Below are 115,343 nucleotides of genomic sequence, written 5' to 3'. Positions count from 1 at the left end.
ATTTCCTTAACGCCGATACCTGCTACTTCTGTGGGGGGATTCTTGGTAAAAGATTCCAAAACGGCTGCTTTGTGGGCTTCTTCTAGGTGCAAGTCCAAACGTTTGTTGTACAGGGGGCCGTCGGCTTCTTTAATGGCTTCTTCGACTAGCTGAGAAAGCGGTTTGCCTTCATAGGCGATCGCCTCAGCAACTAGCATATCAGCCAAAATCCCGTCTTTTTCGGGAATGTGACCCAAAACGCTCAAACCGCCAGATTCTTCGCCACCGATGAGCACCGCAGTTTCCCGCATTTTTTCGCCGATGTATTTAAAACCGACTGCGGTTTCGTAGATTGTTAAACCGTACTTGGCGGCCAAATTGTCCAGCAAGTGGGTAGTTGCGACTGTACGGACGATCGCCCCAGTCAATCCTTTATTCTTAACCAAGTGACGCGCCAACAGCAATAGTACAGTATTTGGAGTCAAGACATTACCCAACTCGTCAACAATACCAAAGCGATCGCTGTCGCCATCGGTAGCTAAACCCAAATCCGCCGAATCCTTCTTAACAGCTTCCACCAACTCGACTAACTGTTCGCCCTTGGGTTCCGGCATTCCGCCACCAAACAGCACGTCGCGGTAGGTATGAAAACTTTCGACCTCGCAGCCGCAGTGTTCCAAAACGCCGTCGAGATAGCCGCGAGAAGTCGAGTAGAGAGCGTCGTACTTCACCTTCAACTTAGCAGAGCGAATCCGCTCCACATCGATCAAAGTATAAAGAAACTTCAGATATTCGGGTTTCGGGTCAAAAGTGGAGATTTTATCGTTGTGGCTGCCTTTGGCTGGGGCATCAGAAGCACCAGCAATATTTGCCACAATTGTATCAGTAATTTCCGGGGTGGCCGGGCCCGCGTAGTCGGGGATGTATTTGATGCCGCAGTAAGGTGCGGGATTGTGCGAAGCCGTGAACATCAGGGCTCCTGCGGAGTTGAGATGCTTGGCGCTGTAGGCGATGACTGGTGTGGGGCAATCTCGATCGACCACTTTCACAGTCCATCCCAAATCTGCCAATACTTCCGCCGAGGTGCGGGCGAACTCGTCTGCCAGAAAGCGGGTATCGTAGGAGACTAGAACTGGGCGGTCTTTGGTGTAAGCGGTTTCTAGGTAACTGGCGATCGCCCGGGTGACTTTTCGCACGTTGGCAAAGGTAAAGTCATGGGCAATCAGTCCTCGCCACCCATCGGTTCCAAACTTAATTTCAGTTGAATTGCTGCTAGCGCTCATTTTATCCACTTCCTCTCGTCCTACTAATCCTACCCGAAGCCATAGCCTTAAAGACGTACTGGCCGTGCTGTTTGTGAGGATTGATCGCCGGTGGGGCCCGCATCAACCTAATCCTCTCGTTGTCGGGACAGGTTTTCGCCTCCGACAAAGGACTCGAACCCGCCGGATTTGGCAAAATGTGCCCGCTACCGGGCGAGTCACTCGCTAATTCCGGTTTTTAAGGGTAGGTGGTCGATCGAATGGACGACGATCAATTGCGGGCGATTCCCTACGGGATAGCTTCGCTTCACGGGGAAGCTAAACAACTGATCACAAAAAACTGCCCTGGCAATGGCATTAACTAAATGCACATAAATCTGATTCTCATCTCAAATTTAATTTTTTATTTAGAAAAACCGAGCGTTAAATTTGTTGGGGTTTCATAACAATCGTCAGGCTCAAAATACATTTCTAATTGACCTATAGAAATAAATTAACCAAAGTCATCGCTAGATCGTGCTGTAGGCTAGCTTAATTAAGAAATTACGGCGATAAACCAAAGCGCTCCACAACAAAGATAAAGTATTTCAAGCAGTTTTTTTGAGGCAGACTTGACTTTAATTATTAGATTTTAAGACAAATTAAATTTATTTCCAGTCCTCTTTATAGGTCAAAAAAATAAATTAGGATCGCGATCACAGAATGATGGTGATCGATCGCACAATAAATAACGTTATTAACGTGCAACTTATAAAAGATGCAGGCAGTCGAGCGAAATGGCTTATAGCTTTAAGCGTAATGGCTGATGACTGTCAACGTACAAATGCAGAAAATTGTAGTTAACAACGTTAAAAATTAGGGGAATTCATCGGGTGCGACTTAATAAAAAAACGAGGTTTATCATGACGGGTATTTCACAAATATCTTCAAAATCTTTACCAGCAGCCGACCAACTTCAACAGGGCGCAAGTCAGGCGTCCCAAGGTATTATCGGATCGGACACTGACAAACTCCCAAAAACTAAAGGTGTCAGCGTTTCTTCCTTCGCAGTTAGCTGGGCAAAAAAATATTACAGTACAGTTGCCGCACGAGAGAACCAAGCGCCACGCCAAATTCTCCCAAGCCTCGATTTAACTAATTTTGAGGGAAATAGAGCCCCAATAGTTGACAAATTGACAGATACCCTGAAATTAGCCAGCGAGATAGCTTGGAGTAGAGTAGAAGCTCTTTTAGGAAAACAAATAGAGCGGCACGCGATCGATCCAAGTTTAATTAATTCTTTAGAAATGGCCGCTGATTCTCGCACCTTATATAAGAAAGCAATAGACGCTTATGCAGATAGAGAACCTGTTTTCCGCTTATCAGTCCTGGTGGGAAAAGATATTATCAAAGTGAGGCGAAAATATTCAAAGACTGATCCGTTAGTGCTGGGATTTGTGACAATGGAGTTTCAATACACTAGCAAAATCTTGTTAGGATGTCTTTCAGAGTCAGAGCGAGCGGAATTTGCACCCTACTTAAAAGTTGTAGACGACTACCTGCACATTCCCTACGGAGAGATTAACGAGGCTGCGGCGAATCAGCCCCCGAATTCAAGAGCTCTATTAGCCGTTCAGCATTTATTGCAGCACACGACTCAGATTGCTAGTGCAGTGTACGATCGAGCTAGTGCTCAGCATCAAGGATACCGCAGCAGCAGCGGGTATTTGAGCGATCGCGAGATAAAAATTTCTGGTATCCGGGATGTCGAGATTTTTCAAAGCTATTTGTGCTGGTGCGTTTTGGAAGGTAGCATTCACCCGGTACAGCAAGAATTGTTTCCAATTTGCGTGATGTTGTACCCGAAACTTCATGTAAGTTGGGAGTTAGTGCAGGATATGCTGCTAATTTTATTTTGGGAAATATGCGAGCGGCTTCCTGCTGAAGATTTAACGGTATTTGTACCTTACTTGCGTACTTTGACAGAGATGTTTTCCAGGGATGTGTTTGATAATTAGGGTATTGGGCATAGAGCATAGGGCATGGGGTCAAAAAGCGGAACTCTCGCGGAGTGATTTGGCATTGGGAATTGCCCATCTCTATTTAAAACTCCAAGCTGCGACTGCCAAACATCCCCAACCAACAATAAAAGCAACTCCCCCCAGTGGCGTAATTGCACCCAGCCATTTGATGTCGCTCAAACTTAGGGCGTACAAACTGCCTGAAAATATGATAGTGCCGGCAATAAAAGCCCATCCAGCGACTGCAAAAAAGGTTTGAGACTCTTGGGCGCGGCTCAAGAGTAAAGCGACGAGTAATAGAGCCAGGGCATGGTACATTTGATATCGGGCGCCGGTCTCAAAAATGGTTAAAGCTCGATCGCTCAATTGATTTTTCAAAGCGTGGGAGGCGAAAGCACCGCCTGCAACGGATAAACCTCCGAATACCGCTGCGACTGCTATAAAAATACGAATTAAAATTAGCGTTGACATAATATTTATTGAATTGGGAAGAAGGAAGTTCGGCAACGAGCAATGTACGGGATGTAACAGATGTCAGTCCGAAGGAAGAAGGAAGAAGGAAGAGGAAAAAACATCTAATTGTTGATATCGAAGGTGCGCGCTGCGTGCCGTCTTTGTCATTGCCAGCGGGAGCGAAGCAATCGCAGAGTAGGGAAATTCACTTGCCTAAATTTGGTAAGGGAAGGTGCGCTAGGCGCACCCTAGGCTGATGAGAAATTAGCTTTATTGTAGATATTTTTAACCTATTTCCGCACAGCTTCCAACAAGCGAGAATAGTAAAAGCTAGTGCTAGTCATCGCTGTTCTGTTAATAACAAAACCATTGTTTTCTAGGATTTTGATAATATCAGCTTCGCGGTGCTGGTAAGCCCGGGTAGTTTTGCTCGGGCCAGGGAAAAGTTCACCAATTTTTTTGAGGGCGGTGAGTGCTAAGGTTTTGGGTGCAAAACTAAGAATTAGTCGAGATTCGGCGATCGAACTTAGGTGTGCGATCATTTCTGCTGCCTTATTTTGAGGATAGTGGATTAGCACATCCAAACAAATCACTGTGTGGAATTTACCGGTTAAAGCTTCCAAATCTTGGGCGGCGAAGGAGATGTTGTAGAGCTTGCCGGGAACTGCTGTTGAGCGATCGTAAGCTTCTGCTACCATCTTTTCAGAGATATCACTAGCGCAAACAATTGCCCCAGCATCAGCCAGAGGAATGCTCAGAGAGCCTACACCGCAACCGGCATCGCAGACACACAGCCCGCGCAAATTTCCGTCAGCTTGTAGCCATTCGATCACTGTATCCACCGTTTTCTGGTGCCCGGTGCGGATGTCTAGCTGAACTTTATTGACTTTGCCCTCGCCGTAAATTCGCTGCCAGCGATCGAATCCCGTCGAGTTAAAATACTGTCTAACTATAGTCTTGTCGTCTACCAAATTCATCGATCTGCCTGCTGCTGATTTATTGCCAACGGTTAGATATTATATAGCAATCCGGTTCGGAAAATGTGCAACTTGCAACAACCGATTTTAGATTGGCGATTTGAGATTTTAGATGAAAACGGCACATCTAAAATCTCAAATCGATCGGGTAATACCAGTTCGCACATTCCCACTTCTTAAATTCTTTAATTTAAAATGGTATAACAGGTTAAAATAACCGATGCCAAGTCAATTGCTTTGTCGCAGCATTTAAATTCCAGCGCAACAATTGACTTGCCGATTTGCCAATAATTCCCGAAATTCCGATCGCCCTTCTCGGAGATTCAGTTGCCAAGGCGATCGCACTTTCGGCATCGCAAATTCCCCACTCCACCAAATTCTGAACTCCCGCCAACAGCGGCAGAGTAGTACCTGCCAAAGTAGCACATTCCAGGGCCGAGTGATAATCTAATCTTACCCAAGCTGTACCTTTTCTGACTTCAATTTGTCGAGAATCCCAAGGATAAACACCGTCAGGCAAACCCAAGGGAGCCAAAGCATCGCTCACTAAAAAAACGCCTTTTTGATACCTACCAGCGCGTAGCAAAAAATCAATCATTGTCGGAGAAACGTGCTTCCCGTCAGCAATTAAACCGCATTTTACGCCCGGATAAACAATCGCCGCTCCCAACAAACCCGGTTCTCGGTGGTGCAAACTCGGCATCGCATTAAAAGCGTGAGTTACCATTGAAGCTCCCCGCTCAAATGCTTGTTTAGCTTGCTCTGCCGTCGCTTGGGAGTGTCCAAGACTGACGGAAATTCCCAAACTTTGCAAATAGGAAATGACTTCACCAGTGCTGTCTAACTCCGGCGCTAAAGTAATTATTTTGACAATATCGGCACAATCTCCTAAAACTTGCTTGACATTTTCTATAGTTAGCGGTAGCAAAAACTCAACTGGGTGAGCGCCTCGCTTCTGGGGGTTGAGAAAAGGGCCTTCGAGGTGAACGCCGATAATTTCCGCTGTTTTGGCTTTATTGGTTGTGGCAACAGTAGTTTGTACAGTGCGGATATAATCAGCTATAGTCGAGAGCGATCGCCTAAACTTATCCACCGAAGTTGTCACCAAAGTCGGCAAAAAAGCATCCACTCCTTGATTCCACAAAAATTGACAAATTTTAGGCAAAATTTCAAGATGCTTGCTTTCTAAATCGGGAAAAGCAAAACCGAGGGCCCCGTTAATCTGCAAGTCAACACCGCCCAGAGAAAGCCAATCGCCTGCTACATCAAGCACGTGCAAATGGGGAGGACAAATCCGTTTAAATACGGCGTCCATCGGCAAAACTTCTTGAATGATTCCCGTTTCGTCAACAGCAAGCATCTGCAAATCCTTGCAACCGGGGAGGCGAGCATTGAGAATATCTGTGGGTGTGGCAGTTGGGGTTGTGGCTTCAGTCATCCGATTTTAGATTTTAGATTTTAGATTTTAGATTTAATATTCGCTACGGATAAATCCGGTGGCTGGCGATGAGGATGGGGAGCTTTTTGCTTTTTGCTGGCTCCAGGGCTGCTCAGAGGGGGGCTTGTGGCAAAATTGCTTTGAAGGATCAGTTTTGGTACAAAATATCTAAATTATGAGTTAACGCAATCATTTAAAATTAGCATTTATCTGAAATCTCAAATCTGAAAATTTTATGAATCAAGCGACAGTTGGAATTATCATGGGTAGCGATTCGGATTTGCCAACAATGAAAGATGCGATCGCAGTTTGCGAAGAATTCAGTGTTGCTTGCTCCGTGGCGATCGTCTCGGCGCACCGCACCCCTGAGCGCATGGTGGAATACGCCCAAACCGCGCACCAACGAGGCTTGAAAGTCATTATCGCAGGAGCAGGGGGAGCGGCGCACCTTCCGGGTATGGTAGCATCTTTAACCCCCTTGCCCGTAATTGGGGTGCCTGTACCGAGCCGCCACCTGCAAGGGGTAGATTCGCTGTACTCGATCGTGCAAATGCCAGCCGGGATACCCGTAGCAACAGTGGGGATCGGCAACGCTAAGAATGCTGGCTTGCTGGCAGTTCAGATACTGGCAGCTCATCAGCCAGAATTGCTAGAGCGAGTTTTGCATTACCGCAAAACTTTGTCCGAATCTGTACTGAAAAAACAAAATCAACTAGAAGAGCTAGGCTATCATAACTATCTCAATCTCAACAAATAATCCATAAACTTTTGTAGTAAGATTGGAAAGTTTTCCGAATATTGCTGAGCTTACTAGCCGTAAAGAGGGTAAAAGTGATTAAAATGACTGTCGGAAAGAAAAAGTCGAAACAAGTCAGGCGAGAGGCTTTAAATTTGCCAGCAGCTAAATTTTTTACGAAAGTCAACAGGTTGAAGAAGTTACCACGGGCGATCGCCCGCCTCACTCCAAGTTGGCAAGCCTGCATACCTTTAGCTGCAATCATCGTCTTGGTGTGGGGATATGCGGCGGTAGCCCAAACCCCTGCCACGCCAACCACCGAGGAACAATTAGCCAGCCTTAAGGTGGGCATGGATACCATGTGGGTCATGGTGGCTGGGATGGTAGTGTTCTTTATGAACGCCGGTTTCGGTATGTTGGAAACCGGGTTTTGTCGCCAAAAAAATGCGGTTAACGTGCTGTCCAAAAACTTGATTGTTTTTGCGCTTTCTACGATCGCATATTGGGCGATCGGCTTTGCCTTAATGTTCAGCGACGGCAACGGTTTTATCGGCACCAGTGGCGGATTTTTCCTGTGGAACGTAGCTGACAACAGCCCCGCCACAGGAGACGCTTATCAAGGCATTTTCAGCGCATTAAACTGGACGGGAGTGCCTCTTAACGCTAAATTCTTTTTCCAATTAGTTTTTGCGGGAACTGCTGCCACGATCGTTTCGGGAGCCGTTGCAGAGCGAATTAAATTCCTTGAATTCTTAATTTTCAGCTTGCTGTTAGTAGGCATTGCTTACCCAATTACCGGACACTGGATTTGGGGCGGAGGCTGGCTGGCAGACTCAGGCTTCTGGGATTTTGCCGGTTCGACAGTGGTTCACTCGGTAGGCGGTTGGGCTGCTTTGATGGGAGCGGCATTGTTGGGGCCGCGGATCGGCAAGTACCGCGACGGCGATACTGTGGCGATGCCGGGGCACAATATGAGCATTGCCACCCTAGGCTGTTTGATTTTGTGGTTGGGTTGGTTCGGGTTTAATCCCGGTTCGACAATGGCAGTCGATCCAAATGCGATCGCCCACATTGCGATCACCACCAACACCGGCGGCGCCTTCGGGGGAATTGCTGCAACCATTACTGCTTGGCTCTACCTTGGCAAACCCGACCTTTCCATGATTATCAACGGCATCCTCGCCGGCTTAGTCGGGGTAACAGCGAGCTGTGCTTGGATCAACGTGCCCAACTCTGCCATTATCGGCACGATCGCGGGCATCCTGGTAGTTTTCGCCGTAACTTTCTTCGACAACTTGAAAATTGACGACCCTGTAGGGGCAACTTCAGTTCACTTAGTCTGTGGCATCTGGGGAACTCTGGCAGTAGGCTTGTTTGCTGACGGGCCTGGAACGGGAATCTATACCGCAGGCCCGGCAGCCGGATTGCTTGTGGGCGGAGGTTTCGGTCAACTCTGGGCGCAGTTGGTCGGCATTATCTCTGTAGGTGGGATGACCGTGCTGCTGAGTACGATTTTTTGGCTGGCACTCAAAGCTTTGCTGGGTATCCGCGTTTCTGCTTTAGAGGAGGCTGAAGGTTTGGATATCGGCGAACACGGGATGGAAGCTTACACTGGGTTTGTGAAGGAAACGAGCTTAGATAACAGAAGTGAGACCAGCTACGGCGGTTATGGTGGGGCTTCTGGGGGGAGGACTACCAAACTCTAGAGCGTGCAAAGAGATCGACCAATTCAGCTTTCGTGTCCTACATTAGCTATTTATCAGCTAATTCACGCCTTTATTCAGAAAAACCACAATCTGAAATCCGCCTACTTATAAGGAATACCCTGAAAACCCCGTGACTTGAGTCCGGGGATGAAAGGGCGTTGTAGGATTTATCCTGCCTGCTCTCTTTACCCCAGTCCTGAATCTAAAATCTCATCTTTTCAATTCAAAAAACTTTCGTGAAAAGTTTTGGACATGACGGGACAGTATGGTAAACTCAAACAGTCAGGGTTAAACTCCCTTGCCCGAAGTGAAACGGGACATGAGACACACTTTTAGGTATAAACTGGCGGACAAAGTGCTGCGAAAACACTATAAACAGTCGAAACCGAAAATGTAGGTTTCAATCCAGCAAACACAAACTTTTTTACTGGGAATTGTTAAGTAGGGTAGGGCATACCCTAACAAAGCGGGAAATATCCTAGTACGCTTTTGGAGATAGATCCGCTGGGATGTTTCCGAGTTAGGCTCGTCAATTGGTGGTATCCCCACGGTTGAACGGTTTAAGAATTGCCGCTCTTGACAGAACATTTTAAGGTCAGTCGCTAAATTAAGAATCCCCTTGGCTTCAGCCAGGGGAGTGTCAAGGCTGTCTATCGTTGTGCTCGCGTTTCAATCTTCCATGCGAACGCGGGCATAATTTTATGTTTAGTTGACCTTTAATGGCTGACATATGGCGTTGCACAATTTGATGATGATTATTGTGGGGTGTCCCGCTTGCTGTGAAAATACACGCCTTTGGGCTACCAGATCCCATCTGACAAAAAAATCAAAATCATGCCGCTATTATGCAAAGCCTTACATATAGTAGTTTCCGATTGCATGAGATGTGCGTCGGTAATTGGTAATTGAGAATCTGTAACTAACGAACTTTGCAAGCTGGTGTATTGATTATAGTTTACCGGCAATTGCTTTAAGTTCTTCAACTATGCGCTTGTTCTTGGGATTCCCGCTGCCATTAAGGCGGGCGGAGACAACAGTGATTATTTCTAGTATATCTTTAGCTAAATCATCGTCACAGCTAGTATTTTCGCTTTGATTTATAATCACTACCTCTGTCCCAAAGTGTTCGCACAAATTAAAAATTAGTTCAGAACCAAATCTCAGCAGTCTGTCTTTGTGAGTTAATACCAACCTTTCTACTTGATTGTCTGCGATCGCCCGAATTAGATGTTGTAAACCCCCCTTACTGTAATTAACCCCAGAACCTATATCCTCAATGATTTGGAATTGCCACCCCTGAGATGCACAAAACAATTCCAAAACTTGTTTTTGTCTGTCTAAATCATCTTTTTGGTTGTGACTGCTAACCCGAGCGTAAGCAACGGTTAAAGCGCCCTCGCGTTTTAAGCCCAGAAGATGAGCTAGGTCATAGCGTCTGTGACCGTTAGCGGTGCGTTCCGGTATTAGCTTGCCTTCGGCTTCCCACCTGCGTAAGGTGGAAGCACTCACACCTTTAATTTTGGCTGCTTCAGTTATGGTTAATTTTTTCATTTTTGGATTTTAGCATCAGAAATGGGTAATTTCGGTAAGTTTTAGATATATTTTTGTGCACAGCAGCGGCTTTGACAAATCCGATTCCGGTGCCAGAAAGTTTGGTAGGCAGATTTTTTATGGTAAAGTAGTCCGAAAAAGCAAAGTTCTGCATCGCCGCCCTTGCCCAACACAGCACAGTGCTTGATTATTACAAGAATTGAGGCTTTAATTGAGCGGTAAAATTTGATGCAGCAATCAGTGCAAATTATTCGGTGTGAGGCCTGCAAATAGCTTGAGTTTATGGAGAAGTTTGGAGGAGGTAGCAGAAGTAGAACTCATAAATCCCTCTTAGGGATGGAAGTTAGCAGATCGAAAGCTGTTCCGGTTTGGGCTTTGCTATCTTTGGTGACGAACGGGGTACTGATACTTACAGTCGCTCAACTACTGCTGCGGGGACACAACTTGACAGAAAGCTTCCAGGCGAATGATGCGGTGACGGCAGAAGCGGCCCAGGAACAAATGGGCCAACCAGTGATCTCTGCAAAGGCAGTGCTAGACGTGCCCGTTCCAGGACCGCGACATAAATGGACTTACCAGCAGTGGGTGACGCAGTTGGGTCGCGAAGCTGAGGCGGCGGCGGCGAATCGACCCTCAAGACTGAGTGTTTTGGCTGGGGATTCTCTAAGTATGTGGTTCCCGACTAAGCTGTTACCAGTCGATCGAATTTGGCTCAATCAAGGGATTTCGGGGGAGACTTCCCTAGGTTTGCTGAAGCGGTTGCAGTTGTTCGATAGAACTGCCCCGGATACTGTGTTTGTAATGATTGGGATTAACGATTTGTTACGGGGAAGCACCGACGAAGGGATTTTGGACAACCAGCGGCAGATTATTCGCGATTTGCGGTGGGCTCACCCCAAAGCACAAGTGGTTGTGCAGTCGATTTTGCCCCACAGCGGGGAACAAGCTACTTGGGAAAATCGCGATCGCCTGTTGGCGATTCCTAACAGTCGGATTAGGGCAATAAATCGACGGCTGAAAGAAATTGCTAGTTCGGAAAATGTTTTGTATCTGGATTTGTACCCGCTGTTTGCGGATGCTGACGGGAATTTGCCAACTGAACTCAGCACAGACGGCTTGCACCTTAACGATCAAGGTTATCTGGTTTGGCGATCGGCCCTGCAACTGTTCGATCAGATTCAATTGAAAAATGAGTCATGAGTCATCCGTTTTAAAGATAAAGGATAAAGTAACATTCTCCCTAACTCTCCCCCTCTCCTCCTCCCACTCTCCCCAACTCAAAACTCTTGCCATCTCCTCAACTCCCCCTCCCCGACTACTCTGTGGTCACTAGCTATGTCAAGTCTCCACTTATAGATTAAGAAATATGATAGTTAGCTATTTAGTATAGGGTGATACAGAATAACTGTTGGTACAAATGGTGCAATCCAAAAGGCATAGACCATTGGATTGAGGGTTGACTAATTTAGATGAGTCCGGCTATACGAAGTCGGGAGGTTGAGGATTGGGGAATTATCTATTGAAGATTTGTTCCGCTAAAACAGGGACTTAAAACCAAATAACTATTGCATCTAAAATCCTCGCATCTAAAATCGGCTCGGTCTTCCCGGAAAATTGCTGAGTATGAAAAGGTACAACTAACGTGATCAAAAAAAGTTTAATGATCGGCATCATTGCACTGTGGCTGTTAAGCGTACCGCTAACAGGCAATGCCTTAGCTCAAGATGCTGGTGCCGCTACTGCGGTGGCGCCGAATCCGATCAACAGCGGCGATACGGCCTGGATGTTAATCTCCTCAGCACTGGTATTACTGATGACACCGGGGTTGGCGTTTTTCTACGGGGGACTGGTGCGATCGCGCAACGTCCTCAACACCATGATGATGAGCTTAGTCATGATGGGACTGATCGGCGTAACCTGGACGCTGTGGGGTTACAGTTTGGCTTTTGATGTCACCCCCGGCAACCTCAATGATAAAGGGTTTGCCCAAGGGTTTGAAACCTTCATCGGCGGCTTCGACTGGATGTTCTTGAACAACGTCACGGCCGACAAACCAGATCCGATCGGCTACGCACCGACAATACCGCACCAAGTTTTCATGGTCTATCAGATGATGTTCGCCATCATCACTCCAGCCTTGATTTCAGGGGCGATCGTCGAACGGGTAACATTTAAAACCTATTTCTGGTTCGTGCTGCTGTGGTCTACCTTCATCTACTCTCCTTTAGCCCACTGGGTTTGGGGTAAAGGCTGGCTGGGGGCGATGGGAGCTCTCGACTTTGCCGGCGGCACAGTCGTACATATCAGTTCGGGCGTATCAGCCGTTATCGCAGCTTGGATGATCGGGCCCCGCAAAGACCACTTGAACAAGCCCCACACCCCCCACAACGTACCCTACGTCTTGCTGGGAATTGGGATGCTGTGGTTTGGCTGGTTTGGCTTCAACGGCGGTAGCGCTTTGGGATCTGGTTCTTTAGCAACAGTGGCTTTTGTCACCACGATGATTTCAACAGCAGCCGGCGGTTTAACTTGGACAATTGTGGAATGGGTGCTCAGAGGCAAACCGACAGCAGTGGGAATTGCTAGCGGTTTCCTAGCGGGATTGGTGGGCATCACACCCGCGGCTGGATTCGTGCTTCCAGTGGGAGCGCTTTTGATCGGATCGATTACTTCGGTTTGCTGCTTCTTTGCCGTTAGTTGGCGGGCTAAGCTGGGATTTGACGACTCTTTGGATACCTTCCCGGTTCACGGCGTAGGCGGAACTGTGGGCGCTATTCTGACTGGCTTATTTGCGACTAAAGCGGTTAACGCTGCCGGAAATGACGGTCTGTTTGCCGGGAATCCGGGGCTAATCGTGACCCAGTTTGTAGGCGTTCTAGCTACTTACGTCTTTGCCGCTGTCGGCACTTTTGTGATCCTGAAAATTTTGGGGCAGTTTATGGAACTGCGAGTGCCCTCATCTGCTGAAGACCAAGGTTTGGATATCGGCCTGCATGGGGAAGAAGCTTACGGTGAGGATTTTGCCGGCGGTTTCAGTTCGTTTGAATCGAGTTCTCCTTTTTCGCCGAAGAAGGTTTGAAGCTGATTTTGTGAATAAGTTCGATCGTGCAGAGACTCAGCTATCTGGGTCTCTCGGCTTTTTTTAAGTTTTTTTTTAACGAACCGCGAAGGCGCGTTCCTTCTTTCTTGGCTCTCAATTCAATGTGTCGATCGTATAAATAGCATATCCCCTCTTCGCTACTGAGCCAATAATCGCGATCGCACCCCCGGCATTCTAAAATCAAAGGTAATTAACCTAGATTTCTACTCGATACCGCATGGATACTAAAGCTTTTAAACGATCACTCCAACAGTCGGAAAACTACCACCGCAAGGGTTTCGGACACGAAGCTGAGGTAGCTGGGGTGATGCAGACGGCTTATCAAAGCAGTCTGATCCAGCAAATTCGTGACAATAATTACAGACTGGAACGCGGCGCAGTTACGATCCGGCTGGCTCAGGCTTTTGGGTTTTGCTGGGGGGTGGAACGCGCTGTAGCTATTGCTTACGAGACTCGCCAGCATTTCCCTTCGGAACGGATTTGGATTACTAATGAGATTATTCATAATCCGTCTGTCAATCAGCATTTGCGGGATATGGAAGTTGGTTTTATTGCTGTTGAAAAAGGGCAGAAAGATTTTTCTGTTGTCGATAGTGGCGATGTGGTAATTTTACCTGCTTTTGGAGCCAGTGTCCAAGAAATGCAGTTGCTTAATGATAAGGGCTGCAAGATTGTTGATACTACTTGTCCTTGGGTTTCTAAGGTTTGGAATACTGTTGAAAAGCACAAAAAAAAGGATTACACTTCTATTATTCACGGTCAGTATAAGCATGAGGAAACTGTAGCGACGAGTTCTTTTGCTGATAAGTATTTGATTGTCCTGAATTGGCAAGAAGCTGAATATGTCAGCAATTATATCTTGCATGGGGGCAATCGCGCTGAGTTTCTTGCTAAATTTAGCAAGGCTTATTCTGCTGGTTTTGACCCAGATGTGGATTTGGAAAGCGTTGGTATTGCTAACCAAACTACTATGCTCAAAACTGAGACGGAGAATATTGGCAAGTTGTTTGAAAAAACGATGATGCGGAAGTTCGGGCCGGAGAATTTGAGCGAGCATTTTCTGAGTTTTAATACTATCTGCGATGCGACTCAGGAACGGCAAGATGCTATGTTGAGTTTGGTTGAGGAAAAGCTGGATTTGATGCTGGTGATTGGGGGTTTTAATTCTTCTAACACTACGCATTTGCAGGAAATTGCGATCGACAAAACTGTTCCTTCTTATCACATTGATTGTGCGGAGCGCATTTTACCGGGAAATCGGATCGAACACAAGCCTTTGGGGGGAGATTTGATCGTAACTGAAGGTTGGCTACCGGATGGTAAAATAGTAGTCGGCGTAACTTCGGGTGCTTCTACGCCGGATAAGGTTGTTGAAGATGCGATCTATCGCATTTTCGCGATGAAAGCAGTGGCGGCGATGGTCTAATTATATTGTTTTGGCACTGCACTCGGAAGCATATTTTTCTCAGTGCAGGGCGAGTCTCTCTTTGCGAGTGCGATCGAGCGTCTCGCTCGCAAAAAGATATAATTCTGATGTTCAACTAATTTCAATTCATTAATTCTTCCCCGTTACCCGATCGCTCGCATTTCTGATTTCTGATACTATTCACCCGCGTCATCCCCTCTGTGAATTTCTCCCGGCCTCCAACAAAATGTTTTTTAATAAAATATTAAAAATTAGCCTTTTTTTTGGGTAAAAAGCTTGAGTTGGCTATTTTGATAATGTATTATTTAATAATTGTAATATTAGCAAGATTTAAATTTATGTCACCACTCCCATTATCTAAATAATATCCCAAAAATCAACTTTAGTCAATAGGTAAAAACTCTTTTCTTTGCGCCGCAATTTGAAACTGCCCAAGGAACACGAACGATACAAAAATCGATGCAAAAAAAGGCGAATTAAGCTTTGTAGGCTATCCTAGATTGTCTGGTGTCTGCGTGAATCACGAAACGCAAGAGAGCGATTTATGCCATCTCCGACTTAAGGGGGATGCGAGTAGGAGCGAGGCTAAACTAGAAACAAGATCTATCGCACATTTGAGCCTAAAATTTATAGGCTTTAGTCGCCGTCTCTGACCGCGCCAAAAATTCGGGTAGTCTTAATCCAGCTAAAATAAAAGAAAAAGCAGGAATCGCGTGCCGAGTATTTCCTGAAACAATCGCTGACTCGCCAAATCACCGCAGGTATCGGAATGGCCGTGGCGCTGCTAATTTTAAATGCGGCAACTTTGTACCGCAATACTCTTAAGTTAGTCGAAAACGAACGCTGGGTGAGCCACACTCACAAAGTTTTAACCGAACTCGAAACCACGCTTTCCACCTTAAAAGATGCTAAAACCGGACAGCAAGGTTATTTAGTGAGGAGAAAATAAATTTATTTAAACCGTATCACAGCGGGAACGCCCGCATCAACCAACAAGTAGTTGGATTGCAGCAGCTAACCGCCGACAACAACCGGCAGGAACAGCGCATTCGCGACTTTAAAATTGCGCTCGACTCTAAATTAGCCGAACTTGAAGCAGGGGGAACGCATCTTATTGAACACTGTTTATCAGTGGTGAGTATATTTTGAGATAAATTCACCATTCTTAGAACCTACAGACACGCTTTGTAATGACTTTAGTAAGAAAACAGTAACTGATTAATGGTGGTTTTTACGTTTCTGCTAATTTTGAGACAATAAAAATATTACAACCACTGTTTACAAGTTGTATAATAGTTAGTAATGAGTTAGAGAGAGAATTTAGTTAACTGCAACAGCGAGGATTTTAGTCAAATATTCATCATCCCACCCGGCTCCAAGTCACTTATTTTTCGCTCGAGTTTTTGAGATTTTTTATTGATTCCAAGGATGGAGTGAGATGTGTTTAATAATAGCAAAGTTTTGCGGAGCATTATCTTTTCTTATCCGACAATCATCTTCACGGAAACCCACATCTAATACAACATAAATAATTTTCAATTCCCCAATGGCGGCGGACTGATTCACCCCGTTTTTGAGCATTATTGGGTAAATTATTAATGTAATAACGAGTTTCAATAGTTGTTTTTCTTCACAATTCTCACGGATTCTATCAAGCCTATACTGTGAAGTTTGTCCCATTAATTGTCGGGTCAATCAGCTCTTTGATGTCACTTAAGATGGTTGTAATGTCGGATGTCTGAGCGACCCTCGTTACTCTCTTTATTCGTCGAATAAGCTGTATGTATAAATCCCCAAAATCCTTGTCTAATTGCTTCTTTAAACAACTCTTCCACTCTGGCATACAGGGAGAGTTGGTTCTTTTTTAAGGTGATTACATAATCTCCTTCTTGTTCGACAATTAACTTCACAATTGACCTTTGACAGCCCATAGCATCAATAGTGACAATGCTTCCATTTAATTCTAATATTTTGAGTAAAGCCGGAATAGCCGTGATTTCATTAGACTTTTTATCAACGTTAACTTGTCCTAAAACTAATCTTTGACTGGTCGCCCAACCTCTGAGCATATGAATTGCTTTTTTATCTCCTCCCCGATCGTAAGAATGGCGAAGAGTTTTGCCATCAATTGCGATTACTTCTCCTGGATTGAAGCAACTAATAAATTGAATCCAACTCAAAAAATATTTCTGAAATTTTTCCGGTTTTAGGCGAAAAAATCCTCGCGCAATTGTGTCATTCGAAGGTATGCCATTCGGCGATTCTAAACTTTTATTTAACCATTCGTATTTAGCTCGCCCGTAACTTCAATATCCACCCATGTATCAGCACTAAAAATCACGGCACAAATTGATAGGGTGATAATATCAATTAATTAATTAATTAATTAATTAATTAATTAATTAATTGATGATGTTTCATTCGCTCAATTATTGGATATTCTAAGTCGGTAAAATGGTCGGCGATGGTGATTTTAGGTTTGAGTTACATACAGGTAAACCCTAATTAAATGTTTTGTATTGACTCAATAATTCTTCTCCAATATATAGCCTTTCTCAGTAACATGAGGTGTTCATAGGGCATAGGACTCGCCCCCATACCTCGCTTTCTTGAGAACCGCTATACCAGATTCTGTTAACATGAAATTTAGATGCGTTCGCCCTGTTTATGGCATCGCCTCTTAAATGAAGGATAATTAATTAATTAATTAATAATTAAATGGGGGCGCAAAATCAAAAATAATGGCAATGCTTGTATCACAGTTTAAATGTGCAACAGCTTAACAACTTAAAAAAATCTCTTAATCATTGGAAATTGGTAATTGGAAAGTGGTAAATTGTAATTGGAAATTGTGCTTGTAGTGACGACTTTAATCCTCATAAAACTCGCTCGTACTTGCCTTCCTCACTACCAATCTATAATGCTGATACCGTACACGATCCTGATTAACCCGACTGGATATCGACGGAAATCGATAAATTGAGAAATATAAAAATTTGTATTTTTCAAACTCTTCCACTTCTGCTTATGGGGCTTTGCTTCTAGCTCGCCTAAAATATGCAATTTCTATGCCGATTAGGTGATTGGTTTGTGTTAATATGCTAAAATATCCAACAACCACGCGGTAATAATTAGGTGGACAAACTTCAGACTGATATAGAGGCAATCTACTCTCAAATTGAGGAATTGCGCCTGGAACGCCAGCAGCTTAGTATTGCCGATGTTGTCCCAGCCGGTGATTCGCCCCAAGCGATCGCCGATGCTTATCGGCGTCACGCGAGGGAAACAGCACAAGTGTCGGCAGAAGTCAAGGGGATAGATGACGCGATCGCGGCTCTGTCTGCTCAACTGAGTCAGAAACAGCAGCAGTCGGTAAAGTTGCAAAGAATCAGTCCGATGGAGGAGCAAGTTGAAGAAGGAAGAGTGCTTGCTCAGGGACACGCGGAACGGATTAATGAACTGGCGGCGGAACTGGCGGCGGAAGTGAAGGGACTCAAAGCTATCGCCGACCAAATTAGTCCCAGCTACTGGCAGGTTTATTACAAGCCTTTTATTACTGGTTTTAAAAGTATTTCTGTTCCATACGTGCGATCGGACGGGGATGTTTGGACTATTGTCAATCGAGTAGTTTAGAGAGGCTGCGGGAGCAGAAATAATCAGCGCTGAAGACATTTTTTTTCCTGTCCCTATTCCTCCACCTCAACCTCGCAGCAGTTGCTTAATGGTGCCGACCAATTCTTGAGGGTGAAATGGCTTGGCGATGTAAGCGTCTGCTCCTTGTTTCATTCCCCAATAGCGATCAAACTCTTCGCTTTTGCTCGAACACATTACCACCGGCAAATTTTGGGTTTTAGGGTCGCTTTTGAGCCGACGACAGACTTCGTAGCCGTTCATCCGGGGCATCACGATATCCAGAACGACTAAATCTGGGCGGTTAGCCTTGATTTGCTCTAGAGCTTCTACGCCATCACTCGCTACCGTGACGTTGAGTCCTCTACCTTTGAGCAAGTCGGCTATCATCTCCCGCAGAGTGACGCTATCATCAACAACCATAACTGTACTCATAGAATAATCCCTACCAAGTTTCTGGGTTGAAACGTTCTCATTAACGTTTACACTAACGTTCACCTTCAAAGGTGTCTTTTCCTGATTGAGATTGCGCTCTGCTAAATGTAGTTTACCCACTTTTGCTGATTTCTCAATCATTTTCTGAGTAATTACCGCCAAATTTAAAGATCCGCGCAATCTCGGTTGACACACGAGGCTATGTCCGTTAGTCTATCATTTTCTTTCTCAAATGGTACTATTATCAAAAAATCAGGGTATAGCTTGGTTGTGCGTTTCCCGTTGAGGACGGCGGTGCTCAGCCGCCTGCATCAACATTTGTCTAATTAGGATTTTTCGTACCAAAAGCGGATAGTTTTTGGTCGTAGACCGTCTCTAAAACGACCGGGCGCTGGCGGTAGCTGTGACCGGTGTTTTTGCAGCCATTAGCAACGATTCCCAAAACGGTAGCTCCAGAAATTTTTAATTCTTCTAAAACTTTGCGAACTTGCGATCGGTCGGTTTGCCCAATTTGGACGACCATAATCGTAGCGTCTGTGTGAGCTGCGATCAAGTGGGTGTCTGCTAAGCCTGCTAGTGGCGGGGTGTCATAAATTACTAAGTCAAAAAATGCTTGAAATTGCTCCATCAGATACTGCATTTTTTTGGAAGAAAGAAGCTTGATCGGATCGGGGGGAATTTGGCCTGCAGTGAGTACAAACAAATTTTCTTGGTTCGGGGATCGTTGAATCGCGTCATTGAGGCTGAGATCTGTGGAGATGGCATCGCCTAGGCCACGCACGTTTGACAGTCCTAATTTAGCGTGCAGTTGCGGGCAGCGCAAATCTGCATCTACTAACAATACTCGCTGTCCGACTGCTGCTGCTGTGGCTGCAAGGTGCAAAGCTACTGTAGATTTGCCGTCTCCGGCTACGGCTGAACCAACTAAGAGCGATCGAATTGCCCTGCCTGCACTCAGCAAGTGAATGTTCGTGTATAAAGATCGAAATGCTTCTAAAAATTGATAGTCCAAGTCGCTCAAAATACTTGATCCCCCGCTCATCGGATCAGTATGTCTAGCTTCGCCCGGTTCGACTACTTCCACTTTCGAGTTCGATCGAGCCGATGTTAGTTTCCTCTGTCTGGCTGGCGGTCTGCGCTTGACTTTTTTGGTAAACGGAATCACCCCGAGTATTGGCAATCTTGTGGCGATTCTCAGTGATTCTGGAGTGTGGAACACAGTATTTAGTACCTCTACCAGCAAGCCGACTGCTATGCCTAGGAGAGTGCTTAAAATTACTGCCAGCGCTAACTGTTTTCTGGTTTGTTTGACGGTAGCTGTTATAGGCTGGCCGAATTTGTCTAGCGGAATTTGCGGAGGATTTATCAGCACCCAGGGGATTTGCTGCTGAGCTGCATCGATCCGCAACGCTTCTCGTTTTGCCAAGAAGTCCGAAAAACTTTTAGTAACTACTTGCAGTTCCCGCTGTAAATTGTCGTATTGTCGGGTTGTGACTGAAAAATTTCTAATTTTTTGGTTGAGAGCATTTTGCAAAGCGGTCATTTCGCGATCGCGCGCTTCAACTTCTTTGATTTGGGTCTCTAAATTTCCCATCACCACTTTTCTTGCTTGTTGAGTGGCGGTTAAAATCAGTTCTTCCCGACTTTTTCGCAACGCTAAAACTGGCAAACTGTCTTCTCTATACTGAGCTAATTTTAATGACAATTCCGAGTCAATTCTCTGAATTTGACCTAAGAGTCCGGCGTAAGCTTGTCCTTGGGTCATCAGCAGCCCCTGGGGATTATTGTCGTTGAGTAGTTTTTCATAGCTTTGATAGAGGTTTCGCATCCCTTTTAGCTGAACTCTAATTTCTACTTGCTTACCTCGAATGCTTTGAACTTGTTCAGAGAGAGATTTTCCCTCCATCTGAGGTTCAAACAAGTTGCTCTGCTGCCGCAGTCTTTGGACTTGCAGTTGCAGAACTTCCACTCTTTCTCGGAGCTTGGGCATCTCCGTATCTATAAACTTAATACCTTGATTAATGCCCATCAGCCGTTGCTGCAAGCTGTAATCTAGATAAGCTTTAGAAATTTTATCCAATACGCGGTAAATCTTTTTTTGGTCTGAATCTTTGTAGCGAACTTGTAAAATTTTTGTGCCTTGCTGTTTGCCATCTTTCGTGTAGCTGATACGCTGGATTGACATTTTTGATATCAGTTCGCTATAGTTCATTTTGGGATACGAAGCCCGCAATTCCTCAATCACTGGCTGCATCATTTTGGGACTTCGCAAAATCCTAATTTGGGTTTCGTAGTCTAGTAGGCTAATTCCTTCTATATTAATTCTTGCTAAGTCGGCAGATTGGGTGTTGTTTAATTGTTTGGATTGCAAACCTTCAGCCGTGGCTGGTTCTACTAACAGGGAAAAGGAGCCTTCATACTCGATCGTAATCTGTTTAGACGTGAGGACGATCGCTATTCCTGCCAGGGCGCTCAAAGCAATGGTGGCTGCTGCCATGACCAGGAAGCGACGGCGCACGACCCCTAACAACCAGGACAAGTCTAGCTTTTCTTCTTCTCTCTCCTCTACGAAGTGAGATCTGTAGTTCTGAGCTGATAACTCCGGCAGTTTGCCATTCGATTTGGGTTTGAAGGGTTGATAATCTTGTCTGCTATCCATATTCAGCCTGGGTATTTTTGAGGTTGATATTTTTGAGGTTGATATTTTTGAAGTGGCCAGGTCGCGGCTGGGTAATCTTATTGTTTCGTTTATTCTAGCCTTTGCCAGGAATTATCCACCTCACCCGCCACCTTCTTACCTGAATAAAAATCGGAGAACGTTTATAAAATTTAACACTCCCGTAGCTGGCCCGACAGGTCCGATTACAGCGTTCATGCGATCGACAAAATTGACGAGACCCCTGCGAGATACGATAATCATGTCGTTGTTGCGAAGTTGAGGATTGGTTTCTTCGTTAATTCCTTGAGTCAAATTGACTTCGATCGTCCGTTTAGTAGCTGTACCATCGTTATTGAGGCGGACTAGCTCAACTTTATCCCTTCTAGCTCTGGTATTCTCGTAGCCAAAAAATCCTCTGGAAATTAAAGCTTGATTCAGGGTGGCATTAGCTGGGAGCCTCACGGGATCGAGGGATGTTCTGAGTTCTCCTACTACATAAACGTTAATGCCGACAGGGGCAAAGTTAGTGGTCGCCAGTACGCCAGCTTCTGCAGGGTTGACGATCGTAGCTTTGGGCACGATGATCGTGTCTCCCTGCTGGAGGATTGTATCTTGGGCACCGTCGCCGGACTCTAAAAACTGCCACAGGTTGACTGGGATAATTTGTTCGCCGCTTCTGGTGACGCGCCGCACTTGGATTTGCCGGATGTCCGCATCGGAGGTGATGCCGCCGGCTAGCTGAATCGCCCGGATGACGGTGGGGAAACCTTCGCGGCTGAGGTCGTTTGTGGTGTTGCCACCGATCACGACGTAAGCCCCAGGGCGGGTGACTTGACCCACGATGGAGATTGATCGAGGTTTTTCTGGGGGTGGCGAAAAGTTTGCCGTCGCAAATTGACGAGCTTCTGCTTGGTTAAAGTTGGCGACTGTGGGGATCACGATTGTGTCTCTGTCTTGCAAAATGATGTCTTGAGAGATGTCTCCTTCTTGCAAGAATTTCCACAGGTTGACGTTGAGGACTTGATCCGGGCCGTCTCGTTGGGGACGGCGGACGCGGATGTTGCGGATGTCGGCGACACCCGTGACGCCTTCTGCTAGTCTGATCGCTTGGGTGACGGTGGGGTACTGGACACTCGGCGAGGCTCCCGGGCCAGGAGTTAGGGTGATGGTGAAGTTTCCGGGCCTGGTAACTTCTCCGATGACGCCGACGTTGAGGGGGCGGGCGGCGACGAGGCTGACTGTGACTATGGGGTCTTTGAGGACGCGGCGGTAGGCGTTCCGGATGATGTTGGTGGCTTCTACTAAGGTGCGGCCGCGGATGGAGACCAAGCCGATCAGGGGCAGGTTAACTGAACCGTCGGAAAGAACTTCGTAGCCGCGGCTGAGTTCGGGTACTTCGAGTATTTCTACTTGGATGCGATCGCCGCCGCCGAGTTTATAGCTTTCCGGCGATCTCGTAACGGGCGCAACATTCTGGGCTTGCTCTGTGCCTAGCGGGATGGGCAGTTGTGCCGGGGTGCTTCTGGCGTCAGCGAGGACACTGGAAGCAAATAAGACAACACCCACAACCGACCGGGCTATCTGTCTTGGAAAATGGGTGTTAACCATACACCACCTAATTTTATTGACTATGATTTATATAAGTGTAGCCTTTTTAGTGCTGGGCAAAAAGCTCATTATTTTAAGCGATCGCCGAAAAAACGATGCTGTATTTGTGCTTTATGCCTAATTTCTGTGTTAGCGTGGTTCCGGGTTGACGGCTATATTTTATATCTAGATAATTTGGTCTTTTTTCGGATAAAGGAAAGCAATTATGACTGAACCAGTGTCTCTACCAAATATGCTGAAAGAGCTGATTTTAGGTAGTTCTTCATTGACATGGATGCTACTTGCTATAGTCGCGATAGCCACTATACTATTATTTCAATTTGCTAGCTATAAAAAAATAGGTTTGGCTTTAGAAAAAAGCTTTGCTGGTCTTTATATTTTTATCTCTCCCTTTCTGATACAACCTCCTTTTAATTACTTGCATTTTGTCAACTTGAAAGATCCAGAAGGTGGCATATTAAAACTCATACCTTATTTTTTTTACCCCTGGGTAGTATTTATTTTGATCTCAAGAATTAAAAAATTTAGTAGCAATTTTATAGAAATTTTTGCCAAAGTATTGACAATGAATCCTTTTTTCTTACTTTATATATTGCTTCCATTACTGTCTACATTATGGTCTCTAGTTCCTGAAGCAACGCTAAGAGCAGGCCTAGCTTTTTCAGGATTTACTGCTTTCGGGTTTTACATTGCAGCCCAATATAAATGGGAGGATTTATCTCGTTTCTGGCGGTGGGGATACACGGCAATAGGTTTGGCAAGTTTTGTAATAGAACCCCCTGGAGCAGGCGATTTTGTCGGCTTAACCCAATCTAAAAATTCTTTGGGGGGAGTCTTAGCTCTCTGTACGGCATTTTGGTATTTGCATTATTTTCAAGGAGCTAAAACTCAGAAAGAGCGCTGGATTTCTTTGGGAATGATGTTCTTTTCCTTTTACCTAGTAAGGGCTAATAAATCGGGTTCGGCTCTAGTGATTACTATCATATTAATAATGGCAGTGTCGTCACTAAATTTTCTAAAAAAATTAAGTTTTCAGTGGGCCTTTACTGCGATTATATGTTTCCTAGTGGTCAGCATAATTATGACTGTTTTTGTAGTAGACAACCTAGAGGATATTATTGTAGGTGGGTTAGGCAAGGACTTGACTCTAACTGGGCGGACAGAATTCTGGCCACAGTTAATCGCTGCGGTCAATCAGCGTCCCTGGTTTGGCTACGGATACGATGGATTTTTTCAACAAGATAAGTTAGGAGCGGGTACTCCTGCTTATTTTATTTATACTCCAAATGGATTTCAACCGAAAAATCCTCACAATGGCGCCATCGGGATCTTGTTGGCCTTCGGTTGGCCGGGATTAATTTTAATGATGACTTCCTTGGTACTCAATTTAGCTTACGCAGTTCGGTATTTGAGTCGTAGCACCCTGGAAGAAGCGGGAATGCCTATTTGTTTTCTAGTGTCTATTATTATAAGCAACATCACAGAAGGTTATATTATAGAGATAGCAAATCCTTGGCTGAGTTACGCAATGTTGACGGTTCGACTTGCGATAGATAATGCTAACAATAGTTCTAACAGTAGTACCAGTAACCCTCAAAGGCGTTCTGTAGCTCACACTGTCCATTGAAGTAACCATTGGGCGGATCGTGGGTCAAGTAGGGGAACATCTCATATTTGTAAAAACACTTCTTCTGATTCCTTCCTTCTTCCTCTTTCCTTATGCCTTCTGCCTCCAAACTCCAATTTCTAGGTTGGCTGCTTTCATTGAGACGCTCCCTCAAGTTGTGGTATGTTGTTATAGGATCAACCAGTCTAATTTTGCAAGATTGCCGACCCTGCCAGAACCGCGTTTGTGTTTTGTAAAGATTTAAAATATTCTGATGCTAGATAAGTTAACTGCGGTCAGTCAAAGGCTCGGCCCTAGTCTGCGCCAGGTACTCAGCAACATAGCTTGGCTGTTCACTGACCAAATCTTGCAGATGGGTCTAGGCCTGTTTGTAGGCCTTTGGGTGGCTCGCTATCTTGGTCCGACACAATTTGGATTGCTCAACTACGCGATCGCCTTTGTATCGCTGTTTAGTTCAGTGGCAACGATGGGGTTGGGTACTCTGGTAGTGAGGAATATCGCTCGCGACCCAGAATGCAAAAATGAGACTCTGGGAACAGCCTTCGGACTGCAATTTACTGGTGGCTGCATCACTTTGTTGTTCACTGTCACCGTGATTGCGCTACTCAAGCCCAACGACACTCTGACTCGGTGGCTGGTAGGTATCATCGCAGCAGGAACTATCTTTAATGCTTTTGAGGCTATCAATTTTTGGTTTCAGTCCCAAATCCAGTCAAAATATACAGTGTTGGCTAAAAATTCGGTATGTTTTTTAGTTGCTGCTGTCAGAATTGGGTTAGTGACAATTAAAGCCCCTTTGCTTGCCTTCGCCTGGGTTCGATTGGGAGAGGTGGCATTGGTAGGAATCGCTTATGTATATTTTTATAAGCTTACGGGGAATAAAATTAAGGATTGGCATTTTAGTTGGGAACGGTGTAAGGAACTGCTATCGGAGAGTTGGCCGATAATTTTGTCGGGATTGGCAGTTTATGTGTACTCAAAAACCGATCAGATAATGCTCGGCGCCATGAATCAAAATGCTCAACTGGGCTATTATGCTGCGGCTGTTAAAATTTCGGAAATCTGCGATTTTTTGCCGATGATCATATCAAGCTCTATTTTTCCCAAATTAGCGAATTTGAGAAAGACAAATTATGAAGAATATCTAAATAAATTTCAAATTTACTCGGATATTATGATATTTTTATGGTTGGGTGTGGCCATACCGATATCATTACTTTCACCCTGGATAGTGCATCTGCTTTACGGTGAAAAATATGCGAAGTCAGCAGCGGTACTGGCTCTCTACGTTTGGGCGCAATTTGGCAGTAACTTTGGAGTAGCACGGAGCACATATTTGAACATAGAAGGTCAGTTGCGCTACGGCCTTTACTTGACTGTAGTCGGATCTATTTTCAATGTAGCGTTGAACTTTTTCCTGATTCCTAAGTATGGAGCTTTTGGAGCAACTGCAGCTACTCTTATAACTTATTTTTACGTGATTATATTAGTCAATTTCTTGATTAAGGAATTACGCCCCTTCGGAAATTTCATCTGGCGATCCCTTAACTTATACAAGGCAGCTTGTAGAATCAGAGGATTAATAAAGTGATTCAAATTAAACCTAAAATCGAACAGCGATCGAATTGCCCCTATTGTGGAACAGAACTTCATCCCAAAAATGTTCTGTGGCACGGTATCCACATTGTTCTAGACTCTAAGTGCGAGGGATGTGGCAGCGAGATAATCGACGATTTGAGAGTAGGTCATGGAGTGAAAAACTACATCCAAGTTAATTTAATAAAAGGAGAAGTTTTTGCAGCCGATACTTACAAAAAGGAATGGTTAGGCAAACCATTACTCTATTCACTCCAAAATCCTCAACCGGAACAACTTGAGATTGTAAAAGAAATTTTTAAACCCTGCAATCGGGTAATTATCTTAAACTGTATCGATCATCTTTATGGTCACTCCCTGCTCAAGTTGCTAAATGCACAAAGGCACTTAGAATGCAATTCTGACTACGGGTTAGTTGTGATAGTTCCTAAGTTCTTAAGGTGGATGGTTCCCGATGAAGTTGCAGAAATCTGGACAGTACCTATGTCTTTAAAAAATGGTCAGAATTACTATCCCAGTTTCGCCGAGTTTGTTGAAGAAGAAACTAAACGCTTTGATGAAATTTATGTCAGCGAAGCCCATTCTCATCCCAGTCAGTTCGACATCACGCGCTTTACTAGAGTTCCCAAACATAACTTTGAGAACCAAGAAATTAAAATTACTTTTATTTGGCGCGAAGATCGTTTATTAGTTAACCGTTTGCTGTTTCGAGTGCTTAGAAAAATAGATCAACAAGCAATGTCACTGCGATTGCAAAATTTAAAAATTCAGCAGTTATTTGAGAAGATCAGGTTGCAAGTACCAGAAGCACAATTTGCAGTGGCTGGCCTGGGGACAAAAACTAAGTTTCCAGAATGGATTAAAGATTACAGGGTGGATAGTTTTAATGAAAAAATTGAAAAGGAGATTTGCCACCTTTATTCAGAGAGCCGCTTAATAATTGGTCTTCACGGCTCCAATATGTTGCTACCGTCTGGTCATGCTGGTATGACAATTGATTTGATAGATGAGCGGTGGGGAAACTTTGCCCAAGATATTTTATACCAAGAAAGCGACCCGAGAATGGCTACTTTTCGCTATAGATTTTTGCCGTATCAGACTAGCAATGATACACTGGCATTCATAGCGGCTGTAATGCTTCTCAAGTGGTCTAAGTTTAAATCCCAGATGACTGCTGATGTTATATAACCTCTGGCTACTTAGACATAATACCGAATTGGCTAGGATTCAACTATTTTCCGTATTATAAATATGGATGAAGTTGTCAATGTTGTGAAAGTCTTTGACATTTTTTCTCAACCATTGTTCATCCTTGTCCCACCACTTAAACTTCAGCAGAAAATCAATCTTTTGTTCATCAAACCTATAGCGAATAAGTTTGGCGGGAATTCCTCCACAGATAGCATAAGGTGGCACATCTTTGGTGACAACGGCTCCGGCTGCGATGATGGCTCCATCACCAATAGTTACACCATCTACAACAATAACATTTGAGCCAATCCAAACATCATTACCTATATGGACAGTTTTTTCCTCTTCTTCAAAATATTTTTTGTCTACAAAGGTTGTCCCTACTAGGATCTTGGGCGAATAAAATATCGGATGGCTTGAAACAAAATTTCCTACAGGATGTACGCCTAAGCGAATGATGCAGTTTGGCCCAATCGAACAAAAATTGCCGACAACACCATTGAAAATTCGCGTATTATCGCGCACATAAGTGTAAGAACCAATGACAGAATCTTTTATGGCTACGCGACTAGACACACTAACATTGTGACTGATAGTTGAATTAGTAACCAAAGCCATATAGTCTTGATAAAAATTATCATATTTAAACTTGTTCTTCCACCAATTGACTAAAAATCGCAGATATTCAGTGATCGGATTTTTGAGTAGAGAACTGAGAAGTGTTGACATTTTAGACATCGTTACTAATTACTTATTCAAGGTTAAATATTGTGTTCCCGCATAACTTATTTATTTTTTTCTTAATACGCCTGATTAATGGGGGATGATAATCATAAAATGTATCTTGAGTGAATTGATCGGCTACAAAATTTCGGATCGCGTGGTTGGGATGCCTTAAAGGAAAGGTTATTGCTTCCGTTGGCATATTACTGTATATACTATCTTCTCCTGAAGTATGGGTAGCTTGACTGCCAAATCCAATATTAGAAATTAAATTTTTTTCTGGAATAATAGCAAGTCCATTTTGAACCCAACAAGTAAAAAGCCATCTAAAAAACCAATTGTTGAGAGTTCCATCATAGGAAACTTGAAAAGCACTATCCCAAACTTTTACAGATTGAGGATTAGATAATAAATTTTCCAGAAAACCTGCTTCCCGAAGTTGAGGCCATAACTTCATGTCAATATCATAGTATTGCCATGCTCTGCGCCAAGTTGCCCATCCCCAACAGTTACTAAAACGCGAAAAATAGTAACTGTCTTCTGTTCTTTTTCTCCCAAACTGTAAATTTACACCAGCGATTGACATAATCCGTTTGTCATCTCGATAACGCTCTAATAACTGCTCACAAAAAGGGAAGAAGTTTGGGTGGGGCAAACAGTCATCTTCTAAAATAATTGCTTCCTCTACGGTATTAAATACCCAGTCGAAACCGCTAGAAATGCGATCCTTGCAACCAAAATTAATCTCTGAATAATTTTTCAGAACTTCACAGTCCCAATCGACCCGATCGATAATTGCACGTACAGCGGCGCACTTTTCAGCTTCCCCAGGTTTGTTGGCACGAGGGCCGTCAGCAATTACTAACAGCTTAGGCGGCTTAACTTGTCTAATCGCCTCGAAGACTTTTTCGGTATTATCAACTCGATTGAAAACAACGAAAACAATGGGAGTTTTTATCTGGGAATGTGGCATTTAAACTGTTCAACTCCAAGGATTATAAATATTTTGGCTTAGTAGAACTCATCATTATAAATGTCCTAGGAAGCTTGCAGGGTTGGTCTGTTAACTTAAGTTCTAAATTCCAATTTATCACCAAAAAGTTCGCGGGTCAACTATAATACAGCAATAGTTTACCCAGCCAGACTTCTAGGACTGACGCTCTTAAACTCTCAAACCTTGATACCCCGACCCCCTTGGCTAAGTGGTGCACTCTTAAAGCCCTCTTGTGAAAGGGGGGAGCGACTGCGTAAGCCCTAATTTCGTTCTTGTAGCGGCGGTTGCAACCGCCGAGCGAGTGGCTAAATAAAACACTGTTACTTTTAGCCTTACCTATCGTTAAAAACCGCAACACAGGGAAGAATGAACCGTACTAATATCGCCGTCCTTTTAACTTGCTTCAACCGCAAACAGAAAACATTGGCTTGCTTAGAGGCTCTTTTTAACCAGGCACTTCCAGCCAATGTAGATATTTCCACCTATATAGTCGATGATGCCAGTACCGACGGTACCAGCGAAGCAGTTCACCAAGCCTACCCTCAAGTCAAGATTTTTCATGGGGATGGCAATTTATTCTGGAACGGCGGAATGCGCTTTGCTTTCACCGAAGCCATGAAAGACGATCCCGACTACTACCTTTGGTTGAACGACGATACAATTATGTATCCAGAAGCCCTTAAAACCTTATTAACAACCAGCAAGCAACTCGCTCAAAAAGGAGAAACAAAAGCCATCGTCTCCGGTTCTACCTGCGATCCGCAAACGGGTAAAACTACTTACGGTGGCGTGGTGCGAGACCACCCCTTTCTTCCCTTCCGATACCGCCTCGTAGAACCAACTCAAGAAGCTCTACTTTGTAGCACAATTCATGGCAACTGCGTTCTACTTCCTCGCAATGTCGTCCAACTTGTGGGCAACCTAAATCCTGCTTTTGTTCATTATATTGGCGATTGGGATTATGGTTTACGAGCGAGACAGAAAGGATGTACAGTTTGGATTGCTCCCGGTCATTTAGGAACTTGTTCCCTCAACCCACAGGTAACAAAAACCGCTGCCAAAAATTTGAGCGAAGGGTTAGATAAAATGAGCACGCCTAAAGGTTTATCTTTTAAAGATGCGACCCTGCAACCGCCTGGAGAATGGAAGGTATTTACTCAGCAGCATGGTGGTTTGTTGTGGCCAATTTATTGGCTGCTACCTTATCGAAGGTTAGTTTGGTTGTCAGTGTTGAGTAAACTGGGATTGACTAAAAACAAAACTCAAGGTGAATAGGATGGTTGACAAAAAGGAATTTCGCATCGCTTGGCTCGTTCCTTCGGCAGAATTTGGGGCCTATTGGCCGCCGGTTTTACATGAGCTCAAAAAACTAATTCCGAACACGATTTTTTATACAGGTCGCCTCTGGCCTCGCTACGATCCGGAAGCTCCTGGTACAGAAGTAGTCGAAGTTGTGGGAGATACTCAATTCATCACCACCCAAAAGATAGAAACAGGGTACAGTCGTGGTTATATTAAGGCTACTCCTGGGATTATTTTTCCTCTTTTGAAATTCAAGCCCCAGGTCATTTTTGCTAGTGGATTTTCTATCTGGACATTGGTAGCTATAATCTTTAAGCCTATAGGGAAATGGCGACTGGTTTTAGTTTATGAAAGTAGTTCCCCGAATGTAGACTTTCGAGATTCTAAGGTGCGCTCGACTATTCGACGCTGGATGGGGAAATTTGCTGATACCTTTGTTTCTAATAGTCGCCGAGGTAAAGAATATTTGGTAGAAGTGATTGGGGCCGACGAAAGTAATATCTTTGCTAAACCTTACATGGTTCCTGATGCTAAAGCTTTGGTACAAAAGTTAGAAAATAATAAGTCTGTATCCTTGTCGTTTTCCCACCCAATTTTTTTGTGCGTGGGTCAAGTAATTTCTCGCAAAGGGATTAAGAATCTGTTAGAAGCTTGCACAATTTTGCAAAGCCAGGGATACTCGAATTACACAGTCATTATCGTTGGAGACGGAGAACAGCGACCGGAACTAGAAGCACTTACAAAAGAATGGGGTTTAGAAAAACAAATTGTTTGGACAGGGTGGATAGAATACGGATACTTGGGGTCTTATTTTCTAGAAGCTGATGTGTTTGTTTTTCCTACGTTAGAAGATACTTGGGGAATGGTGGTGCTAGAAGCGATGGCATTTGGTAAGCCGGTTTTGTGTTCAAAATGGGCTGGGGCTTGCGAAATGATCGTTGAAGGTGAAAATGGTTATATTTTTGATCCCTATCAGTCGGAAGGTATTGCAAACGCGATGCGGGACTTGATTGATTGCCCCGAAAAGTTAGTGATGATGGGGCAAAAGTCCCAGCAACTGATCGCTGAACATACACCAGAAAAGGCTGCCAAATTAATAGCAGATGTGACAGCGCTAGTATTGGAGAAAAGTTGATGAAAGTTCTTTTATCTGCCTTTGCCTGCGAACCGAATCTCGGCTCCGAAGAGGGAGTAGGATGGAATACTGTTATCCAATCTGCTAAACATCACGAAAGTTGGGTATTTACTCGCACGTTTTGTCGATCGTACATTGAAGCAGAACTAGAGCGGAACCCAGTGCCAAACCTGCACTTTGTTTATTTTGATCCGTTTGGGTGGAGCGAAGATTGGAAGGGGAAACAAGGATTGCTGCAACTTCACTACTATCTGTGGCAAATCTGGGCTTATTTTATAGCTCGGAAGCTCGATCGCGAAATTGGTTTTGACATAGTACATCACGTAACTTATGTCAAACATTGGTCTCCAAGTTTCTTGGCGCTGTTGCCGCATCCTTTTATTTGGGGGCCTGTGGGGGGTGCAGAAGCAGCACCAAAGCCTTTTTGGCAAGATTTTAGCCGCCGGGGCAAAATTTACGAAACGCTGCGGGCATTGGCTCAAAGCGTAGGAGAACGAGATCCGTTTGTGGGTCTGACGGCGCGTCGCAGTGCCGTGGCGCTGGCAACTACGGAAGAAACCGCAGCCCGACTGCGATTTCTCAAAGCAAAAAACGTGAAGATTTTCTCGCAAGTCGGTTTATCGCAGCAGGAAATTCAAGAACTAGAGAAGTTTTCTCCCCCGCCTGAGCAACCAATTAGATTCATCAGTGTCGGTCGTCTCTTACACTGGAAAGGGGTGCACTTGGGACTCCGTGCATTTGCGGAGGCGAAGCTGGAACAATCGGAATACTGGATTGTCGGAGACGGGCCCGAAAGGCAGCGCTTGGAAGCTTTGGCAACAGAATTGGGACTGGCAAATAAAGTATTTTTTTGGGGAACTTTATCTCGCACTGAAACTCTTTCTAAAATGGGGGAGTCTCACGTTCTCCTCCATCCGAGTTTGCATGACTCTGGTGGTTTTGTTTGCACAGAAATGATGGGTGTTGGCCGTCCGACGATTTGTTTGGATTTGGGGGGCCCGGCTACTCAAGTGACGGAGCAAACGGGGATTAAAGTGGCTGCTACTGACCCCGATCGCACTGTGCAAGGTCTAGCAGAAGCTATAGTGTGTTTAGCGCAAAATCGTGAATTGCGAGAGCGCTTGGGTCGATCGGGTCAAACGCGCGTCAGGGAAATCTATGATTGGGATGTTAAAGGTCTATTCTTTGCCCAATTGTGCGAAGATGTATTCGATGGAAAATCAGGATAAGTTCTGATTGTTCGATCGGGCAAAACAAAGAAAACTATATTTTTTCAGGCGGTGAAACGTGGGCGTTGCAATCATTACTGGCTCGGCGGGTTTAATTGGTTCTGAGGCGTGTAAGTTCTTTGCCAAACAAGGCTTAGATATAGTTGGCATCGACAATAATATGCGCCAGTTCTTTTTTGGTGCTGATGGTTCTACAAACTGGAACCGCCAACTGCTCGAAAAGTCTTTGGGTACCAAGTATTATCACTTAGATGTGGACATTCGCGACTATGAAGCGATTACCAATATCTTTCAGCGGTACGGCGAGTCGATCGAATTAGTAATTCACACAGCAGCCCAGCCCAGCCATGATTGGGCTTCCCGTGCTCCGAAAATAGACTTTACCGTCAATGCCAACGGCACTCTCAACCTTCTAGAAGTAACTCGCTTGTACTGTCCTAAAGCGGTTTTCATTTTCACTTCTACCAATAAAGTATACGGCGATACGCCTAACAGTTTGCCTTTAATTGAATTAGAACACAGGTGGGAAATTGAACCAGGCCATACTTACGAAAGCGGCATTCGAGAAGATATGTCAATTGATCAGTGCCTGCACAGTTTGTTTGGTGCTTCTAAGGTAGCTGCTGACATTTTAGTTCAAGAATACGGTCGATATTTTAATATGAACACCGCTTGTTTTCGCGGCGGCTGTTTGACGGGTCCAAATCACTCTGGAGCTCAATTGCACGGCTTCCTCGCCTACTTGATGAAGTGTGCTGTCACGGGAACTCCCTACACCGTGTTTGGCTACAAAGGCAAGCAAGTTCGCGATAACATTCATAGCGCTGATTTAATTTCGGCATTTTATGAATTTTATAAAGCTCCCAAAAGCGCCCAAGTTTATAATACAGGAGGAGGCAGGTACAGCAATTGTTCGATGTTAGAAGCTATCCAGATGTGCGAGGCAATTGCGGAACGCAAGTTTAATTGGACTTATGCTGAAGGGAATCGCATTGGGGATCACATTTGGTGGATTAGCGACAATTCAAAATTTTCCAGTCACTATCCCAACTGGAAAATGAAATATAACGTTAAACAAATTCTACAGGAGATTTATGAATGTAACCGCGAGCGTTGGCTGAAAGAAGATGCCAATGATTGAGCGGGGCAAAAAGAATGTGCTGGGAATTTCGGTAAACGATTGAAGAATACAAAGTTAAACAAATCTTAGGGGAGATTTATGAGTGTAACTGCGAGCGTTGACTTCAAGAGGTGCTCCATGATTGATAAAGGGAAAAAGAATGTACTGGGCATATTAGTAAATGCCGTTAATTATGAAGCGGCTGTTAGCAAAATTATTGCAGCAGCCAGCGCCGGAAAACCAATGTCAGTTTCTGCTTTAGCGGTTCACGGGGTAATGACTGGGGTTCTAGACAGCACTCATCGTTATCGGATTAATCACATTGACTTAGTATTGCCAGACGGACAGCCGGTCAGGTGGGCGTTAAATTGGCTATACCATACGGAATTGCCCGATCGAGTTTGCGGGCCGAATGCGATGTTACAAATCTGCGAACGTGCGGCAGAAGAAGGATTGCCTATCTATTTGTACGGCTCTCAAGCTTCTGTACTAGAAGCTTTATCTCGCAATCTCTGCCAGCGTTTTCCCAAGTTAATTATTGCTGGAACTCAGCCTTCTAAATTTAGGCACGTTTCGCCCCAGGAGAAACAAGAAATTGCACAGGAAATTCGCAACAGCGGTGCAGCAATTACGTTTGTCGGTTTGGGGTGTCCCCGGCAAGAAGTCTGGGCTTACGAATACCGGGACGACTTATCAATGCCGTTGATTGCTGTAGGTGCTGCTTACGATTTTCATGCGGGTAATTTGGCTAAATCTCCTGACTTTTTATCTAAAATAGGTTTGGAATGGCTGTTTCGGATGATGAAGGAACCTCGGCGTCTTTGGCAGCGGTATGTTTTTTTGAATCCGCTTTATATCTGGTTGTTTTTACTACAAGCTTTGAAAATCAAACAGTTCGACCCCACAGACGCGACGCCGCCTGTAGAAGAAGTATTATATGGTTGAAATTTAAAAGTTTCTTGTGAATTATGGGTGCTCACAAGAAAAAATTTAAAAAGCAAACACATCGTAACTAATCGTTTTGAGGTGCAACTGCGATCGCATAAGCTGTTCCGGCATTTAAATTGTCTGTAAAAAAATTAAAGTCTTGTGGGGTGGGCGTCCCGCCCGCCCTGAATATACAATTTAAATGCGCGACAGCTTATTCAATAAAATTGATATCAAATCCGGTAGCATCCGAAGTATAGTGGGAGCTTAAGAACTCGCGATTTGGGTAGCAAACTCTTAAGCCCCCACTGATATCATGTCCGAGCGATTAACCATAATATCCCGGTCGGGGCGGGTTTTTGAGATTGTCAATTATTGGCAGGTATTGTTTGTGAGGGGATCCCCTACAACAATCGCGGTCGCACGACCGGACATGATATGACATGATCCAAATATATGATTCCGATGCAACCGGAAACGAGCTTACGCCAGAAAACAATTTTTAAATTATCTATGTGGTAAGGTGCGGACTGCACACATTACATACAAAGTTTGTGCCTCAGTTTTGATCGAGTCAGTTGGATTGCTGGGTCAATAGTCGCATTTGGTTTGACTGTAATCCTGCCATGGGCGATGATCGCAGGGGATCACAAAAGTAGTGTGAGTGTATAACCAAACTTGATAATCAAACCAAAAGTTTATTGCCCCTACCTCGATTTGGCTATGGCTTTTGTGCCACAATCCGGATCGAATCGTACTTGTTTTCATCAGCAGCAACAATTGTTGTCAGCAGTAGCTTCCAAGCTTGGAATTTACTGTTTTCTTGGAGCTTTACTATCTGATGAGATGCCATTGAATCGAACACACTGAAAATTTTTCTTTCATCATCGATCCAACTGTTGGCAAATTGGCGATAGTAGCCATTAAACTCAGTAGAAATTATCTCAAATCCCCCTTTTTCACAGATAGCGCGGAAGCTCTGCGGTGTGAAGAAATACAAATGCCTTGGTACATCTAGATGCATCCATGCAATCCCTGATGACTTCAGCCCAATACAAGAGTTATTTGGTACTTCCATTACCAATTTGCCACCATCAACGAGCAATTGCATGGCATTGCGGAGTGCAAGTAAAGGATCTCTGGTATGTTCGAGTACGTGGTTCATCACAATTATGTCGTACTGTCTAGACTTGACTTCCGGGGGCAAAGATTCAGCAGTACCATAAAATACATCAAGACCTCGCTGTTGGGCCAAAACCAAAGCTTGTCGATCGGGTTCTACACCCCAGACTTGGTGACCATCTGCTTGCAATTCTTGCAGCAGGTGCCCGTTGGCGCAACCGATTTCTAATATCGAGCAGGAAGCAGTCCCGAACTGTTGCTTCCACCATTTACTTGTGACATCTACTCCGCGATCAAAACGCCAAGCTAGATGGGTACGCAATTTATCGAAGAAGGAAATAGAAGAGTCCGATACGAAGCCTGTAAAGTCTATATGATGAGTATAATACTCATCGATGTCGTAGAAGCTGGCGATTGTGTTGAGATCGGGTAGAGGATGAATGCATCCAAGTTGTGACTTTTCGCACCAATACAATTGAAATGACTCTTTGTTTGCAGGTCTGCGCCAATCACCGGGTATGAATAGCCACGGTTTCATACTCTCTCCCGATATCGGGCAGACGACGGTAGGGCTTAAGGACGTTTGACTTTGCATTGGAGTTTTCATTATTTAGGTACTTGACGTACTAATAACCACTCGTGTTGGATGTCAAATCCAGAAATCAATTATGTGCGATTAACAATTGCAGAATCCGAAATACAGCAGATGACTGCCCAAAAAATATTAGGTTTCGGAAACACGATTGCTGGGGCGTGGTTTTCAGCTTACATCGAATTTAAGCTAACCCATTTAACTTGCTTTGTCACTGTGCATAAAAAAACTTCACATTCCGCGATCGGGATGTGAATAAGTTTTCATATATTTACGAATTCAGCAATACTTCAAGTATAAATTAAGTTATAAAACTGGGTAGCGATGTAGGCTGCGAGCAAGACCAATAAAAACTTTCTTGCATTTGTACCTCAATAATATTGCTGAAATCTTTTGCGAAAGCGAAGTATAAAATTTGCCATTTCATATATCGGTGGGCGCAAATGTTGCGCCCGCTACTGTTCCTTGATCTGAAAATTTAGCTCCCAATTGAGTTGGGAAGCCAAACTTTTCTTTAATCTTCAGCACAAGAGCTGATTGACAAGCGCGCATTTTTATGAATTTGTAGCGAATGCCTCCTATCGATCGGCGTAAGCCCCCATCCGTTCTTTGATAAACCGGATATAAAAATGCCTGAAAGTAGACTTAATCACGCGGGGCATACCAAAGTCGATCGGCATCATGTTTTCCGGCAACTTCCAATCCAAAACCTTGAGATTTTCCGGCTGCAACAGCGGAAAATCAAGATCCTCTAAATTCGAGCACAGTCCTAATCTCATCGCCGCAGCTACAGTGGGAACCGCCGCCGGATCAGCATTAATAATTTCAACTAAAGTTCTGTCCAAAGCAAACACATCATCAGACGCGGCCAAAATTCCCAAAAATTTAGGTTCGCCGCCGCTTGGCCCGTTACCTTCGTGACCGATAATGCCATCCAAAATCGTCAAATTTGGGTTAATCGCCCGGGCCGTTTCTACCAGCATTTCACCGAATCTGGCGCTATCTTTGCCAGCTTCCATGTGCCACCAAGCCTTCATTTTGCCGGGGACGCAGCCGAACAAGTTTTTCACGCCCATTGTCACGGTTAATTGAACGTGAGATTTGAGTTTGGGCAAATTAATCACTACATCCGCTTCCATTGCTTCTTTGCAAATTCGCAGATGATTGAAATCTTCGCTGACAGTTTCGTAGCGTTTTCCTTGAAACTCAACTACTGGCAAATTCAGTTCTTCCAACAGTGGCAAATAACCGTTTGCTTTGGCTACACCCATAGCGCTACCAAAAGCTGGACTATCGCCTAAAAATGGTTTTCCTCCGGCTTCAATGACCATTTTAGCGACGCAGTAAACCAATTCTGGGCGGGTGACGCATTCTTTTGTAGGGCGAGAACCGGTGAGGAGATTGGGTTTGAGTAAAACCCGATCGCCCGATTTGACAAAAGCCGAGATTCCGCCCAAGGGTGCCAGCAAACTTTCTAAAGATACTTGCAAGATTTGGCGATCGTATGAGTTGGCCTGAACTAAACTAACAGCAGACATAATTATGAATTAATTTGTAATTGGTTATCGATGGGGGAATAATCTTAATGTAACGCAGGCACGGAACACCCTAAGCAGGGTGATCTGCGCCTGCGTTACCCAGAATCATCTCAATACAAATGAACCCTAACTATTCATCGGCAATCTACCAACAGCAGCCCGCTGCATGGTACTAACTCGCAGTGAGTTAGAGAATATTCCTTGACCTTGCAGTTCAGGGATAGCAGGTTTTACTTCTACTTTTACCACCCTGGCTGTGCAGATAAAAACCGTTTGATCGGCTAAATGGAAAGTCAACCAAGGTTGATTTAACAAAGTCAGCACTTCCTCTTGGAATTCTTGTGCAGGCATCGGAATAGTGAAAGTTTCAGCCTGACCTTCCACATAATGAAATGTCACTTGAGTTGTGTTCTCTTTATCTTGAGTTAATTTGGCAAAAGAACCTGCGCGCATAAATTTTGCTCCCCAACTTTAGACTATAAAAAAATCAGAATTAAATCTAAAAAAAATTAATTCTGAATTGTTTAACTTTAACCTGTGACAGCGATCGGGCAGAACTCAGAACGCAGAAGGCAGAATTAAATCGAGTTCAGCCTTCTAGTTTCTAGCTGATTTCTACGATCGCCTATACGTTAGCAGAAGATGTTGGCATCGCACTCATTTTCTCTAAATCTAGAACTTTTGCCAAGTCTTCTGCACTCATTAAACCCCGTTCTAGCACAATTTGCCGCAAAGATTTGCCGGTTTCTAGAGATTCTTTGGCGACAGCGGCGGCGTTGAGATAGCCGATGTGAGTGTTGAGGGCGGTAACGAGGGCGAGACTACCTTCAGCATAAGCGAGACATCGATCGCCCTTAGCTTCAATTTTGGCGAGGCATTGTGTAGTCAGGGCGCTGATGGTATTGCCTAAAATTTCGATGCTGTGAATGAGATTGTAGGCAATCAGGGGCATCATCACGTTTAATTCTAATTGTCCCGCTTGGGCGGCCAGGGCGATCGCGCTATCGTAACCCATAACTTGAAAACAAACCATCGATGTCATTTCTGCCATCACAGGATTGTATTTTCCCGGCATAATTGACGAACCAGGTTGCACAGGAGGCAGTTGAATTTCTTTCAAACCCGTTTTCGGCCCGGAGTCCATCAAACGCAAGTCATGGGAGATTTTAACGCAATCCTGAGCGAGATTTCGCAGTGCACCAGACACATTTACAAACGGTGCCATACTCTGCATAGCTGCCATTAAATGCTTTGCTGGTTTCAGGGGTTGGTCGATTAATTCGGAGAGAATTTCAGCAACTTTTTGACAGTATTCTGGGTGAGTATTTAACCCGGTTCCGGCCGCACTTCCCCCCAATCCCAGAGATGTCAAATCATCGGATGCCCTGTCAATTCTCAAGGTATGTTCTTTCAGAATTTGCGCCCAAGCGCCGAAGGTATCGCCGAGTCGAACCGGCACAGCATCTTGCAGGTGAGTGCGGCCGGATTTAACAATATCTTTAAATTCTTCGGCTTTGTTTTCTAGGGCGACTACGGCCTCCGACAAAGCCGGAAACAAAGTTTTTTCTAACGCCAACAATCCGCCGATCCGAATCGCCGTCGGAATCACATCATTTGTTGATTGACCGTAGTTTACATGGTCGTTAGGACTGAGGCGCTTGTAGTTGCCTTTTTCATCGCCCATAATTTCCAAAGCGCGATTGGAAAGAACTTCATTAACATTCATGTGGTGAGAAGTTCCGGCGCCGGCTTGGTAGACATCAACTACAAACTGATCGCGCAATTTGCCAGCTAGGATTTCATCTGCTGCTTGGACAATTGCTTGACTGATATCTTGGGGAATGCAGCCGAGTTCGCCATTGGCGATCGCCGTTGCTTTTTTAATTAAAATACAAGCATCAACGTATGTTGATAAAGGCTTAATGCCGCTAATCGGGAAATTTTCAACTGCGCGCAGGGTTTGGATGCCGTAGTAGACATTAGATGGGATTTGTTTTTCTCCCATCGAGTCGCTTTCGGTGCGATAGGTTGTGGTTGGCTTTTGGGTCATATTGTCTGGTTTGTGATAATTAGGAATTGCACGCACAATTTTTTTGTAACAGCGCTGACTGCCACTGCTGCTTTACCGGGTTCGCTGGCGCCGGAAAGCACAAGTCACGATTGTAAAGAATTATCTCACACTTTGGGGTTAAATCTCAAATTAATCCCAGTTCCAAAAAGACTGCAACTGCAAGCAATATCTAAACTTTGGTGATACAAGCAATCTCAAATCTTAAATCGTACAATGGCGAGCGCCCTGCAGCAGATAAACTCATATCTAATCATAGAAGTAAACCCATTTCACAAGATTCTTAAACTAAAATATGTGCTAATACCCTAGCCTAATTCTGTCCTTTTTTCCGTCCCATTGTATTGAGTAGTTGCGACAGATGCTTGTTGATAATCACATACCCCTGTTCATTTAAGTGTAGTTCATCTGCTCTGTATTTCCGCAACATCATGCCCTGACTATCGGCAAGAATAGAGAAGGTATCAAGCACTATAGTTTTTTCTCCAGCTAATGTGGCGATGTAGGCATTCACTTCTTTAATAGCCGGACTTATCTCATCAGACCAAAAAGGCTTGCGCTGTAGTGGCACTTCTCCTACTGGGAAAATAGTAGTCACGATTGCTACTGCACCTAGATTCCTAGATTCTTCTACAATTCGCTTAATATTCGCTTGACAATTGGCAATGATCGCATCTCTGCGTTCGGGAAACAAGCCAATGGTTTTCAGATCGTTAATACCAACCTGAATAATTACTAAATTTGGTTTTAGAGGGCGCACATGAGCGGCAAATCTTTGGATCGTCTGAACTGAGGTTTGAGAGCTAATTCCTCGGTTAATGAACTCATATTCACTGATATTAGGCGATATCCAACTAGCTGCTCTAGAGTCACCAAAGAAAACCACACGAGTTTGAGCTGTATCAGTAACTTCCTTGACATTTGTAGGATATTCGCTCAATCCCAGAGGATCTAAACGAGTTTGATTGAGCTCGCGATAAAACTGTTTAGCTCGACTGTAGAGACTAATATTTAGAAAAATTGAACTTCCCAGCACTACTAATACCAGAGCGCTCAACAAAATACTACGTTTGGTCAATATCATGTTTTTAGGCTTGGGCTGAAATTTACTGTCACATCTTACGAGCGGTTAAGAGTTATCTACCAGCGCTGTTAGCTGCATAGCGCTCCCATGCACCCTAAGTTATATTCCTTCAAATTCTCCCATCGATCAACCCGAATTGTTATTAACTCTACATCCGTTAACGCTTCATGCGCTCCTTTTTTAATTATCGGTGAGTTTCTGGAACAGTTGGATGCGATCGCCAAAATTACCGAATTGCCTCTAATTACGGGGAAGACAAAACAAGCTGAGCGCGATCGGTTATACGAAGCATTCCGTCACAAAGAGATTCCGGGATTAATTCTATCTCGCGTGGGCAATTTTGCTGTCGATTTACCCGATGCCGATGTGTTAATTCAAGTATCAGGAAAGTATGGTTCTAGCCAAGAAGAAGCGCAGCGCCTGGGACGAATTCTCCGCCCCAAACCCGACGGACACAATGCCAGCTTTTATACATTAGTATCGCTACAAACTTACGAGGAAGATTTTGCGCGACACCGCCAACTCTTCCTCACCGAACAGGGCTACAACTATCGCATATAATTTCAAAAAGATAAAATACAAAAAGACGGCGCACGATCGGGATCACCATCGAACGAGATGGTAAATTAATTTTGGCAACTCCCCCAGAAGTGCCAATATAAATATTAAAAAAAGTTGTCAACGATAAGCGTTTATGGATTTACAGCAAACCGATCGAGAAAGAATCCCTCAATCCTCCCACTGCTGCTAAAAAATATGTATCAGGCGAAGGATTTTACTATCTGGGACGCAGGTATCGACTCAAACTGGTGGATGGAGTCAAGGGAAAGCCACCCTTGACATTCTATTAAAGTCGCTTTGAATTGCAGCGGGAAGCCCAGACGGAGGGGATAGAAGTGTTTATTAGATGGTATTGCGATCGCCTTTCCTCTATTTTAGATACACAAATTGCTGCTGTTTTCTCACACATCGAAGCTTCTCCCCGTTCGGTGCAAGTGCGAGATTTAGGCTATCGCTGGGGTTCCTGCAGGCACAAGGGAGATTTATATTTTCAGTGGCGAGTGGCGATGCTACCGCGAACCATGATAGAGTATGTGGTGGCTCACGAGTGGGTGCATTTGATTGAACCGAACCATAATCATGCGTTCTCGATAGGGTCGAGCAAATTGTGAGTGATTGGTGCGATCGTAAGCAGTGGTTAGCCCAGAATGGGCAAGCTATGACCTTTAGGGATGGGTGAGAAGTGGGTGCGATCGCTTTCATAATTGGGCTGTAGAAACTTGGAAACTCTCGCTATACCTTTATTCACCTGTGATATCAAATCCGTTTGATGGCACACACAATAGAAATGCTCCAGCTAACGCCCATCTTGGATTATCCGATTTTGATAGTGCTGCCTATTAACGGAATTTGATATGAGACATTACTGGAGGGTGAGACAAGTTTGAATCGAAGTAAATACTGGACGCTAGCATAATTGAAAAGTTATGATTTAACTGAAAATATCATCTTCTAGAAGCCAATTTAAATAGATGCCTACAGATACTAATAATTCAGAAAAAAATAGTGTACATCTAGAAATAATTCAAGGGTTAAAAGTTCAACCCGAATACTTGTTTATATTTGGAATCCTTTTAATCTTTGCAACAGGATCGGTTTTAGTTGGAATAACTTCAAACAGTCCAAGCGTTCAATTACTTACATTTGCAGTATTCTTTATCTCTTTGACGGCTTCAATAACTGTTATATGGCTTGTTATAAGCAGTAAAAAAGATATTCGTCAACTTAGATTAACTGAAGAAATATTGAGATTAAATGAAAAAGTTGATCGTCTTTCAAATGAGATTGAATCCGCTTGCAAATTAATTAATATAGTGCATTATGGCTCACTGACATTTCCTCCTGAGCAGCTATACAGTATTTGGAAAAAATTGATGTATGACTTAGATAATAAGTTCTATGCTTTTAGCTATATTAACCCAGAAGAATGGACACAAGAATATGCTAGAAGATTGCTGTCTCCACTCAAAAGCAAAATTGATACTGACCATGCTGATGTAAATCGGATATTTGTAATTGATGAATTGAGTGAATTGCAAAAATTAAGTGAGGTCATTGAATATCATCGCAGGTATGGAATAAATGTTTCATATGTTGAGGTTAAGCAACTGTATGAATCACTTCCTCAGATTTGTGAAAAACCTCTGAATTTAGGTTTCATACTTATTGATGATATGCGTTTAGCTATATTCCGCCTTGACGAGAATCGTAAACTCAAGCAGATTGAAGTTGTTTCGGATAGAGAAATATTTAAAAAATATCAAAAGATTTATGAGCGTACTCGATATATAGCAAAACCTTTACATTCTTCAACTTCAGGAATTTAATTTCATAGCATCCCACCGTCTGACAACGCCGCTGCAACGGAACGAATTTAAGTTGTTGTTAGGAGGGAGCATCCCAAATGTGCAACTTGCCCCAAAAATTAACGGCAGAATGAGTTTTTCAGAGAGTGGTAGGAATGTTTTTGCACATTTGGGATGCTCCCAAAAAGATGTTGAGTCGGCGTTGCATCATAGACCTCTGACAATATGACTGCTAACTCCAAAGGAGGATAGATTTGGCTAGTACAACTCTACCTCACCCGACAACAAGAAATTTAGAAAACACGTCCTGCGTTTGTGAGTAGTTCGGAAATGTTTAGTTCTATCCCCATTCGCATTATAATTCTTGTGGCTACATGGCAACCTAAATTTCAAAATCGCCCTTTCATGATTCTGATTCAGCTAACAGAAGAAAACTGGTGAAACGCAGACTCAGCAGGGAAGGTTTTGCAAGTTCGGAGTGTAACTACTGAGCGATTTGTCAGATGTATCCGAAAAGTTTCTGAAACGGTTGTGCAAGAATTAGTAATAAGCTTAATTATCTGTGTTAATTATCCTCCATAAAATCAGAAATGTCGCCCGAATTAACTTTCTGAACCTAAAACCCACAAGAGGTTAGTCAGTAGCTTGGGTTGCACTGGATTCAGGTCAACAGTGGCAAACCATCATCTAGTGGCGTTTCCTCCCTCAACCCAAACCTACCAAACTATCAGCCGACTTCCAGCTTCAAAATTTACTATCCCGCAGGATGTTGATTTATCCCCATGGATCTGATTTTTTTTGTGACACAATAGATTCTAGTATCGATCTATGTGAGGATTGTTTATGGCTCATTTTCATCAAATCCTTGTCCTTAGTGCCATCAGCCTGATAGCTTTGGCTGGTTGCGACAGCGCTAAAGAAGCTTCCACTCCCCCAACTTCACCCGCCCCGGTTCCTGCTGCTACTGCTGTAAAAACTGAGAAAGCAGCATCCCAGGGAAACTATGCAGAATTGAGTGGCGTGGTTTCCAGTACCAAAGCAGCAGTTCAGGCTGGAAACTTTGCCAAAGCCAAAACCGAATTTGACAAATTTGAGAATGCCTGGAAGAAAGTAGAAGACGGTATCAAAGCTAAAGCTCCTAAAAGCTACGATGCAGTTGAGGATACCACAGAAAAAGTGATGACTGCGCTCAAAAAGTCTCAGCCAAGTAAAGACCAAGTGCTGACTCAATTGCAGTCGCTGGAAAAGACTATCAGTAGCATTCCTAAGTCCTAAATTTCAATGGTGAGTGCTTAATTCTAAAGTCTCAGACGCAGAAACCGAGTTTTTTAACCCCCGTAAGTGGTTCAAACCTTGAATAAAAGTTAAAATATTCGGTTTCTGTGCGTCGGAGTGCGTAAGTCCTGTGAGAGTTTTGCGATCGCAGTTACTCAGAAACAAGCACTCAACGCTGGCTCCTTATATAACCTCAGTATTCCCAAACTTTCAACCACTATGAAGAGAGCATTTCGCAAGTACCACCGCATTCTAGGCCTTATTGTTGCTTTGCCGATCGCGCTGACTGTCTTGACTGGAATGGTCATAACCATTGTCCGAGAGTGGCCGCTCGGTATAGAAATTTCATCTAGATTTTTATTGCAAATTCATACAGGTGAAATCTTTCACCTGCAAGCAATTTACCCGATTTTGAACGGCTTGGGAATGATTGGCTTGCTAGTGACTGGTTTAAGTATGTCTGGTTTGTTTGGCCGGAAAAAGCAGCCCACCTCCAACGATTAAAACCAAAGAGGTGAAGAACTTCGATCGGTTATATTGTGGGAGTGGCTAGAATCAAAAATGATCTTTTGAGAGTTTTTATAAAATATTTAGGCAAGGCAGCAATTTCAAAAAGCTGAAGGTAAAAATTCCATGAAACAAACTATTAATCTCGAACAAACCCTGTCCGAAAATTTGCGGCTTCTGTCGAGAGAAAAACAAGAGGAAGTTCTCGATTTTGTGCAATTCCTCTTGTACAAAGCACAACAGACAAAGCAGTTGAGTGCAAGTTCAGAATCTAGCCCTTCACCCACAGAAACACCGCCTCTCAATCCCTCGCTACTAGACGGCGAAGACTATTTAATTCACTCAGCTATTACTCGCAGCCACGACGCTTTTTTGAAAGGCTACGCACCCGAAGACGAAGGACTCTATGACGACTATTGAACCAGGTGATTTTTGGGTAGCAAATATTCCCTTTACAAGCGGCGCAGGTTCTAAAAAACGCCCCATACTTTTACTGTGGTTGGATGGCGAGGATGTGGTAGCAGCAGTCGTCACCTCTGCCAAACCCCGCAGCCAAACTGATGTATTTCTTAATGATTGGTCTGTCAGCGGTTTGCGCGTTGCTTCAACAGTACGCTTGTCTAGATTAGATTGTTTGGAAAAGTCTTTGTTGCTAGCGAAAATCGGGCAAATTTCTCAAGCGGATGCAGCAGAAGTGAAACGAGTCTGGGATTTGTACGTTAAGCCTCAATTTTAACAGATAAAGGTTCTGCGTAAGTCCCTATCACTAAACAGGTTGGGTTGAGAAACCAGGTGGCTGCGTCAGTCCAAAAAATGCGATCGCACACATTACTCAAAATTTCCATCTTCTAAAGCGCCATCCGACAAAGTATATTCATCTTCAAAAACTTCTGACCAAGCAAGTGAGGTTAATTGACATTTTTTACCCATTTCATCCTCGGCATCTTTCACCGCCACTTGAAAACATTTCTCCCAGATTGACTCAATAAAATCACGATTTAAACTCGGCATTTCTTCTTGACTTTCTTCAATCTCTCGCCGCTCCGAACGAATACTAATAGCCCAGCTAGCAGTTCTTTTTTCAGCTTGAGATTTCCATTTAATAATATGAAGCATTAAACGAATTAACTGGCTTTTTACCGCTCGTTTTTCTGTTCTTCCCATTGCTTCAATTAAAGATTCTAAACCTGCCGTTGCTTCCATAGATTTTCCTTCTTTGAGAAGTGTCTGGACTGTGACAGCCGTTTGATAATGAGAACACACTGCTAACCAGTCCCAATCTTGTTTAGTCAGCATTGCCCTATCCTTGAAATTGCTTATATTCCTAAATTTATCATAGCGATCGCCCCTCAACTCCCCTCTCCCATCCCCCAACAGCCCAACAATACTTAATAAAAACTTTACAAAACTTACCCGATCGCCCAACATGGGTTAGAGTTATCCTATAAAATCCAGCAATCCTGCAAAGCGTCAACCTTCTCGTCACTTATCCAGTGGTTCGATGACTCAAACCCAAAGCACTAAAACCGCCACCCCAACTGCAATTTATTCCTTGACAATTGCTCCCGCCTGTGTATTGCGAGGTCGATCGGCAATCACCCAAGCCGGAGATGCGATCGCCCGTTTCGGAAAGCGGCCGCTAATCGTCGGCGGCAGCAACTCCCTCGCCGCCGCCCAACCCTACCTGCAACCAATCCTCGAACAGCAGCAGTTAAAATCCGCTGAAACAGCATACGGCAAGGATTGCAGCGAAACCAGCCTCGAAACCCTCCGCGCAGCAGCCCAAACCCATCAAGCCGATTTCATCATCGGTGTAGGCGGCGGCAAAGCCTTAGACGCAGCCAAACTCGTCGCCCATCAGTGCAAAATCCCGATCGTCACCATACCCACATCAGCAGCCACCTGTGCCGCTTGGACAGCCCTATCTAACATTTATTCAGAACAAGGTGCATTCCAATACGATGTCACATTAGTCAGATGTCCCGACTTATTAATACTCGACTACGGCTTAATTCAAACCGCACCGCAGCGCACATTAGTAGCAGGAATTGGAGATGCGATCGCCAAATGGTACGAAGCCTCAGTCAGCAGCGGACACTCCGAACAAACCCTGATAATTTCCGCCGTCCAACAAGCTAGAATACTGCGCGATATTTTATTCCAAAAATCAGCAGCCGCCCTCAAAGAACCCGGTAGCGAAACCTGGCAAGAAGTCACAGATGCAGCCGTATTGCTAGCAGGAGTAATCGGCGGAATTGGCGGCGCCCAATGCCGCACCGTCGCCGCCCACGCTGTCCACAACGGCCTAACTCATCTATTAGCAAGTCACGGCACATTGCACGGCGAAAAAGTTGCCTACGGCATTTTAGTACAACTGCGGTTAGAAGAAATGCTGCAAAACAATCAACTCGCCGCTAGCGCCAGACAGCAACTGCTAAAATTCTACGCCGAGATTGGATTACCCCAAACTTTAGACAACCTCGGACTCGGAGACATTACCATCACCGAATTGCAGCGCGCCGCCGATATCGCCTGCAATCCCAATTCCGACATCCACCGACTGCCTTTTAAAGTTGTTCCCCAACAATTAATGGCAGCGATGGTTTCTACCACCGCACCTGTGGGAGAATTAAAGATTAAGAATTAAAACAGTTTGTAGTAAGGACTAAAGTCCTGAAAAGGCTGTGCTAGCAAGGACGAAAGTCCTTACTACAAACCAGGAAAACTGACAACTGACAAAAAATAAATGACCTTGGATTGGATTAGCCCTGCTGACAGGTTGCAAAAACTACCGCCCTACGTATTTGCCCGTCTCGACGAACTCAAAGCCCGCGCCCGCGAACAAGGACTCGATTTAATAGACTTAGGAATGGGAAACCCCGACGGTGCCACTCCTCAACCAGTAGTAGAAGCCGCTGTCGCAGCCATCCAAAATTCTGCAAATCACGGCTATCCACCCTTTGAAGGAACTGCCAGTTTCCGCCGTACTATTACTAAATGGTACAGCCGCCGCTACAACGTTGAACTCGATCCAGAAAGCGAAGCATTGCCTTTGTTGGGTTCTAAAGAAGGTTTAGCACATTTTGCGATCGCCTATATCAATCCAGGGGACGTAATATTAGTACCAAGTCCCGCTTATCCGGTATTATTTCGCGGGCCAATCATCGCTGGTGCAAAAGTTCACAACATCATCCTTAAACCAGAAAACGACTGGGTAATTGACTTAGCCGACATTCCCGACAGCGTAGCCGAACAAGCCAAAATACTCTATTTCAATTATCCCAGCAATCCGACAGGAGCGACTGCACCCCGCGAATTTTACAAAGATATTGTGGCTTTCGCGCACAAGCATCAAATCTTGCTGGTTCACGATTTGTGTTATGCGGAATTAGCCTTTGATGGCTATCAACCGACAAGTTTATTAGAAATTCCCGGCGGTAAAGAAATCGGCGTCGAATTTCACACCATGTCCAAAACCTACAATATGGCCGGCTGGCGCGTCGGTTTTGTAGTAGGAAATAGCAAAATTATCCAAGGTTTGCGGACCTTAAAAACTAACCTAGATTACGGTATATTTTCCGCTTTGCAAACAGCAGCAGAAACAGCACTGCAATTGCCGGATAGTTACTTGCACGAAGTGCAGAATCGTTACAGGACTCGCCGGGATTTCATGGTGGAAGGATTGGCAGAATTAGGGTGGAATATTCCTAAACCTCTGGCTGCAATGTATCTTTGGGTTCCCTGCACTCCGGGCATGAGTTCGACTGATTTTGCCCTGAATGTTTTGCAGCAAACGGGTGTTGTGGTGACTCCTGGGAATGCTTTTGGGCCGGGCGGCGAAGGATATGTGAGAATTAGTTTGATTGCAGATTGCGATCGGCTGGGAGAAGCATTGCGGCGTTTGAAACAAGCAAACATTCGCTATCAATAGTCATGATTATTAGTCATTAGTCATTGGTCATTAGTTAGTAGTTAACAGCTAACAACTAATAACTATGTAATCAAGATTGAGGACAAATGAAATCAGCTAATAAGGGTAAAGTGCTAAAACCAGGGGCTTCCCGATCGTTCTTCGGTGATATTCGGCGCACTCTAAAAATAAGTTGCGCCAAATATCACCCTACAAATGACTGATAACTATAACGTTTGAATTTGCTCAATCACCCAGTCAAAAGTTTCCATAACTTGCTGGAGGGCGGATTCGTCTTGCAAAGTAAACAAAGCCAGACTCGGCGACCTTCTCTCACCCGGTTCTGTAGGTAGCGACAGACCGATCGAACTCAGCTTACTTCTCAATTCCAGCCAATTTTGTTCCGCATTAAAAGGCTGCTGGGAACCATAATTATCAGCAGAAATCTCCATTCTGCCAGCAATATCTACAGTGAATAACTGATAGGGTTTTCTGCCCTTTTGAGGCAATTGAGCGGCGAAACCGCCGTAGGCGTCCCCCGTTCCCCACTGGATTTGAACTTCGGGTTCTTGACTTTTTGCCCACAAGTAAATTTCTCTTGCCATTTGCGCCTCGTCCGCGCCCCGTCTAGCTTGGATTTCTGCAAAAAATGAAGATTCATCCCAGCGCCTTCTTTCGCGCGTTGCGCTGGATTTTTTCTGCTGTGCTTCCGCTGTCTGACCGAGCACTCTGGGAACTAGCGTTTTTAAACCGTCTTCACTTACATACTGCTTAATTTCCAGCGCCAAAACTTCAACCGGGTCCATTTGTTCGTTGAGAAATTCCACCACTCGGCGCATTTCAGCGGAAATCTCGTCAGCTACAAACACTAAGCGAACTTTACCCGCTTGCAAATTAGTTTTAACTTTCTGCCAAAATAGGTCTTCATTAGCATCCGCACCGAGAAACTCTTCAAAAATCTGTTCAGGATCGCGACCCCGATCGCGACAATTAGCTTCAAACAGAGCAATAATTGAATCGATGGGCCAGTAAAACAACGCATTAGCAGCATAGTCGATCGACTGACCCAAAACTTTTTGCCGCAGTTCCGCATTAGGAGTTCGCCGCACATCCACCAAAGTAGGAACGGCATTTTGGTCGAGAAACAAATGATCCAGCGACCACTGTACCGCTGTTTCCTCATCGCTGGGTGCAGCTTCCCGCGAAATTAACAGCCACCTGCGCGCCGTCGCGCGATCGATTTGGTCTCCCGCGATCAAATTAGGATAAGTTACTAGCAAATCTTGTAACTGGTCTTCCGAGTCGTAGGGCTGTTCCATCATTTCTACCAGCCTGTCGTCGTCCTGAATGAGATAAATACCTCCAGCCATGCCAGCCCACCTAGTTAATTTTAGATTTTAGATTTTAGATTTTAGATTTTAGATTTCAGGCTTAGTTATTAGTCTTCAGTCTTCAGTCCGCAGCCAATAACTTGTGAAGGCGGAAGGCATTGGTCAGAATTCAATAAAAATTTTGAATTCAATAATTTTTATTGTTTGGTAATTCCACCAAAAAAACCTTCTGACTGATGACTGATGACTGATGACTAATGACTGATGATTAATCACTAATGACTAATCACTCATAGAACCAGTAAATACTCGCTGTGCCGGCCCGGTCATGTAAATCCGCCCAGAAACTTCTGCCCATTCGATTTCCAAAACGCCACCGGGGAGTTCAACCGCAGTTACCCGATCGCACTTCCCTACCAACACCCCAGCTACCACAGCAGCACAAGCACCAGTCCCACAAGCTAGAGTAACACCCGCGCCTCTTTCCCACACCCGCATTTTTACATAGTCTGAACGTATCACTTGAATAAATTCCGTATTGGTACGCTGCGGGAATGCTTTGTTGTTCTCGAATTGAGGCCCGACAGTTTCTAAAGCAACAGCCAAAACATCCTCTACAAAAGTAATGCAGTGAGGATTGCCCATGCTGACGCAGGTAACAGACCAAGATTTATCAGCAACTTCGATCGGCACATCAATAGCTTTGGCATCCGCTGCAGCCAAAGTTGTCGGAATTTCCGCCGCCAGCAGCCGGGGAACCCCCATATCCACCTTCACCTGACCGTCCGATCGCAATTCCGGGCTAATCACACCAGCCAGAGTGTGGATGCGGTACTGAGTTTTCGCCTCTGACCCTTCCAAATCGGCGATAAACTTAGCCAAACAGCGAATCCCGTTGCCGCACATTTCCGGTTCCGAACCGTCGGAATTAAAAATCCGCATCGTATAATCAGTGTCGTTTTGACCCGGAAGAGCAAATATCACACCGTCTGCGCCAATCCCGAAATGTCGATCGCACAAATCCACAGCTTGTTCTGGCGTGATCGCCGGTTCTGACGAGTGGCGGTTGTCAATCAGAATAAAATCATTTCCCAGTCCGTGATACTTCGCAAACTCGATCGGCATAAAAACAAACCTCTTTTGGTTAAAACTGATTAGATAATTTGATGACCAAATTACCGATTTCCCAGTATTATAAAACTTTATGCAATTTATAGTCCTTTTTCGTCAAATATCAACAAATATAATTTTTATAACTCTACAGGGATATCTAATTAATGCTGATGTCAATTCCTCAATGAATATCGGTAGAAAAGGAACCGCCAATGGGTTTATGCCTCATCGCGTAGACGCGCTTGTAGTTGCGACAGTAAGGGTTAAACGGTATAAACAGAAGAATATGGTTTAAGGTAATATTTGACTATATTTTTCTGAACTATGTCTGAATTTGAAACCGGATTGCCCAGCGTTCGCTTAATACAAAGCTACATCAAAGACAAACAACAGGTGGAGATCAAACTCCTGACCGGCGACTTAGTAGCTGGCAGAATTTTTTGGCAGGATAATAGCTGCATTTGCCTCCTCGATCCCTCAGAAACACAAATTCTGATCTCGCGACCAGCCATTGCTTATCTCAAGCCCAACGGCTGAGGAGAGTGGGAGAGTGGGAGAGTGGGAGAGTGGGGGAGGGGGAGAGGGAGACAGTGGAACAAATCTTCCCTCTTCCTTCTTCCTTCTTCCCTCTTCCTTCTTCCCTCTTCCCTCTTCCTTCTTCCTTCCCTAATCGCTAAACAGCTTTTCGATGACTTGGGCCTTGACCAAAGGCACCTTTAAAGCAGGTTGCGGCACCGGTGGTGAGGCCGTCCGCTGCATCAAGCCGAGCTCGTAGAAGCCGCCGCACAGCAGCAAACGATCGCCTTCTTGCAAATTGCTACTTCCGTCGGGCCAGCGAGTAAATTTCCCTTCCCGGCGGATCGCCCGCACCTGCACCCCGTACTGGGTCAGCACATCTACCTCTGACAGTTTTTTGCCCGCCCAAGGGCTGTTTGCTGGCAGCCTTAGCCACTGGCAAGAACTGTCGCCCTGCGGCACTGCAACTTCCCCTTTCGCCAGCAACTCAAAACTGATGAGTTCTTCTGGTTCTCCCACTACAAAAAGTCGATCGCCCGACAGCAAAGCTGTCTTGCCGTTAGGATAATCAATTTCCTCACCATTCTCGCGGACGATCGCCATCACACTGACGCCTGTCAACTGGCGCAGGTTAGTTTCTTCCAGAGTCATGCTGGCAATGGGAGAACCCGACGGCAAGCTGTACCACTCGCTGTTCATATCTCGAACTGCCACTTTCAAATCCCGCGAAACCGCCAAAGGTTCGCGCGGTGGGCGCAATTCCAGATAGCGGCTGCTGCGAATTTGCTGCACTTCCCGCCCGATCGCCATTGCCGAGATCCCAATACTAGCCAACAAGTGGGCGGACAGTTCTAAACTCGCCTCAAACTCCGGCTGCACGACTTCCCAGGCCCCCAGTTGGTAAAGCAGTTCGATATCTTTATCTTGGTTGGCCCGCACCACAATATCCAAATCCGGGACTAATTCTAAAGCCCGCTTCAGACACAAGCGAGTGCTCATGGGATCGGGAAGGGCGATCGCCATTGCTTTTGCCCGTTCCACTCGCGCGGCTTCCAATACGTGCAAGCTGGCAGCATTCCCGTAAATGTAAGGAATTCCTTGCATTCTGCACTCTTGAATTCTACTTTCTGACTCATCGATTACCACAACTGAACAGTTGCGGCTTTGCAGCATTTTGACTAAAATTCTGCCGACTCGCCCGTAGCCACAAACCACAACATAATTTTGTTCCGGCAAACTTTCAGCTATTTCCACAGGTTGAGATGTTTCGTCAAAATAGCGCTGCAAAGGCCCGAAATTTTCCGCCCATTTCAATAACTGCGGCACGCTTCTCAATACAAACGGAGTTAGCACGAGGGTGACTGCTGTCGTTCCTAAAATTAACAGGTAAACGTCCCGCGAAACCAGCCCCATAACTTGGCCTGCACTAGCGAGTACAAAGGAGAATTCTCCTATTTGAGCTAAGCCCAAACCTGCGATCAATGCTGTTTTTAGCGGATAGCCAAATAGTCGGACGATCGGCGTTATAATCAAGAATTTGCCGACAAATACTATAAATACCAGTCCCAGAATTACTTCTAGATGGTTCCACAGAAACATCGGGTCAATTAACATCCCGATAGTGACAAAAAATAAGGATGCAAAAATATCTCGCAAAGGCTCGACATAAGTTAGAGTTTGGTCGGCATATTCCACCTCCGAAATCATTAAACCCGCCACAAATGCGCCCATCTCGATCGAAAAACCCAGATATTCTGTCAGTAGTGCAATTCCTAAAGCCAAAACCACAACTCCCAGCAAAAACAGTTCCCGGCTTTCTGTTTGCGCGAGGTATCGCAGCAACTGCGGTACCATCCAAATGCCGGCGACTACAGCACCGACAGCAAATAACCCGATCCGTAGCAGGGCCCACGCTACCGTCATGCCGATCGCTTCTGCTGGCTGATTCAGTGCCGGCAAAACTGCTAGCATTAGCCCCAAAGCCAAATCTTGAACTACTAATATTCCCAGCATGACTTGACCGTGGGAAGTACCGCCTTCATTGCGCTCCATCAAGCATTTCAGTACAACTGCGGTCGAGGAAAGCGACAGAATCGCTCCTAAAAACACGCCTTGAGCGGGCGATTCTACCCAGCCTACAGCCAAGGAAATTGCAGTAGTAATGGCGATTGTCAGCACAATTTGCAAGCCCCCCCCGCCCAAACTAATGGTTTTAACTTTCTGGAGTTCGGCGAAGGAAAATTCCACTCCCAAGGCAAATAACAGAAAGGCAACCCCGAATTCAGCCAGGGTGTCTACCTGAATTAATTCTTTAATCAGCCCCAAACCGGCCGGCCCAACTACGATCCCTCCAAGGAGGTAGCCGAGAATTACCGGCTGTCGCAATAGCGATGCAAAGAGTCCTCCTGCTGCGGCAGCAGCGAGAACTAGAACTAAGTCAACGATCAGTCGGAAGTCTTCTTGCACAAGTTTATGAAAAAAGTATAAAGTTATATTATAGTGTCTAATGTGTTGATTATGTTTAGTGGGTTGAATGTAGTTGGGGAGTCAGGGCAACTGCAACTATAGAACCAGGTATTTTCTGATACCAAAGAGTTTCACTCCTCAAAATAAGCTTAACCTCTTGCAAGTAGAGCGAGGCATTGCGCCTTGATTGAGGGTAATGTTTCACCTCAACGATATGAGCGCGGTAAGATTAAATCAAGTTACTTTTTTTAATCAATTTCAGACCGAATAAAGTGGTGTTGATTACTTTTTCGTATTGAGCGGTTTTATCACGGTGTAGGTTCACAAATCTGCGATCGGTAAAAAGGATTAGTTAAAATCGTTTTTATTTATTCAAGCCCTGCTTGCGGATTTACCCGATATACTGGATAATTACTCAGGCACTTTTGTGTCTTTTTCTAGTAATCCCCGGTTTTGCTAACAATAAAGATTTAGGTTTTAGACAAGTCATTTGGTCGTTGCTCTTGATACCTCAAAATGACTTGTCCATTCCGGATGTAGGTTGGACAAAGCTGCCATCGCACCTGTAAAAACTGCACTAGAGGCGATCGAGTCCCTAACTGTAGGACACCCGTATTTGCTCGGTCACGAACTGAGCATTGCCGATTTTTACCTAATTCCAGTCTTCACCTACCTATCGCAGACCCCAGAGTACGAAGCAACGATCGCTCAAACTCCGAAACTGCGGACTTGGTGGAATGAAGTCAGTCAACTTCCCAGCATCAAGAAAGTCTGTGCTTGACATCTGTAGCATTTTATAAATCACGGGTTTACAACCATGTCGCATTTATTTGAGCCATTGGATCAACGTGGCGTTAGCTTCCGAAATCGCATTGCAGTTTCTCCCATGTGTCAATATTCAAGCGTTGATGGATTCGCGAATGATTGGCATTTGGTTCATCTCGTCAGTCGAGCCGTAGGAGGAGCAGGGCTTGTCATGACTGAAGCAGCCGCAGTCGACCCTGAAGGACGAATTACGCCGCAAGATTTGGGAATCTGGGACAATGCTCATATTGAAATGTTGGCGCGAATCGTCGAGTTAATTCACCGCAACGGTGCGGTTGCGGGAATTCAACTTGCTCATGCAGGTCGAAAAGCCAGTACAGCACTTCCGTGGGATGGCGGCAATGTGCTTTCGGAATCTCAGGGAGGATGGACTTCGATCGCCCCTAGCGCCATTCCATTTGCACCCGATAGCCCCGCCCCGATTGCTCTGAGTATCGAAGACATTCAGAAGCAGACGACACTCTTTGTGAATGCAGCCCAACGCGTTCTCGCAGCCGGATTTGACGTAATCGAGATTCATGCCGCTCACGGCTACCTACTGCATGAATTTCTGTCTCCCTTGAGCAATCAACGAACAGATTACTATGGTGGCAGTTTTGAGCATCGCATCCGGTTTTTATGTGAAGTCGTACAAGCGGTACGAAATGTTTTGCCCGATCAAACACCGCTTTGGGTCCGCATCTCTGCAACCGATTGGGTTCCAAATGGTTGGGACATTGAACAAAGTATTACACTCAGCGATAAATTAAAGTCACTGGGCGTTGATTTAATCGATTGTTCTTCAGGCGCAATTGTACCGGGTGAAAAGATTCCGACGGGTGCAGGTTATCAAACTATTTTTGCCGATCGCATTCGACGCGAAGCGAACATCGCCACCGGAGCCGTTGGTATGATTACTGCACCCGCCCAAGCTGACCACATCATCCGTACAGGTCAAGCAGATATGGTATTACTTGCCAGAGAAATGCTGCGCGATCCTTATTGGCCGATGCGGGCTGCGAAGCAACTACGTCAGTCGGTTCCTGCTCCAATTCAATACGCTCGCGCTTGGTAATTAAGCGGATTTGCGATCGTCGGTTTTACACAAATCCACTAGGAATCACTTTTTTAGTGTTTCTGTAAACCAGTCGCTCAATAAAGGCTTTTTTGATGCGGCCTCAAGTACAAGGCACCTTCCCATCGCCGTGACGTGATTAGATGCGAACGCTAGCGGATGCAGTCACTCGGATAGCGATCCTTGGCTTGTTTTAGGCGCATTTCTGGCAATTGTCACCTGAAATCACCCTCGAAGAGATGCGGAGTTTTGTCGCTGCGCCCTGTTTGGATAAACTGCTGCATTAGCTGGCTGACGGGGAACTCAGCAAGGTGTGTCGGTGGGTTTGATCGCACATCCCCTGGCGAGGTGTTGGCACTCCCAATTCGTTTCTCTGAGTGCATGATTGTGTCGATCGCACCTTCCCCCGTCCAACCCAACAATCTAATCAATCTCGCAACCATAATATCGGATAATTGTAAAGCAATTCACCAAGCCAACAGCATGAGTATTGACCAATTAAACACAGACTACGGCATTGCCGGGAACCTCACCTTCGCCACGGGAAAGGGTGGTTTCCCGATGATTCACATCGACAACGGTCAAGCCAAAGCCTTAATTTCTGTGTATTCCGGTCAAGTTCTCTCCTTTCAACCCGCCACGGAAACCACAGACTTGATGTTCGTCAGCGACAAAGCCTACTACGCCGAAGGGAAAGCCATCAAAGGCGGTATACCCATCTGTTGGCCCTGGTTTGGCCCCGATCCCGAAGCCTTGGGGCGTCCGAGTCATGGGTTTGTGCGGAATCGCCTCTGGAATGTGCTAGAAACCGCCACAACCCCAGACGGCGCAACTAAAGTGACTCTAGGACTCAAGGATACCGATGAAACTAGAGCAATTTGGCCCCAAGCCTTTGAACTGGCGATCGCAATTACGATCGGCACCAGCCTCACGGTAGAATTAATCACCCGCAATCTAGGCGACAAAGCATTTCCCCTCACCCAAGCTTTCCACACCTATTTCCAAGTCGGCGATATCAACCGCGTGCAGGTTTTAGGCTTAGAAAATAGCCAGTATCTTGATAAAGCGGATGGTGGTGTGGAAAAAACTCAAGTGGGTGCAGTGGTAGTAACAGGTGAAGTCGATCGCATTTATCTCGATGTCACCAATGAATTAGTCATTGACGATCGCGCCCTCAATCGTCGGATTCACATTAAATCCTCTGGTAGTAAATCCGTCGTAGTGTGGAATCCCTGGGTGACAATTTCTGCAAATATGGCCGACCTTGATGACGCAGATTATCAGCGTTTACTCTGCGTAGAAACGACCAATGCAGCTACAGATATTGTGGAAGTTCCCCCTCATGGTGAGTTCTGCTTGCAGGCAATTTACAGCGTTGAACGCGACTAAGAAATTAGAGCTTAAGCTTAGCGGTGATGGGGTCAAAATTCTCCGTCAGCGGGTCAAAATTTCAATTGGATATTTTGGGAGTTGCTCAAATCCCACCCACAAGACTGGGATTGTTTCTTTAAATACAACTTAAATGCCGATTAGCTGATTGAATTGGAAAACTCTGTCACCGTAATGACTAATAATACCAAATCAAAAATTTATCCGCTGTTTATTTCTTAGTCCGCGAAAGACGTTCGGCTAAGCTGACTCGAACCGTCGAGCCACAGACAAAACTTTGTATGATCGGTTTCAATCGCCGACTCCGATCTTTTTACTTACCATCAATTATTATGCAAATCTTCAACTGGACAAAACTTCAAAATGGATCAGACATTCGCGGTATCGCCCTCGAAGGCGTTCCCAATGAAACAGTCAACCTAACGCCCGAAATTGCGACAATCTTAGGTAAATCCTTTGTCAGTTGGCTGGTGCAAAAAGTCAATAAGCCAGCGGCCGAATTAACGATCGCGATCGGGCGTGACAGTCGCTTATCAGGGCCAACCTTAATGCAAGCAGTCATAGAGGGAATCGCCTCAGTGGGTGCAACCGTGTACGACTTTGAAATGGCCTCAACGCCCGCCATGTTTATGAGTACCATTACTCCGGGTTTTGATTGCGACGGCGCGATTATGCTCACTGCTAGCCATTTGCCATTTAATCGAAATGGCTTAAAGTTTTTCACCGCCAAAGGTGGGTTACAAAAGCAGGATATTACAGATATCTTAACACTAGCCCAAAGCAATTACTTTGAGCCAGCCTCATCGCCCGGTAAGCTTACAAAGCATGATTTTATCTCAGTTTATGCTAACCAATTTGTCACCAAGATTAGGGAATCAGTCAATCATCCCGATAATTTTGAGCAACCACTAACAGGATTAAAAATTGTTGTAGATGCAGGAAACGGTGCTGGCGGTTTTTATGTTGATAAAGTCTTAAAACCTTTAGGTGCAGACACTACGGGCAGTCAGTTTTTAGAACCCGATGGTACTTTCCCCAATCATGTGCCAAATCCCGAAGATAAACAGGCAATGCAGTCAATTTGTCAAGCGGTAATTGAACACCAAGCTGATTTTGGGATTATTTTTGATACCGATGTCGATCGCAGTGCGGCCGTCGATCAAGTTGGCAAGGAACTCAATCGCAATCGCTTAATTGCGTTGATTTCTGCGATCGTATTAAAAGAACACCCAGGCTCTACCATTGTTACCGATTCTATCACCTCCGATGGCTTAACACAATTCATCGAACAAGATTTAAAAGGGATTCACCATCGCTTCAAACGTGGCTACAAAAATGTGATTGACGAGTCGATTCGTCTCAATGAAGCTGGACAGGAATCATGGCTGGCGATTGAGACCTCTGGACATGGAGCTTTGAAAGAAAATTACTTTCTGGATGATGGCGCTTATTTGGTGAGCAAATTATTGATTGAATTGGCTAAGTCAAAGCTAGCAAATCAATCTTTGCCGGATTTAATTGCGAATTTAAAAGAACCCGAAGAAAGTGCAGAATTTCGGATTAAAATTGGTGTGGATGATTTCAAGGCTCACGGCGATCGGGTTATTGAACAACTGCAACAATTTGTCTCAACGCAAGCAGACTGGAAAATAGTTCCCAATAACTACGAAGGTCTGCGAATTTCCTGCACGTCAGCTAGCGAATCCGGCTGGTTTCTGTTACGCTTATCACTCCATGATCCGGTGATGCCTTTGAATGTGGAGTCGAATGTTAAGGGTGGTGTCGCTCGCATAGTGGCTAGGCTTTTAGCTTTTTTCCAAACCACCGAATCTCTTGATTTTTCGGCACTATAGATTTAAGTTTTACTCGTGTCAGACTATTACTAAACCCAACCCAAGGAGGAATTTCATCATGTGGCTTTTAACCATAAAATGTTCTGCTGAAAGCTGGGATACCCATTCCAAAGCTTTCAAAGCGATCGCTGATAAATATCCGGCTACGCCTCTTTCTTCCAAAAAGATGAAAGGCGATGGTCAACGGATTATGGAATATCAGCTTGAGAATGTCAATGATGTAGAGGAATTTATGGAAGAATGCTTAACTTTAGATGGTTTCACCGCTACCTTTGAATCCCTATAATTCTAGGTGATCAGATTATAGCAAGTCTCAATTTTTATCTCATACCATTTTAGAGGTGAAATTTTTAAATTGGGAATCAATACTATTTTGCCAAAAACAGGCTAAAATAACTAGAGAGTTTGAAGAAAGTTCTCGAAAAGTAAACCGCAAAGAAAGAATTGATTTCACTGCTCTTGAGTTAAAAATAATTCTGTTGTAGCCACGTGAACTATAACTAATACTAATTGTTAAAAGTTATGTAATAGTACCTAGGACTGATAAAATATAATCATCCAGTTATAGATGAAGAGTGTTTCTGTTGAAACTTGGGCTCTCTTATATTTGTAATGGAAACTGTAGTGTGAGCGTCTGGCTGAAGCGGGCTTTGCTCCCCGCACTACAGGAATTTTTATTGCGGATTGCTAGAGTTAGTCTAGATAGTTAAAAATATATCAGCGAGAGAAAGGTTAAGGACTGCTAGTGATGGTAATGACTGTGAATCGAGACAACTGCGGGCTAAGTACGGAAATAATTACAAGTCGGATTTTGCGGTGGGGGCAGTTGAAAGCAAACAAGCTAACCGCTAGTTCGATCGGGGGAATTGTTGCTGGCTTTCTGAGTTTTGCCCTGCCGGTGCAAGCTTTGCAGGTAGTTGTGACGCCGGCCAATCCCCAACTGGGAGATACGCTGTCAGTAATGATTCAAGTTCACGGTAACGGCGGGGAAACTCCCAAAGTGTCTCTACAGCAAAAAAACTACCCCGCGTTTTCGATCGGCAACGGCCGCTTTCGGGCCCTGTTGCCGACGACGCCGGTAGAGAAACCCGGTGCCCGCCAAATCCAAGTCGCAGGTGACGGACAAGTGCAGAACTTGAGCGTGCAAGTGCGCGATCGAAATTTTCCCACTCAATCCATCTGGCTACCGCCTGGGAAAGACGAGGAAGGTACAGATGCTGAATTCGATCGCGTAGACGCATTTAAAGCACTCGTGACACCCGAAAAATTTTGGGACGGCAAATTGTTGCGCCCCAACTCCGGCGAAATTACCACTATTTACGGGGTGCGACGCTATTATAATGGGGTATTTGCTCAAGACTACTACCACCGCGGCGTGGATTACGCGGGTGCTTCCGGTTCCCCTGTAGTGGCACCAGCAGCCGGTCGGGTGTCTCTAGTGGGACGTGAATCGCAAGGCTTCAAAATCCACGGAAACGTGGTTGGTATCGACCACGGTCAGGGCGTAGCAAGTATTTTGATGCACCTCAGCCGGATTGATGTCAAGGAAGGCGATGTCGTGAAAGCCGGTCAAGTAATTGGTACTGTGGGGTCAACAGGGGCTTCTACAGGCCCTCACCTGCATTGGGGACTTTACGTGCATGGGCAGTCCGTCGATCCTGTACCTTGGCGACTTCAGGGAGTTGAGTAGGAGTTTTTACAGGTTTTGACGGATTTATCAGTCAATTATGGGGTAAGTTTGTGGCTAGGGTGTGCAGATAACTGTGATGGGTTATCAGTATTGAGTTAGGATTTGTATAAAATTTCTCAACTCAACTCTCAAAACTCGAATCTCAAGACGCTAACAATCGCGTCTTCACAAAACTTTATTGATGATGCCGTTGAGCGGGGACGCATATATGAGTATTGAAAAAATTGTTGAACAGGCTTTGCAGGATGGCTATTTAACGCCGTCTATGGAAGCTGAGGTGGGACGGATCTGCAATACGGCTTCGGAATTGTCGATCGAAGAGTACATGGCTCTTGATCGTCTGATGGGCTCTTTGTTGACTGGCGAAGTTGTAGTTCTGCCACGCAAACAGTTCATCAACGTGATGGAAGAGTTGGTACTCAGCGATGCGATCGCTAGGGTGGCAGAAATTGAGGCGACGAGCGACCTGAGTCTGGATGTGGGAGATATTGCAGCTTATGCTTTAAATAGGCTGCCACCTCTGTACGCTACGACGGAAGAGGGCGCTCACTTTCAAAGGGCTAGGGCTAAAGAGCAACTTCACGATTTGATTTCCAAAGAAGTCAACGCAGCGATCGCCCGCAACTTGGATCGGCCCGACACCCCAAACCCCACAGCTTTGGGCAAGTCTTCGGGAAACGAAGTTCTTTCACAGCTAAGCACTTGGCTACAAGCTAACGCCACTAATTTTGAGCCACAGCCTTAGTACCACCCCAACAGCTATATTTTGATTAAGTCGATCCCGCTCAATTCAGAAAGCGGGATTTTTAGTTTCTGGGCAACCAACATCTGAAGGCACAAGGCCGAAGCCAGAATTCAAGAAAAAAATTAAAAATTTAAGAGTTTTTATTTGATGTAAAAAATAAAAAACTCCCTCTTTCTTCTTCCTTGTTCCTGACATCCGTTACATCCGTTAGAGAATCCGTTGCCGAACTTCCTTCTTCCTTGTTCCTAACATCCGTTACATCCGTTAGAGAATCCGTTGCCGAACTTCCTTCTTCCTTCAAACGATTAATGGCTGCTGTCAGAAGACTCAGCGGAGGGGCCAGCGGTAACTTTTGTTTCTCGCTTTTCGCGTTTTTTCCGTTCCGCTTGGATGACATCTTGAAGCACTATTCGTGCTTGAGCCATTTTTTCCAAATTGCTGCGGTACAAATCTAAATCTTTGCTAACTTTGTCTTCTGGCAGGTGCAAGGCCACACAGACTTTAGCAATCGCATCGTTTCGCGTTTGTTGGTCTTTTACTAAGTTAGGGTCAGCTTTTTCTAACAGCGAGAACAAACCGATCGCGAACAAGCGGCTGTACTTAAATTGAGGGTTGCTGGCGATCGCCCCTAAAGACGCTTGCAAATCTGCTGTATCTTCAAAGCTGGTAGAGCGATCGAGCCACGAGAGCAACTCTTGCCCAGAAAGTCTATCTGCCAAGCTTTCCAATCGCTGAGCGTCTTGCTTGTAGCGCTCTGGATCGTCTTCTAGGGACTTGCACAAAGCGTTAAAAATCGAAACTCTGTCGGCTTCTGGGGCGTACCCAAGCATGAATCGATCAAAAGCTGTCACTACACCCAAAGCATAAATCGGGTCGTATTGAAAATCGGCATTCGCTGAAAGCAAGTGCATTTCTACCATCAACTCTTCCACCACTCGACGGTAAATTGAGTTGATCGGTCGAGTGTGAATCGTATAGAAACTTCGCTTAGTATCTGAAACAGTACGGTTATTGTTCACCTGAGTCTTATAGATAAATAATTTTGCCGTAGCGGGCGTGCCAGCGCGGCGTGAGTAAAGTCGGGGGAGTCTATCTGCGATCGGGCTGACAAAAATTGCCAGTTTTTTAAGCGTTGCCCCCGGATTGCGAGACAATATTTTATCAAAAATATTTTACGCGCGATCGGCAGCAACCATTAATATGTCGCAATAGGAGGGACAAAACCCCAGTATCTTTACAATCATAGCTCTTCTGGGATCGCTCATCAGAAAAATGGGTAGAAACCCCGTCCTTATAGGACGGCTTCACAAAAAGACAAAAAACCAAAGCGACTAACTCACAAAAGACGTGCTAGAGCGTGAAGATGGAAAAAGCCTACCGCTACCGACTCTAACCCACCACCGAGCAAGAAAACCTCTTGCGACGGACAATGGGCTGTACTCGGCTAGTGTACAACAAGGCTTTGGCGGCCCGCACGGAAGCTTGGTACGAGCGTCAAGAGAGGGTTGGCTACAGAGAAACTTCCTCGATTCTGACGAATTGGAAAAAAAAAGAGGAACTCGACTTCCTCAACGAAGTTAGTTGCGTACCTCTTCAACAGGGACTCAGACACCTTCAAACAGCTTTTACCAACTTCTTTGGGGGACGAGCCAAGTACCCTAATTTCAAAAAAAACACAACGGTGGTAGCGCTGAGTTCACCGGCGTCAGCTTTCCGTTGGAAAAACGGGCAAGTGTTTCTGGCAAAGTGCAATGACCCGCTACCTATTCGCTGGAGCAAACAAATTCCAGCAAGCTGTGTTCCTTCTACTATGACGGTAAAACTAACACCGGCTGGACGCTGGTATGTCTCTATACTTGTAGACGACTACACGCTCAAACCACTTCCCAAAACAAATAAAACAATCGGCTTGGACGTGGGAATTAGTAGCCTGATTGCTACTAGCGACGGCAATAAGATTGCCAACCCCAAGCATTTCAAGCAGCTTCGTAAGAAGTTAAAAAGGAAGCAAAAAGCTCTCGCCAAAAAGCAAAAAGGAAGTCGTAACCGTGAAAAAGCGCGGGTGCAACTGGCTAGAGTCGACGCACAAATAGTCGATGTCCGCAAAGATTTCTTGCACAAGCTAACAACTCAAATCATTCGTGAAAATCAAACGATTGTCGTTGAGGACTTGGCTATCAAGAATATGGTGAAAAACCATAAATTAGCTCTTGCTATTAGTGACGCTAGTTGGGGCGAGTTAATTCGCCAGCTAAGTTACAAGTGCCAGTGGTATGGGCGAGAGTTTGTAAAAATAGACCGCTGGTTTCCCAGCTCTAAACGCTGTGGAAACTGCGGTCACATTGTTGAAAAATTGCCGTTGAATATTCGAGAATGGGAATGCCCTAAGTGTGGCGCAAACCACGATCGTGACATTAACGCAGCAAAAAACATTTTGGCGGCTGGGCTAGCCGTGTCAGTCTGTGGAGCGACCGTAAGACCCGAACAGAGCAAATCTGTTAGGGCGGGTGCTATGAAGCAGAAACCTAATCGGTGACAATTGGGAATCCCTGTACCTTTAGGTCAGGGTGGATGTCAAAAATCTAATCTTCTGACTTGCCCCGATCGGCTAACCCTATATCACAATTAAGTTTTTTTGTCAACCCATAATCCTGAAAAATCAAACAAACATGACAATTTCTCCTGAATTAATAGCTTTAGCCCAGTACATGGCGGGCGAATTTGACAACCGGGAACAAGCGCTAGCAGAGCCGACGTGGTACGTCCACCTTCGTATGTGGCAAAGACCCCTGCCGATTCGGTTATTTTCCGAACCCAGCATTGCCCTGTTTGCCGAACAAGCCAACATTCTGAAATTAGACAACCCATACCGCCCTCGAATCGTGCAACTGAGGCACTCACAGATAGCGCCAGGACTGATTGAAGCTCAGTATTATATGTTCAACGACATTACAGCCGTCAAAGGAGCCGGTTGCAACCCCGACTTGCTTAGAAAGCTAACGAAGGAGCAAATCCAACTCCTCCCCGGCTGCACCCTGTCGGTGGCAGTGGAAAATTTAGCCTCAAACAGCTATCGCTTTCGCGCATCTTTGCCGGAGGGCACTCGCTGCGGCTTTGCCTACGGGGGGCAAAATTACCAAGTAGACTTGGGATTTGAAGCCGCAGGCGAGGAATTTCTCAGCTACGACAAAGGAATAAGCCCCACGACAGGCAAGGCTATCTGGGGAGCTTTAATGGGCCCTTTTAGATTTGTCAAGCGTCAGGATTTTGCTCCTGAGATATTGGTTTGAAGCAAGAAGCAACAAGAAACAAGGAAGAAAAATTTAGCTATCTAGGATAGAAGGCAAGACTTTACCTGGACCTATTCTTCTACTTTAGTGTTTTGGTGAACCTCTCAATCTCTCAAGAAAGAAAGAAAACATAAGGAAGCTGGCAAGAATTTACCTGCTTCCTGTTCTTGTGCAGGGCTCCGGCGCATTTTGTGAGCCTCAAGCTTAAATTGAGCTTACACCGCAACCGATGCAAGCGGGAGTGGTCAACTTGCGCGTGGCACCCCCTCTAGAGCTTCTTCTTCCGTTTCAAAGATTTCAAACACAGAATCCATCATGGTGACTTCAAACACCAGTTTGGCTTCGGGATGAACATTGCAAATGCGGAAACTTCCCTTAACTTTATCCGCATCCCGCATACCTGCTACAAGTGAGGTCAGGCCAGAGCTATCGATAAAGTTAACCTGACCAAGATTCACTACAACATGGCGGCTAAGTTTGGAAATACACTCTTGCAACTTGAGGCGGAATTGCCAAGCTGTAGTGATGTCCAACCGTCCTGTCGGTGCTAAGACGATAACTGTTGTACCGTCTTGAAGCGTGTGGGTTTTTTGATCAATATGAATCACTGACCCTTCCCTCAAATTTATTATCTATCGCGGTGGTTACTGTCCCAGTAGTTTAACTCAGGTCGGTGACTGCTGAGGCATCCAATTCGCCCAATCTTGCGGTTTTAAGAACTTGGAGTAGAGTTCGGCTTCGGGAGAGTTGGGTTCTGGCTCGTAACAATATTCCCAGCGTACCAAAGGTGGCAGGGACATGAGAATCGATTCCGTGCGTCCGTTGGTCTGCAAGCCAAAGGTCGTGCCTCGATCGTACACCAAGTTAAATTCAACGTAACGGCCGCGGCGGTAAAGTTGGAAATTACGCTCGCGCTCGCCGTATTCTTTCGATCGGTGCTTTTCAATAATAGGGGTGTAAGCCGGCAAAAATGCCCGGCCACAATCCTGTACGAAGGCGAACAGCGACTCCCAAGTTCTAGGTTCCGGCACGCCGATGTTGTTGCTGCACTCAGCCGCTTTGCCTTTGACATTATGGTCACGGTAAAGCGCGCCTTGAGCGCTTTGGTAGTCAAAAAACAGGCCACCCACGCCGCGGGTTTCTTGGCGGTGGGGGAGATAGAAATATTCGTCGCACCAAAGTTTAAATGTCGGATAATATCCGGGATGGTGGCGATCGCAAGCCACTTTCAGAGTTTGGTGAAAATGAGCTGCATCCTCAGCCAACGGGTAATAAGGAGTCAAATCCACACCGCCGCCAAACCACCAAATCGGGCCTGCCTCAAAATAGCGGTAATTCAAGTGAACCGTAGGCAAGTAGGGATTGCGAGGGTGCAGCACCATCGAAGTGCCAGTTGCATAGAAATCGTGACCTGCGGCTTCTGGGTGCTTTGCCAGAATCAAAGCCGGCAAACTTTCGCCCCAGACTTGGGAAAAATTGACTCCCCCTTGTTCAAAAACATTGCCTTCCCGCATGACGCGAGAACGTCCGCCGCCGCCTTCGGAGCGTTCCCAAGAGTCTTCCTTAAATTTGCCAACGCCATCGAGCTGTTCGAGGGATTGACAAATTTCGTCTTGTAGGGTTTTCATAAATTGGCTGACTCTAGCTCTAGAGTCAGCGGGCGGCAAAAACGGGGAAGTGGCGGTTTTAAGTGTTGTAGAAACTGTCATAAAATTTTCTGTTGTCAGATTTGAGTTTTAGATGGGCGATGAATCCCAAATCCAGTCGTCATGTAATTATGCCACCGTAGGTCTGCAAATGATCGCTATGAAGTTACATTAAAAAATAGCAATAAAAATATACTTAAACGTGCGATCGAAAATTCGCTAACCCAATTGCAGAGCTATGGTGGAGAATACAATGCCCAATACACTCGATGTTAGTTCAGTCTTAGAAATCCTGCGACCCGTGCAAGACCCCGAACTGCAAAAGAGTTTGGTGGAATTGAACATGATTCGTAACATAAAAATTGACGGCGGTGTCGTCAGTTTTACTTTAGTGCTGACAACGCCTGCTTGCCCGCTGCGAGAATTTATTGTCGAAGATTGCCAAAAAGCGGTCAAACAGTTGCCAGGAGTCGAAAAAGTGGCGGTGGAGGTGACAGCCGAGACCCCACAGCAGAAGGGAGTGGTCGATCGCCAAGGCATTGAAGGAGTGAAGAATATTATCGCAATTTCCAGCGGCAAAGGCGGCGTCGGCAAAAGCACAGTGGCGGTAAACGTGGCAGTAGCGCTGGCGCAAACCGGCGCTAAGGTGGGTTTGCTGGATGCGGATATCTATGGGCCCAACGACCCGACAATGTTGGGTTTGGGGGACGCGAAAGTGATGGTTAGGGACGGAAAAAGCGGGGAAAGCCTCGAACCCGCCTTCAACTACGGCGTTAAATTAGTGTCGATGGCGTTTTTAATTGACAAAGACCAGCCCGTCATTTGGCGCGGCCCGATGTTGAACGGCATCATTCGACAGTTCCTCTATCAGGTGAATTGGGGCGATTTAGACTATTTGATTGTCGATATGCCTCCGGGTACTGGAGACGCGCAGTTGACAATGGCGCAGGCGGTGCCGATGGCCGGTGTTGTGATCGTGACGACGCCGCAGACTGTGGCTTTGTTGGACTCTCGCAAGGGTTTAAAGATGTTCCAGCAGTTGGGAGTGTCGGTGTTGGGAATTGTGGAAAACATGAGCTATTTTGTGCCACCGGATATGCCCGACAAGCAATACGATATTTTCGGTTCTGGTGGCGGGGAAAAGACTGCTGCTGAGTTGGGAGTGCCGCTGTTAGGCCGCATTCCGCTGGAAATTCCGTTGCGGGAAGGTGGCGATTCGGGGGTGCCGATCGTGGTGGGGCAACCGGGTTCTGCTTCAGCTAGGGAGTTGCGCGCGATCGCGGGCCGCATTGCCGGTAAAGTTTCCGTAGCAGCTTTAGCCTAACCAACTCTCGTTCCGAGGCTTGCCTCGCGTCTTCCGGTTGACGAAGATTTGCCTAGTTCTCAGGCTCTGCTTGGGAACTAGAAACGATAAACGGTAAGCTATAAAGAGCAAACTTCACATTCAAACAATTATGATTTTTCCAGGTTCGGCAGTTCGAGTTAAAGACAAGGGTGAGATTTACTACGCCTTTCAAGGACAAGTCCAGAGAGTTACCGACGGAAAGGTCGCGGTACTGTTTGAAGGCGGGAATTGGGACAAGCTGATTACGTTCCGCCTGTCGCAGTTGGAACTGGTCGATGCTACGGCTGGTCGCGTGAAATAGTCAGCGGTCATTAGTCATTGGTAAGGGGTAATGTGGAATTTGTAATTGATAAAGTACCCAAGACCAGGCTACTAAATGAAAACCCTTGATTAATGACTAATGACTGATAACTGATGACTAATCACTAATCACTAAAACTATGCGTTTACCTTTACCCCAATTTGCTATAAAAGAGCGCCATCCCGATCGCATTGCTGAGGTGATCGAGACGGCAACTTCAGAGTTTCTGGCTCAATGTTTGGAACCGGAAGACTTAAGCTTTCCCGTGATGCCGCCTTTTGGGAGTTGGGTGAAGGCCGAGGATGAAGAGTCGAAAAATCAAATTTACGGCGTGGTTTATTACGCTACGACTAGCCCGATCGACTCGGTGCACAGAGCTCGCGCTTTGGGTTTGTCGCTGGAAGAGTTGCGGGAAGAACAACCGCAGATTTTTGCGATGCTCAAAACCGAGTTTCGAGTGGCGATTGTCGGGTATGAGGCTGCGCCGGAAAGGTTGAACGGTCACGGCCCATCGAGGGGTAAAATTTATCAGTATTTGCCGCCGCGCCCGCCGCAAATTCACCAGGCGGTTTACCGCTGCGAACCGGATGAGGTGATTGATTTTACCGTGCAGTTGGATTTTTTGAGGACGCTGCTGGGGGTGGCTAATGCGCCGGTGGAGGCGCTGACGGCGGCGGCGATTCGGGAGATTTATCAGTTGCGGATGCGCGATCGATCTTGGTTGGTGGAAGCGGGGAGGAGTTTGAGTGTTTTGTTGAAGGATGATTACGATCGGTTGCGGGTGATTTTGAGTCAGATTCATCCCTAGGGGGAAGCTGGAGTAAGATAATCAGGACTTAAGGCAAAAAGTGGTTTGACACGCTACGGATAGCAGTAAGCTGCGCAATCGACACCCTAAATAATTAGGTTCTGCGTAAGTCCAGGTCAGGTTTTTTCGGAGAAAAAATATTTTATGTGGGTAGAGATAACAGCAGTAAGTCAAGTTCCCGAATGGGGTGTGTTGAAGGTAAAAGTTGAGGGGACTTCGCTGATTTTGAATCGTCAAGGGGTGAATGTCACTTGTTACCGCAATGCTTGCACTCATTTAGAATATCCGATCGACATGGGTAAGGTAAGCAGCGGTATGATTACCTGTCCGTTTCATAAGTATCAGTACAAATTAGATACTGGTAAATGTTTGAATGCACCCAGCGATGCCCTGGAATCTTATCCGGTAAAGATTGAGGGCGATCGCGTTTTTGTCGAGATAGATTAGTCCTTAGTCTTAGCTAATTCCGACAGGGGTTTAAACCCCTGTCGGAATTAGCTAAAGTCGTCTTTAGACGACAGTAGATTAACATTTGATATCCAGTCCGGCTTAAATAACCCCTGACTCTGTTAGTCTGCGTGGGCCCAGCCAGTGCGACAGCGCTTAGGCAGACTTCGTTTGACTCTATGCAGCGGTTTCAACCGCCGAACAACCTTTCAACCTACCATTTTCGGGCGCCGCTGGCGGAAAAAAACCGCCAAAAGCCCGATCGCACCAACCCCCAAAAGCAGCCATTCTTCGGGTTCAGGAACCCCCGAAACATTCAGAGGATTATTCGGCTTAGTTAACTCCTCCTTACCCGATTCTACCTCCCGTTCAAATCGATCGCTCTTAGCTTCCGCTGCTTTTAGTTGCTCCCTTTGCGCGTCATTAACTAACACAATCATCGAAGAATAAGGCGTCACCACTTTGAAATTTTTAGCTACTGCGTGCATTGCATCCAGTTGTGTCAATTGAGTGGAACTTTTCTGCTTGCTAAGTGCAGTTATTAACTGCCGCGCAGCTATCGGTTTAAAGCCTTCATTTCCGGTATCTTTTAACTCTGCAACTGCCGCCGATTTGGCGGTTTTTTTCGACTGCGGCGTTTGGGCATAACTCCAAACATAGCCGTCAACAACGCTAACTGTAGATGGGCCCGAAGCTGCTGTTGTTGCTACTCGCTGCATCGCCTCTTTCATATCTGTAGCCACTCCGCCACCGCTATCTTGAATCACCTTTAAAGTTGCGTCGTCGTAGCCGGGGGGCAAACCACCCAAATGCACTGTCCATAGGGGTGCAGAGATGGAAAGTTTAAGTTTGCGATCGTCCGACAATTCGTAACTGTGGCGATCGCTCACCACAAATACAGTATCGTAACTTTTATCACCCCGCAACTGTGCAAACTGTTGCAGCATATCTTTGAGCTGGATTGTACCGTAAAATGTCACCTTTGCCGCATCAAAACTGCGTACATCTTCCACAAACTTAGGTGGCATTCCCGCAGCGCTGGCGACATACAAATCAACAGCATTTTTGCCTGCTGCATTAGTTTTCAACCATTCAAAAGTCTCTTTTACTTCCTTACTTTCCGCCGCCATGCTGCGTGAAGTATCCAGAATAACTGCAAATTTCTTGCCTTGCGGTAGCGAGTAATTTGCATCAGCCAGTGGCTTAGCAGAAATGATATTTCCTCCCGGTAGAATCGCCTGCTGCGCTGTTAGCGGTTGCTGTGCGACTGCTGGCAAAAAGGGTGGCAGCCAAGTTTCTCTTGCTTCTTTCCCGCTGTATTTTACCTCTTTTCCGGCGATCGTGCGGCGAGTATTTTGGTTCCAAAAAATGTTGCGTTTCTCAGCCAAAACAGGCATAGCCCAACCCTGCGGCTGCCGCATGACTTTGTAAGTAAGCCACAGGTGCATTTCCGTTGGCCCCTCAGTTTGGGTGAATTCTCGTTTAGCCGGAATTGGAAAAGCCCGCAAGCGGTATTGTTTGGGGCCAATTTGTTCTAGCAAAGCCGGATCGACTCTTTCTACTACCTGCTGGTTGTAGACTTGTTGGGCGGCACCGCGAGGCGATACCGTAAATACAAAACGTTTGTTTAAATCCCCAGTATCTCCCAGCCAAACTCCTGTAACTGCGGCGCTTTCAGGCAGGGAAAAGTAGTAAAATACTTCTTGTAAGTTCGGCGTTTGATTTTTGTAAACTTCGTAGAGTTGAACGTCAGCCCAGTCGCCATTTTCTTTGACTGTCACTTCTTGCGACTGCAACCATACTTTTTCCTCACTGACATTCAGCAAACCGGCTTTTGCTTCTTCGCGATTTGATGTTGACTGTACCGCGTGTTTTACTGCTTCTGTGTCGCCTTTTTGCAGTTCCGTATCGAAGAATTCGCCGTAGAGTTTTTCGGCTTTTTCCACATCAGCACTAGAGCCTTGATACAAAAACGGCGACATTAAAAAATTATAGCTGTTCTGCAAAGTTTGAGCCGCTCCGTCAGGGAAAATCCAACTATTTTTGTACATCTCATAAATGTGGTTGTTTTCTCCTACAGTGCTCAGGTAACGGTAAGGGGACAAATAAGCGTTAACTAAGCCGGATCGAATCATATCAGACTTGGCTAATAAAGTTTGGCGGCTGCTGTCGTTTACGGGGGGAGTCGCCAACATTTTCAGTGCTGCAACTTGCGGTTGCTGCTGCAAAGCCGAGAAAATAGCCAGCCAAGCTGCTATCACTCCCAAACTTCCGATTAGCGCTTTATTTTTCCCGTATTGTGCAGCAAAACTCTGCCATATTTTCCGCCCGGAATTAATGTAGAGAAAGCCGTACAGCGAAGGCATGACAACGAATAAGCTACAGGTTAAACCAAACAATATAAACGATAGCGGTATCCAAATTAAAGCCGAGGCCCACGCCCCGTATTTAAACATCTCCAGAAATGGTGAGACCCATGTAAACTTGAAAAATTGAATGACGAAAAATAATAATCCATAAAGTGTATACAATGCCACAGGTACAGCGTAATAAAGCAGCAATGTTGCCGCCCAAACCCCAACTACTAGCATTAAACTGTGGCATCCTAATTGCAGCCATGCACTTCGTTTTTTTCCGTTTGGTTGTAAATAACGAGGCTGTTTATTATGGGAAGTTTTGGAAGTTGAAATATTTTGAACATTTTCTCTTTTACCCAGATATCCGTATAGCATTTCCACTGAAAATGCCGCGATGCACAAAACAATAGTAGCGATGATTAGAGAACTAGCTGGGGTGAGTTCTCGCAGCAGGAACAAGCGGAGCAAACACAGCAAAAATAGCGGTGCTTCTACGCCGTAAAACCAACGCATTAGCTGTAGGGGTTGCTCGCTAAAACGCCTAGATCCTACTACCGTACATACAGTGGGTACTGCGATCGTAGCTGCCATGGTCAAAGAAAACTCTAGCGGGATTGTGCCATCGATTGTCGCCATAATTAATGGCACTCCTATAATAGGTAAAAGTCCCAAGTAAACAATCGATAAAAACGTCAAATTCCACGCCCAAAAAATTGTTTGAAAAATTCCATCAAATAACTGTTTAATTTTCATTCATTTCTCCTTTTAATCTTTGTTTAATGGTATCGTATACGTTACCAGCAAACTCTCTTACTTCATGATTTTCTGCTTGTACCGGACTGTCAAATAAAATAGAAACTAGCACCCAATTGTGATTTTTGTGAGTGAGATCGCTGCCGATGCGCGACAAGAAGTTATCGGTAGTTTGCTGTGCAGACTGCAGCCAGTATGTAGCGGATAGTTGGTTGTCTTGGAGAGACAGCCAGCGCCCCGTTACAGCAGGAGTTAGCTGTATTTTTTCTATGCGATTGACAGGAATTCCGCTCGCTACAAAACACAACTCGGGGGCGTGATAAGTTTGCCAGGATGTGCTGGCTACTGTGAGCATGGAACCGCGCAACTTGCCGGCGACAAATCTAATTTTTTGTGTTTGCGTGTCCGGATAGTTGCCAAAGAATTTTTGTTCGCTAGCATTCAGGGGAATCGACTCTGATTTAATATATTCAGGCAATCTTAAAGGTGCGATCGCCATTTTTGACGTTTCTACATGAGACAGTTGAGCCATGACTGCCAAAACTGTAACTGTGGCAATTATTCCGGGTTTGGCTAAAGGGTGATTATGGAGTATTTCTGAGTTGGATTTTGCAGAAATACCGCTGGTTTTTTTTGGCTGAAATTTTGGTACTCGTTGCAGCATTAACCAGGTCACAAAAGAAGCACATACTAAACCGACAATTCCCAGAGGAACGTGAATAATTTTTGCTATGTTTGGCTGGTTAAACACTTCTGAAACTAGGACTAACACGGCAACGCGGGCAGTGTTAGCAGACACTAACATTAAGAGATTAGCAGCGCCGACGGCTAGCCATCTTAAACTTAATTTACGCCCTTCCAGCCAGGTAGCAGCTAGCAAAAATAGCGTTCCGACTAAGAGGGTTTTAATGCCGCTACAAGGCACGTCAACGTGAGCGATGCCGTTTTCCAAAACGATAATATCGTAAGAAGAAATAGCGCCAACGTGTAGCATTGACAGCAACTGTTCTACTACCTGAGCAGTCAGCACTCGCGCCGGCAAACCTAAGCCGCTATTAAACTGACTGTTGAATGGTAAAATACAAGCCAGCAAGCCCGCCACAGGCAAGTTTTTTTGCCAAAAGTTCTGCTCGACGAATAAGCCGCACAGCCCGTAAGTTCCGAGGATAAATAGCAGGACAGTAACTTGTTTGATATCAATTATGTACTGAAGGGCGATCGAGCAAATACCCGCACTCAACATCAACAGCAGCGGATATCGCCTCAAAACGAAATTTGGCGAAAATCCCGGCGGGCGATCCTCTTCGAGGGCTGCGCTAACGCAGTTCCCGCTCGATCGCACTACTAATGCTACAATCAGAAAGCCAATTACTATTTTATATAGTGTGGGTATCTCAACAAACGAAGATAACAGCCACTTAACAGCCGAGATATTGGCCCAAAACCAAGCAAGCGCCAGCAAAAAAGGAGCCAGCCAAACCAAATTAACCGCAGGATGAGGAGTAACAGAATCTGGAATTGCAGAATTAGTGATATTGGTGCGCTGCATGATACCGCTTGACATTCACGTTGGTGACATCTTAGCTCAGCCAAATTGGTAATGTCCAGACCGATTATTTAAGTTTTGTCAAGCTTCAATTTTCTATACAGAGAAGCTAGCGTTATAATAATTAATTTTAGCGGAGGTAAAAATGAGCGAAAAAAGCCCAGGATACAAAATTGTTAGCGATAACCGACAAGCGCGCCATCTCTATGAAATTATAGAGACATACCAAGTGGGAATCGAATTGAAGGGAACCGAAGTCAAATCAATTCGGGAAGGAAAAGCCAATTTGCGGGACGGATATGGTTTAGTTCGGAACGGGGAACTGTGGCTAATCAACGTTCACATTTCGCCTTGGAGAAGTGCTAGTAACTATTTTAATCACGAACCCCGCCGCACTCGTAAATTGCTGATGCACAAGCAGGAAATTCGCAAATTAATCGGCAAAGTGGAAGAAAAAGGCTTGACTTTAGTGCCGTTAAAAATGTATTTGAAAGGCGGCTGGGTAAAACTTGATATCGGTTTGGGTAAAGGGAAAAAACTGTACGACAAGCGCGAAGATTTGAAGAAACGCGAAGACAAGCGGGATATGGAAAGAGCGATGAAGCAATTTTAGTCATCCGTCATTAGTCATTAGACATTAGACATCTCCGAAAAATAAACTCAAACCTTTGCTACTCGAAGGTTAAAATTTAATTTATGGAGATGTTTATTCAGCTGTTCTACATTTAAATTGTATCTCAAAAAAAAATCAATTCTTGTGGGATGGGCGTCCCGCCCGCCCTGAATATACAATTTAAATGGGCGACAGCTTAGTCAGGAGTCATTAGTGGTTCATGATTGGTGATTGCTGATTAATGATTGGCTATTTTAAATCGATTTCGGTTCATTACTCATCATAATATTTTTCAAAATCCTCAAGGGAGGATTTTGAGGACTTCCACCGTCACTACAAACTTAATTAGAGTTATTTCACCGGAGTCCGTCTTACAGCAGATTCCAGGTTGATGAACTAAACCCCAGCTTGTTCCATCCCCGTAGGGAAACGGCCCAGGGTAAGTCCCTACACTTCATAAACCTGGAATAGGCTGTATCTCCTCATACAGTCGCATACTGTCGATCGACTGACCGCTTACTAAGTATTATTACTTAAGCGAGGGGAAGAGTCCTATCTTCTTCCTGCTTCCCGCTTCTTGTTCCTGAAAATATCCGGATGGCTTGTGGAGTCTCATGAATGATTAACCTATGCTCGAATACCTCTGGCTAGTGGGAGCATTACCCAAGCATTCGGCTGTGGACTGACAAACTCTTATGAGAAATAGGCTCAAACCTGAGTCATTTCTGAAGATTATGATGCCATTAGGGTGGCAATTAAATCTGGTAAACAAAATATCGCCCAACTCTCAAGTTAAAAAATGCTAAAAATGACACCATTAGCTAATATTTTCAATGCTATGAAAGAGCCAGCGAAAAAGCATCACAACTCCAAGTGGGGAGCCTTCTTGCTGATGCTAGCAGTAGGCTTTGGCGGCTGGCAAATTGGGTTGCCGGAACTGGCATCTTTTTTTAATAATAGGGCTTTTGAAAACTACAAAGCCAATCGATTCGCTGATACTCAAGAAGCATATGAGTTAGCGCTCTGGGTAGATCCAAAAAGCCGAACAGCTCTTTACAATTTAGGATGGCTTTGCGAAGAGGTGCAAGATTTACAATGCGCCAGAGCAAAATATCTGCAAGCTGCCAAACTCGGTCTGCCTGCTGCTTACAGCAACCTGGCTAGGTTATATATAGTTGATCAAAAAAACTATCCGGCTGCGGTTCACTTCCTGTGGCAAGGTTTGAAATTAGCTGAGGACGATCGAGTAAAATATTCTTTACTCAAAAACTTGGGATGGGCTCGCCTGGAACAGGGTCGATATTCAGAGGCATTGCAGCATCTGGATGAAGCGATTAAACTTGATAGTGAAGGACCAGCAACTTACTGCTTAAAAGCGCAAGTCCTAGAAAAGATGAAAAATACTAAGGAAGCGCTACCACAGTGGAAAATTTGTCTAAAGTATGCGGATTCTCAAGAATTCGATGAGGATATATGGATAGGGATGGCACGTCAACGATTAAACGAGGAAAAAAGAAATAAATGAAACGCACAGTTTTGCTTTCATCAACCCTACTGGCAATTATAACGGTCCTGGAGCTAAGTCAAGCCTCAAAAGCAGTGCCAACTCCTGCGACTGTTAAACCTGCCCTTAATCAATCAGTGGAAATGCTGTTCAGCTCGAATCCGTCGATGCGACAGTGCAGAGATAGAAATGGTGGAAAATATGCGTGTCCGAGATTCATCATGACTCCGGAGAGCGAAGAATAAGAGTTATTTTCAATAAATTTTGTAGAGTGTACCATCACCACTTTACACAAACAGGTATGTAGTATGTAGTAGTAGTATGCAGGGTGCGCACTGCGCACCTTACTATCGATCATTGCTGTGTCCTTACAGCCACGATGTAGCGATCACTTCGATATCCGCTAAAGGCTGATTTGTCCAATTTACTCGTCCCACCTTCTGAGCCGCTTTTTTCGCTGCTTCGCCGGAAATAATATCATCGGCTTCAACTTGCTTCAAACCTCGGTCAACTTTGTCAAGGAAGTAAACCCTATTCATAACTTCCTCAAAAGTAATCTCTGGTGGGATTTCCTCTACGACCTTTAAGACTCTATATTTTACTGTAAGTAGTTGGACAGAATTAATTACACAAAATAGAATCGGAAATTCTCTTCCTGTGATCCTTGCAAAATTATATGTGTGTAAATATTTCTGTCCATGTACTTAATATCTGACATGACCCAGACTTTTTTGTTGAGTCTGCTCTAGGATAACAGTCTCTGTCCTCCTATCACAGTAGTCCGTGTCAGTATATCTACATAATCGTAGATTTACTTAGTTAAGCTAACAAATTTAGACAGGACGAAACCTAGACTGAAACTGGATTATATAAATTTTAGATTCAAATTTTACCGATAACCTCTAATTTTCAAAGTGCTTCCGATAGATAAAAAGCAATCAGTAGCCTCCGTCTAATTACTGAATAATGGGAAATACTCAGTATTGAATGAGCAGTTTTGACAGTTGGCTAAACAGTAGTGTTACCGATGGCTCTCACAAAAATTTTAAGTTACAATTGCTTGAAGTGATGAAAGTGCCTTCACTCATTCTTAGGGACTCCAAGTTGTGACCGCATCAGTCTGATTTTATTTGACTGATTGCCCTTAATGTGAGGAGATTTTAAGAAGTTTCCTGTTACGAATAAGCCGCTACTTCAAATTCCTTGGAAGAGGGGGAATTTGGGTATAGCTAAATTCAACTCCTAAATAGTTGCCCATTACTTGAGGAAAATTGAGATGAAAACACTTCTAGATATAATAGAGAAAAAGAATCAGGAGTTTGCTCAGTTGCCGTTTTTCGAGTATATGAAAGATGAAAGTGTGGAGCCTCGCCAAAAACTGGCATTTGCGCCAGTGATTACCCCACTGGCACTGGAGTTCAGCGAGTTGTGCAAGCGGGTTTTGCGAGAGGAACCCACGACAAATAAGATTCAAGAAATGGTGAATCGGCACACTTATGAAGAACATTTTCACTGGCAATGGCTGCTGGAAGATATGCAGAAGATGGGCATGAATTATTCCATGCCTTTCAGCGACGTTGTGCGATTCATTTGGAGTGAGCACACCAAGGTATCTCGCTCCATGCTTCCTCTGTTTGAACGCTACACCTACCAAGCCGATCCGATCATGAAGCTGGTGGCGATCGAGGTTTCTGAAGTCACAGCCAATGTTTTTTTCCGGGCAACCAATCCGGTGGCAATGCAACTGCAAGCCATGACAGGGAATGAATTACGCTATTTTGGTATGTGCCACAATCACATTGAAAATACCCACACGCTCCATACTCCCGCCTCTTTGCAAGCCATCAGAGAAATTGAAGTGCCAGAGGAGATTCGCCAACAAGCGATGGAGTTTATTGATGTCGCCTTTGACTATTTTGCAGAACTGGTCAATGAATTTTTGGTTTACATCAAAACTCATTCCTACGAAAATCCGTTTGGCAAGGCGGCTCTTTCAGAGCCAGTGTTGAGCGCCGTCTAATTTATTGCCATTGGTCAGTTGTTGTAGCGATGGTAGAACGGATAACGCTTCTGTTCTACCATCGTTTTTCAGTAGTATTACGTTTATACTTACAAATGGCTTGTGCTCTATCTATTCCATCGGTTTATGCTGAAAAAAATATGAGTGTAGTGTGAAAGTAACCTTGAGAGTGGATAGAATGAATCCATTGTCTTGAACAGGGTTTATGCTAAAGAGCTTGATTGGAATTCCAGGATATCAAATTCATGAAATGATTTACACCAGTTCCAGAACGGTTGTTTACCGGGGCTGGCGCAAGTGGGATCAAATCCCCGTTGTGATCAAACTTCTAAAAACGGCTTATCCCAGCCTGGTTGAATTAGCACAATTCAAGAACCAATATGCGATCGCCCAAAGTTTGAACATGGCTGATGTTGTCCGTTTCTATAGTCTGGAAACCTACCAAAATCAGCTTGCTCTAATTATGGAGGACTTCGGAGGAATTTCACTCAAGGAGTATGCAGCGCTTTGGGGCCAGCCTTATGAAGTGAACACCTCACTTCATAAGGCTCCTCGCTACGAGCCACTGTTTCTCACCGAATTTTTGCAGATTGCGATCGCCCTTGCCCAATCGCTCCACAATCTCTACCGTCATCGCATTATTCATAAAGATATCAAGCCTGCCAATATTTTAATTCATCCCACCACCAAGCAGATTAAGCTGATTGACTTTAGCATCGCTTCCCTGCTGCCCAGAGAAACGCAACTTTTGACCAGTCCTTCAATGCTGGAGGGGACGCTGGAGTATTTATCCCCCGAACAAACCGGGCGGATGAACCGGGGCATTGACTACCGCACCGATTTCTATTCGCTAGGCATCACCTTCTACGAATTGCTCACTGGCCAGTTACCGTTTCAATCGGACGATGCGCTCGAACTGATACATTGCCACATCGCCAAACAAGCCCCCGCCGTCCATAACCTGAATCCTGCCGTGCCCCAGCTCCTCTCGGAGGTGGTGAGCAAACTGATGGCGAAGAATGCCGAAGATCGCTATCAGACCGCCTGGGGACTGAAGCACGATCTGGAAACCTGTTTGCATCAATGGAACGCAACGGCCATCATTGTGCCGTTTAAGCTGGGATACCGGGATACTTGCGATCGCTTCGTGATTCCTGAAAAGCTCTATGGTCGGGAAGCGGAAGTGACCATGCTGCTGGCAGCCTTTGAGCGGGTGCAGCAGGGTGCCACCGAACTGATGCTGGTGGCGGGCTTTTCCGGCGTGGGCAAAACGGCCGTCGTCCACGAAGTGCACAAGCTGATCGTGCGCCAATACGGGTACTTTATCAAAGGCAAGTTCGATCAATTCCAACGCAATATCCCCTTCTCGGCCTTGGTGCAGGCGTTCCGCGACTTAATGGGGCAACTGCTGACCGAGAGCGATGCCCATATCGATCTATGGAAGACCAAGATTCTGGCGGCACTGGGCGAGAATAGCCAGGTGATCATCGAAGTAATTCCAGAACTCCAACGAATCATTGGTGAACAGTCTCCTGCGTCGGAACTGTCCGGCAGTGCAGCCCAAAATCGCTTTCATCTGTTGTTCCAAAAGTTCATCCAGGTTTTCACCACGCAAGAGCATCCCCTGGTGGTTTTTCTGGATGACCTGCAATGGGCAGACTCCGCCTCGCTCAAGCTGATGCAACTGCTGATGAGCGAAGCAAAAAGCCACTATTTGCTGCTGGTGGGTGCGTATCGGGATAACGAAGTTTCGTCCGCGCATCCGTTAATGCAGATGATTGAAGAACTGCAGCAGGCATCGGTCACGGTCAATAAAATTGCTCTAGCTCCCTTGACCCCTATCCACCTGAATTACTTGATTTCCGATACTCTAAATGCCTCACCAGAGCAAGCAATGACCTTGACAAAGTTGGTGCATCAAAAGACCCAGGGGAATCCTTTTTTCAGCAATCAATTTATTAAATCGCTTTATGACGATGAACTGATTGTATTTGATGCTTCGGTGGGCGGTTGGCATTATGACATCGCCCCAATCCGCGCTATGAGCCTGATTGAGGATGTGGTGGAATTTGTGGCTAAGCAATTGCAGAAGTTGTCGCTGGAAACCCAAAATGTCTTGAAACTGGCGGCTTGTATTGGCAACCAGTTTGACCTGGAAACGTTGGCGATCGTGTATGAGCAATCTCCCACAGAGACGGCTGCTGCTTTGTGGCAAGCCCTCAAAGAAGGAGTGATTTTGCCCAACGGCGAGGGATACAAATTATTCCCGGCCGATGGTTGGACACTTGTGACAGAAAATGCACCCATCCCTAGCGCTCAGGAAAAACCGATCGTCTCCTACCACTTTCTTCACGACCGCGTCCAACAAGCAGCCTACTCGTTGATTCCAGACGATGACAAACAGGCGACTCATCTCAAAATCGGGCAACGGCTGTTGAGCAATGTGCCAGAAGCCGAGCGAGAAGCCAACGTTTTTGAGATTGTGAATCACCTGAATATCGGTATCGAGTTGATTCGATCGCAGGACGAGCGGGAGCAACTCGCTCAACTCAACCTGATCGCAGGACGAAAAGCGCTCGCTTCCACCGCACACAAAGCTGCTATTGAGTATTTGACCGGGGGAATCCGCTTGCTGCGATCGGACTGCTGGCATCGTCAGTATGCGTTAACCCTGTCTCTGCATGAGTCAGCCGCTGAAGCGGCTTATCTCTGCGGAGCCTATGAGCAGATGGAGGAACTGGGTGAGGCAGTGATGCAGCAAGCCAAGACTTTGCTCGATCGCGTGGGCATTTACGACATCAAAATTCAGGCCTATACAGTCCAAAATAATGTGCTGGCTGCGATCGCGATCGCTCGGCAAGCAATGGCACAGTTCGGCCTGGTTTTTCCTCTTGAACCGACCCCGGCTGACATTCAGGCAGCCCTGCAAGAAACGGCTGTTCTGCTGGGCGGGCGTAATCCAGAAGAACTGGTCGATTTGCCGATGATGACGGCGGCAGACAAACTGGCGGTTGTTCAAATTGTTGCCAGTGTGGCTCCCGCTGTTTATATTGCCGCCCCGAATCTGTTTCCGTTGCTCATTTTGTCGCAGGTGAAAGCCTCGATTCAGTATGGTAATGCGCCCTTTTCTGCGTTCTGCTATGCCTGCTACGGAATTCTTCTAAACGGGATTTTGCAAGACATTGAAGTGGCCACTCGGGTGGGCAAATTGGCGTTAGGGTTGAATGCCAAGTTGAATATCAACGTCATCAAGCCCACGGTTTTATATGTCGTGGGTGCTTTCATCATCTATCTGAAATCTCATCTCCAGAATGCTGTGGAGTTGATGTTGGAAGGCTATAAAATTGCGCTCGACACGGGAAATATCTATTACGTCGGCTTCAATGCGAAAGATATTTGTCAGTATTCCTATTTCCTGGGGCGGGAACTGCCTCGGCTAGAGGAAGATATGCAGGCTTATAGTCTTGTCCTGGAGAATTTCCAACTAACTACCACCCTCAACTACTGCCGGATCTATCATCAAGCGGTTCTTAACTTACTAGGCAAGGCCCAGAATGCTTGTGTTCTGACTGGTCAAGCATTGAAGGAGGAAGAATTATTACCTCAGCTAATTGCTGCAAATGAATTTACAGGACTTCACTATTTCTACGTTCATAAACTAATTCTCTGCTATCTGTTTGGGGATCTGTCTTTGGCGATCGCAACTGCTACTCAAGCCAGACAGTATCTAGGAGCAGGCACTGGATACGCCACGATTCCGGTCTTTGAGTTTTATGATTCGCTCACTGCGCTGGCTGCCTATCCTATTGCTACATTGTTGGAACAGGCAGAATTGCTGCAACGAGTGACTGAGAACCAGCAAAAAATGCAAACCTTGGCCAGTCATGCGCCCATGAATTATCTGCATAAATTTGAGTTGGTGGCAGCGGAACGGTGTCGGGTGTTGGGTCAAACGGCGGTCGCGCTCGATCACTACGATCGCGCGATCGCGGCGGCCAAAGCCAACGAATACACGCAAGAAGAAGCCCTTGCCAACGAACTTGCAGCTCGATTCTATCTAGACTGGGGCAAAAAAGCGATCGCTCAGGTTTACCTGACGAATGCCTATTATGCCTACGGACGCTGGGGCGCGAAGGCAAAGCTAGATGACCTGGAACACCGCTATCCCCAACTCTTGACTCCGATCGTGCAGGGCGACGACGCAAGCTCTCCCATCCGGGCCGTTCGCTCCACCACCACCGGGGCGGGACGTAGTAGCAGTTACAGCATTTCCGAAGCTCTAGATTTGGCAACGGTGATCAAAGCATCTCATGCGCTGGCCGGAGAAATTGAGTTGGAGAAGCTACTGGCAACGTTGATGCAGGTAGTGGTTGAAAATGCCGGAGCCGAAAAATGTGTACTGCTGCTGCGACATGAGGAAAAGTGGGTGATTGTGGCCCAAACCGCGACCAATATTGAGTTCGAAACTCCGTTAGAAGTAGGAACCCAGCGCTCCCAACTCGGTGAAAATTCGGCGTTTGGCTTGCCCTCGCGACCCCTGCGATCGAGCCGCGACATTCCCCACTCCGTTGTCAACTATGTTTCCCGCACTGCCGAGCCTTTAGTGCTGGATGATGCCCGACTGGAAACGACCTTTGCCACCGATCACTACATGATTCAACAACAGCCCAAAAGCTTGCTGTGTATGCCAATCTGTAATCGCGGCAACCTGATTGGCATGGTGTATCTGGAAAATAATTTGACCATCGCCGCTTTCACCCGCAGCCGTATGGAAGTTCTGCGGTTGCTCACGGCGCAGGCAGCGATCTCGCTACAAAATGCAATGCTATACAACAAGCTTGCCCTGGCAAAAGCGCAACTGGAGCAAGCAAACCACACGCTGGAAGAGCGAGTGGAGCAGCGAACTCAGGAATTGCACGAGAAAAATCAACATCTCTCTGCCACCCTAGAGCAACTGCAACGCACGCAAACCCAATTAATTCAAACTGAGAAAATGTCAGGGTTGGGGCAACTGGTGGCTGGAGTGGCCCATGAAATCAACAATCCAGTGAACTTCATCTACGGCAATCTGATCCACACTGCTGAGTATACGGGGCATTTACTGGACTTAGTGGAGCTTTATCAACAGACCTATCCAGCGACCAACCGCCAAATTGAGGAGAAGATTACAGAAATCGACTTGGAGTTCCTGATTGAAGACTTGCCCAAGATACTGAGTTCAATGAAAGTAGGGGCCGATCGCATTCGTCAAATTGTCCTATCCCTGCGAAACTTCTCGCGACTGGATGAAGCAGAAATGAAGCCTGTTGACATCCATGAGGGAATTGACAGCACACTTATGATTTTGCAAAATCGGCTGAAAGCAAAACCCGATTGTCCTGCCATTGAAGTTATCAAAGAATACGGCAATTTACCAACGGTAGAGTGCTATGCAGGTCAGTTGAACCAGGTATTTATGAATATTCTGGCAAACGCGCTTGATTCTTTAGATAACTACAACGCTCAGCGTTCTGCAAAAGACGCACTCAATAATCCAAGTTGTATCACAATTCGGACTAAGTTATTTACTAACAATACTCAGTCTAGTCATTCTAAAAGAGTGGTGATTCAAATTCAAGACAACGGTTCGGGGATGACGCAACAGGTTAGACAACAGGTGTTTGACCCCTTCTTCACCACAAAACCTATTGGTAAAGGGACTGGATTAGGACTGTCAATTAGCTATCAAATTGTAGTTGCTAAACATGGTGGCTCCCTCCAATGCTTTTCTGAACCCGGTCAAGGGGCTGAATTCTGGATTGAAATTCCTGTTAGCCAAAGCAGTAGTGACTGTACTGCCGTGGCTAACTGAGTATTCGTAGGGCTTGGAGGAGCGGTATTTGAGAAATAATATCATTTCCGGTTACACTCATACATGATGTTGACGGTTGACGGTTGACAGTGGACAGTGAACAGTCAACCGTCAACAGTGAACAGCGAACTTGAATTTACTATTCCGATGCTAACGGATTTGATATAAGGGGTGGAATCCTTGCTGGAAAATGGTTTCAAGTGATGCGAAAGCGGATGATGTCAGGAGCAACACCCTCTTGCTCGCATCCGCACCGCACCGGGCGGGGAGAAAGCCCCGCCAGCACTTCTATCTACTCGCCCTCCGTCAAAGCTGAATCTTCCTGATGGTGCGAGTTGCTGTAAAAACTAGCAATAATCGCCACCATCAACCACCACAGCATATTAACTTCTGGTCGGTACCAAACGGTATCGACAAAACCGTGGGCCATCATGCCGGCTAAAGTTGCGATCGCCCCAATCAACCAAAACCCCTGATTCGATTTGAGATTTGGGATTTGAGATTTGGGATTTCGGGATTCTTCCTCTAAATTAGAGATGTTAAATTGTGCATCCCGCAGATTTTTTATCTGCAACAAACCTTGATTGACGGTGACAGTCATCAGCCAAAGGAAACACATTAAACCGATAAAACCGGTTTCCACCGCAATTTCCAGCAGCACGGAATAAGCGCTCAAAGCAGTGAATCTCGGCTTCATATAAAGCGGATAAACTTTATTAAAAGCAGTGTTTCCCGGGCCAATTCCGAGAATTGGGCGATCGCGAATCATGTCAATCACTGCCGTCCAAACATTAATCCGAAAATTGTTGCTGCTGTCACCTCGGCCGATAAACATACTCGAAACTCGATCGCGCAGAGGCTCCACTAAAGCCACTCCCAAAATTAAGGCCCCAGCCAAACCTCCTAACCCTAACGGCAGCGCCCAAGTTCGCCAGAACCGAGGCATCAAAGGGCTGTACCAGTACCACAGCAGCACTAAAAATACCACCAGTAGAGCCACAAAACCGATCCAAGCACCTCGGCTGTCCGTGTAGCGCAAACACGCGCAATTCACTATCAGCATCGTCAGCGCTAAAATTTTTGTTCCCCATCCTTTCCACACAAAAAGTGCGGCGGCGCTCAATGCAATAGCTGGCAGTAAATAGGAACCAAGCAAGTTAGGATTTCCCAGAAAACTGTAAACTCGCGTGACATTGGCTTGAGTAGAAGTCGGATCGTTCCAAGTAGCTAATGGCGGCACTTTGTCAATCCACTGCCGCACGCCGTAGAAACTGACAACTAGAGAGACGTTCAAAAATAGGGCAATTAACCACGATCGCCAACGGGGCGATCGCAATATCCGAGCCATCAGCGCAAAAAACAGCAAATACAGCGTTAGCTTGCTCCAACCAGTAGCAGCGGCGACTTTCACCGGCGACATCGCTGTTGCGACAGTGGCTATGCCCCAGTACAGCAGTACCAGCAAGTGAATCGGCGTGAAGGGGATCTCGCGATCGTCCGAAACAGTTAGCAGTACCCAAAATGCAGCGCTAGCCGTCATCAACACCCCCACCAAGGCATTGTTTACAAACGGCGCAAAACCGAAAGTCAAGGCCAGCAAAACAAAACCCAATGGTTCTGCCCACTGCATCAGCCAGCTACTTTGTCGCCAACTGCGTAAAGAGCCGATCGCCAAATTGAATAAATAACTTCTACTTTGCCACTGAGAGAGTGGCAAATTTGCCAGAGTTAACTGTTGCCAAACTGAATTCATTTTTAGATTGATTATTGGGAATTGGGAATGGGGAATTGAGTCTAAAAGCATGGACAATTGGTAGTAACTCCAATCTTGCGCCATTCTTCCTGAAGGCTTTTCTGGTCGGCTCCCCAAAAAATAAATTTCTTGTGGGTGGGGCACGCGAGTCCGCGCCTAAAAGGCTTATTGAGAATGGTGCAACATCTCAGTATTAATTAACAAATGACTTGTTTCTTCTTCCTTCTTCTTTCCATCCGTTACATCCGTTAGAAAATCCGTTGCCGAACTTCCTTCTTCCTTCTTTAGCCTTCCAACAATTCCGTAGCATTTGTGCAGGGCAGCCAGAGCACGTAGCGATATCCAGATTCCGGGGTTCCTTGAATCGAGAGTTGACCGCCTTGAATTTCCACCAATTGGCAGCAAAGCAGCAGCCCCAAGCGTTCCCGCGCCCCGTAACCAGCTAAAACAGGTGCGCTATCCTCTGCATTCTGTGCCACCAAAGCCGCCAACTCAGAAAACGCCAGCGTTAAGCGCTGCGAACCCTGTGTCGGGAATTGCGGTTCGAGTCCGAGGGAGTCGGTTTCGGAGTTGGATGGCGAACCGCTACCAGATCCGGCATTCAACAAGTAGTCGGTGTAGAGTTTAGCATGGGGCAAACTTTCCCCTAACCAAGGATGAAAAACCCAAACTCCGATGTTGATACCGTCTTCTTTCCGAGAAACGTGGACTCGAATCACGCTGCCTGCCCCAGCAGATTGAATAATGCTAAAAATTAAGTGGTGCAGCATTTGCTGAACCTTATCTTTATCTACCAACCAGATGCGCGACCCGGGCCCCATCGACAAATTAATTTCTTGCTCTCGTCTACTTGCCGCCGAGGATAGGATTGTCACAACCTGCTGGCACAAAGTTTCTATATCGACTGCGGTTCGCTTCAAGGTGAAAGCGGAATCATCTAGTTCTGCCAGTTCCAAAATTTCTTCAACTAGCGATCGCAAAGAGCGGCTGCTGTCTTGGATCACGTCAATATATTCTTTTTGCTTGCTCGTTAATGGGCCATAAATTTCTTGTTTCAACACGCTTGCCATGCCGAGGACAGAAGTGAGTGGTGTGAGCAATTCCTGCGCTAAATTATTTAGCAGTTTTACCTTAATTGAGTTAGTAGACAAATCGATAGGTTTGTTAGTCATCGCTAATTTTTATTGGTTCATTGTCGAGCGAGGGTTTGCGGTTCATTAGACCTCTTCCAAAAGTCTATAACAATTTGTTTATAATTCACACAAAAAAAACGTAGTGAATAAACATATATATTCCTTCTTCCCTAGAAGCTCTTGTTTATCTGAGTAATTAAGATTTAATCATTGCTTCTAAAGCTGATTGCAAGTCTTGAGTGAGTTCGGCAACTGCTAACCTGCGGCTGGTTTGATATCGATCCCAACGATCGCTCACTGATATGGGTTCGCCCACGGTCATTTGTACTTGCTGTTTGCCCAACTTGGGGCGACCGAAAGGATTTCCCCCTTTGATGCGAGCCAGTACGTCCCACAGCAGTAAAGTTGTTTCTGCCAAACGTTCTGCTGTCAGTTGTTCTTCGACGTACCTGCCCGTGACGGACACGAAACTTTCTACAAGTCTCATGTGCCACATCCGAAGACTTGCTTCTTCAGCGAGGCGATCGGCTAATCCTCTTTCTAAGGGAGAAAGTGCTGCAATATCTTTGATATCTTCTCGATAAATATACTCCCAGCCTGCTTGTTCCAGACGGCGGCAGCGGTCTATTAAACTGCCTTTGGGCTTTAAGTTAAAATATTCTTCTGCTACTTGCAAACCCACGTCTAACAAAGCTTTCAGTCGAGCCATCATTACTTCATTGCCCGAATCATTTCCCGTTTTTTCTGGTAGCGATAATGATGTCAAAATAGATGTTTCAGGGTGTAAATTTTTATGATAAAAACGGCTGTAAAATTCTTCCATTACTGCTAGCAAATGGCTGCCAAGTCGAATTAGGCGCAGATATTGGAATTTGTGATTGTGGTTTTCGGAAGCGGAATTTGCAGTATTTAAATTTTCGATTTCGGTGCGATCTAATGGTGGCAGTCCGCAATCAATTTCTAATTGAGTTAAAAGTTTTTCTAGGGGTTGCCAAGGTGGGTTGATATAGCGGTATTGAATGCCGATCGGCACAATTAAAACTTTTTCAGTGCGTCCGGCTTTCAGCAAATCTTCAACGCACCAGAAGCCCATTTGAGCAATTCCCGGTTCGAGGGGGCTAACTATTTCATTGTGACCGTTGGTGGCGCCTTCTGGGGCAGCGGCGATCGGGAATTGGCTGTTGGCAAATAAATTGCGGGCCGATCGCAATCCGACGCGATCGATTTTACCGCGAACAATCGGAGTACCACCGAGTTGGGAATACAACCAGCCGACTCCGGCACCGGCCCACAGGGGAATGCCGCGATCGTAGATAAAGTGGGAATGTACCGGGAATTGCAGGGGAATGCCTTTGGCGCGCGCTGCCTGGGGAACGAGTTTCCAAATTAGTTGTCCCAAACAGTAGGGATCGTCTGAGTTGGGGTGGCGAAAGGCTAGCAAGAAGCGAACTTTCTGATTTTGAAATTGGTGGAATAGTTCGGCGAGGGTTTCGACGTTTTCGGCTTGAACGTGGCTGATACTCGTCCGAAATCGCAGCCACCACGGGAATATTTGCTTACAACCTTGCACCACTAGCGGGTTGTAGGCTGGGGGTATGAATTCCAGTGGCGGCTGAACTTGGCTAATTGAATTGGGCATTTTGGGATTTTAAATTTTAAATTTTAGATTACTAGGCTGCGGTAAAATTTTCCAATTTTTATGATGCTGAAGTTTTTTTATTAACCGCAGAGGACACGGAGGACACGGAGGAACAGAGGAGATAGCAAAGCGTGTCAATTTAACGTCAAAAGTATTGCCCCTCTGGGATCGGATATGATGTCGAGTCGATCGACCCCAATATTTTGGTCGGGGCGGGTTTACGGGATGCCTGGCTTATATTACAGATCGTGGGTGAACTAGCCCTGACAAGAATTACGATTATTTTACAGGACTAGATATGAAACCATCATCTTTTTTACCCCCCTGTCCTTGACAAGGGGGATGCGAGGGGGTCAGAAACTCTACTAAAAACGAGATTTCTCCTCAGTTTCAGCCTTCAACACAGATTTTTGCAATCCAAAATCTAAAATCTAAAATCTAAAATCCTATTGTGCGGCTTCAAATATCATTTCCTGGAAGTTAATGACATCCGATCGCGGATCGCAGTGGGTGACTTTGACTTCTAGTCGATCGCCTATTTCGACCGATCGACCAAATCGCATTGCCAATTCTAAACCCAACTCTTCCAATAAAATCAATCCGAGATTGCTGTCTTCTCTCAGCCAGCGCAGCATTAAAGCTTCCCAAACTTCATCGGGGTTGCGTCGCAAATATTCCAATCCCCAATAGCGGTTAGTTTGGCGTTCGACGGTGGATGCTTCTTTAACTGCGGTGCCGAGACACATCACAATGTCCTGTATTTCTTCGGCGGAAAAAGGCAGTGGTTCGCCCCGCAGGTGGGCTTTGATTTGGAAGTGAGTCAGCAAGTCGGTATAGCGACGGATCGGGGAAGTAACTTGAGTGTATAATTCCAAACCCAAGCCGGCGTGGCGTCCGGGGGTAAGGCCCATTTCGCTGCGGGGCATACACCGACGCACGGCGCAAGCGCGGGCGGGGCCTGCAGGTACGGCTAGCAGTTCTTCATCGGGAGGGAGTTCGGGCTGTGGCTGATAGCGGTAGGGTATGGGCAGGTTGTGAGCTTGACCGTAGCGGGCGGCTAGTTCGCCGGCTAAAATCATCATTTCGGCTACTAGCATCCGGGCTGTGGAGTCCTCGATGACGTGGATTTTGATGTCGTCGCCGTTGACTTTGATGACTGATTCGGGCATGAAAATGCTGATTGCGCCTTGGGCTTCCCGCCATTTTTGGCGCAGTTTTGCTGCTTGTGCGATCGCTGCTATTTCCGGTTCTGCTTCGATTCCCAACTCCAGCATTTCGTCTACGTCATCGTAGGTCAAGCGGTAGGTGGGTTTGATGGTGCTGATGTGGATGCTGTAATCTTGAGCCGCGCCGATTTCGTCTAAGGTGACACTGAAGCTGAGGGCGCTGCACTCTTTGCCTTGAATTAAACTCATCGGCCCGGTTGCCAAAGCTGGGGGAAACATGGGGATCATTCCCGTGGGCAGGTAAACCGTAGTGGTGCGCTTTCTGGCTTCGAGGTCGAGTTCGTCTCCGGGGGAAAGCAGGCGGGTGGGATCGGCGATGTGTATCCACAGGCGCTGCTGGCCGTTTTCGAGGAATTCTAAGCTGAGGCCGTCGTCGATTTCCGTGGTGCTTTCGTCGTCGATCGTGTAAACCTTGAGGTGAGTTAAATCGAGACGATTTGTGTCGGAGTCGGTTGGGGGATTTTCTAGGCAGCGTTGGGCCACTTCTAATACCTTTGCGGAGAATTGTAGGGGAATTTGGCTGCGCCGCAAAAACAGGTTTTCGTGGGTACTCCAGAGGCCGAGATCGACTAGGAGACCAAATGCTGCTTCAGGGTTTTCGGATCGTTGTAAGCTGGCTAAAGTTTCTAAGGCTGGGGTGCGGTGCGTTGCTTCTTCTCCGAGGAGGGCAAAGCGTTCTAGGGCGTCGAGGCGAGTTCGATCGCTATTTTCCCAATCTACATTTTCCCCTGCCAGCCGCTGTTTGACTCGATCCCAAAATCCTTGGGATTCTTGGTGTCGCTGCTGTTCTACTTCTTGCTGGTGTTTGATTTCGGCTACTTGGGCTGCCGGTCGCGGTTCGTAGCGATCGCCCTTTTGTTTGAAATACAGCTTATCTGTTGATAGCAAACAGTAGGCCGCGTAACACTGGGCCGCACTACTCTCAGAAAATAACAGCATTGCCAGGGATTCGGGATCTGCTGTTTCTCCGTCACCGACTAAAAGTTCCCAAGCGACTTCCAAACTCGACGGATCTGAGTAGGCTTCTACTTCTTTGAGAAATTGGGGAATATCGGAGGGTTTGTAAGTTTCTCCGACTACTTCGTAGGTGATTTGTTTGGGCGGTATGCTGTGCGGTTGACCGTTTTCGTCTACCACCACCCAGTTTTTCTTGCCGTCGGGGCGATCGGCAACTGCCAGACGGCGGTCGCCGTGCACTCTAAATTCTACTAACGTTCCCTTCTCCACTTGCCAGCTTTATATTTGAGATTTTGGATTTTTACAGTAGCCACTTATCGAGTTTCGAGCTTGCGATTTTAGATTTTGGATATTGGCAATTTTTCTGGTCAATTGTGAAAGTTAAAATCTAAAAAGTTGTTTTTTCTTCTTGCTTTTTTTTTAACTTTTGACTTGTGATTAAGACTTGCGCTGCGGCGACTCTTAACCCTATTTCGCGATTATTTCGCTGCATTCTTGCTGCACTACTAATTACAGAAAGACGTTTTTTTCGCGCAAGTCTTATTCCCAGTCCAAAATCTAAAACCCAAAATCCCAAATCCTGTTAACCTTCTTGGTTTACGAAGGGCATCAAAGCTACAATTCTTGCTCTTTTGATGCTTCTGGTCAGGTCTCGCTGCTGTTTTGCTGTCAAACCGGTAATCCGGCGGGGCAAAATTTTACCGCGTTCTGTGACGTATTTTTTGAGCAAATCGACATCTTTGTAGTCGATCGGGTCTCCTGGTTTGATGGGCGAAACGCGCCGGCGAAAATAAGTCATGGTTTGTTGTTTGTTGACTGTTGTTTGTTGACTGTTGATTGTGAGTTTTTAGTTATTAGCCGTTAGTTGCTAGCCGTTAGGAAAGCATTGGTTAGTTATTTGCTTTTCGCGGCTCAATATCAATTGCCAACAACTGATGACTGATGACTAAGGACTAATGACTAATCACTACTTGATCTCTTTGTGGGCAGTGTGGCTGTTGCAATGGGGGCAGAACTTTTTGAGTTCCAGCCGCGCCGTCGTGTTGCGACGGTTCTTGGTGGTGGTGTACCGAGACACGCCTTTTGAGCGTTTGCTTACGTTTGTACGGCACTCAGTACACTCTAGAGTAATTATGATGCGGACGCCTTTAGCCATAATTCTAAATAAATTTCGACTAATTTAAACACAATTTATTATCTTCTCACATTGCTCTGCACTTGGTCAAGCAATCTTCTAACTTTGATGTCGAGGGAGTAGCCACGGCGGGTTCCGACGACGATCGTCCCGCCGATGCGATCGTGGAAAGCTTGGGGAAATCTTTCGGCGGAGGTGAGGGCAACGCTACAGTCGATCGCCAGGGGCAGCATCAGCAGCAAGACGGCGGCGTTGGTAGATGTGAGTCCACCTATACCTGCGAAGGCTAAGGCGGCGCAAAAGCCCAGTAAGGCTTCGCGCTTGCAGAGTTCTTGCACTCCGGGAGTCCGGTGGAATCTGGTATCGGCAATTTTCATGTCCAAGGCCCAGCGCCCCAGACTTTGACCTTGGTTTTTCCTGACGATGGCTACGCGCATGATCAGCCACAGCAGGACAAAAAATATGGTTTGGACAATCGCATTATTGCCCAGAAGCAAACTGGGCAGCCAAACTGCGATTCCGTCGATGCAGAGGGCCGCGGCGCGGCGGCCGACGGATACTTTGGGAAGGAGGGGTACTAAATCAGAACTCATAGGCAAAAAGGTCGATCGCCACTAGCTACTTTTTCATTTTTCATCTTAAGCTGTGGATTAATCGATCGGCATCAATGGCGCGTAACTCAACTTCCAAGCCAACCGCTAATTATTCAAGCTGAAAATGGATTTTCGCCAATTCCCAACTGCTTTTTCGACTTTTCCACCTGTTCCCACAGTGTTTGGATCTGAGTAAATGCCTGTTCCACAGAGATTTTACCGTTAGATGTCAAGGAACTGATGTAACCCACTCGCTGAGAAAACTCTTGTAAATTCGCATTAAATACCAAATTCTCTGGTTTTACCTCACCGTAATAGCGATTTTGAGGATATAAAAAATTTGAATTTGCTACCATTGCTTTAACCTCGCATGAAAAGTTGTTTCCTGAACTAATCAATAATATTATAAACTGCGAACACCTGCTCAAGTTGTGCCGTAAGTAGCAGAAATCATGTGACATTGGGCGAACTTTTTTGTGATGGGAATTACACGGACTGATCGGGGCAACAAAAACCTCAGTGATTTCACCTGTACAACTTACGCAGGCGGGGTCAACAACCAGGTTTCTGCCTTAAGGCTTATAACTTAGGATGTGGCGTCCAAACCAGGTTTTTGTTAGTCCATGACTGAGTTATTGAAATAAGTGACAAAAACCCCTGCAATGGATAATATTATTGCAGACATAAATAGTTAGAGTTTTAATAGGAATCTGCGTAATGTCTCCCAATGCGCTATCGCCCCGTCCCAAACCCCGGCTGAGGCAATTTTTAATTAGACTTGCCATTGCCGTAATTGCTGCTGTTATCGCCTTCAACCTTCCTCACTCCTTAATTCCAGTGTTTAAAGAATCCGTATCCCAAGCAACACCGGCACCAGAAATCCAGAACTTGCTCACTGGCAAGCGCAAAATTGTGATAGTGGGCGACAGCATCACCGAGGCGGGGAAATACCCCGGAGGTTACGTTTGGCTGCTGGAACGCTATCTGAATGCCCTTTATCCCGATCGCAAAATCGAAATCATCAACGCCGGGATCGGCGGTAACAAATCGACTGATATGCAAGCGCGCTTCCAGAAAGATGCGATCGACCAAAAGCCAGGTTTAGTGATGATTAATGTCGGAGTCAACGACGTTTGGAACGCTTTCTTCGACTTCCCAAACAATCAGTTTTATCCGGAAGGCAACTGGTCTGCAGGAGTGCAAGTGGCAGAATATCGGGAGAAAATAACTCAAATGGTGCTGGCGGCAAAAGCCGCAGGAATTCGAGTTGTACTGCTTTCTCCTACTCTGATAGGGGAAAGTATCGACGGCCCAGAAAATCGCAGGTTGCAACAGTATGTTGCCGCGATGCAAGAAATTGCGTTAGAGAATAAGTGCTTGTTTATTGATTTGAATGCGCCTTTTCGGGAAGTTATTGGCACGTATCAAAAGCACGCGGGTAAAACTCTGAATTTGTTGGCTGCAGATGGAGTGCACCCAAATCAATCGGGATATCGAATTATGGCTTTTACTATCTTGCGCGGTTTGGGCGTACCCGCAAAGGATATTGAGAATTTGGAAGTCAAAAATTGAATCTTTTAATTTAGTTAACACTTGACTTTTGGCTGTTAATTGAAAGTATCCAAGCTACAATCCCCCTGATTTATATCGGGGGTAAATTATTCCAATATAAAATCTAAAATCTAAAATCATTCAATCGGCGGATGATACCGCTTTAACCAACAGCTACCGATAATCACCAACGCCACCACAACTATAATTTCCGTCCAAAAAAAGGAAAGGAAATCGCTGGCAGTTCCCACGGGAGGCACCCCCGGTTGAGCGTTGCGAATTGCGGGAAAAGCAAACAGCATGACAGCAGTCCAACTCAACATTCCCACTTCCGGCAACTTGCCTGATTTCATCACTTTTAATGCTAGCAAAAGCGCCATAATTGACAGCACCCACATGATCACAATTATCACTAACGCAAAGAATTTCACCGGCAGCGATCGAGTTGCAGAAACATCGATATAAATAAAGATAGATGAATTCTCTTCCATCGGCTTATAGCTGATGTCGAAACCTGGAACATCGGCATGGAACTTAAATTCCAGCGGCACGGGATTCAGTTCAAAGGGAGCAAACTTTTTCCCAATCGAAGGCAGCGGATCAATCGAAATAGCTACTTTAGCAATGTGCCTGTCAAACGGATAATTGTTAATTTTTCCTTTGACTAAGTTAAACTTCAATGCAGGGACAATCATCGGTTTGCCTTCTTTAAAGGTAATTTCCGAATCCTGTACGTTTGCGCCGTTAACTGTCATCAACAAGTCTTGAGCCGGGTAAGTTGGCCCTTTTTTATAGATACCTTTGAGTTCAAACTGCAAGCGGGCTTCTAGTTCGTTTTTAATGGGATCAACGGCAATTAATGTCATTTTGACCTCAACCAACCCTTTGGACGCTACAGTGCTTTCTGGAGATGAATTATAAGGCTCTTGAGCGTTAGCATTGTGAGAGTATATAGATAAGATGATTGCGAAAATTGCGACCAGACTGCAAATTAAAATAAGTATTTTTTTTAGATTAAATTTGTTGACTGTTTGCATTTACTATGGATTTTTCTGTGTAAATTGTTGTTAGTATTTCCCGCACTCTCCGCAGTCAGTCAGCCCGGGGTGTAAACCCCTGGCTCATAGCTAAATTCGGTTAAAAGTGAGATATTAGACCATTCTCAATTACTTGTTTAGGAACAGGCAAGATGCCTGTTCCTAAAGAGTTCAATTTTCTTTTTTGTGGGGTGGGCATCCTGCCCGCCCATAGTAGCCGAACTACGAACCGATAGGAAGCAGTACATTTGGTGTGAAACTTCCGTGCAAACCGTAGGGAATGTGCTGTTTTAAACGCAAGCGCGCTACCGGGCCTTTGGTAATATCGCGAGCATCTAAAATCACTAAGGTCGATCGATGATTAGCTGCATCATACATTAAAAGCAGCAGCCAGCCGTCATCCTCAGCCACAGCATCGGGACGGGTAACAAACACCGGTTCCCCCGCAAAACCGCGTGGTGCCGCACTCCAAATTTGCCTTTCACCCGTCACGAAATCTATTTTGAGGATAGCTTGCAAAGGAGCATTTCCCGTGGGAGCATCAGCAGCACCGATATAAAGATATCGGTAAGGCTGTCCCACATTATTGGGATGCAGAGTCGGAAACTCGCAGCACCGAGTTTCAACAACTTGATGCTGTACCGTTTTGTCTTGCAAATTTAACTTAAAGCGCCACAATTCCCCCGCTGGAACGCTTTCAAAATCAACCTCGCGAAAATCGCCGTCCGCTTCTACAGTTGGAAATGATTCGTAACAAACTGAATCTACAAAAACTTCATCTCCTTCTTCCCATGCGTTGCAGTGGTGGAAGACAAAACAAGGTTCGGTTTCTAATATCTTTACCTCGTCAGTGCCGTTGCGGGGAATTAAAATTGCTTGCGTTGGCTTGTTTGGCGAAAATTTAATGCACTGGGAGGCACTCCGCAATCCTAACACGAATGGTAGAGGATTGAAGCTGACGGGATTTTGGAAGAATATACAGTAATTCGGGGTAATTACCATGTCGTGCAGGAAGGCAAAACCCGGTATTGCATGGGCATGACGCTGCAAAAGTTTGCCACTTTCGTCGAGTTCGTAAATCGTGATGGTACTCGACAAACCGGGCTTGACAGAAAAGTTTACTAATCTGTCTCCTTTGCCATTTTTCCCTTTTTCAATTCTGGGGTGGGCGGCGAAGGCTTCACCGGGTTCCAAGATGCTGTCTAGAGTATCTAAGCCGAGTGTTTCTAGGGTGCGGGGGTCGAGTCTGTAGGGCTGTGCGGCTTCCCAAAGTGCTAGCAGTTTGTCGCCCCAATAAATGATGTTGGTATTGGCAATGTTTTTGATTTTGACATCAAAGATGTTGGCTAGCCAGCCCCCTGGCTTCTGTGTGCCGAAAACGCCTCGGTGGAGGATTTTTCCGGCTTCTTGTTCGGCGAGATAGCCTTCTGTGTGTATGAATCGGTTGCGGAAATGGGCGCGGCCTTCGGATATTGCGATCGCACAAACCATCCCGTCACCGTCAAACGGGTGGTGGATGCGCTGGCCGTTGATATCCAATAATCCGGGCCCGTTGCGAAAGAATGTGCCTTGCAAGCCGGCGGGGATTTCGCCTTCTATGTCGTCAATCCAGTAGTCGGATTCGTTGGGTTGGGATTCGTAACCGCGCTGCCAGTCTGTGCGATCGTATGATACGTTTTGAGCTGCGGTTTGAGGTTGAGAAATCTGTAAGTTTGGCATTGGTAGAATAAGCTTTTATTGATTTAACCGCAGAGAACACAGAGGGCGCAGAGAGAAGGAAAATCGGAGAATTGGGAAACACAGTTAAATTCATCCGTGTATCCGTGTCAAAATCCGTGTGTGCCTGCGTTTATTTGCTGTCTGCGGTGCGGCTTTGTGACCTTACTGTCGGTACTAAGTCGGGAAAGTATTCGGGCATGAAATGCTGTCCGCCTGGTTTGGAACTGCCGATTTCTGGTTCTAATACGGGAAGAGACTTTTGAGAATTTGGATCGGCGCTTTCTGTACTATCGGCGGGCAGCCAATTTAAGAAGGGTAGGGGCAGAAGTGTGGAGAGGTTTGTGATGACAATTAGCAGCCAGAGGTTATCGAAATTGCGATCCGTAATTCCTAGCAAGTGGGTCAAAAGTGCGCCGCCTTCGTGGGAAATAAGTCCTGCTAAGTTGGTGACTGACATTAACACGGCAAATAAAGTTGCTTCGACGCCTGGGGGACACAATCTGGCGGAGAGTACGAGCACCGGCATATAAGCAATTTGTCCGATTACTGTCAGGATCAGGCTGTCTCCGATGCTGAACCATTGATCGTCAATTCCTAAAGCTCGGTTGGCATGAGTTACTAATAATAAAGTAGTCATGCCCAAAGCAGCCGCAAGGACGGTTGACCAGCCAAAAATTACTCGAAATGGAACTGTTTTGAGGAAGCGTTGAAACAGCCAGATGCCGGCGAGGGCTGCAATGCTGGTAACGAGGCGCACTCGGCCGAGAAATTCTGGTTGAAAGCCTAATTCGTTGGTGGTGAAAAAGAAGAAGGCGGAGTCTGAGCTTGGGGTGGCTTGCCAGAGGAAGAGAAAGGCGGTGGGCAGCCAAATTGTTTTTTGGGTAACAGCTTGTCGTAGTTGTTTGAATTGGTCTTTGACTGTTTCAAAGTCTGTTCTTTTGTTGGTTTTTTCTTCGGCAATTAACCAAGCTGTTGCTGATACAATTAGCGGGAAAGATGCGGTGATTAAAAATATTGTGTGGGTGCTGAAGTGTTGCAGCAGGGAACCGCTGAGGTAGGCGGTAATTAGTCCGCCAAGGGCTGAAGCGCCCCAAGACAAGGATTGCAGGGAACCGGCGTCGGTAACTGATTCTTTTCTGGCCCTTTCGACTACCAGGGAGTCGGCGATTACGTCGCTGACGGCGAGGGAGAGGGAACTCAGGGCGATCGCGCCTGTAGCGGCAAGCGGTGTGTGTACAATTGTTGCGAGGCTCACCCATGCTAAGGTTCCCAGCAGCCCGGAGAGGACGATGTAAGGGCGTCTGCGGTAGCCGAATATCGGCAAGCCGTCCGACATGAAGCCGAACACGGGTTTGATAATCCAAGGTAGGGCGACGACGCCCAGCATGGCGGAGACTTCGGCCGGACTCATGCCTAGTTCGTCTTTGAGGAAGAAGCTGACGGCTAAGCGGGCGAGTCCGAGAATGCCTTGGACGAAGTAAATCAGTAAGATGGCTATGAGTTCGGGGGTTGGCTCATTCCCAAAGAATACTTTTTCTTTTAAAGATTCTTTGAGTTTGCTGACGCCGGAGGGGGAAACGAGCATTTGAGCAATATTTCTTAATGAATCTCAATATTTATAACACATTCTTAATGAGTTGGGGGAACTGTCGGAGGTGGGAGGCGAGAGTAGCGGGGATCTGGTAAGTGCTATAAAATTGTATTTATCTTGAATTTAAGCGTGTTTTGTAATAATAAAAACAGAAAAATGAACCGCTTTCGTCGTGTAGGACGCGAAGGAAGAGAATGAAGAGAGAATTGACAACTGCTACCAGGACTATTATATGATTATCAATCCTGAAAATGTGCCGGAAATTACGGGTTCCAAGTACCCTCAGCAATTTCAATCGGTTGTTGCGGGAAGAGTTAAAAAACGCTTGGGCAATGCTGCCGGATTGCAGAATTTTGGGGTGAATTTGGTGAGACTTGCGCCGGGAAGTTGTTCTGCTCTCCGACATTGGCACACCCGGCAAGATGAGTTAATCTATGTTCTGGAAGGGGAAGTTACTCTGATTACAAATTCGGGAGAGCAAGTGCTGAAACCGGGTATGGCGGCGGGTTTTCCGGCAGGTGATGGAGATGGGCATCATTTAGTCAACCGTTCAGATGCAGATGTTGTTTATCTCGAAATTGGCGATCGCACTTCTGGTGATTCAGCTAATTACCCAGATGACGATCTAATTGCGAAAGCTAACGGGAACAGTTGGATTTTTACTCGTAAAAATGGCGAGCTTTATGAGGATTAAAAATTTATGAGTCAAGTGAATCTTTGGACTTCTGCGGAACACGCTTTGTGGTATCTTGCTAAAGCTGATGGAATTCCTCACCGCACTGAAGGTGAAGCGGTTTTGTTGGAGGAAGTCCCGAAAAATGTGAAGCGAATTCTGGATGTGGGCACGGGAGACGGGCGATTGCTGGGTCTGCTTAAGTGCGATCGACCAAATGTTGAATGTGTGGCGATCGACTTTTCGCCGACAATGCTGGAAAAAGCCAGAATTCGCTTTGCTGATGACCAGAATGTCACTATAATCGAACACAATTTTGACGAATCGCTGCCGGATTTAGGCAAGTTTGATGCGGTTGTTTCTAGTTTTGCAATCCATCATGTAGCAGACGATCGCAAACGTTCGCTTTACACCGAGATTTTCGAGCTTTTGGAGCCCGGAGGCATTTTTTGCAATTTGGAGCACGTAGCGTCACCAACTCCCGCTTTGCATGATAAATTTCGAGAAGCAATTGGTATTAGCGATTCGCCAGACGATCCGTCTAATAAATTGCTGGATGTGGAAACGCAACTGCGGTGGTTTAGAGAAATTGGTTTTACCGATGCAGACTGTTATTGGAAGTGGCGGGAACTCGCTTTATTAGTTGGGGTGAAACCAGTCAGCCCTGTCAACGTGGTGAAGAAGGCTTCCTAATGCTTGAAATTTCGTTGCAGTCGCTCGCGAGCTCGCTCTGATTTTTTTTCAACAGCGCGAGACAATAAATTTTGTTACCGATAGGATGAGGTAAAGTTGATCGATCGCACCTTGACGCGGGCTGAATGAAACCAGTTTAATCGCTAAACAAAACAGTAGTAGATAGTAAAGCCTACGCACTTCCTTTGGGCAGCCCAACTGCGAAACTTAATAATATTGGCAGCGTCATAAATTCTAATTTGCAATATCGCACTACGCGCGCGATGGAAATCGCGATCGCTTCGCCCAACCCGCGAGATCCACGCTAGAGCCACAACCATCACTTAGCATCTATCAAAAAAATGGCTACACTTGAAGGTACCCCCAACAACGATGTTTTAATTGGCTTTCCTGGAAGTAACTCACTCTCGGGCAAACAAGGCGATGATACCCTGTTTGGCGCAGAAGGAGACGATCGAATCTTTGGCAACCAAGGTAATGACTACATCTTGGGCAACCAAGCCAATGATACCCTCTACGGCGGCAAAGATAGTGACAAGGTTCAAAGCGACGCCAACGAGGATTGGGTGTTTGGCGATAACGGTAATGATACCCTCGAAGGAGGGGAGGGAAACGATGTTGTGCGCGGCGGCAAAGAAAATGATTTGCTATCTGGAAATGAAGGCAATGATGTCCTATTTGGAGATAGCGGTGCCGATACTTTAAGCGGTGGCGATGGTGACGACATTTTTGTCATCAGCCGAGTACAAAATAATTCGGTTAATACCGGCAGTTCTACTCTTGCCAATGCGGACTTGATTACCGACTTTAGCCTGGGTACAGACTTAATAGGACTCGATGGAGGCTTGCAATTTCAAGACTTGAATATCTCTCAAGGAACAGGCGATTTTGCCAGAGATACGATCGTTCGAGATAACGTGACAGGCGAATATCTCGCTATTTTAAAAGGTATTAACAGCAGCAGTATCGGAGCCGCCAATTTCACCACCTCACTCGCTCCAGTTACCTCAACATCAACCCCCAGTATCTTAGAATTCAGCACCTCTAGCTACAGGGCCGACGAGGGCCCGAGTGGCACTTCCGAAATAGTCGCCACAGTTCAACGCACTGGCAGCACCGAAGGGGCAGTCAGCGTTCAAGTGGAACTAGATACAACTTCCACAGCTACTGTTACCGAAGACTACATTAACAATCTGCCAGTTACTATCAACTTTGCCAGCGGCGAAGAATCCAAAACAGTATCAATTCCTCTTGTGGGAGATACGATTTTCGAACCAGACGAAGAGATTAATTTGAAATTAGTTAATCCAGTAGGCAGGGGAATTTTAGGAAGTCAGCAAACTGCTAGCTTCACTATTATTAACGATGACATTTTGCCAACGGTCAGCATCGCTGCTATAGATGAGGCAGCATCAGAAACAGGCAACAATCCAGCCACTTTTCGCATCAGTCGCACGGGTGAGGGTGGCGGCAACTTAACAGTCAACCTAGCAATAGACGGTAGTAGCAACAATCCAACTAAACCTAGCGACTACACCCTCAGCGGTGGTGGCTTTTCTGTCAACAGTTCAAATGTCACTGTCACCATCCCGGAGGGACAAAATTTTGTAGATGTGAGCCTCATGGCTGTCGATGATATCCATGCTGAGGCACAGGAGACGCTGAAGCTGAAACTAGCAGATGGGAATTACCAAGTTGATGCTAACCAAAACAATACTACTGTCGCGATCGCAGCCAATGATACTGTAGTTGTCAATAGCAATGACAGCCTGATAGACTACAGTCTGGCAGAAGGTTCGTTTCGACAAGCACTGCTGAATGCTAACGCTTTTACTGGGAATGATACTATTACTTTCAATCTGCCAGCCGGGCCACAGACAATCAATCTCACAGGAGTATTACCTGAGATTAGTGGCGATGTCACTATTACTAATAACACTGGTTCTAGCAACTTGACAGTACGGCTGGATACGGGCGGAATTTACCGGATTTTCAAGGTAAACAGTGGAGTCAGTGCGACTTTTGATGGATTAACCATCGCCAATGGTTATACAAGAGACGGCGCCGGCATCTATAACGACGGTGGCACAGTCAATGTGACCAACAGCACTCTCTCTAACAACACTGTGACAGGTGACACTGTGACAGGTGGCAGGGGTGGTGGCATCTACAACAATGGCGGCACAGTAAATGCGACCAACAGCACTTTCTCTAACAACCGTTTGAGCAATTTCTTTAACCCCAATTTGAATCCCATCCCCAGTGGTGGTGGCATCCACAATGAGGGTGGCACAGTAAATTTGACTAACAGCATTTTCTCAGGCAACAGTGGCTTCGCACCAAGCAGAGGCGGTGCCATCTCAAACAATAGCGGCACAGTAAACGTGACGAACGGCACTTTCTCAGGCAACCGCGCTACCAATGGCGGTGGCATCTCTAACAATGGCCTAGGCACAGTCAAAGTAGCAAACAGCACTTTCTCTGGCAACGTTGGAGTGCGTTTTACCCTAGGGGTTCCGGCAGGAGTAAATGGTGCTGCCATCTCTAACCAAGGCGGTACTGTGGAGGTGACAAGCAGCACTCTTTCTGGCAACGATGCGGGCGGTGGCAGTGGTGGTGGCATTTATAACCGTGAGGGTGGCACAGTCAAAGTGACGAACAGCACTCTTTCTGGTAACACTGTGGGTGGTTTTTTTGAAAATGGTTTGTTTGGTGGTGGCATTTATAACGATAACGGCACAGTAGAGGTGACGAACAGCACTCTCTCTGGAAACACAGCAACCAACGCAGGTAGCAGGGGTGCTGGCATCTATAACAAAGCTGGCACGGTAACGCTGACAAACAGCACTCTCTCCGGCAACAAAGCAAACCCCTCCAACAGTGTGCCATCATTTCCCTCGTTGTCTTCCCCTGCAAGTGGCGGTGGTATATGGAACGGCGGCACGGTGAATGTCAAAAATACTATCATCGCTCTCAACAGTGCCACCACTGACCCTGACGTTTTCGGCAGCTTCGCCAGCGGTGGCTACAACTTAATTGGCGACGGTACTGGCAGCACGGGTTTTACTGCTGTTGGCGATCAAGTTGGCACTGCTGCTGCACCTATTGACCCCCTACTAAACCCCCTGGCAGATAACGGCGGTTCGACTCAGACTTTGGCACTGCAACGGGCTAGTCCCGCTATTAATGGTGGCGACCCAGCTTTTGTTTTAACGTCTGGACCTTTTATCGGTCCTCCCTTTTACGACCAGCGGGGTATCTCTCCTTTTAATCGCGTTAGCGGGGGAATTATTGACATCGGCGCTTTCGAGTTCGAGTCTCCTCTGGTCCCTTAACGTCTGTAGGATGCGTGGCAATGCCGAGAGATGTCAACTTCAGAGTGAGGGCATAACTCAGGTACAGAAAGCAACCCTGTGCGCTTTGGGGGCGATCGAGAATTAAGATTTAGTAGGGTGCGTGACTCTCAATCATCTCACTGGTAATTGAAGAACTCAAAGTCACACACCTAACTCAATTAGTCCTGGACGCAGAAACCAGTTTTTTTTTAGGAAGAGACTGCATGGTTAATCTTTAATAGAAGCGAAAAACCCAGTTTCTAAAGGTATTTATGCGTCTAGGACTATGAATTAAATTAAATCCGGTACTTTAGGTTTGATTCGGCGCTCGTACCAGTTCATTAACGGGGTGGAAGTAATGCCGTGCAGAACCACAGAAATTACGATGGTTGTAAAAGTAATCCAGGCAATTTTTTCGGCGGTTTCGCCTTTCAAACCATGACCGAAAGCATAGGTAAGATAATAGATAGAACCGACACCACGAATGCCGAACCAACCGTAAAGTAAGCGGTTGGCGGGATGTAAAGGACTGCCGATCGTACTAATCCAAGCTCCCACAGGCCGGATTAAAAAAATTAACAATCCAGCTACTAAGAGAGAGTAGCCTCCATAAGCCAAGATAGGTTCTATGCGGAGGAGCGAACCTAATAGTAAAATAGTTGCTACTTCCATTAACTTTTCTATGCGCTCGGTAAAGTGCAGTTGGGAAAGCGGCTTTTCTGGGTTGCGGTAACTCCGCTGCACGACAATGCCTGCTACAAAAACTGCGAGAAATCCGTAGCCGTTGACTACTTCTGTGAGAGAATATGTAATCAGAATTGTGCTGAGAGCAATGAAATCTTCCATTAATTGATCTGCCGGTTGATAGCGTTGGAGTCGGCGATCGATCCAGGTGACGGCTTTAGCTATTAAAATTCCCATAACGATACCTGCGGCGATCGCCCAAATCAAGTCAACTGCTACCCACTGCGAAAACCAGTTCGGCCAATTGTCATCTTTTAGCGAATAAATGCCGAAATAAACAAAGGGAAAAGCTAAAGCATCGTTCAAACCGCCTTCCGAGGTTAAACCAAAGCGCAGTTCATCGCGATCGTCTAGATTAGCCAACTGAACTTCTGAGGCTAAAACTGGATCGGTGGGAGCGAGAATTGCTCCTAGTAAAATCGCCGGACCCCAATCTAATTTCACACACCAATGACCCACACCGGCTACCGCGAAAATAGAAATGGGCATTAAAAAACCGATCAGCCGCAATGTGGAATTCCAAGCCCAAAATTGCAACGGGCGGTTCATTTTTAAGCCACAACTAAACAGAGAAACAATAACTACAAATTCTGTAAGTCTTTCTAAAAATTCAGCTTCGGGACGCAAGTTAATCAGCTTAGAGCCGTAGGGACCCAATCCGATACCGACAAGTAGATAAATTAAGGCATAAGATACAGGGAATCGCGAAATCCATCCGGAACCCAAGGTGACGCTCAGCAGGAGGATGCCAATAGCTAGCAACTCGAGAATGTAAATATCCACCATAGCGATCGCACTTTTAATCAGGTATACCAAGTGCGATTTTTACAGATAAAAGCTTCTGGGGCATCCACCATCAGCTAGAGCCTCCTATCCTCCGAAAGTTGCAGTTGTTATGCTAAATAACTAACAACTAACAATTGACTACTGACCACTAAGAACTAACAATTAACAACTGACTAAGAACTAACAACTGACTACTGACTTTTTTCAGTAGCAATGATGTGCAAATCTACGTGTTTGAGCGATCGCACTAACTGTTGAGTCAAAGAACCCCGCAGCAGCAAATGCCAGCGGGATTGCTGGCTTTCGCCGATCACAATTTGAGTAATGCGATACTGTTTAGCTACCTCCGAAATCGCTTTTGCTATATTAGTGCCGTTTACCCGCAAAAATAGCCCCTTAAATTCTTGACATAGTTTCTCACAAGTTTCAACGTGCAAGCTTTCTGCTTTTGTTAAAAATCGGTCTGGATCGTTGACAAATACAGCATAAAATGGAGCATTCATGTAGCTAGCAATCCTCGCGCCCCGCCGCAGCAGTTGCAAGGAGTTCGGATAAGTCGAGATGCACACTAAAACTCGTTCGTGAATGTTGCAAGATTGACCTTTTAAAGTTGCAGCATCATCTTCCACATTGTCTGCGACTTCTCGCAGGGCTAGTTCTCGCAAAGCGATTAAATGACGGCGCTGAAAAAAGTTTTCTAAAGATTGTTCAATTTTTTCGGCAGCATAAATTTTGCCTTCTAGCAACCTTTCTTCTAAAGTTTCCGGCGTGACATCGACAACGACTATTTCGTCCGCATCTTCGAGGACGCGATCGGGCACTCGCTCTCGCACTACAACTCCGGTAATTCGAGCTACTAAATCGTTGAGACTTTCTATGTGCTGAATGTTGAGGGTGGAGAAAACATCAATTCCAGCATTCAGAATTTGTTCGACATCTTGATATCGTTTTTCTCGCAGAGAACCTGGAATGTTTGTATGAGCGAGTTCGTCTATTAATGCTAATTGAGGACGGCGTTCTATGACAGCATCCATATCCATTTCGGTGAGCATTTTTTCGCCGCGTCGCATTTGTTTTTTGGGTACTATTTCCAATCCTTCTGCTTTAGCTGCTGTCTCTTTCCGCCCGTGAGTTTCTAACAGTCCAATTACCACATCAATGCCTTCAGATTTGAGCCTGTGTCCTTCTTCCAGCATTCGGAACGTTTTGCCGACACCGGGAGCCATGCCGATAAATATTTTGTGCTTTCCCCGGCGGGGGGTGCGATCGTAAGTGCGGTGAGGTTGGGCATAAACCGCGTCTGGATTGTTGGTAAGTTCGCTAGAGTGAATCATAGCTGAGTAGTGAGTGGTCAGTTGTCAGTTGTCAGTTGTCAGTTAGCGATTGTCAGTTTTCAGTTAGCGATTGTCAGTTGCTACAAGTAACAAATAACTAATGACTACTGACTAATGACTACTGACTAATGACTACTGACTGTCAACTATTGTAAACCGTCGAGAGCCAAATTCAGTTGCAGGACGTTAACTCCCGGTTCACCGAAAATGCCCAGAAATCTGCCCTCTGTATTTTTAGCTACCAACATTTCTACTTGATTGAGATTGAGCGATCGCACCGTTGCTATCCGCTGAATTTGCGATCGAGCTGCCTCTAAGCTAATGTGCGGGTCGAGGCTAGAACCAGAGGTGTAGACTAAATCTGCAGTCGGTTTGATACCAGCTTTGTTGAGGAGATCTAATTCAACTTGTACCCCTTGAAAACCCTCTTTTTCATTACCTCGCTTCAGCAAATCCGAGTTGCTGGGGGCAAGGTTGCTAGCTCCCGAAATACCTGTTCTTTGACTTAAATTTTCTGCCTTTGTCGAATCGTAATTTTCGGTCGCAAAGCTGCTGTAATTTGTTGTGCTGGGACGACCCCAAAAATATCTTTCTGAGGAGAAAGACTGACCGATTAAAGCAGAGCCAACTACAACTCCTTGCTGGGTAATTAAGCTGCCGTTTGCCTGGGAGTTGAAGGCAATTTGGCCGATTACTAGCAAGATTAAAGGGTAAACAATGGCTGTAAGTCCCCATAAAACCAGGGTAAGGCGAATGGCTCTAATTATTTCTCTCATAAATTACCTCGCTCGGTTATTTGGTAAGGGTTAATTATTGACTAAAATCTTTCCGGCTGAAAAATGACTACGAACAAGTAAATAGAAAGGGCGATAATCACCAAACCTAGGAGACTTAAACCCCAGACAGCTTTTCGGGTCAAATCTTCACCTGCAGCAGCGTATACAGCGGGGGCAACTATAGCATTGAAACACATTACTAGAAATAGCTGCACCGGGATTGGGCGGCGCTGCCAAAGCATTTGCGCTAACTCAATAATTTCTGGGAAATCTCTGGAAAAAATATCATTTAGCAAATTATTCCGTTTCATAAATTCTCCTTATTTTGGGAATAAATATCTGTCTTTCTATTGGATAATTGTTTGGGAAAAATTGAGGCAGAGCCTCTGGATCTGCGTTGCCCGGCTCTGCCGGGGAACGAGATTAATCCGTGTATCCGTATCAAAATCCTTGTCATGCTTTCCCGATCTATGCTAGCCCAACGGCGGTAATCAAAACATCAATAACTTTGATGGCGATAAACGGCGCGACTGCTCCGCCCAATCCGTAGATTAAAATATTCCGCTGCAACAGTTGATTTGCAGTCAAGGGTCTAAACTTTACACCAGTTAATGCTAGTGGAATCAAAGCGGGAATAATCAAAGCATTGTAAATTAATGCCGACAAAACTGCGGATTGACCGCTGGCTAAACCCATGACGTTTAAAGTGCCAACAGGGGAAAATATTGCCGGAATAATTGCAAAATATTTAGCGATATCGTTGGCTAGGGAAAATGTGGTCAGCGCGCCGCGAGTAATCAGCAATTGTTTGCCAATTGTAACTAAATCAATTAGTTTTGTGGGGTCTGAATCTAAGTCCACCATGTTCGCTGCTTCCTTCGCTGCTTGGGTTCCCGAATTCATCGCGAGTCCTACGTTTGCCTGGGCTAGTGCGGGTGCGTCGTTGGTTCCGTCTCCTGTCATTGCGACTAATTTGCCTTCGGCTTGTTGCTTGCGAATTACGTCGATTTTGTCTTCGGGAGTGGCTTCGGCAATGAAGTCGTCAACGCCTGCTTCATCGGCAATTACTGATGCTGTAATTCGGTTATCTCCGGTGAGCATAATGGTGCGAATTCCCATTTTTCGCAGTTGGTCAAATCGATCGCGAATTCCCGGTTTGATGACATCTTTTAAATAGATAATGCCGTAGGTGTCGCTGCCTTGACAAACAGCTAAGGGTGTCCCTCCCAAGCGGGAAACTCGCTCGTAAGCTGCATCAAGATCCGGCCCGAAATTGCCGCCGCGCGATCGAACAAAACCCTTCACCGCATCAACCGCACCCTTGCGAACCTCCGTCCCATCGGGCAAATCCGTGCCAGACATCCGCGTTTTTGCGGAAAAATCCAGCCCAGTGGCGTTGGTGCGATCGAAATCCACCTGTGCGCCCAAATTCTGAGCCAAACGGACGATCGACTTTCCCTCTGGAGTATCGTCAAACACGCTTCCATCCAAGGCTACCTGCGCCACTTCTTGCAGGGAGTGACCGTTAACCGGAATGAATTCCTCGGCTAAACGGTTCCCCAGCGTGATCGTGCCCGTTTTGTCCAAAATCAGCGTATTCACGTCGCCGCAAGCCTCCACGGCGCGTCCAGAGGTCGCTATCACGTTAAACTGAGCGACGCGATCCATGCCCGCAATGCCGATCGCGCTCAGCAAACCTCCAATGGTTGTTGGAATCAGCGCCACCAGCAGCGAAATCAGCGTCACCACGCCCACGGGAGTTTTCACATAATTTGCGATCGGCGGAATCGTCGATACCACAATCAAAAACACCAGAGTCAGCACCGCTAGCAGCACCGTCAGCGCGATCTCGTTCGGCGTTTTCGAGCGTTCTGCGCCCTCTACCAGCGCGATCATCCTGTCCAAAAACCCCTTACCCGGATCTGCCATCACCCGCAGCGTCAGTTCGTCGGAAAGGATGCGCGTCCCGCCGGTAACGGAACTGGCGATGTCCGAACCCGGTTCCTTGAGCACCGGTGCGGATTCCCCGGTGATCGCAGATTCGTCTACAGATGCGACACCTGCGATCACTTCGCCGTCGGCAGGAATGACATCGCCTGCGATCACTTTAATTTGGTCGCCGCGTCTCAGGGATGTCGAACTAACTTCTTGAATTGAACCGTCTGGTAGGAGTTTCCGGGCTGTTGTGTCGGCTTTGGTCGATCGCAGGGCATCTGCTTGCGCTTTCCCGCGCCCTTCTGCTATCGCTTCAGCAAAATTAGCAAATACCAAAGTAAAGAACAAAATAAACGTGACTAAACCGTTGAAAACTCTCTGATTTTCGCCGGGAACCGGGCCGAACAGCGTCGGGTCGATCGTTAATAATGCAGTCACAATTGTGCCAACCCACACCACAAACATCACCGGATTTTTCAGCATCACCCGTGGGTTTAGCTTGACAAAAGCTTGTTTAAAAGCTCTTTGATAAAGACCTTTTGTATTTGCTTTTGGCGTGTGCTTGCGAGATTCGCGAGAGCCTCTAGCAGGTTTTTTTGGGGAATCAGGAGTATTGGAAGAAGCCATATCGATTGGGGATTTTTAATGAACCACAGAGAACACAGAGAACACAGAGAAAGAAAAGAGTGAGGTTGAGGATTTTTGCTACTGAGGTGGAGGAGTTGGTGTTGCTAAAGGTGTTGTGGGTGCAGTTATCGATGCAGGTTCAAACTTGCCACTGGTAATTTCATATCCTTCGGCAATTGGCCCTAAAGCTAGGACTGGGAAAAATGTCAGCGCGCCCAGAATTATAATTACTCCTGCGGTTACACTGGTGAACAAAACTGAATCTGTTCTGAGAGTACCCGTTGTTTCGGGAACCAGTTGTTTGTTCGTCATGCTGTCAGCTAAAAGCAGTAGGGCAATAATTGGTACGTAGCGCCCCAACAGCAGGCTAAAACAGGTGCTTAAATTCCACCAAAGTCCGGTCAGCGCGGGTTGAGAGTCGGCCAATCCTTCCAAGCCAGAACCGTTGTTGGCTGCAGCCGAAGCGTATTCGTACATCACCTGGGAAATGCCGTGAAATCCCGGGTTGCTGATGCCACTCAAACTGTCGGTAAAGGCGAGGGTAATTGCACCAGGGATTAAAACTGCGATCGGGTGAATTAACAAAACAACGCTTGCTAAAACAATTTCTCGTTTTTCAATCTTTCGTCCTAAAAACTCCGGCGTTCTCCCCACCATTAATCCGGTGAGAAACACGCTCAAAATGGAGTAAATAAACAAGTAAGCAGTTCCCGTTCCTTGTCCGCCCCAAACGATTTGCAGAAACAAATTAAACAGAGTAGCAAAACCACCGGGAGGCATTAAAGAATCGTGCATCCCGTTGACAGCGCCGCACATTGTCCCAGTCGTAGTCACCGCCCACAGTGCAGTCTCGGCCCAGCCAAATCTAACTTCTTTGCCTTCTAAATTTGGTTGTTGCGTGCCCAATAAATTATTAATTTGAGGGTTGCCACCGTACTCGCCAAATGCTGCAATGCCAATCAAGATAACGTAGATGGCAAACACCATCCAAAAAATCAGCCATCCCTGCTTTTTGTTGTTGGCAAATCTGCCGTAGGTGTGAATCATAGCTGTTGGTATAGAAACCATTGCTAGTGTTTCCAGCAGATTTGTAAAAGGGTTGGGATTTTCAAAAGGATGAGCCGAGTTAATGGCAAAAAATCCGCCACCATTTTCTCCCAGTTGTTTGATGCTTTCAAAGTGAGCTACTGGGCCGCGAGCAATGATTTGCGTGCCGCCTTCTAATGTACGGGCTACTGCCGGCCCTGCTAGGGTTTCTGGCACTCCCGATATTAGCAAAAGTAAGGCAATTATTAAAGAAAGGGGTAGCAGAATTCGGGTGATTGATTGAATTAAATCGATGTAAAAGTTGCCCAATGGACGACCTGTTAATCCCCGGATAAAAGCAATACCTACTGCTAAACCGGTAGCGGCTGAGGTAAACATTAAAAAACCCAGAGTTAACTGGGATAAATAAGTGAATGTTGTCTCGCCGGAGTAATGCTGTTGGTCGGTATTGGTGAGGAATGAAATAGTTGTGTGCAGCGCAGTATCCCAGGTTGGGGCAGTTAAGCTGGTGGCATTTAAAGGCAGCACTCCTTGAAGCATGAAAATTAGGAAAACAAATATGCCCATTGCTGCATTGCTGTACAGTAGCGATCGCGCATATTGCCAACCTGTCATCGAATTTATAGACCGGATATTGCTGGCTTTATAGATGAGTTGTTCTAGAGGTTTAATAGCGGGGTCGAGAATGGTTGGTTCTCCCATGTACACCCGCGCCATGTAATTACCAAAAATAGGGGCGATCGCTACTACAATGATTAGCGTTAATGCGATTTGAATTAATCCTTCAAGCATAACTGAGCCAATACTTCCTTAAAAGTGCAATCTGCTTTTAAAAATCAATATACTTGCCGTTAGGATTTTTGATAATCAGCCCGCAGGTATAAGTTGCCGTTTACCCCTTATGCTTAGCTGCTATATGTTTTCACGGAGAGACAAATGTTTAAATATTTAGCAGTATCTATGCTTGCAGATATAGATGTTATCTAAACGCTTGCTTTTGCGTCACAGGAGACAAATTTCGGCGATGAAAAACCGCAGGAATAAGGCAGAGAGTAGAGTGTAAATATAAAATATAAAATGGATGGATAAAGGATGTTAAACAGCTTATTGAAAATCACAGACAACCAGGCAATTCAAGAGAATTATTTGCGGGGGATGTGGTCGATCGCAAGTTTATTTGCGATCGTTGTAGTGCTGGAATTTACTACGCCATCGGAGTATCTGTTTGGGTATTTGTACACAGGGCCGATTTTACTGGCAAATTCGCGCTTGAGTCGGTTGGGTAAGTTACAGATTACGCTGGTAGCAGTAGCTTTGACGCTGTTAAATTTGTTTGTTCCTCCTGGAGAAACGATCGCCCTAGCGACAGTTGCAAATAGATCGATCGCAGTCATGGCTTTAGGGGTGACGGGATATTTGAGCGATCGCAACCAGCAGTACCAAGAGGCGATCGCGATCGCTAAAGCTGAGTTGCAGTCGCAGCAGCAGCTAGCCAGCATCCGAGAAGATTTTGTCTCTACTTTGAGTCACGACTTAAAAACGCCGATGCTAGGGGCGATCGAAACAATTAAAGCTTTTCAGTCAGCAAAATTTGGGAATGTCACCGCCAGTCAGCAAAAAGTTCTCGAAACAATGGCGCGATCGCACAAAATGTCTCTACAATTAGTAGAAACGCTGCTGGATGTTTACCGCAACGATGCCGAAGGTTTAAAACTGCAACTTGCGCCCGTAAATTTAGTTGCTTTGGCAGAAGAAGTAATTGCCACCCTGATAGATTTATCGGCAGCGCGCCGGGTTTACATTAATATGAGTTACGGAGAGTCAGATTTCCGCCGCTCTTTGTGGGTAAACGGCGATGCAGTGCAACTTCAGCGCGTTTTTGCTAATTTGTTAACAAACGGAATTAACCATTCTCCTCGCGGCGGTAAAGTAGAAGTGGTGATGGAATTTTATTCAAGTTATCAGGTGGTGAAAGTTATTGACAGCGGGTTAGGAATTACTGCAGAGGAACTGCCCCGCTTGTTTGAACGTTTTTATCAAGGAAACGGCGATCGGCAAGCCAAAGGATCGGGATTAGGCTTATACTTATCTCGCCAAATTATTGAGGCGCACGGCGGTATAATTTGGGCAGAAAATAAATTGCCACACGGCGCTTTGTTTGGATTCCGACTCCCTGCTATCCCAGAGAAATGAAACCAGCTTATCCATTGCGAATTCTCCTAGTTGAAGACGACGAACTGTTTCGGTTGGGGCTGCAAACGCGCTTGCAGCAAGAAAGTTGCTTGCAAGTAATTGCCGAGGCAGAAGATGGCGAAACAGCAGTAGAACTGACTCAGGAACACTTGCCCGATGTGGTGGTTCTCGATGTCGGTTTGCCGGGAATTGGGGGTATTGAAGCGTGCCGCCAAATTAAACAGCGACATCCAACAATTCCCATTTTAATCTTAACTTCTCATTCGCAAAAATCCTTAATTGAAAGATTGATTGGTGCGGGTGCTCAGGGCTATTGTCTAAAAGGAATTGCAGCGGAAACTTTGGTGTTGGCAATTCGATCGGTGGCGGCGGGCGCTTCGTGGTGGGATCAGGCCGCGACTGCGGAAATTCGGGCGGTTTTTGCTAATCCCGAACCTGTGAAAAATGGGTTGAAATCGGAACTTTTAGAGAATCCGCTGACGAAGCGAGAACAGGAAATATTAGCTTTAGTTGCGGCGGGAAAAAGCAATCAGGAAATTGCACAAATATTGTGCATTGCTCCGGGGACAGTGCGAGTTCACGTACACGCGATTTTGCAAAAGTTAGAAGTGCGCGATCGCACTCAAGCAGCAGTGCTCGCTATTCAGAAAGGATTGGTTGCTGAAGAAGTTTTGGCGATCGAACCTTGATAGGGCGGGTTTTGTACCGGAATTTTCGGTTTTTTAAAGGAATTATTGGCTAAACCCGCCCCTATTAAGATGCCTCTGTGGCAGGTTCATGGAAAATTAGTATTCGTCTTGATTGTTAATTTTACTGATGACATTTAATCTTTAAATTTGCTAAGCTCGATACGCTTTAATTTTCCTACCGTCATCTAACCAAAGGTGTATTATGCCAAATTTTATCAGTTCAGTTTTTAGTTCGATCGCCTTTCTCGATTCTGCTGTTCCAGATGCCCAAACTCTCCGCAACGGCATCGCAGCGGGGACAGAAGTAATTATTCTTGATGCGGTGCGGGATGGAGTAGCACAAATTACTGAAGCGCTAGCGAGTCGCAGCAATATAAAAAGTATTCATATCATCTCCCACGGTCGCCCCGCGAGTTTGCTGCTAGGCGCGATCAATCTAAACTTGACAAATTTAAAAACTTATGCTAAGCAATTGCAGCGTTGGTCGCGATCGCTGGCAGACAGTGGAGAGATTTTACTGTACGGGTGCGATGTAGCGGCGGGGGAGAAGGGCGCTAACTTTGTGCAGCAACTGAGTCAGCTAACCAAGGCAAAAATTGCTGCTTCTAGATCGGCAGTTCGGCTATGGGCGGAGATTGGGAATTAGATTATACAACGGGAGCGGTGTCATCTGGGTTGGCGATCGACCCAGCAACAATGGCCACCTATCAATTTGTGTTCGGTCTGCAACTTTTGGGACAATCAGGATTTCCGGCAAATACAACTTTTGGAGGAACCCTCGTAGGTGGACTGTCTGGCTTTACCTACGCCGGCAGCAACAGTAAACTTTCAAGTGGTAGGGAATGACAATACTGGTTTATTCACCCTACCACCCGCGATCGACTCTTTAGGACAACTGATTTTTACGTCGCCGGGGGCTGCAATCTGCCGTGCTAACATTAGTTTAAACCTCAGAAACAAGAGTGGTATAGCTAACGGCGGTATCGATACTTCGGCTACCCACACTTTCGTCATTAACGTCACCAACCAGCAACCAGTGGCACAACCAGACAGTTACAGCATTCCCCACGACAAGGTATTCAGCCTGCTAGCCCCCGGAGTATTAGCCAACGACGACAACCCCGACGGCGACCCCCTAACTGCCAAACTGGTGTCCTCGCCAAACAACGGCAAGGTAGTTTTTAACAGCAACGGTTCCTTCAGTTACACTCCCAATCCCGGTTTTGCAGGTCTAGACAACTTTACTTACAGCGTCAGCGACGGGGTATCGCCGTCTCCCCCGGTTTCAGTGAACCTCAATGTCACTAACTTTCCGCCAGGGGCACAACCAGACAGTTACAGCATTCCCCACGACAAGGTATTCAATCTGGCAGCCCCCGGAGTATTAGCCAACGACGACAACCCCGACGGCGACCCCCTAACTGCCAAACTGGTGTCCTCGCCAAACA

At 45.8% G+C, this 115,343-nt stretch carries 96 protein-coding genes and 4 pseudogenes (1 of these 100 running past the window's edge); 55 read left to right on the top strand and 45 right to left on the bottom strand.

Annotated features, from left to right (window positions below):
* A protein-coding gene (locus QUA10_RS06820) for a phosphoglucomutase/phosphomannomutase family protein (protein ID WP_333081697.1) crosses the window boundary here: on the bottom strand, nucleotides 1-1,262 show its 5' portion. Its footprint begins 172 nt before the window's first position; only the first 1,262 of its 1,434 coding nucleotides appear in the window; the start codon lies at nucleotides 1,260-1,262; its stop codon lies beyond the left edge, outside the window.
* Between the two features lie 881 nt (nucleotides 1,263-2,143).
* Here QUA10_RS06820 and QUA10_RS06815 point away from each other — a divergent pair.
* The gene (locus tag QUA10_RS06815; protein WP_333081699.1) at nucleotides 2,144-3,238 is read left to right on the top strand and encodes a hypothetical protein; all 1,095 of its coding nucleotides are present in this window, start codon (nucleotides 2,144-2,146) and stop codon (nucleotides 3,236-3,238) included.
* A gap of 81 nt (nucleotides 3,239-3,319) precedes the next feature.
* On the opposite strand, the gene QUA10_RS06810 is transcribed toward QUA10_RS06815, so the two are convergent.
* Nucleotides 3,320-3,712 (bottom strand): DUF423 domain-containing protein, encoded by a 393-nt coding sequence (locus QUA10_RS06810; protein WP_333081702.1) that lies wholly within the window; start codon nucleotides 3,710-3,712, stop codon nucleotides 3,320-3,322.
* 8 nt (nucleotides 3,713-3,720) lie between these two features.
* Between QUA10_RS06810 and QUA10_RS06805 the strand changes: the two genes are divergently transcribed.
* A complete protein-coding gene (locus QUA10_RS06805) occupies nucleotides 3,721-3,951 on the top strand; it encodes a hypothetical protein (protein ID WP_333081704.1) in 231 nt (76 codons plus the stop codon).
* Between the two features lie 33 nt (nucleotides 3,952-3,984).
* Here the strand turns inward: QUA10_RS06805 and bchM are convergent, their stop codons facing one another.
* On the bottom strand, nucleotides 3,985-4,671 hold the full coding sequence (bchM, locus tag QUA10_RS06800; RefSeq protein ID WP_333081706.1) for a magnesium protoporphyrin IX methyltransferase: 687 nt from the start codon (nucleotides 4,669-4,671) through the stop codon (nucleotides 3,985-3,987).
* A gap of 208 nt (nucleotides 4,672-4,879) precedes the next feature.
* A complete protein-coding gene (gene nagA / locus QUA10_RS06795; RefSeq protein ID WP_333081707.1) occupies nucleotides 4,880-6,109 on the bottom strand; it encodes an N-acetylglucosamine-6-phosphate deacetylase in 1,230 nt (409 codons plus the stop codon).
* 235 nt (nucleotides 6,110-6,344) lie between these two features.
* On the opposite strand from nagA, the gene purE reads away from it, so the two are divergent.
* On the top strand, nucleotides 6,345-6,866 hold the full coding sequence (gene purE / locus QUA10_RS06790) for a 5-(carboxyamino)imidazole ribonucleotide mutase (RefSeq protein ID WP_333081709.1): 522 nt from the start codon (nucleotides 6,345-6,347) through the stop codon (nucleotides 6,864-6,866).
* Nucleotides 6,867-6,949: 83 nt separating this feature from the next.
* The gene (locus QUA10_RS06785) at nucleotides 6,950-8,551 is read left to right on the top strand and encodes an ammonium transporter (RefSeq protein ID WP_333081710.1); all 1,602 of its coding nucleotides are present in this window, start codon (nucleotides 6,950-6,952) and stop codon (nucleotides 8,549-8,551) included.
* A 948-nt stretch (nucleotides 8,552-9,499) separates the two neighbouring features.
* On the opposite strand, the gene QUA10_RS06780 is transcribed toward QUA10_RS06785, so the two are convergent.
* Nucleotides 9,500-10,102: an IS607 family transposase gene (locus tag QUA10_RS06780; protein WP_333081712.1), complete on the bottom strand. Its 603-nt coding sequence runs from the start codon at nucleotides 10,100-10,102 to the stop codon at nucleotides 9,500-9,502.
* Between the two features lie 336 nt (nucleotides 10,103-10,438).
* Here QUA10_RS06780 and QUA10_RS06775 point away from each other — a divergent pair, with 336 nt between their 5' ends.
* The 5 genes from QUA10_RS06775 (at nucleotide 10,439) to QUA10_RS06755 (ending at nucleotide 15,777) form a co-directional block, all read left to right on the top strand.
* Nucleotides 10,439-11,302 (top strand): SGNH/GDSL hydrolase family protein, encoded by an 864-nt coding sequence (locus QUA10_RS06775; protein ID WP_333086210.1) that lies wholly within the window; start codon nucleotides 10,439-10,441, stop codon nucleotides 11,300-11,302.
* Nucleotides 11,303-11,744: 442 nt separating this feature from the next.
* Nucleotides 11,745-13,181, top strand: a complete 1,437-nt coding sequence (locus QUA10_RS06770; RefSeq protein WP_333086209.1) for an ammonium transporter — start codon at nucleotides 11,745-11,747, stop codon at nucleotides 13,179-13,181.
* Nucleotides 13,182-13,419: 238 nt separating this feature from the next.
* Complete coding sequence (locus QUA10_RS06765) at nucleotides 13,420-14,628, top strand: 4-hydroxy-3-methylbut-2-enyl diphosphate reductase (protein ID WP_333081715.1); 1,209 nt, start codon at nucleotides 13,420-13,422, stop codon at nucleotides 14,626-14,628.
* 775 nt (nucleotides 14,629-15,403) lie between these two features.
* Complete coding sequence (locus tag QUA10_RS06760) at nucleotides 15,404-15,577, top strand: CHASE3 domain-containing protein (RefSeq protein WP_333081716.1); 174 nt, start codon at nucleotides 15,404-15,406, stop codon at nucleotides 15,575-15,577.
* 56 nt (nucleotides 15,578-15,633) lie between these two features.
* A complete protein-coding gene (locus tag QUA10_RS06755) occupies nucleotides 15,634-15,777 on the top strand; it encodes a hypothetical protein (protein WP_333081717.1) in 144 nt (47 codons plus the stop codon).
* 171 nt (nucleotides 15,778-15,948) lie between these two features.
* Here QUA10_RS06755 and QUA10_RS06750 read toward each other — a convergent pair.
* Nucleotides 15,949-17,002 (bottom strand): annotated as a pseudogene (locus QUA10_RS06750) (ISAs1 family transposase); the annotation flags it as partial.
* 761 nt (nucleotides 17,003-17,763) lie between these two features.
* Between QUA10_RS06750 and QUA10_RS06745 the strand changes: the two are divergent.
* Entirely contained in the window at nucleotides 17,764-18,261 is a 498-nt protein-coding gene (locus QUA10_RS06745; protein WP_333081718.1) for a hypothetical protein, read from the top strand.
* Between the two features lie 66 nt (nucleotides 18,262-18,327).
* Here QUA10_RS06745 and QUA10_RS06740 read toward each other — a convergent pair whose 3' ends face one another.
* The 3 genes from QUA10_RS06740 to QUA10_RS06730 all read right to left on the bottom strand — a co-directional run bounded on the left by QUA10_RS06740 (nucleotide 18,328) and on the right by QUA10_RS06730 (nucleotide 22,960).
* The gene (locus tag QUA10_RS06740; RefSeq protein WP_039886668.1) at nucleotides 18,328-18,693 is read right to left on the bottom strand and encodes a response regulator transcription factor; all 366 of its coding nucleotides are present in this window, start codon (nucleotides 18,691-18,693) and stop codon (nucleotides 18,328-18,330) included.
* 322 nt (nucleotides 18,694-19,015) lie between these two features.
* The gene (locus QUA10_RS06735) at nucleotides 19,016-21,352 is read right to left on the bottom strand and encodes a polysaccharide biosynthesis tyrosine autokinase (RefSeq protein ID WP_333081719.1); all 2,337 of its coding nucleotides are present in this window, start codon (nucleotides 21,350-21,352) and stop codon (nucleotides 19,016-19,018) included.
* A gap of 135 nt (nucleotides 21,353-21,487) precedes the next feature.
* Complete coding sequence (locus QUA10_RS06730; protein ID WP_333086208.1) at nucleotides 21,488-22,960, bottom strand: polysaccharide biosynthesis/export family protein; 1,473 nt, start codon at nucleotides 22,958-22,960, stop codon at nucleotides 21,488-21,490.
* A gap of 205 nt (nucleotides 22,961-23,165) precedes the next feature.
* Between QUA10_RS06730 and QUA10_RS06725 the strand changes: the two genes are divergently transcribed.
* From QUA10_RS06725 to QUA10_RS06715, 3 genes are all read left to right on the top strand, one after another.
* Nucleotides 23,166-24,587: an O-antigen ligase family protein gene (locus QUA10_RS06725; RefSeq protein ID WP_333081721.1), complete on the top strand. Its 1,422-nt coding sequence runs from the start codon at nucleotides 23,166-23,168 to the stop codon at nucleotides 24,585-24,587.
* A gap of 253 nt (nucleotides 24,588-24,840) precedes the next feature.
* Nucleotides 24,841-26,178 carry a flippase gene (locus tag QUA10_RS06720; RefSeq protein WP_333081723.1) on the top strand — a complete coding sequence of 446 codons (1,338 nt, stop codon included), beginning with the start codon at nucleotides 24,841-24,843 and terminating at the stop codon, nucleotides 26,176-26,178.
* Between the two features lie 161 nt (nucleotides 26,179-26,339).
* Entirely contained in the window at nucleotides 26,340-27,371 is a 1,032-nt protein-coding gene (locus QUA10_RS06715; RefSeq protein WP_333081724.1) for a hypothetical protein, read from the top strand.
* Nucleotides 27,372-27,410: 39 nt separating this feature from the next.
* On the opposite strand, the gene QUA10_RS06710 is transcribed toward QUA10_RS06715, so the two are convergent.
* Together QUA10_RS06710 and QUA10_RS06705 are read right to left on the bottom strand one after the other, a co-directional pair.
* Nucleotides 27,411-28,112, bottom strand: a complete 702-nt coding sequence (locus tag QUA10_RS06710; protein ID WP_333086207.1) for a CatB-related O-acetyltransferase — start codon at nucleotides 28,110-28,112, stop codon at nucleotides 27,411-27,413.
* A 13-nt stretch (nucleotides 28,113-28,125) separates the two neighbouring features.
* Nucleotides 28,126-29,070, bottom strand: a complete 945-nt coding sequence (locus QUA10_RS06705; RefSeq protein WP_333081727.1) for a glycosyltransferase family 2 protein — start codon at nucleotides 29,068-29,070, stop codon at nucleotides 28,126-28,128.
* A gap of 387 nt (nucleotides 29,071-29,457) precedes the next feature.
* On the opposite strand from QUA10_RS06705, the gene QUA10_RS06700 reads away from it, so the two are divergent.
* The 5 genes from QUA10_RS06700 (at nucleotide 29,458) to QUA10_RS06680 (ending at nucleotide 34,822) form a co-directional block, all read left to right on the top strand.
* Nucleotides 29,458-30,366 carry a glycosyltransferase family 2 protein gene (locus QUA10_RS06700; protein ID WP_333081728.1) on the top strand — a complete coding sequence of 303 codons (909 nt, stop codon included), beginning with the start codon at nucleotides 29,458-29,460 and terminating at the stop codon, nucleotides 30,364-30,366.
* 1 nt (nucleotide 30,367) lies between these two features.
* A complete protein-coding gene (locus tag QUA10_RS06695; RefSeq protein WP_333081729.1) occupies nucleotides 30,368-31,528 on the top strand; it encodes a glycosyltransferase family 4 protein in 1,161 nt (386 codons plus the stop codon).
* Entirely contained in the window at nucleotides 31,528-32,757 is a 1,230-nt protein-coding gene (locus QUA10_RS06690; RefSeq protein ID WP_333081731.1) for a glycosyltransferase, read from the top strand. The genes QUA10_RS06695 and QUA10_RS06690 overlap by 1 nt, the downstream gene beginning before the upstream one ends.
* 58 nt (nucleotides 32,758-32,815) lie before the next feature.
* Nucleotides 32,816-33,898: an NAD-dependent epimerase/dehydratase family protein gene (locus QUA10_RS06685; RefSeq protein WP_333081732.1), complete on the top strand. Its 1,083-nt coding sequence runs from the start codon at nucleotides 32,816-32,818 to the stop codon at nucleotides 33,896-33,898.
* Between the two features lie 117 nt (nucleotides 33,899-34,015).
* Nucleotides 34,016-34,822, top strand: coding sequence for a WecB/TagA/CpsF family glycosyltransferase (locus tag QUA10_RS06680; RefSeq protein WP_333086206.1), 807 nt, complete (start codon nucleotides 34,016-34,018; stop codon nucleotides 34,820-34,822).
* Between the two features lie 703 nt (nucleotides 34,823-35,525).
* Here the strand turns inward: QUA10_RS06680 and QUA10_RS06675 are convergent.
* Nucleotides 35,526-36,464 carry a class I SAM-dependent methyltransferase gene (locus QUA10_RS06675; protein WP_333081734.1) on the bottom strand — a complete coding sequence of 313 codons (939 nt, stop codon included), beginning with the start codon at nucleotides 36,462-36,464 and terminating at the stop codon, nucleotides 35,526-35,528.
* A gap of 108 nt (nucleotides 36,465-36,572) precedes the next feature.
* Here QUA10_RS06675 and QUA10_RS06670 point away from each other — a divergent pair, with 108 nt between their 5' ends.
* On the top strand, nucleotides 36,573-36,773 hold the full coding sequence (locus QUA10_RS06670) for a hypothetical protein (RefSeq protein ID WP_333086205.1): 201 nt from the start codon (nucleotides 36,573-36,575) through the stop codon (nucleotides 36,771-36,773).
* 323 nt (nucleotides 36,774-37,096) lie between these two features.
* On the opposite strand, the gene QUA10_RS06665 is transcribed toward QUA10_RS06670, so the two are convergent.
* The 4 genes from QUA10_RS06665 to QUA10_RS06650 all read right to left on the bottom strand — a co-directional run bounded on the left by QUA10_RS06665 (nucleotide 37,097) and on the right by QUA10_RS06650 (nucleotide 41,208).
* Nucleotides 37,097-38,056, bottom strand: a complete 960-nt coding sequence (locus tag QUA10_RS06665) for a DUF362 domain-containing protein (protein WP_333081736.1) — start codon at nucleotides 38,054-38,056, stop codon at nucleotides 37,097-37,099.
* 126 nt (nucleotides 38,057-38,182) lie between these two features.
* The gene (locus tag QUA10_RS06660) at nucleotides 38,183-38,509 is read right to left on the bottom strand and encodes a hypothetical protein (RefSeq protein WP_333081738.1); all 327 of its coding nucleotides are present in this window, start codon (nucleotides 38,507-38,509) and stop codon (nucleotides 38,183-38,185) included.
* 172 nt (nucleotides 38,510-38,681) lie between these two features.
* Nucleotides 38,682-40,106, bottom strand: a complete 1,425-nt coding sequence (locus tag QUA10_RS06655) for an aspartate ammonia-lyase (RefSeq protein WP_333081813.1) — start codon at nucleotides 40,104-40,106, stop codon at nucleotides 38,682-38,684.
* Between the two features lie 331 nt (nucleotides 40,107-40,437).
* Nucleotides 40,438-41,208, bottom strand: a complete 771-nt coding sequence (locus tag QUA10_RS06650) for an SGNH/GDSL hydrolase family protein (protein WP_333081740.1) — start codon at nucleotides 41,206-41,208, stop codon at nucleotides 40,438-40,440.
* Nucleotides 41,209-41,295: 87 nt separating this feature from the next.
* Between QUA10_RS06650 and QUA10_RS06645 the strand changes: the two genes are divergently transcribed.
* The 7 genes and pseudogenes from QUA10_RS06645 to QUA10_RS06615 all read left to right on the top strand — a co-directional run bounded on the left by QUA10_RS06645 (nucleotide 41,296) and on the right by QUA10_RS06615 (nucleotide 46,092).
* Nucleotides 41,296-41,769: a helicase-related protein gene (locus QUA10_RS06645; RefSeq protein WP_333081741.1), complete on the top strand. Its 474-nt coding sequence runs from the start codon at nucleotides 41,296-41,298 to the stop codon at nucleotides 41,767-41,769.
* 101 nt (nucleotides 41,770-41,870) lie between these two features.
* A pseudogene (locus tag QUA10_RS06640) lies at nucleotides 41,871-42,380 on the top strand (YgjP-like metallopeptidase domain-containing protein).
* A 360-nt stretch (nucleotides 42,381-42,740) separates the two neighbouring features.
* Nucleotides 42,741-43,595, top strand: coding sequence for a hypothetical protein (locus QUA10_RS06635; protein ID WP_333081743.1), 855 nt, complete (start codon nucleotides 42,741-42,743; stop codon nucleotides 43,593-43,595).
* An 822-nt stretch (nucleotides 43,596-44,417) separates the two neighbouring features.
* Nucleotides 44,418-44,849, top strand: a complete 432-nt coding sequence (locus QUA10_RS06630) for a hypothetical protein (protein WP_333081745.1) — start codon at nucleotides 44,418-44,420, stop codon at nucleotides 44,847-44,849.
* Nucleotides 44,850-45,068: 219 nt separating this feature from the next.
* Nucleotides 45,069-45,353: a peptidase gene (locus QUA10_RS06625; protein ID WP_333086204.1), complete on the top strand. Its 285-nt coding sequence runs from the start codon at nucleotides 45,069-45,071 to the stop codon at nucleotides 45,351-45,353.
* Nucleotides 45,354-45,482: 129 nt separating this feature from the next.
* A complete protein-coding gene (locus QUA10_RS06620; RefSeq protein ID WP_333081748.1) occupies nucleotides 45,483-45,776 on the top strand; it encodes a hypothetical protein in 294 nt (97 codons plus the stop codon).
* Nucleotides 45,763-46,092, top strand: coding sequence for a type II toxin-antitoxin system PemK/MazF family toxin (locus tag QUA10_RS06615; RefSeq protein WP_333081750.1), 330 nt, complete (start codon nucleotides 45,763-45,765; stop codon nucleotides 46,090-46,092). Before QUA10_RS06620 ends, QUA10_RS06615 begins: the two co-directional genes overlap by 14 nt.
* Nucleotides 46,093-46,184: 92 nt before the next feature.
* Here the strand turns inward: QUA10_RS06615 and QUA10_RS06610 are convergent, their stop codons facing one another.
* A complete protein-coding gene (locus QUA10_RS06610) occupies nucleotides 46,185-46,784 on the bottom strand; it encodes a DUF29 domain-containing protein (protein ID WP_333081751.1) in 600 nt (199 codons plus the stop codon).
* A 73-nt stretch (nucleotides 46,785-46,857) separates the two neighbouring features.
* Here QUA10_RS06610 and QUA10_RS06605 point away from each other — a divergent pair, with 73 nt between their 5' ends.
* Nucleotides 46,858-48,003, top strand: coding sequence for an iron-containing alcohol dehydrogenase family protein (locus tag QUA10_RS06605; RefSeq protein ID WP_333081754.1), 1,146 nt, complete (start codon nucleotides 46,858-46,860; stop codon nucleotides 48,001-48,003).
* A gap of 99 nt (nucleotides 48,004-48,102) precedes the next feature.
* Nucleotides 48,103-49,287: an aspartate aminotransferase gene (locus QUA10_RS06600; protein ID WP_333081755.1), complete on the top strand. Its 1,185-nt coding sequence runs from the start codon at nucleotides 48,103-48,105 to the stop codon at nucleotides 49,285-49,287.
* A 206-nt stretch (nucleotides 49,288-49,493) separates the two neighbouring features.
* On the opposite strand, the gene QUA10_RS06595 is transcribed toward QUA10_RS06600, so the two are convergent.
* A complete protein-coding gene (locus QUA10_RS06595) occupies nucleotides 49,494-50,636 on the bottom strand; it encodes a hypothetical protein (RefSeq protein ID WP_333081756.1) in 1,143 nt (380 codons plus the stop codon).
* A 243-nt stretch (nucleotides 50,637-50,879) separates the two neighbouring features.
* Entirely contained in the window at nucleotides 50,880-51,722 is an 843-nt protein-coding gene (gene dapF, locus QUA10_RS06590) for a diaminopimelate epimerase (RefSeq protein ID WP_333081757.1), read from the bottom strand.
* 312 nt (nucleotides 51,723-52,034) lie between these two features.
* Between dapF and QUA10_RS06585 the strand changes: the two genes are divergently transcribed.
* A complete protein-coding gene (locus tag QUA10_RS06585) occupies nucleotides 52,035-52,247 on the top strand; it encodes an Hfq-related RNA-binding protein (RefSeq protein WP_333057289.1) in 213 nt (70 codons plus the stop codon).
* 129 nt (nucleotides 52,248-52,376) lie between these two features.
* On the opposite strand, the gene QUA10_RS06580 is transcribed toward QUA10_RS06585, so the two are convergent.
* Nucleotides 52,377-54,692 (bottom strand): cation:proton antiporter domain-containing protein, encoded by a 2,316-nt coding sequence (locus QUA10_RS06580; protein WP_333081758.1) that lies wholly within the window; start codon nucleotides 54,690-54,692, stop codon nucleotides 52,377-52,379.
* Nucleotides 54,693-55,233: 541 nt separating this feature from the next.
* On the opposite strand from QUA10_RS06580, the gene QUA10_RS06575 reads away from it, so the two are divergent.
* Together QUA10_RS06575 and QUA10_RS06570 are read left to right on the top strand one after the other, a co-directional pair.
* Nucleotides 55,234-55,473, top strand: a complete 240-nt coding sequence (locus QUA10_RS06575) for a glutathione S-transferase domain-containing protein (protein ID WP_333081759.1) — start codon at nucleotides 55,234-55,236, stop codon at nucleotides 55,471-55,473.
* A gap of 36 nt (nucleotides 55,474-55,509) precedes the next feature.
* Nucleotides 55,510-56,571, top strand: coding sequence for an NADH:flavin oxidoreductase/NADH oxidase (locus QUA10_RS06570; protein WP_333081761.1), 1,062 nt, complete (start codon nucleotides 55,510-55,512; stop codon nucleotides 56,569-56,571).
* A gap of 215 nt (nucleotides 56,572-56,786) precedes the next feature.
* Here QUA10_RS06570 and QUA10_RS06565 read toward each other — a convergent pair whose 3' ends face one another.
* Nucleotides 56,787-57,014 (bottom strand): hypothetical protein, encoded by a 228-nt coding sequence (locus QUA10_RS06565; RefSeq protein ID WP_333081762.1) that lies wholly within the window; start codon nucleotides 57,012-57,014, stop codon nucleotides 56,787-56,789.
* A 40-nt stretch (nucleotides 57,015-57,054) separates the two neighbouring features.
* On the opposite strand from QUA10_RS06565, the gene QUA10_RS06560 reads away from it, so the two are divergent.
* From QUA10_RS06560 to QUA10_RS06540, 5 genes are all read left to right on the top strand, one after another.
* Nucleotides 57,055-57,960 carry a D-hexose-6-phosphate mutarotase gene (locus QUA10_RS06560; protein ID WP_333081763.1) on the top strand — a complete coding sequence of 302 codons (906 nt, stop codon included), beginning with the start codon at nucleotides 57,055-57,057 and terminating at the stop codon, nucleotides 57,958-57,960.
* 332 nt (nucleotides 57,961-58,292) lie between these two features.
* Complete coding sequence (locus tag QUA10_RS06555; RefSeq protein WP_333081764.1) at nucleotides 58,293-59,813, top strand: phosphomannomutase/phosphoglucomutase; 1,521 nt, start codon at nucleotides 58,293-58,295, stop codon at nucleotides 59,811-59,813.
* A gap of 58 nt (nucleotides 59,814-59,871) precedes the next feature.
* Nucleotides 59,872-60,099, top strand: a complete 228-nt coding sequence (locus QUA10_RS06550) for a hypothetical protein (protein WP_333081765.1) — start codon at nucleotides 59,872-59,874, stop codon at nucleotides 60,097-60,099.
* A gap of 462 nt (nucleotides 60,100-60,561) precedes the next feature.
* Complete coding sequence (locus QUA10_RS06545) at nucleotides 60,562-61,503, top strand: M23 family metallopeptidase (protein ID WP_333081814.1); 942 nt, start codon at nucleotides 60,562-60,564, stop codon at nucleotides 61,501-61,503.
* Between the two features lie 208 nt (nucleotides 61,504-61,711).
* Nucleotides 61,712-62,248, top strand: coding sequence for a late competence development ComFB family protein (locus QUA10_RS06540; protein ID WP_006631395.1), 537 nt, complete (start codon nucleotides 61,712-61,714; stop codon nucleotides 62,246-62,248).
* 130 nt (nucleotides 62,249-62,378) lie between these two features.
* Here QUA10_RS06540 and QUA10_RS06535 read toward each other — a convergent pair whose 3' ends face one another.
* Together QUA10_RS06535 and psb29 are read right to left on the bottom strand one after the other, a co-directional pair.
* Complete coding sequence (locus tag QUA10_RS06535; protein ID WP_333081766.1) at nucleotides 62,379-62,549, bottom strand: hypothetical protein; 171 nt, start codon at nucleotides 62,547-62,549, stop codon at nucleotides 62,379-62,381.
* A 4-nt stretch (nucleotides 62,550-62,553) separates the two neighbouring features.
* The gene (psb29, locus tag QUA10_RS06530) at nucleotides 62,554-63,267 is read right to left on the bottom strand and encodes a photosystem II biogenesis protein Psp29 (protein ID WP_333081816.1); all 714 of its coding nucleotides are present in this window, start codon (nucleotides 63,265-63,267) and stop codon (nucleotides 62,554-62,556) included.
* A gap of 386 nt (nucleotides 63,268-63,653) precedes the next feature.
* Here psb29 and QUA10_RS06525 point away from each other — a divergent pair.
* Both QUA10_RS06525 and QUA10_RS06520 read left to right on the top strand, forming a co-directional pair.
* Nucleotides 63,654-64,784, top strand: a pseudogene (locus QUA10_RS06525) (RNA-guided endonuclease InsQ/TnpB family protein); the annotation flags it as partial.
* Between the two features lie 133 nt (nucleotides 64,785-64,917).
* The gene (locus tag QUA10_RS06520; protein ID WP_333081767.1) at nucleotides 64,918-65,538 is read left to right on the top strand and encodes a chromophore lyase CpcT/CpeT; all 621 of its coding nucleotides are present in this window, start codon (nucleotides 64,918-64,920) and stop codon (nucleotides 65,536-65,538) included.
* Nucleotides 65,539-65,783: 245 nt separating this feature from the next.
* On the opposite strand, the gene QUA10_RS06515 is transcribed toward QUA10_RS06520, so the two are convergent.
* Both QUA10_RS06515 and hemF read right to left on the bottom strand, forming a co-directional pair.
* Nucleotides 65,784-66,146, bottom strand: coding sequence for an STAS domain-containing protein (locus QUA10_RS06515; protein WP_006631392.1), 363 nt, complete (start codon nucleotides 66,144-66,146; stop codon nucleotides 65,784-65,786).
* 57 nt (nucleotides 66,147-66,203) lie between these two features.
* A complete protein-coding gene (gene hemF, locus QUA10_RS06510; protein ID WP_333081768.1) occupies nucleotides 66,204-67,247 on the bottom strand; it encodes an oxygen-dependent coproporphyrinogen oxidase in 1,044 nt (347 codons plus the stop codon).
* A 190-nt stretch (nucleotides 67,248-67,437) separates the two neighbouring features.
* On the opposite strand from hemF, the gene QUA10_RS06505 reads away from it, so the two are divergent.
* The 4 genes from QUA10_RS06505 to QUA10_RS06490 all read left to right on the top strand — a co-directional run bounded on the left by QUA10_RS06505 (nucleotide 67,438) and on the right by QUA10_RS06490 (nucleotide 70,085).
* Nucleotides 67,438-68,508 (top strand): Mrp/NBP35 family ATP-binding protein, encoded by a 1,071-nt coding sequence (locus tag QUA10_RS06505; RefSeq protein WP_006631390.1) that lies wholly within the window; start codon nucleotides 67,438-67,440, stop codon nucleotides 68,506-68,508.
* Nucleotides 68,509-68,638: 130 nt separating this feature from the next.
* Nucleotides 68,639-68,830: an NAD(P)H dehydrogenase subunit NdhS gene (locus QUA10_RS06500; protein WP_332977793.1), complete on the top strand. Its 192-nt coding sequence runs from the start codon at nucleotides 68,639-68,641 to the stop codon at nucleotides 68,828-68,830.
* Nucleotides 68,831-68,969: 139 nt separating this feature from the next.
* Complete coding sequence (locus tag QUA10_RS06495) at nucleotides 68,970-69,638, top strand: HAS-barrel domain-containing protein (protein ID WP_333040001.1); 669 nt, start codon at nucleotides 68,970-68,972, stop codon at nucleotides 69,636-69,638.
* Nucleotides 69,639-69,782: 144 nt separating this feature from the next.
* On the top strand, nucleotides 69,783-70,085 hold the full coding sequence (locus QUA10_RS06490; RefSeq protein WP_333081769.1) for a Rieske (2Fe-2S) protein: 303 nt from the start codon (nucleotides 69,783-69,785) through the stop codon (nucleotides 70,083-70,085).
* Nucleotides 70,086-70,294: 209 nt separating this feature from the next.
* Here the strand turns inward: QUA10_RS06490 and QUA10_RS06485 are convergent, their stop codons facing one another.
* Nucleotides 70,295-73,195 (bottom strand): TIGR02921 family PEP-CTERM protein, encoded by a 2,901-nt coding sequence (locus tag QUA10_RS06485; protein WP_333081771.1) that lies wholly within the window; start codon nucleotides 73,193-73,195, stop codon nucleotides 70,295-70,297.
* Complete coding sequence (gene xrtO, locus QUA10_RS06480; RefSeq protein ID WP_333081772.1) at nucleotides 73,185-74,759, bottom strand: exosortase O; 1,575 nt, start codon at nucleotides 74,757-74,759, stop codon at nucleotides 73,185-73,187. Before xrtO ends, QUA10_RS06485 begins: the two co-directional genes overlap by 11 nt.
* A gap of 127 nt (nucleotides 74,760-74,886) precedes the next feature.
* Between xrtO and smpB the strand changes: the two genes are divergently transcribed.
* From smpB to QUA10_RS06465, 3 genes are all read left to right on the top strand, one after another.
* Entirely contained in the window at nucleotides 74,887-75,354 is a 468-nt protein-coding gene (smpB, locus tag QUA10_RS06475; protein WP_006631384.1) for an SsrA-binding protein SmpB, read from the top strand.
* A gap of 799 nt (nucleotides 75,355-76,153) precedes the next feature.
* Nucleotides 76,154-76,879 carry a tetratricopeptide repeat protein gene (locus QUA10_RS06470; protein WP_333081773.1) on the top strand — a complete coding sequence of 242 codons (726 nt, stop codon included), beginning with the start codon at nucleotides 76,154-76,156 and terminating at the stop codon, nucleotides 76,877-76,879.
* Nucleotides 76,876-77,103 (top strand): Osc7112_2153 family protein, encoded by a 228-nt coding sequence (locus QUA10_RS06465; protein WP_333081774.1) that lies wholly within the window; start codon nucleotides 76,876-76,878, stop codon nucleotides 77,101-77,103. The genes QUA10_RS06470 and QUA10_RS06465 overlap by 4 nt, the downstream gene beginning before the upstream one ends.
* Before the next feature lie 123 nt (nucleotides 77,104-77,226).
* Here QUA10_RS06465 and QUA10_RS06460 read toward each other — a convergent pair whose 3' ends face one another.
* Nucleotides 77,227-77,397, bottom strand: a complete 171-nt coding sequence (locus QUA10_RS06460; RefSeq protein WP_333081775.1) for a hypothetical protein — start codon at nucleotides 77,395-77,397, stop codon at nucleotides 77,227-77,229.
* 737 nt (nucleotides 77,398-78,134) lie between these two features.
* On the opposite strand from QUA10_RS06460, the gene QUA10_RS06455 reads away from it, so the two are divergent.
* Both QUA10_RS06455 and QUA10_RS06450 read left to right on the top strand, forming a co-directional pair.
* Nucleotides 78,135-78,878, top strand: coding sequence for a hypothetical protein (locus QUA10_RS06455; RefSeq protein ID WP_333081777.1), 744 nt, complete (start codon nucleotides 78,135-78,137; stop codon nucleotides 78,876-78,878).
* 205 nt (nucleotides 78,879-79,083) lie between these two features.
* Nucleotides 79,084-84,729, top strand: coding sequence for an AAA family ATPase (locus QUA10_RS06450; protein ID WP_333081778.1), 5,646 nt, complete (start codon nucleotides 79,084-79,086; stop codon nucleotides 84,727-84,729).
* A 292-nt stretch (nucleotides 84,730-85,021) separates the two neighbouring features.
* On the opposite strand, the gene QUA10_RS06445 is transcribed toward QUA10_RS06450, so the two are convergent.
* The 8 genes from QUA10_RS06445 to QUA10_RS06410 all read right to left on the bottom strand — a co-directional run bounded on the left by QUA10_RS06445 (nucleotide 85,022) and on the right by QUA10_RS06410 (nucleotide 93,521).
* A complete protein-coding gene (locus QUA10_RS06445; protein WP_333081779.1) occupies nucleotides 85,022-86,482 on the bottom strand; it encodes an IctB family putative bicarbonate transporter in 1,461 nt (486 codons plus the stop codon).
* Between the two features lie 284 nt (nucleotides 86,483-86,766).
* On the bottom strand, nucleotides 86,767-87,654 hold the full coding sequence (locus QUA10_RS06440) for a histidine kinase dimerization/phospho-acceptor domain-containing protein (protein ID WP_333081781.1): 888 nt from the start codon (nucleotides 87,652-87,654) through the stop codon (nucleotides 86,767-86,769).
* Nucleotides 87,655-87,811: 157 nt separating this feature from the next.
* Nucleotides 87,812-89,254 carry a 1-acyl-sn-glycerol-3-phosphate acyltransferase gene (locus QUA10_RS06435; RefSeq protein WP_333081783.1) on the bottom strand — a complete coding sequence of 481 codons (1,443 nt, stop codon included), beginning with the start codon at nucleotides 89,252-89,254 and terminating at the stop codon, nucleotides 87,812-87,814.
* 446 nt (nucleotides 89,255-89,700) lie between these two features.
* The gene (locus QUA10_RS06430; protein WP_333081784.1) at nucleotides 89,701-91,707 is read right to left on the bottom strand and encodes a ribonuclease R family protein; all 2,007 of its coding nucleotides are present in this window, start codon (nucleotides 91,705-91,707) and stop codon (nucleotides 89,701-89,703) included.
* A 313-nt stretch (nucleotides 91,708-92,020) separates the two neighbouring features.
* The gene (gene rpsR / locus QUA10_RS06425; protein WP_006631377.1) at nucleotides 92,021-92,236 is read right to left on the bottom strand and encodes a 30S ribosomal protein S18; all 216 of its coding nucleotides are present in this window, start codon (nucleotides 92,234-92,236) and stop codon (nucleotides 92,021-92,023) included.
* A gap of 168 nt (nucleotides 92,237-92,404) precedes the next feature.
* Complete coding sequence (gene rpmG / locus QUA10_RS06420) at nucleotides 92,405-92,593, bottom strand: 50S ribosomal protein L33 (RefSeq protein ID WP_006631376.1); 189 nt, start codon at nucleotides 92,591-92,593, stop codon at nucleotides 92,405-92,407.
* Between the two features lie 38 nt (nucleotides 92,594-92,631).
* Complete coding sequence (locus tag QUA10_RS06415; RefSeq protein ID WP_333081785.1) at nucleotides 92,632-93,165, bottom strand: RDD family protein; 534 nt, start codon at nucleotides 93,163-93,165, stop codon at nucleotides 92,632-92,634.
* A 113-nt stretch (nucleotides 93,166-93,278) separates the two neighbouring features.
* Nucleotides 93,279-93,521, bottom strand: a complete 243-nt coding sequence (locus QUA10_RS06410) for a DUF7219 family protein (protein WP_190658612.1) — start codon at nucleotides 93,519-93,521, stop codon at nucleotides 93,279-93,281.
* Nucleotides 93,522-93,882: 361 nt separating this feature from the next.
* On the opposite strand from QUA10_RS06410, the gene QUA10_RS06405 reads away from it, so the two are divergent.
* Nucleotides 93,883-94,737 carry an SGNH/GDSL hydrolase family protein gene (locus QUA10_RS06405; protein WP_333081786.1) on the top strand — a complete coding sequence of 285 codons (855 nt, stop codon included), beginning with the start codon at nucleotides 93,883-93,885 and terminating at the stop codon, nucleotides 94,735-94,737.
* Between the two features lie 116 nt (nucleotides 94,738-94,853).
* Here QUA10_RS06405 and QUA10_RS06400 read toward each other — a convergent pair whose 3' ends face one another.
* The 3 genes from QUA10_RS06400 to QUA10_RS06390 form a co-directional block, all read right to left on the bottom strand.
* Nucleotides 94,854-95,753 (bottom strand): DUF4436 family protein, encoded by a 900-nt coding sequence (locus tag QUA10_RS06400; RefSeq protein ID WP_333081787.1) that lies wholly within the window; start codon nucleotides 95,751-95,753, stop codon nucleotides 94,854-94,856.
* Between the two features lie 222 nt (nucleotides 95,754-95,975).
* Nucleotides 95,976-97,472, bottom strand: coding sequence for a carotenoid oxygenase family protein (locus QUA10_RS06395; RefSeq protein WP_333081788.1), 1,497 nt, complete (start codon nucleotides 97,470-97,472; stop codon nucleotides 95,976-95,978).
* A gap of 130 nt (nucleotides 97,473-97,602) precedes the next feature.
* Nucleotides 97,603-99,057, bottom strand: coding sequence for a folate/biopterin family MFS transporter (locus QUA10_RS06390; protein ID WP_333081789.1), 1,455 nt, complete (start codon nucleotides 99,055-99,057; stop codon nucleotides 97,603-97,605).
* A 238-nt stretch (nucleotides 99,058-99,295) separates the two neighbouring features.
* Here QUA10_RS06390 and QUA10_RS06385 point away from each other — a divergent pair, with 238 nt between their 5' ends.
* The 3 genes from QUA10_RS06385 (at nucleotide 99,296) to QUA10_RS06375 (ending at nucleotide 103,764) form a co-directional block, all read left to right on the top strand.
* Nucleotides 99,296-99,757: a cupin domain-containing protein gene (locus QUA10_RS06385; RefSeq protein WP_333081790.1), complete on the top strand. Its 462-nt coding sequence runs from the start codon at nucleotides 99,296-99,298 to the stop codon at nucleotides 99,755-99,757.
* 6 nt (nucleotides 99,758-99,763) lie between these two features.
* Nucleotides 99,764-100,429, top strand: coding sequence for a class I SAM-dependent methyltransferase (locus QUA10_RS06380; protein ID WP_333081791.1), 666 nt, complete (start codon nucleotides 99,764-99,766; stop codon nucleotides 100,427-100,429).
* Between the two features lie 341 nt (nucleotides 100,430-100,770).
* Nucleotides 100,771-103,764, top strand: coding sequence for a choice-of-anchor Q domain-containing protein (locus tag QUA10_RS06375; protein ID WP_333086203.1), 2,994 nt, complete (start codon nucleotides 100,771-100,773; stop codon nucleotides 103,762-103,764).
* A gap of 291 nt (nucleotides 103,765-104,055) precedes the next feature.
* On the opposite strand, the gene QUA10_RS06370 is transcribed toward QUA10_RS06375, so the two are convergent.
* The 6 genes from QUA10_RS06370 to kdpA all read right to left on the bottom strand — a co-directional run bounded on the left by QUA10_RS06370 (nucleotide 104,056) and on the right by kdpA (nucleotide 111,805).
* Nucleotides 104,056-105,324 carry a sodium:proton antiporter gene (locus QUA10_RS06370; RefSeq protein ID WP_333081793.1) on the bottom strand — a complete coding sequence of 423 codons (1,269 nt, stop codon included), beginning with the start codon at nucleotides 105,322-105,324 and terminating at the stop codon, nucleotides 104,056-104,058.
* 161 nt (nucleotides 105,325-105,485) lie between these two features.
* Nucleotides 105,486-106,628 carry a universal stress protein gene (locus QUA10_RS06365; RefSeq protein WP_333081794.1) on the bottom strand — a complete coding sequence of 381 codons (1,143 nt, stop codon included), beginning with the start codon at nucleotides 106,626-106,628 and terminating at the stop codon, nucleotides 105,486-105,488.
* Nucleotides 106,629-106,774: 146 nt separating this feature from the next.
* Nucleotides 106,775-107,404, bottom strand: coding sequence for a K(+)-transporting ATPase subunit C (gene kdpC / locus QUA10_RS06360; RefSeq protein ID WP_333081795.1), 630 nt, complete (start codon nucleotides 107,402-107,404; stop codon nucleotides 106,775-106,777).
* Nucleotides 107,405-107,445: 41 nt separating this feature from the next.
* Nucleotides 107,446-107,715 (bottom strand): K(+)-transporting ATPase subunit F, encoded by a 270-nt coding sequence (gene kdpF, locus QUA10_RS06355; protein ID WP_333081796.1) that lies wholly within the window; start codon nucleotides 107,713-107,715, stop codon nucleotides 107,446-107,448.
* 157 nt (nucleotides 107,716-107,872) lie between these two features.
* Nucleotides 107,873-109,966, bottom strand: coding sequence for a potassium-transporting ATPase subunit KdpB (kdpB, locus tag QUA10_RS06350; RefSeq protein ID WP_333081797.1), 2,094 nt, complete (start codon nucleotides 109,964-109,966; stop codon nucleotides 107,873-107,875).
* Nucleotides 109,967-110,044: 78 nt separating this feature from the next.
* A complete protein-coding gene (gene kdpA, locus QUA10_RS06345; RefSeq protein ID WP_333081798.1) occupies nucleotides 110,045-111,805 on the bottom strand; it encodes a potassium-transporting ATPase subunit KdpA in 1,761 nt (586 codons plus the stop codon).
* Between the two features lie 300 nt (nucleotides 111,806-112,105).
* On the opposite strand from kdpA, the gene QUA10_RS06340 reads away from it, so the two are divergent.
* From QUA10_RS06340 to QUA10_RS06320, 4 genes and pseudogenes are all read left to right on the top strand, one after another.
* Nucleotides 112,106-113,206: a HAMP domain-containing sensor histidine kinase gene (locus QUA10_RS06340; RefSeq protein WP_333081799.1), complete on the top strand. Its 1,101-nt coding sequence runs from the start codon at nucleotides 112,106-112,108 to the stop codon at nucleotides 113,204-113,206.
* Nucleotides 113,203-113,895 (top strand): response regulator transcription factor, encoded by a 693-nt coding sequence (locus QUA10_RS06335; protein ID WP_333081800.1) that lies wholly within the window; start codon nucleotides 113,203-113,205, stop codon nucleotides 113,893-113,895. The genes QUA10_RS06340 and QUA10_RS06335 overlap by 4 nt, the downstream gene beginning before the upstream one ends.
* A 202-nt stretch (nucleotides 113,896-114,097) precedes the next feature.
* Nucleotides 114,098-114,741 (top strand): annotated as a pseudogene (locus QUA10_RS06330) (DUF4347 domain-containing protein).
* On the top strand, nucleotides 114,728-115,343 hold a 616-nt coding region (locus QUA10_RS06320), incomplete at its 3' end, for an Ig-like domain-containing protein (RefSeq protein WP_333086200.1). The pseudogene QUA10_RS06330 and the gene QUA10_RS06320, both read left to right, overlap by 14 nt.

This window comes from Microcoleus sp. Pol8_D6, assembly GCF_036700965.1.
Classification (GTDB): domain Bacteria; phylum Cyanobacteriota; class Cyanobacteriia; order Cyanobacteriales; family Microcoleaceae; genus Microcoleus.
The sequence above is the reverse complement of the archived record's forward strand: the minus strand, read 5'-3'. Positions and strand labels throughout refer to the sequence as shown.

Coding starts and splice junctions, on each gene's coding strand:
- QUA10_RS06440 (WP_333081781.1), bottom strand. CDS start 87,654: ATGACTAACAAACCTATCGATTTGTCTACTAACTCAATTAAGGTAAAA.
- QUA10_RS06500 (WP_332977793.1), top strand. CDS start 68,639: ATGATTTTTCCAGGTTCGGCAGTTCGAGTTAAAGACAAGGGTGAGATT.
- nagA (WP_333081707.1), bottom strand. CDS start 6,109: ATGACTGAAGCCACAACCCCAACTGCCACACCCACAGATATTCTCAAT.
- QUA10_RS06625 (WP_333086204.1), top strand. CDS start 45,069: ATGAAGAGAGCATTTCGCAAGTACCACCGCATTCTAGGCCTTATTGTT.
- kdpA (WP_333081798.1), bottom strand. CDS start 111,805: ATGCTTGAAGGATTAATTCAAATCGCATTAACGCTAATCATTGTAGTA.
- QUA10_RS06485 (WP_333081771.1), bottom strand. CDS start 73,195: ATGAAAATTAAACAGTTATTTGATGGAATTTTTCAAACAATTTTTTGG.
- QUA10_RS06605 (WP_333081754.1), top strand. CDS start 46,858: ATGACTCAAACCCAAAGCACTAAAACCGCCACCCCAACTGCAATTTAT.
- rpmG (WP_006631376.1), bottom strand. CDS start 92,593: ATGGCTAAAGGCGTCCGCATCATAATTACTCTAGAGTGTACTGAGTGC.
- QUA10_RS06730 (WP_333086208.1), bottom strand. CDS start 22,960: ATGGTTAACACCCATTTTCCAAGACAGATAGCCCGGTCGGTTGTGGGT.
- QUA10_RS06620 (WP_333081748.1), top strand. CDS start 45,483: ATGAAACAAACTATTAATCTCGAACAAACCCTGTCCGAAAATTTGCGG.
- QUA10_RS06600 (WP_333081755.1), top strand. CDS start 48,103: ATGACCTTGGATTGGATTAGCCCTGCTGACAGGTTGCAAAAACTACCG.
- QUA10_RS06655 (WP_333081813.1), bottom strand. CDS start 40,106: ATGACCCAAAAGCCAACCACAACCTATCGCACCGAAAGCGACTCGATG.
- rpsR (WP_006631377.1), bottom strand. CDS start 92,236: ATGACTTATTTTCGCCGGCGCGTTTCGCCCATCAAACCAGGAGACCCG.
- QUA10_RS06490 (WP_333081769.1), top strand. CDS start 69,783: ATGTGGGTAGAGATAACAGCAGTAAGTCAAGTTCCCGAATGGGGTGTG.
- QUA10_RS06660 (WP_333081738.1), bottom strand. CDS start 38,509: ATGCGCGCAGGTTCTTTTGCCAAATTAACTCAAGATAAAGAGAACACA.
- kdpC (WP_333081795.1), bottom strand. CDS start 107,404: ATGAGAGAAATAATTAGAGCCATTCGCCTTACCCTGGTTTTATGGGGA.
- QUA10_RS06725 (WP_333081721.1), top strand. CDS start 23,166: ATGACTGAACCAGTGTCTCTACCAAATATGCTGAAAGAGCTGATTTTA.
- QUA10_RS06380 (WP_333081791.1), top strand. CDS start 99,764: ATGAGTCAAGTGAATCTTTGGACTTCTGCGGAACACGCTTTGTGGTAT.
- QUA10_RS06375 (WP_333086203.1), top strand. CDS start 100,771: ATGGCTACACTTGAAGGTACCCCCAACAACGATGTTTTAATTGGCTTT.
- QUA10_RS06645 (WP_333081741.1), top strand. CDS start 41,296: ATGCACCCTAAGTTATATTCCTTCAAATTCTCCCATCGATCAACCCGA.
- QUA10_RS06630 (WP_333081745.1), top strand. CDS start 44,418: ATGGCTCATTTTCATCAAATCCTTGTCCTTAGTGCCATCAGCCTGATA.
- QUA10_RS06585 (WP_333057289.1), top strand. CDS start 52,035: ATGTCTGAATTTGAAACCGGATTGCCCAGCGTTCGCTTAATACAAAGC.
- QUA10_RS06390 (WP_333081789.1), bottom strand. CDS start 99,057: ATGCTCGTTTCCCCCTCCGGCGTCAGCAAACTCAAAGAATCTTTAAAA.
- QUA10_RS06555 (WP_333081764.1), top strand. CDS start 58,293: ATGCAAATCTTCAACTGGACAAAACTTCAAAATGGATCAGACATTCGC.
- kdpB (WP_333081797.1), bottom strand. CDS start 109,966: ATGGCTTCTTCCAATACTCCTGATTCCCCAAAAAAACCTGCTAGAGGC.
- QUA10_RS06465 (WP_333081774.1), top strand. CDS start 76,876: ATGAAACGCACAGTTTTGCTTTCATCAACCCTACTGGCAATTATAACG.
- QUA10_RS06400 (WP_333081787.1), bottom strand. CDS start 95,753: ATGCAAACAGTCAACAAATTTAATCTAAAAAAAATACTTATTTTAATT.
- QUA10_RS06665 (WP_333081736.1), bottom strand. CDS start 38,056: ATGTCTGCTGTTAGTTTAGTTCAGGCCAACTCATACGATCGCCAAATC.
- QUA10_RS06695 (WP_333081729.1), top strand. CDS start 30,368: ATGGTTGACAAAAAGGAATTTCGCATCGCTTGGCTCGTTCCTTCGGCA.
- QUA10_RS06450 (WP_333081778.1), top strand. CDS start 79,084: ATGCTAAAGAGCTTGATTGGAATTCCAGGATATCAAATTCATGAAATG.
- QUA10_RS06405 (WP_333081786.1), top strand. CDS start 93,883: ATGTCTCCCAATGCGCTATCGCCCCGTCCCAAACCCCGGCTGAGGCAA.
- QUA10_RS06455 (WP_333081777.1), top strand. CDS start 78,135: ATGAAAACACTTCTAGATATAATAGAGAAAAAGAATCAGGAGTTTGCT.
- QUA10_RS06505 (WP_006631390.1), top strand. CDS start 67,438: ATGCCCAATACACTCGATGTTAGTTCAGTCTTAGAAATCCTGCGACCC.
- QUA10_RS06545 (WP_333081814.1), top strand. CDS start 60,562: ATGGTAATGACTGTGAATCGAGACAACTGCGGGCTAAGTACGGAAATA.
- QUA10_RS06445 (WP_333081779.1), bottom strand. CDS start 86,482: ATGAATTCAGTTTGGCAACAGTTAACTCTGGCAAATTTGCCACTCTCT.
- QUA10_RS06595 (WP_333081756.1), bottom strand. CDS start 50,636: ATGGCTGGAGGTATTTATCTCATTCAGGACGACGACAGGCTGGTAGAA.
- QUA10_RS06365 (WP_333081794.1), bottom strand. CDS start 106,628: ATGATTCACTCTAGCGAACTTACCAACAATCCAGACGCGGTTTATGCC.
- smpB (WP_006631384.1), top strand. CDS start 74,887: ATGAGCGAAAAAAGCCCAGGATACAAAATTGTTAGCGATAACCGACAA.
- QUA10_RS06615 (WP_333081750.1), top strand. CDS start 45,763: ATGACGACTATTGAACCAGGTGATTTTTGGGTAGCAAATATTCCCTTT.
- QUA10_RS06610 (WP_333081751.1), bottom strand. CDS start 46,784: ATGTTGGGCGATCGGGTAAGTTTTGTAAAGTTTTTATTAAGTATTGTT.
- QUA10_RS06470 (WP_333081773.1), top strand. CDS start 76,154: ATGCTAAAAATGACACCATTAGCTAATATTTTCAATGCTATGAAAGAG.
- hemF (WP_333081768.1), bottom strand. CDS start 67,247: ATGACAGTTTCTACAACACTTAAAACCGCCACTTCCCCGTTTTTGCCG.
- QUA10_RS06520 (WP_333081767.1), top strand. CDS start 64,918: ATGACAATTTCTCCTGAATTAATAGCTTTAGCCCAGTACATGGCGGGC.
- QUA10_RS06740 (WP_039886668.1), bottom strand. CDS start 18,693: ATGAGTACAGTTATGGTTGTTGATGATAGCGTCACTCTGCGGGAGATG.
- QUA10_RS06705 (WP_333081727.1), bottom strand. CDS start 29,070: ATGCCACATTCCCAGATAAAAACTCCCATTGTTTTCGTTGTTTTCAAT.
- QUA10_RS06720 (WP_333081723.1), top strand. CDS start 24,841: ATGCTAGATAAGTTAACTGCGGTCAGTCAAAGGCTCGGCCCTAGTCTG.
- QUA10_RS06460 (WP_333081775.1), bottom strand. CDS start 77,397: ATGAATAGGGTTTACTTCCTTGACAAAGTTGACCGAGGTTTGAAGCAA.
- QUA10_RS06550 (WP_333081765.1), top strand. CDS start 59,872: ATGTGGCTTTTAACCATAAAATGTTCTGCTGAAAGCTGGGATACCCAT.
- QUA10_RS06780 (WP_333081712.1), bottom strand. CDS start 10,102: ATGAAAAAATTAACCATAACTGAAGCAGCCAAAATTAAAGGTGTGAGT.
- bchM (WP_333081706.1), bottom strand. CDS start 4,671: ATGAATTTGGTAGACGACAAGACTATAGTTAGACAGTATTTTAACTCG.
- QUA10_RS06765 (WP_333081715.1), top strand. CDS start 13,420: ATGGATACTAAAGCTTTTAAACGATCACTCCAACAGTCGGAAAACTAC.
- QUA10_RS06815 (WP_333081699.1), top strand. CDS start 2,144: ATGACGGGTATTTCACAAATATCTTCAAAATCTTTACCAGCAGCCGAC.
- QUA10_RS06410 (WP_190658612.1), bottom strand. CDS start 93,521: ATGGTAGCAAATTCAAATTTTTTATATCCTCAAAATCGCTATTACGGT.
- QUA10_RS06340 (WP_333081799.1), top strand. CDS start 112,106: ATGTTAAACAGCTTATTGAAAATCACAGACAACCAGGCAATTCAAGAG.
- QUA10_RS06495 (WP_333040001.1), top strand. CDS start 68,970: ATGCGTTTACCTTTACCCCAATTTGCTATAAAAGAGCGCCATCCCGAT.
- QUA10_RS06650 (WP_333081740.1), bottom strand. CDS start 41,208: ATGATATTGACCAAACGTAGTATTTTGTTGAGCGCTCTGGTATTAGTA.
- QUA10_RS06680 (WP_333086206.1), top strand. CDS start 34,016: ATGATTGATAAAGGGAAAAAGAATGTACTGGGCATATTAGTAAATGCC.
- purE (WP_333081709.1), top strand. CDS start 6,345: ATGAATCAAGCGACAGTTGGAATTATCATGGGTAGCGATTCGGATTTG.
- QUA10_RS06700 (WP_333081728.1), top strand. CDS start 29,458: ATGAACCGTACTAATATCGCCGTCCTTTTAACTTGCTTCAACCGCAAA.
- QUA10_RS06735 (WP_333081719.1), bottom strand. CDS start 21,352: ATGGATAGCAGACAAGATTATCAACCCTTCAAACCCAAATCGAATGGC.
- QUA10_RS06385 (WP_333081790.1), top strand. CDS start 99,296: ATGATTATCAATCCTGAAAATGTGCCGGAAATTACGGGTTCCAAGTAC.
- QUA10_RS06635 (WP_333081743.1), top strand. CDS start 42,741: ATGCCTACAGATACTAATAATTCAGAAAAAAATAGTGTACATCTAGAA.
- QUA10_RS06670 (WP_333086205.1), top strand. CDS start 36,573: ATGTCAAATCCAGAAATCAATTATGTGCGATTAACAATTGCAGAATCC.
- xrtO (WP_333081772.1), bottom strand. CDS start 74,759: ATGTCAAGCGGTATCATGCAGCGCACCAATATCACTAATTCTGCAATT.
- QUA10_RS06785 (WP_333081710.1), top strand. CDS start 6,950: ATGACTGTCGGAAAGAAAAAGTCGAAACAAGTCAGGCGAGAGGCTTTA.
- QUA10_RS06810 (WP_333081702.1), bottom strand. CDS start 3,712: ATGTCAACGCTAATTTTAATTCGTATTTTTATAGCAGTCGCAGCGGTA.
- QUA10_RS06540 (WP_006631395.1), top strand. CDS start 61,712: ATGAGTATTGAAAAAATTGTTGAACAGGCTTTGCAGGATGGCTATTTA.
- QUA10_RS06435 (WP_333081783.1), bottom strand. CDS start 89,254: ATGCCCAATTCAATTAGCCAAGTTCAGCCGCCACTGGAATTCATACCC.
- QUA10_RS06395 (WP_333081788.1), bottom strand. CDS start 97,472: ATGCCAAACTTACAGATTTCTCAACCTCAAACCGCAGCTCAAAACGTA.
- QUA10_RS06335 (WP_333081800.1), top strand. CDS start 113,203: ATGAAACCAGCTTATCCATTGCGAATTCTCCTAGTTGAAGACGACGAA.
- QUA10_RS06560 (WP_333081763.1), top strand. CDS start 57,055: ATGAGTATTGACCAATTAAACACAGACTACGGCATTGCCGGGAACCTC.
- QUA10_RS06570 (WP_333081761.1), top strand. CDS start 55,510: ATGTCGCATTTATTTGAGCCATTGGATCAACGTGGCGTTAGCTTCCGA.
- QUA10_RS06690 (WP_333081731.1), top strand. CDS start 31,528: ATGAAAGTTCTTTTATCTGCCTTTGCCTGCGAACCGAATCTCGGCTCC.
- kdpF (WP_333081796.1), bottom strand. CDS start 107,715: ATGAAACGGAATAATTTGCTAAATGATATTTTTTCCAGAGATTTCCCA.
- QUA10_RS06565 (WP_333081762.1), bottom strand. CDS start 57,014: ATGGTTGCGAGATTGATTAGATTGTTGGGTTGGACGGGGGAAGGTGCG.
- QUA10_RS06775 (WP_333086210.1), top strand. CDS start 10,439: ATGGAAGTTAGCAGATCGAAAGCTGTTCCGGTTTGGGCTTTGCTATCT.
- dapF (WP_333081757.1), bottom strand. CDS start 51,722: ATGCCGATCGAGTTTGCGAAGTATCACGGACTGGGAAATGATTTTATT.
- QUA10_RS06415 (WP_333081785.1), bottom strand. CDS start 93,165: ATGAGTTCTGATTTAGTACCCCTCCTTCCCAAAGTATCCGTCGGCCGC.
- QUA10_RS06675 (WP_333081734.1), bottom strand. CDS start 36,464: ATGAAACCGTGGCTATTCATACCCGGTGATTGGCGCAGACCTGCAAAC.
- QUA10_RS06710 (WP_333086207.1), bottom strand. CDS start 28,112: ATGTCTAAAATGTCAACACTTCTCAGTTCTCTACTCAAAAATCCGATC.